Source organism: Flavobacterium sp. GQ95, from assembly GCF_059758655.1.
On sequence record NZ_JCAXEB010000010.1, the window covers coordinates 1 to 115,343 of the forward strand.

The 115,343-nt window shown below is 34.1% G+C and carries 93 protein-coding genes (1 of these 93 running past the window's edge); 45 read left to right on the forward strand and 48 right to left on the reverse strand.

The genetic code is table 11. From position 1 onward, the window contains the following. The 10 genes from AC6CH4_RS18280 to AC6CH4_RS18325 form a co-directional block, all read left to right on the forward strand. Positions 1-196: glycoside hydrolase family 97 C-terminal domain-containing protein (locus AC6CH4_RS18280; RefSeq protein WP_498105485.1), on the forward strand; the 196-nt coding region annotated here is incomplete at its 5' end. 63 nt (positions 197-259) lie between these two features. After that, positions 260-2,416: a glycoside hydrolase family 3 C-terminal domain-containing protein gene (locus AC6CH4_RS18285; protein ID WP_498105487.1), complete on the forward strand. Its 2,157-nt coding sequence runs from the start codon at positions 260-262 to the stop codon at positions 2,414-2,416. Between the two features lie 5 nt (positions 2,417-2,421). Continuing rightward, positions 2,422-4,005 (forward strand): GH39 family glycosyl hydrolase, encoded by a 1,584-nt coding sequence (locus AC6CH4_RS18290; RefSeq protein WP_498105489.1) that lies wholly within the window; start codon positions 2,422-2,424, stop codon positions 4,003-4,005. A 34-nt stretch (positions 4,006-4,039) separates the two neighbouring features. Beyond that, entirely contained in the window at positions 4,040-6,283 is a 2,244-nt protein-coding gene (locus tag AC6CH4_RS18295; RefSeq protein WP_498105491.1) for a glycoside hydrolase family 3 C-terminal domain-containing protein, read from the forward strand. A 45-nt stretch (positions 6,284-6,328) separates the two neighbouring features. Beyond that, the gene (locus AC6CH4_RS18300; protein ID WP_498105493.1) at positions 6,329-7,837 is read left to right on the forward strand and encodes a cellulase family glycosylhydrolase; all 1,509 of its coding nucleotides are present in this window, start codon (positions 6,329-6,331) and stop codon (positions 7,835-7,837) included. 135 nt (positions 7,838-7,972) lie between these two features. Continuing rightward, positions 7,973-9,922, forward strand: coding sequence for a sialate O-acetylesterase (locus tag AC6CH4_RS18305; protein ID WP_498105495.1), 1,950 nt, complete (start codon positions 7,973-7,975; stop codon positions 9,920-9,922). A gap of 16 nt (positions 9,923-9,938) precedes the next feature. Beyond that, the gene (locus AC6CH4_RS18310) at positions 9,939-11,441 is read left to right on the forward strand and encodes a family 43 glycosylhydrolase (RefSeq protein ID WP_498105497.1); all 1,503 of its coding nucleotides are present in this window, start codon (positions 9,939-9,941) and stop codon (positions 11,439-11,441) included. Between the two features lie 268 nt (positions 11,442-11,709). Next, positions 11,710-14,118 carry a glycoside hydrolase family 95 protein gene (locus AC6CH4_RS18315; RefSeq protein WP_498105499.1) on the forward strand — a complete coding sequence of 803 codons (2,409 nt, stop codon included), beginning with the start codon at positions 11,710-11,712 and terminating at the stop codon, positions 14,116-14,118. 176 nt (positions 14,119-14,294) lie between these two features. After that, positions 14,295-14,753: a Panacea domain-containing protein gene (locus AC6CH4_RS18320; RefSeq protein WP_498105501.1), complete on the forward strand. Its 459-nt coding sequence runs from the start codon at positions 14,295-14,297 to the stop codon at positions 14,751-14,753. Between the two features lie 7 nt (positions 14,754-14,760). Beyond that, positions 14,761-15,123, forward strand: a complete 363-nt coding sequence (locus AC6CH4_RS18325; RefSeq protein ID WP_056188082.1) for a hypothetical protein — start codon at positions 14,761-14,763, stop codon at positions 15,121-15,123. Between the two features lie 3 nt (positions 15,124-15,126). Here AC6CH4_RS18325 and AC6CH4_RS18330 read toward each other — a convergent pair whose 3' ends face one another. Then, positions 15,127-15,672 (reverse strand): CvpA family protein, encoded by a 546-nt coding sequence (locus AC6CH4_RS18330; protein WP_498105503.1) that lies wholly within the window; start codon positions 15,670-15,672, stop codon positions 15,127-15,129. A gap of 207 nt (positions 15,673-15,879) precedes the next feature. Here AC6CH4_RS18330 and AC6CH4_RS18335 point away from each other — a divergent pair, with 207 nt between their 5' ends. The 3 genes from AC6CH4_RS18335 to AC6CH4_RS18345 all read left to right on the forward strand — a co-directional run bounded on the left by AC6CH4_RS18335 (position 15,880) and on the right by AC6CH4_RS18345 (position 17,852). Further along, a complete protein-coding gene (locus tag AC6CH4_RS18335) occupies positions 15,880-16,236 on the forward strand; it encodes a hypothetical protein (RefSeq protein WP_035681402.1) in 357 nt (118 codons plus the stop codon). Positions 16,237-16,347: 111 nt separating this feature from the next. After that, positions 16,348-17,367 (forward strand): phenylalanine--tRNA ligase subunit alpha, encoded by a 1,020-nt coding sequence (pheS, locus tag AC6CH4_RS18340; protein WP_498105506.1) that lies wholly within the window; start codon positions 16,348-16,350, stop codon positions 17,365-17,367. Positions 17,368-17,444: 77 nt separating this feature from the next. Further along, the gene (locus AC6CH4_RS18345; protein WP_498105508.1) at positions 17,445-17,852 is read left to right on the forward strand and encodes a hypothetical protein; all 408 of its coding nucleotides are present in this window, start codon (positions 17,445-17,447) and stop codon (positions 17,850-17,852) included. A 139-nt stretch (positions 17,853-17,991) separates the two neighbouring features. Here the strand turns inward: AC6CH4_RS18345 and AC6CH4_RS18350 are convergent, their stop codons facing one another. From AC6CH4_RS18350 to AC6CH4_RS18360, 3 genes are all read right to left on the reverse strand, one after another. Then, on the reverse strand, positions 17,992-18,987 hold the full coding sequence (locus AC6CH4_RS18350) for an NAD(P)H-dependent glycerol-3-phosphate dehydrogenase (RefSeq protein WP_498105510.1): 996 nt from the start codon (positions 18,985-18,987) through the stop codon (positions 17,992-17,994). Between the two features lie 335 nt (positions 18,988-19,322). Then, a complete protein-coding gene (locus tag AC6CH4_RS18355; protein ID WP_498105512.1) occupies positions 19,323-20,480 on the reverse strand; it encodes an iron-containing alcohol dehydrogenase in 1,158 nt (385 codons plus the stop codon). Between the two features lie 94 nt (positions 20,481-20,574). After that, positions 20,575-21,336, reverse strand: a complete 762-nt coding sequence (locus tag AC6CH4_RS18360; RefSeq protein WP_498105514.1) for a type 1 glutamine amidotransferase domain-containing protein — start codon at positions 21,334-21,336, stop codon at positions 20,575-20,577. Between the two features lie 85 nt (positions 21,337-21,421). Here AC6CH4_RS18360 and AC6CH4_RS18365 point away from each other — a divergent pair, with 85 nt between their 5' ends. Further along, the gene (locus tag AC6CH4_RS18365) at positions 21,422-22,327 is read left to right on the forward strand and encodes a LysR family transcriptional regulator (RefSeq protein WP_498105516.1); all 906 of its coding nucleotides are present in this window, start codon (positions 21,422-21,424) and stop codon (positions 22,325-22,327) included. Positions 22,328-22,440: 113 nt separating this feature from the next. On the opposite strand, the gene nadD is transcribed toward AC6CH4_RS18365, so the two are convergent. The 5 genes from nadD to AC6CH4_RS18390 all read right to left on the reverse strand — a co-directional run bounded on the left by nadD (position 22,441) and on the right by AC6CH4_RS18390 (position 25,538). Then, positions 22,441-23,022: a nicotinate (nicotinamide) nucleotide adenylyltransferase gene (nadD, locus tag AC6CH4_RS18370; protein ID WP_498105518.1), complete on the reverse strand. Its 582-nt coding sequence runs from the start codon at positions 23,020-23,022 to the stop codon at positions 22,441-22,443. A 31-nt stretch (positions 23,023-23,053) separates the two neighbouring features. After that, positions 23,054-23,419 (reverse strand): four helix bundle protein, encoded by a 366-nt coding sequence (locus AC6CH4_RS18375; protein WP_035681477.1) that lies wholly within the window; start codon positions 23,417-23,419, stop codon positions 23,054-23,056. 32 nt (positions 23,420-23,451) lie between these two features. After that, complete coding sequence (gene gmk / locus AC6CH4_RS18380; protein WP_498105520.1) at positions 23,452-24,024, reverse strand: guanylate kinase; 573 nt, start codon at positions 24,022-24,024, stop codon at positions 23,452-23,454. 91 nt (positions 24,025-24,115) lie between these two features. Next, positions 24,116-24,976, reverse strand: a complete 861-nt coding sequence (locus AC6CH4_RS18385) for a YicC/YloC family endoribonuclease (protein WP_492968210.1) — start codon at positions 24,974-24,976, stop codon at positions 24,116-24,118. Between the two features lie 211 nt (positions 24,977-25,187). After that, positions 25,188-25,538 carry an arsenate reductase family protein gene (locus AC6CH4_RS18390; protein WP_498105522.1) on the reverse strand — a complete coding sequence of 117 codons (351 nt, stop codon included), beginning with the start codon at positions 25,536-25,538 and terminating at the stop codon, positions 25,188-25,190. Between the two features lie 77 nt (positions 25,539-25,615). On the opposite strand from AC6CH4_RS18390, the gene AC6CH4_RS18395 reads away from it, so the two are divergent. Continuing rightward, positions 25,616-26,071, forward strand: a complete 456-nt coding sequence (locus AC6CH4_RS18395; RefSeq protein WP_498105524.1) for a DinB family protein — start codon at positions 25,616-25,618, stop codon at positions 26,069-26,071. Positions 26,072-26,101: 30 nt separating this feature from the next. On the opposite strand, the gene AC6CH4_RS18400 is transcribed toward AC6CH4_RS18395, so the two are convergent. From AC6CH4_RS18400 to AC6CH4_RS18425, 6 genes are all read right to left on the reverse strand, one after another. After that, positions 26,102-26,593 carry a septal ring lytic transglycosylase RlpA family protein gene (locus AC6CH4_RS18400; RefSeq protein ID WP_498105526.1) on the reverse strand — a complete coding sequence of 164 codons (492 nt, stop codon included), beginning with the start codon at positions 26,591-26,593 and terminating at the stop codon, positions 26,102-26,104. 88 nt (positions 26,594-26,681) lie between these two features. Then, positions 26,682-27,104, reverse strand: coding sequence for a hypothetical protein (locus AC6CH4_RS18405; protein ID WP_498105528.1), 423 nt, complete (start codon positions 27,102-27,104; stop codon positions 26,682-26,684). Positions 27,105-27,210: 106 nt separating this feature from the next. Next, positions 27,211-29,961 carry a TonB-dependent receptor gene (locus AC6CH4_RS18410; RefSeq protein WP_498105530.1) on the reverse strand — a complete coding sequence of 917 codons (2,751 nt, stop codon included), beginning with the start codon at positions 29,959-29,961 and terminating at the stop codon, positions 27,211-27,213. A 322-nt stretch (positions 29,962-30,283) separates the two neighbouring features. Beyond that, the gene (gene pgi / locus AC6CH4_RS18415) at positions 30,284-31,927 is read right to left on the reverse strand and encodes a glucose-6-phosphate isomerase (RefSeq protein WP_498105532.1); all 1,644 of its coding nucleotides are present in this window, start codon (positions 31,925-31,927) and stop codon (positions 30,284-30,286) included. Between the two features lie 127 nt (positions 31,928-32,054). After that, positions 32,055-32,558 carry a lipocalin-like domain-containing protein gene (locus AC6CH4_RS18420; RefSeq protein ID WP_498105534.1) on the reverse strand — a complete coding sequence of 168 codons (504 nt, stop codon included), beginning with the start codon at positions 32,556-32,558 and terminating at the stop codon, positions 32,055-32,057. A gap of 10 nt (positions 32,559-32,568) precedes the next feature. Then, positions 32,569-33,129, reverse strand: a complete 561-nt coding sequence (locus tag AC6CH4_RS18425; RefSeq protein WP_498105536.1) for a short chain dehydrogenase — start codon at positions 33,127-33,129, stop codon at positions 32,569-32,571. A gap of 94 nt (positions 33,130-33,223) precedes the next feature. On the opposite strand from AC6CH4_RS18425, the gene AC6CH4_RS18430 reads away from it, so the two are divergent. After that, on the forward strand, positions 33,224-34,069 hold the full coding sequence (locus AC6CH4_RS18430; protein WP_498105538.1) for an AraC family transcriptional regulator: 846 nt from the start codon (positions 33,224-33,226) through the stop codon (positions 34,067-34,069). Between the two features lie 17 nt (positions 34,070-34,086). Here AC6CH4_RS18430 and AC6CH4_RS18435 read toward each other — a convergent pair whose 3' ends face one another. The 10 genes from AC6CH4_RS18435 to uvrC form a co-directional block, all read right to left on the reverse strand. Beyond that, positions 34,087-34,848 carry a hypothetical protein gene (locus AC6CH4_RS18435; RefSeq protein ID WP_498105540.1) on the reverse strand — a complete coding sequence of 254 codons (762 nt, stop codon included), beginning with the start codon at positions 34,846-34,848 and terminating at the stop codon, positions 34,087-34,089. Between the two features lie 23 nt (positions 34,849-34,871). Beyond that, complete coding sequence (locus AC6CH4_RS18440; RefSeq protein ID WP_498105542.1) at positions 34,872-35,492, reverse strand: hypothetical protein; 621 nt, start codon at positions 35,490-35,492, stop codon at positions 34,872-34,874. A gap of 21 nt (positions 35,493-35,513) precedes the next feature. Beyond that, complete coding sequence (locus AC6CH4_RS18445) at positions 35,514-36,734, reverse strand: M23 family metallopeptidase (protein WP_498105544.1); 1,221 nt, start codon at positions 36,732-36,734, stop codon at positions 35,514-35,516. Positions 36,735-36,757: 23 nt separating this feature from the next. Beyond that, on the reverse strand, positions 36,758-37,699 hold the full coding sequence (locus tag AC6CH4_RS18450; RefSeq protein WP_498105546.1) for a tryptophan 2,3-dioxygenase family protein: 942 nt from the start codon (positions 37,697-37,699) through the stop codon (positions 36,758-36,760). After that, positions 37,699-38,469, reverse strand: coding sequence for a DUF3108 domain-containing protein (locus AC6CH4_RS18455; protein ID WP_498105548.1), 771 nt, complete (start codon positions 38,467-38,469; stop codon positions 37,699-37,701). The genes AC6CH4_RS18450 and AC6CH4_RS18455 overlap by 1 nt, the downstream gene beginning before the upstream one ends. 298 nt (positions 38,470-38,767) lie before the next feature. Further along, on the reverse strand, positions 38,768-39,928 hold the full coding sequence (gene hppD / locus AC6CH4_RS18460) for a 4-hydroxyphenylpyruvate dioxygenase (protein WP_498105550.1): 1,161 nt from the start codon (positions 39,926-39,928) through the stop codon (positions 38,768-38,770). Between the two features lie 172 nt (positions 39,929-40,100). Next, positions 40,101-41,258, reverse strand: coding sequence for a homogentisate 1,2-dioxygenase (locus AC6CH4_RS18465; protein ID WP_498105552.1), 1,158 nt, complete (start codon positions 41,256-41,258; stop codon positions 40,101-40,103). Positions 41,259-41,575: 317 nt separating this feature from the next. Then, complete coding sequence (locus AC6CH4_RS18470; protein WP_498105554.1) at positions 41,576-43,876, reverse strand: patatin-like phospholipase family protein; 2,301 nt, start codon at positions 43,874-43,876, stop codon at positions 41,576-41,578. A 60-nt stretch (positions 43,877-43,936) separates the two neighbouring features. Beyond that, the gene (locus tag AC6CH4_RS18475; protein ID WP_498105556.1) at positions 43,937-44,449 is read right to left on the reverse strand and encodes an XAC2610-related protein; all 513 of its coding nucleotides are present in this window, start codon (positions 44,447-44,449) and stop codon (positions 43,937-43,939) included. 6 nt (positions 44,450-44,455) lie between these two features. Then, entirely contained in the window at positions 44,456-46,255 is a 1,800-nt protein-coding gene (gene uvrC / locus AC6CH4_RS18480) for an excinuclease ABC subunit UvrC (RefSeq protein WP_498105558.1), read from the reverse strand. 137 nt (positions 46,256-46,392) lie between these two features. Here uvrC and AC6CH4_RS18485 point away from each other — a divergent pair, with 137 nt between their 5' ends. Further along, entirely contained in the window at positions 46,393-47,370 is a 978-nt protein-coding gene (locus tag AC6CH4_RS18485; RefSeq protein WP_498105560.1) for a succinylglutamate desuccinylase/aspartoacylase family protein, read from the forward strand. Then, complete coding sequence (locus tag AC6CH4_RS18490) at positions 47,357-47,926, forward strand: 5-formyltetrahydrofolate cyclo-ligase (protein WP_498105562.1); 570 nt, start codon at positions 47,357-47,359, stop codon at positions 47,924-47,926. Before AC6CH4_RS18485 ends, AC6CH4_RS18490 begins: the two co-directional genes overlap by 14 nt. Positions 47,927-48,143: 217 nt before the next feature. Here AC6CH4_RS18490 and AC6CH4_RS18495 read toward each other — a convergent pair whose 3' ends face one another. The 8 genes from AC6CH4_RS18495 to AC6CH4_RS18530 all read right to left on the reverse strand — a co-directional run bounded on the left by AC6CH4_RS18495 (position 48,144) and on the right by AC6CH4_RS18530 (position 57,466). Then, a complete protein-coding gene (locus tag AC6CH4_RS18495) occupies positions 48,144-48,890 on the reverse strand; it encodes a tetratricopeptide repeat protein (RefSeq protein WP_498105564.1) in 747 nt (248 codons plus the stop codon). Positions 48,891-49,004: 114 nt separating this feature from the next. Further along, entirely contained in the window at positions 49,005-50,759 is a 1,755-nt protein-coding gene (locus AC6CH4_RS18500; RefSeq protein ID WP_498105566.1) for a BatD family protein, read from the reverse strand. Positions 50,760-50,875: 116 nt separating this feature from the next. Beyond that, positions 50,876-51,640 (reverse strand): tetratricopeptide repeat protein, encoded by a 765-nt coding sequence (locus AC6CH4_RS18505; RefSeq protein WP_498105568.1) that lies wholly within the window; start codon positions 51,638-51,640, stop codon positions 50,876-50,878. Positions 51,641-51,684: 44 nt separating this feature from the next. Beyond that, entirely contained in the window at positions 51,685-52,719 is a 1,035-nt protein-coding gene (locus tag AC6CH4_RS18510) for a VWA domain-containing protein (protein ID WP_498105570.1), read from the reverse strand. An 81-nt stretch (positions 52,720-52,800) separates the two neighbouring features. Then, complete coding sequence (locus tag AC6CH4_RS18515) at positions 52,801-53,802, reverse strand: vWA domain-containing protein (protein ID WP_498105572.1); 1,002 nt, start codon at positions 53,800-53,802, stop codon at positions 52,801-52,803. Further along, complete coding sequence (locus AC6CH4_RS18520) at positions 53,802-55,433, reverse strand: hypothetical protein (protein WP_498105574.1); 1,632 nt, start codon at positions 55,431-55,433, stop codon at positions 53,802-53,804. Before AC6CH4_RS18520 ends, AC6CH4_RS18515 begins: the two co-directional genes overlap by 1 nt. 86 nt (positions 55,434-55,519) lie before the next feature. Beyond that, the gene (locus AC6CH4_RS18525) at positions 55,520-56,383 is read right to left on the reverse strand and encodes a DUF58 domain-containing protein (protein WP_072969800.1); all 864 of its coding nucleotides are present in this window, start codon (positions 56,381-56,383) and stop codon (positions 55,520-55,522) included. Between the two features lie 78 nt (positions 56,384-56,461). After that, positions 56,462-57,466 (reverse strand): AAA family ATPase, encoded by a 1,005-nt coding sequence (locus AC6CH4_RS18530; RefSeq protein WP_007807095.1) that lies wholly within the window; start codon positions 57,464-57,466, stop codon positions 56,462-56,464. Positions 57,467-57,689: 223 nt separating this feature from the next. On the opposite strand from AC6CH4_RS18530, the gene AC6CH4_RS18535 reads away from it, so the two are divergent. From AC6CH4_RS18535 to AC6CH4_RS18550, 4 genes are all read left to right on the forward strand, one after another. Beyond that, complete coding sequence (locus AC6CH4_RS18535) at positions 57,690-58,565, forward strand: aldo/keto reductase (protein WP_498105576.1); 876 nt, start codon at positions 57,690-57,692, stop codon at positions 58,563-58,565. A gap of 15 nt (positions 58,566-58,580) precedes the next feature. After that, positions 58,581-59,087, forward strand: coding sequence for a GNAT family N-acetyltransferase (locus AC6CH4_RS18540; RefSeq protein ID WP_498105578.1), 507 nt, complete (start codon positions 58,581-58,583; stop codon positions 59,085-59,087). 89 nt (positions 59,088-59,176) lie between these two features. Next, entirely contained in the window at positions 59,177-59,932 is a 756-nt protein-coding gene (locus AC6CH4_RS18545) for an SDR family NAD(P)-dependent oxidoreductase (RefSeq protein ID WP_498105580.1), read from the forward strand. A 131-nt stretch (positions 59,933-60,063) separates the two neighbouring features. Then, the gene (locus AC6CH4_RS18550; RefSeq protein ID WP_498105891.1) at positions 60,064-61,215 is read left to right on the forward strand and encodes an ATP-binding protein; all 1,152 of its coding nucleotides are present in this window, start codon (positions 60,064-60,066) and stop codon (positions 61,213-61,215) included. Positions 61,216-61,277: 62 nt separating this feature from the next. Here the strand turns inward: AC6CH4_RS18550 and AC6CH4_RS18555 are convergent, their stop codons facing one another. After that, positions 61,278-62,021 (reverse strand): DUF3298 and DUF4163 domain-containing protein, encoded by a 744-nt coding sequence (locus tag AC6CH4_RS18555; RefSeq protein WP_498105582.1) that lies wholly within the window; start codon positions 62,019-62,021, stop codon positions 61,278-61,280. 199 nt (positions 62,022-62,220) lie between these two features. Here AC6CH4_RS18555 and AC6CH4_RS18560 point away from each other — a divergent pair, with 199 nt between their 5' ends. After that, the gene (locus AC6CH4_RS18560) at positions 62,221-63,363 is read left to right on the forward strand and encodes a cystathionine gamma-synthase (protein ID WP_498105584.1); all 1,143 of its coding nucleotides are present in this window, start codon (positions 62,221-62,223) and stop codon (positions 63,361-63,363) included. Between the two features lie 54 nt (positions 63,364-63,417). On the opposite strand, the gene AC6CH4_RS18565 is transcribed toward AC6CH4_RS18560, so the two are convergent. Then, a complete protein-coding gene (locus tag AC6CH4_RS18565) occupies positions 63,418-64,206 on the reverse strand; it encodes a THC0290_0291 family protein (RefSeq protein ID WP_498105586.1) in 789 nt (262 codons plus the stop codon). Between the two features lie 323 nt (positions 64,207-64,529). On the opposite strand from AC6CH4_RS18565, the gene gdhA reads away from it, so the two are divergent. The 12 genes from gdhA to AC6CH4_RS18625 all read left to right on the forward strand — a co-directional run bounded on the left by gdhA (position 64,530) and on the right by AC6CH4_RS18625 (position 85,258). Continuing rightward, positions 64,530-65,873 (forward strand): NADP-specific glutamate dehydrogenase, encoded by a 1,344-nt coding sequence (gdhA, locus tag AC6CH4_RS18570; RefSeq protein WP_498105588.1) that lies wholly within the window; start codon positions 64,530-64,532, stop codon positions 65,871-65,873. Positions 65,874-66,001: 128 nt separating this feature from the next. Beyond that, on the forward strand, positions 66,002-68,284 hold the full coding sequence (gene porZ / locus AC6CH4_RS18575) for a type IX secretion system anionic LPS delivery protein PorZ (protein WP_498105590.1): 2,283 nt from the start codon (positions 66,002-66,004) through the stop codon (positions 68,282-68,284). Between the two features lie 55 nt (positions 68,285-68,339). Continuing rightward, positions 68,340-69,785 (forward strand): MBOAT family O-acyltransferase, encoded by a 1,446-nt coding sequence (locus tag AC6CH4_RS18580; protein ID WP_498105592.1) that lies wholly within the window; start codon positions 68,340-68,342, stop codon positions 69,783-69,785. Between the two features lie 3 nt (positions 69,786-69,788). Further along, positions 69,789-70,820 carry an alginate O-acetyltransferase AlgX-related protein gene (locus AC6CH4_RS18585; protein WP_498105594.1) on the forward strand — a complete coding sequence of 344 codons (1,032 nt, stop codon included), beginning with the start codon at positions 69,789-69,791 and terminating at the stop codon, positions 70,818-70,820. 124 nt (positions 70,821-70,944) lie between these two features. Next, the gene (recO, locus tag AC6CH4_RS18590) at positions 70,945-71,658 is read left to right on the forward strand and encodes a DNA repair protein RecO (protein WP_498105595.1); all 714 of its coding nucleotides are present in this window, start codon (positions 70,945-70,947) and stop codon (positions 71,656-71,658) included. 130 nt (positions 71,659-71,788) lie between these two features. Next, positions 71,789-75,190 carry an isoleucine--tRNA ligase gene (gene ileS / locus AC6CH4_RS18595; protein WP_498105596.1) on the forward strand — a complete coding sequence of 1,134 codons (3,402 nt, stop codon included), beginning with the start codon at positions 71,789-71,791 and terminating at the stop codon, positions 75,188-75,190. Positions 75,191-75,200: 10 nt separating this feature from the next. Continuing rightward, positions 75,201-75,581 carry a TraR/DksA family transcriptional regulator gene (locus AC6CH4_RS18600; protein WP_007807070.1) on the forward strand — a complete coding sequence of 127 codons (381 nt, stop codon included), beginning with the start codon at positions 75,201-75,203 and terminating at the stop codon, positions 75,579-75,581. Between the two features lie 88 nt (positions 75,582-75,669). Then, positions 75,670-76,269, forward strand: coding sequence for a lipoprotein signal peptidase (locus tag AC6CH4_RS18605; protein WP_498105598.1), 600 nt, complete (start codon positions 75,670-75,672; stop codon positions 76,267-76,269). 142 nt (positions 76,270-76,411) lie between these two features. After that, on the forward strand, positions 76,412-79,570 hold the full coding sequence (locus AC6CH4_RS18610; protein WP_498105600.1) for a UvrD-helicase domain-containing protein: 3,159 nt from the start codon (positions 76,412-76,414) through the stop codon (positions 79,568-79,570). A gap of 70 nt (positions 79,571-79,640) precedes the next feature. After that, positions 79,641-80,834 carry a glycine C-acetyltransferase gene (gene kbl / locus AC6CH4_RS18615; RefSeq protein ID WP_498105602.1) on the forward strand — a complete coding sequence of 398 codons (1,194 nt, stop codon included), beginning with the start codon at positions 79,641-79,643 and terminating at the stop codon, positions 80,832-80,834. A 112-nt stretch (positions 80,835-80,946) separates the two neighbouring features. Further along, the gene (locus AC6CH4_RS18620) at positions 80,947-82,428 is read left to right on the forward strand and encodes an OmpA family protein (protein WP_498105604.1); all 1,482 of its coding nucleotides are present in this window, start codon (positions 80,947-80,949) and stop codon (positions 82,426-82,428) included. Positions 82,429-82,492: 64 nt separating this feature from the next. Beyond that, on the forward strand, positions 82,493-85,258 hold the full coding sequence (locus AC6CH4_RS18625; protein ID WP_498105606.1) for a PD-(D/E)XK nuclease family protein: 2,766 nt from the start codon (positions 82,493-82,495) through the stop codon (positions 85,256-85,258). 500 nt (positions 85,259-85,758) lie between these two features. On the opposite strand, the gene AC6CH4_RS18630 is transcribed toward AC6CH4_RS18625, so the two are convergent. Beyond that, a complete protein-coding gene (locus AC6CH4_RS18630; RefSeq protein WP_498105608.1) occupies positions 85,759-86,538 on the reverse strand; it encodes an alpha/beta fold hydrolase in 780 nt (259 codons plus the stop codon). Between the two features lie 205 nt (positions 86,539-86,743). Then, on the reverse strand, positions 86,744-88,036 hold the full coding sequence (locus AC6CH4_RS18635) for an aminopeptidase P family protein (RefSeq protein WP_498105610.1): 1,293 nt from the start codon (positions 88,034-88,036) through the stop codon (positions 86,744-86,746). 405 nt (positions 88,037-88,441) lie between these two features. On the opposite strand from AC6CH4_RS18635, the gene AC6CH4_RS18640 reads away from it, so the two are divergent. From AC6CH4_RS18640 to AC6CH4_RS18650, 3 genes are all read left to right on the forward strand, one after another. Continuing rightward, positions 88,442-89,482: a hypothetical protein gene (locus AC6CH4_RS18640; RefSeq protein WP_498105612.1), complete on the forward strand. Its 1,041-nt coding sequence runs from the start codon at positions 88,442-88,444 to the stop codon at positions 89,480-89,482. Between the two features lie 432 nt (positions 89,483-89,914). After that, positions 89,915-90,655: a LytTR family transcriptional regulator DNA-binding domain-containing protein gene (locus AC6CH4_RS18645; protein WP_498105614.1), complete on the forward strand. Its 741-nt coding sequence runs from the start codon at positions 89,915-89,917 to the stop codon at positions 90,653-90,655. Between the two features lie 100 nt (positions 90,656-90,755). Then, entirely contained in the window at positions 90,756-91,316 is a 561-nt protein-coding gene (locus tag AC6CH4_RS18650; RefSeq protein ID WP_498105616.1) for a hypothetical protein, read from the forward strand. A gap of 242 nt (positions 91,317-91,558) precedes the next feature. On the opposite strand, the gene AC6CH4_RS18655 is transcribed toward AC6CH4_RS18650, so the two are convergent. Then, positions 91,559-92,920 carry a hydroxymethylglutaryl-CoA synthase family protein gene (locus AC6CH4_RS18655; RefSeq protein ID WP_498105618.1) on the reverse strand — a complete coding sequence of 454 codons (1,362 nt, stop codon included), beginning with the start codon at positions 92,918-92,920 and terminating at the stop codon, positions 91,559-91,561. 362 nt (positions 92,921-93,282) lie between these two features. Here AC6CH4_RS18655 and AC6CH4_RS18660 point away from each other — a divergent pair, with 362 nt between their 5' ends. Genes AC6CH4_RS18660 through AC6CH4_RS18670 form a run of 3 tightly spaced genes read left to right on the forward strand, consistent with a single transcriptional unit; the run spans position 93,283 to position 96,754 of the window. Next, a complete protein-coding gene (locus AC6CH4_RS18660) occupies positions 93,283-93,948 on the forward strand; it encodes a succinate dehydrogenase cytochrome b subunit (protein WP_498105620.1) in 666 nt (221 codons plus the stop codon). An 11-nt stretch (positions 93,949-93,959) separates the two neighbouring features. Continuing rightward, the gene (locus AC6CH4_RS18665) at positions 93,960-95,960 is read left to right on the forward strand and encodes a fumarate reductase/succinate dehydrogenase flavoprotein subunit (protein ID WP_498105622.1); all 2,001 of its coding nucleotides are present in this window, start codon (positions 93,960-93,962) and stop codon (positions 95,958-95,960) included. A 47-nt stretch (positions 95,961-96,007) separates the two neighbouring features. Next, complete coding sequence (locus tag AC6CH4_RS18670; protein WP_498105624.1) at positions 96,008-96,754, forward strand: succinate dehydrogenase/fumarate reductase iron-sulfur subunit; 747 nt, start codon at positions 96,008-96,010, stop codon at positions 96,752-96,754. Between the two features lie 61 nt (positions 96,755-96,815). On the opposite strand, the gene AC6CH4_RS18675 is transcribed toward AC6CH4_RS18670, so the two are convergent. After that, positions 96,816-99,119, reverse strand: coding sequence for a family 20 glycosylhydrolase (locus AC6CH4_RS18675; RefSeq protein WP_498105626.1), 2,304 nt, complete (start codon positions 99,117-99,119; stop codon positions 96,816-96,818). Positions 99,120-99,308: 189 nt separating this feature from the next. Between AC6CH4_RS18675 and AC6CH4_RS18680 the strand changes: the two genes are divergently transcribed. Next, entirely contained in the window at positions 99,309-100,085 is a 777-nt protein-coding gene (locus AC6CH4_RS18680) for a DeoR/GlpR family DNA-binding transcription regulator (RefSeq protein WP_498105628.1), read from the forward strand. On the opposite strand, the gene AC6CH4_RS18685 is transcribed toward AC6CH4_RS18680, so the two are convergent. From AC6CH4_RS18685 to AC6CH4_RS18720, 8 genes are all read right to left on the reverse strand, one after another. Beyond that, positions 100,082-101,152, reverse strand: coding sequence for a dipeptidase (locus tag AC6CH4_RS18685; RefSeq protein ID WP_498105630.1), 1,071 nt, complete (start codon positions 101,150-101,152; stop codon positions 100,082-100,084). The genes AC6CH4_RS18680 and AC6CH4_RS18685 overlap by 4 nt on opposite strands. A 19-nt stretch (positions 101,153-101,171) precedes the next feature. Beyond that, complete coding sequence (locus AC6CH4_RS18690; protein ID WP_498105632.1) at positions 101,172-102,287, reverse strand: D-TA family PLP-dependent enzyme; 1,116 nt, start codon at positions 102,285-102,287, stop codon at positions 101,172-101,174. Between the two features lie 2 nt (positions 102,288-102,289). Beyond that, complete coding sequence (locus AC6CH4_RS18695) at positions 102,290-102,937, reverse strand: beta/alpha barrel domain-containing protein (protein ID WP_498105634.1); 648 nt, start codon at positions 102,935-102,937, stop codon at positions 102,290-102,292. A 15-nt stretch (positions 102,938-102,952) separates the two neighbouring features. Continuing rightward, entirely contained in the window at positions 102,953-103,984 is a 1,032-nt protein-coding gene (locus AC6CH4_RS18700; RefSeq protein ID WP_498105636.1) for a PfkB family carbohydrate kinase, read from the reverse strand. A gap of 199 nt (positions 103,985-104,183) precedes the next feature. Continuing rightward, entirely contained in the window at positions 104,184-104,651 is a 468-nt protein-coding gene (locus AC6CH4_RS18705) for a RidA family protein (protein WP_053473321.1), read from the reverse strand. 4 nt (positions 104,652-104,655) lie between these two features. After that, positions 104,656-105,975: a GntP family permease gene (locus tag AC6CH4_RS18710; RefSeq protein ID WP_498105638.1), complete on the reverse strand. Its 1,320-nt coding sequence runs from the start codon at positions 105,973-105,975 to the stop codon at positions 104,656-104,658. A 16-nt stretch (positions 105,976-105,991) separates the two neighbouring features. After that, positions 105,992-107,521, reverse strand: coding sequence for a SusD/RagB family nutrient-binding outer membrane lipoprotein (locus AC6CH4_RS18715; RefSeq protein ID WP_498105640.1), 1,530 nt, complete (start codon positions 107,519-107,521; stop codon positions 105,992-105,994). An 11-nt stretch (positions 107,522-107,532) separates the two neighbouring features. After that, positions 107,533-110,688, reverse strand: coding sequence for a SusC/RagA family TonB-linked outer membrane protein (locus AC6CH4_RS18720; RefSeq protein WP_498105642.1), 3,156 nt, complete (start codon positions 110,686-110,688; stop codon positions 107,533-107,535). 235 nt (positions 110,689-110,923) lie between these two features. Here AC6CH4_RS18720 and AC6CH4_RS18725 point away from each other — a divergent pair, with 235 nt between their 5' ends. Continuing rightward, positions 110,924-111,691 (forward strand): nitrilase family protein, encoded by a 768-nt coding sequence (locus AC6CH4_RS18725; RefSeq protein WP_498105644.1) that lies wholly within the window; start codon positions 110,924-110,926, stop codon positions 111,689-111,691. On the opposite strand, the gene AC6CH4_RS18730 is transcribed toward AC6CH4_RS18725, so the two are convergent. After that, positions 111,688-113,376, reverse strand: coding sequence for an Ig-like domain-containing domain (locus AC6CH4_RS18730; RefSeq protein WP_498105646.1), 1,689 nt, complete (start codon positions 113,374-113,376; stop codon positions 111,688-111,690). The two genes, AC6CH4_RS18725 and AC6CH4_RS18730, sit on opposite strands and share 4 nt — an antisense overlap. 174 nt (positions 113,377-113,550) lie before the next feature. Between AC6CH4_RS18730 and AC6CH4_RS18735 the strand changes: the two genes are divergently transcribed. Both AC6CH4_RS18735 and AC6CH4_RS18740 read left to right on the forward strand, forming a co-directional pair. After that, the gene (locus tag AC6CH4_RS18735; RefSeq protein ID WP_498105648.1) at positions 113,551-114,555 is read left to right on the forward strand and encodes a hypothetical protein; all 1,005 of its coding nucleotides are present in this window, start codon (positions 113,551-113,553) and stop codon (positions 114,553-114,555) included. Continuing rightward, positions 114,515-115,343 carry the 5' portion of a hypothetical protein gene (locus AC6CH4_RS18740; RefSeq protein ID WP_498105650.1) on the forward strand. Its footprint extends 1,526 nt past the window's final position, so only the first 829 of its 2,355 coding nucleotides appear in the window; it begins with the start codon at positions 114,515-114,517; the stop codon falls past the right edge of the window. Before AC6CH4_RS18735 ends, AC6CH4_RS18740 begins: the two co-directional genes overlap by 41 nt.

A 115,343-nucleotide genomic window follows, 5' to 3' on the forward strand; every position in this document is an offset into this window, starting at 1 on the left:
AGTAAACGTTGCCTTATCATTTTTAGATCCAACTGCAACGTACGAAGCGCAGATTTATGCTGATGCAGAAGGAACTGATGAAACACATAATCCGGCTGAAATTGCGATTTCTAAGAAAACAGTTAAAGCTTCGGATGTATTAAAATTACATTTAGGCGGCGCATGCGGAACAGCAATTAGATTCAAGAAATTATAAATAAAGATAGATTGTCAAACCCGACAGGTTTTAAAAACCTGTCGGGTTTAAATATCACATTCAATGAAAAACCTTTCGCTACATATTGTTTTTCTTTTGTCGGTCAATTTGATGTTGTCGCAGCAAAAGCAATATCCTTTTCAGGATTCAAAATTAGATACTGAAAAGTGTATTGATAATTTGCTGTCATTGATGACCCTCGATGAAAAAGTTCAGGCTTTGAGCACAAATCCGTCTATAAAAAGATTAGGCGTTACAGGAACTGGTCATGTAGAAGGATTGCACGGTTTGGCGTTGGGCGGACCGGCAGAATGGGGCGGAAAAAACAAACAGCCAATCACAACTACCACTTTTCCACAGGCGTATGGCTTGGGAGAAACCTGGGATGTCGATCTGCTGCAGAAAGTGGCGAATGTTGAAGGTTACGAAACACGACATGCTTTTCAGAAATACCATCGCGGCGGATTAGTCGTTCGTGCTCCAAATGCTGATATAGCAAGAGATCCGCGTTGGGGTCGTACCGAAGAAAGTTATGGAGAAGATGCTTTTTTTAACGGAACCATGACCGTTGCTTTTGTCAAAGGGTTACAGGGAAATAATCCTAAATATTGGCAAACGGCTTCCTTAATGAAACACTTTTTAGCCAACAGCAATGAAGACGGCAGAACCTATACGTCATCTGATTTTGATGAAAGATTATGGAGAGAATATTATGCCCTGCCTTTTCAAATGGGAGTTGTTGATGGAGGATCGCGTGCTTACATGGCGGCCTACAATAAAGTAAACGGAATTCCGGCAATGGTGCATCCAATGTTGAAAAACATTACCCAAAAAGAATGGGGACAAAACGGAATAATTTGTACCGATGGCGGCGCATTTAAATTATTGCTTTCAGATCATAAATATTATGCTGATAAATATCTGGGTGCTGCAGCTGCAGTAAAAGCCGGAATCAATCAGTTTTTGGATGATTATACAGAAGGTGTTTATGGTGCTCTTTCGCATGGTTATTTAAAAGAAAAAGATATCGATGCTGTAATTCGTGGGAATTACAGAGTGATGATTCAGCTTGGAATGTTGGATGCTACGGATGAAAATCCATATGCGAAAATCGGAACAGGAAAAGATACTATTGATCCGTGGAAAACCGAATCGCATAAAAAAATCGCTTTAGAAGCAACCCAAAAATCTATTGTTTTACTTAAAAACGATTCGCAATTACTGCCTTTACAAAAAGATAAATTAAAAACAATTGCCATAATCGGGAATCGTGCAGACGAAGTGCTTCTCGATTGGTACAGCGGAACACCTCCATATACCATTACACCTTTACAGGGAATAAAAAATAAGCTTGGCAACAATGTTGAAATTCTATATGCTAAAAACAATACAGATGGCAAAGCAGCTGAAATCGCTAAAAAAGCAGATGTAGTTATTGTCATTGTCGGAAATCATCCCGTTTGTAATGCAGGCTGGGCCAATTGTCCGGTTCCAAGTGAAGGAAAAGAAGCTGTCGATCGTCAATCGCTGACTTTAGAGCAGGAAGATTTGATTAAAATAGTTTATCAGGCCAATCCTAGAACAGTAGTGGCTTTGATTAGCAGTTTTCCTTACGCCATCAACTGGACACAAGAACATGTTCCGGCCATTATTCACATGGCACAAAACAGTCAGGAAACGGGAACTGCCCTGGCAGATGTTTTATTTGGAGACTATAATCCGGCCGGTCGTTTAACTCAGACCTGGGTAAAAAACATTACTGATTTACCGGATTTATTAGATTACAATATCCGAAATGGCAGAACCTATATGTATTTTAAAGGAAAACCTTTATATGCTTTTGGACACGGATTAAGTTATACCATTTTCAAATACGATTCAGTTGAAACCAATTCAGAAAGTATTGCTAAAAATGGCGAAATAAAAATTACGGTTTCAGTTACCAATACTGGAAATAAAGATGGAGATGAAGTAATTCAATTATATGTAAAACAATTGCAGTCAAGAGTGGAACGTCCTGAAAAGGAATTAAAGGGCTTTCAGAGGGTTTTCTTTAAAGCCGGAGAGACTAAAAATGTTGTATTGACTTTAAAAGCGAAAGATTTAGAATATTGGAATACAGCAAAACAACAATTTGAACTGGAAAATAATACTATTGAACTTCAGATCGGAAGTGCTTCAGATGCTATTCTGTTAAATAAAAAAATAACCGTGAAATAATTGAAATGAAAAGAAAAGGAATCATACTGCTTATTTTAATATCACTTTACAATGCTGAAATGTTTGGACAGCAGACCAATACTATCTCAGACAGAATTATAAAAGTGGATTATAATAAAGATGCCGGAAAACTAAACACCATGTTTAAAGAATGCATTGGTGCAGGTCGGGCAAATGAAGGACTTCGTGCCGATTGGCAACAACAACTTGCAATGACGAAAAAAGAATGCGATTTTAAATACATCAGAATGCATGGTTTATTGTCTGATGATATGGGAGTCTACAAAGAAGATGCAAAAAGAAATCCGGAGTATAATTACCAGTATATCGATGTTTTGTATGATTTTATATTAAGCATTAAAATGAAACCTTTTGTTGAGTTAGGTTTTATGCCAGCAGCTTTGGCCAGTGGACCAGAAACAATTTTTTGGTGGAAAGGAAATGTAACGCCTCCAAAAGATTATAAAAAATGGGAAGATTTAATCCGCAACTTAACACAGCATTTCACTGAACGATACGGCGCAGAAGAAGTAAAAACATGGTATTTTGAAGTTTGGAACGAACCTAATCTTTCCCCGGGTTTCTGGACTGGAACACAGGCAGAATATTTCAAACTGTATGAATATGCAGCTCGAGGCATAAAAACGGTGAATCCTGCTTATAAAGTTGGCGGACCTGCAACAGCTGGTGCAGGATGGGTACCGGAAACAATCGATTTTTGTGCTAAAAATAATGTTCCGCTAGATTTTATTTCAACTCATACGTATGGTGTAAAACAAGGCTATTTGGATGAATTTGGAACTTCGGGAACGGTTTTAAATAAAGAAGATTCAAGTATAAGCGGTGATGTAATCAATTCCCGCAACCAAATTTCAAATTCGGCCAAGCCAAAATTAGAATTGCATTATAGCGAGTGGAGTTCTTCATACACACCAGCAGATCCTGTTCATGACAGTTACCATTCGACAGCTTATATTCTTCAAAAACTAAAACAGGTTGGCAATGCGGCAAACTCCATGTCATATTGGGTTTTCACCGATATTTTCGAAGAACCAGGTCCGAGATTCACCCCTTTTCACGGTGGTTTCGGATTACTAAATACACAAGGAATTAAAAAACCTGCTTATTTTTCTTATTCTCTTCTGAATAAACTGGGAGAAACAGAACTTCAGAATAAAGACACCTCTTCATGGGCAGCTAAAAATGCAAAAGGAGATGTTCAGTTATTGTTTTGGGATTTTACCAATACACATCCCGGAGATAAGGTTTGGAATCAGACCTATTATATTCAGGATTTGCCTTCTCAGCCAAAAGGAACGGTGAAAATTGAAGTAAACGGACTTCAAAAAGGGAAATACAATTTGGAGATTTATAAAGTGGGTTATAAATCAAATGACGCCTACGCTGATTATCTAGCTATGAATAAACCCAATCAGCTTACTATTGATCAGGTTAAAAAGATTAAGGAACACAATAATGGTGCGCCAATTTTAACCGAAAAAGTAATAATTGATTCAAAAGGAGCCTACCGTAAAGATTTTAAAATTAACGAAAATGATGTTGTGTTATTCAACTTCGTCAAACAATAAACTATTAAAAAACCACAAAAAACAAATAATAAAAATGAAAAAGAAAATGATATATCTACCGGTTTTTATGGCTTTGGTATTGCTTACTTCTTGTAAAAAAGACGCACAAACCGAAAATTCAACAGCTGTTCAGACAGAAGAGCATCTGGGAAATGAAATCAGTTCCGAATTTGATGGAGAGATTGACAAATTGGTTTCTCAAATGACATTGGAAGAAAAAATCGGAATGTTACATGGTAACAGTATGTTCAGTACCGGAGCTGTTGAACGTTTAGGTATTCCTGAATTAAAAATGGCCGACGGACCTTTGGGAGTTCGTGAAGAGATTTCACGTGATAATTGGGCTCCGGCAGGTTTAACAAACGATTTCGCAACCTATTATCCTGCAGGCGGTGGTTTAGCCGCAACCTGGAATGCTGATATGGCGTATACCTTCGGGAACAGTCTTGGACAGGAAATGCGCGCGCGCGATAAAGACATGTTGCTTTCACCGGCAATCAATATTGTGAGAACGCCCCTTGGAGGAAGAACTTACGAATACATGAGTGAAGACCCGTTTTTGAATAAAAAAATCGCTGTGCCGGTAGTTGTTGGTTTACAAGACAACGATGTTATGGCCTGTGTAAAACATTTCGCAGCAAACAATCAGGAAACCAATCGTGATTTTGTCGATGTACAAATTGACGAGCGTACGCTTCGTGAAATTTATTTGCCAGCGTTTGAAGCGACTGTAAAAGAAGGTCATGCTTATAGTGTAATGGGGGCTTACAATAAATTCAGAGGAGAATATTTATGTGAAAACGATTATATGCTGAATAAAATTCTTCGTGATGAGTGGGGTTTTAAAGGAATTGTAGTTTCAGATTGGGCTGCAGTACATTCAACAGTTAAATCTTTAAAAAGCGGTTTAGATATTGAAATGGGAACTCCAAAACCTTTCAATGAATTTTTCCTTGCTGACAAATTAGTTGCGGCAGCCAAAACAGGTGAAGTGTCTGAAGCAGAAATTGACATCCATGTAAAAAGAATTTTACGCACCTTGTTTCAGGTGAAAGCGATGGGTAATGCCAGTAAAAACCGTGCTAAAGGAAGTATTTCAACTGAAGCACATTATCAGGACGCTTACAAAATTGCAGCAGAAGCAATTGTTTTATTGAAAAACAACAACAATGCTTTGCCTTTAAAACTAGACGGAGTAAAATCGATTGCTGTAATTGGAAACAATGCAACAAAGAAGAATGCTTTAGGCGGATTTGGTGCCGGAGTTAAAACAAAAAGAGAAATTACACCTCTTGAAGGTTTGAAAAACAGATTACCGTCATCGATCAAAATCAATTATGCTGAAGGATATTTAGAGCGTTATGATGAAAAAAATAAGGGAAAACTAGGTGATATTACTTTAAATGGCCCTGTGACGATTGACGCATTGGATCCTGCAAAAGTGAACGAAGCGGTTGAGGCTGCGAAAAAATCTGATGTTGCGATTATTTTTGCGGGTTCAAATCGTGATTATGAAACAGAAGCTTCAGACCGTAGAACTTTAAAATTACCTTTTGGACAAGAAGAATTAATCAAAAAAGTACAAGCCGTAAATCCGAGAACAATTGTGGTCATGATTGCCGGAGCTCCTTTTGATATTAATGAAGTAAGTAAAAATACTTCGGCTTTGGTTTGGAGTTGGTTTAATGGTTCTGAAGGAGGAAATGCATTAGCAGATGTAATCTTAGGAAAAGTAAATCCATCAGGAAAATTACCATGGACAATGCCTGTAAACATTATGGATTCTCCTGCACACGCAACAAAAAGTTTTCCGGGCGGAAAAACGGTTAATTATGCCGAAGGTATTTTAGTGGGTTATCGTTGGTTTGATACTAAAAATATTGCGCCATTATATCCTTTTGGATACGGATTATCATACACCACTTTTGCATTCGAAAATGCTAAAGCCGATAAAACTTCTTATGATGAAAATGAAACTATCTCTGTTTCTGTTGAAGTAAAAAATACAGGAAAAGTAGATGGAAAAGAAGTTGTTCAATTGTATGCTTCCAAATCAGATTCAAAAGTTAGCCGTGCTTCAAAAGAATTAAAAGGATTCAAAAAAGTATTAGTAAAATCCGGCAATTCTGAAACAGTTACTATAAAACTTCCTGTGAAAGAATTGGCTTACTATGATGTGGCTTCAAAAAAATGGGTTGTTGAAGCCGGAAAATACATTTTGAAAGTTGGAAATTCTTCAAGAGATATCAAAAAAGAAATTGCGATAACCATCAAATAAATTCACATTAAAACCACTTAACTAACTATAAAAACCACTTAAAAAATGAAAAGAACAATAAAAAGTTACCTGTTAAACGCAATTTTGTGTTTGTCCTGGGTAAGCATTTTAGCGTGTAGTGCTGATAAAGAAGTTACTCCGGATAATCCAGGTCCGATTGCAAAAATACTTACGGTTGATCTTAATAAAATTGATTTTCAGAGTCCGGCGAGTACATCAGAATTTATCGTTACCACAAATAGCACGAACTGGTCAGTTGCATCATCAGAGGCAAGCTGGTTGAAATTTACTCCGGTTACAGGCGTATCCGGCAGAACAACCATTACAATTACCGCTTCAGAAAATACTACTTCTGTAGCAAGAACGGGTGTAATTACCATTAGTTCAAGTGAAGTGGCATCGGTACAAGTAAACGTTTCTCAGGCAGGAAAAACAGGGATTTATCCGAGTTACAATACAAATCCAATTGCTGCCGACGCAACCGGAATGAGTAGTACTGCCGTTCAATTGGCTGCTAAAATAAAATTAGGATGGAATATCGGGAATACCATGGAAGCTACGGGCGGCGAAACTGCCTGGGGAAATCCAAAAATCACAAAGGCGCTGATTGATGCAGTAAAAGCAAAAGGTTTTAATGCCATTCGAATTCCGTGTTCATGGAATCAATATTTAGAAAATACGGCAACCGCAAAAATAAAAGCAGACTGGTTAAACCGTGTAAAAGAAGTCGTGCAATATTGCGTTGACAACGACATGTATGTATTAGTGAATATTCACTGGGACGGCGGCTGGCTGGAAAATAATATTACCGAAGCCAAAAAAGAAGAAACGAATGCGAAACAAAAAGCTTTTTGGGAACAAATTGCAACAAGTTTACGCGGATTTGATGAGCATTTATTATTCGCAAGCGCGAATGAACCGGCGGTTGAAGATGCTGCTCAAATGGCTGTTTTAACATCGTATCACCAAACTTTTATCGATGCTGTTCGTTCTACAGGAGGAAAAAATGCAAATCGTGTATTGGTAATACAAGGGCCTACAACAGATATTGAAAAAACGAATAAACTGATGCTAACTTTACCAACAGATAAAATAGCAAATAAAATGATGGTTGAGGTGCATTATTATACACCCTGGAACTTTGCTGGTTTGACAAAAGACGAAACCTGGGGTAAAATGTCCTATTATTGGGGAACTGGTTTTCACTCCACAACAGATACAGAACGAAATGCAACCTGGGGTGAAGAAGCTGATTTAGAGAAAAATTTCAAGCTAATGAAAACGCAATTTGTAGATAAAGGAATTCCGGTTTTACTGGGAGAATTTGGTGCAATCAGAAGAACAACATTAACAGGAGATGCTTTAACATTACATCTTGCGTCAAGAGCTTATTATCTAAAAACAGTAGTAAAACAAGCAAAAGCAAATGGTTTGCTGCCTTTTTACTGGGATGAAGGAAGCATGGGCAACAATGGTTTCGGAATTTTTAATAGAAGTGATAATACTGTTTTTGACACTCAGGCGCTGAATGCCCTGATTGAAGGATTGCAATAAATAGCCTATATTTGATTATAGATGGAACCACAAAGTTCGCAAAGCAAGCGCAATACCCGCAAGCTTTGCGAACTTTGCGTAATACATTGCGGCCTTTGCGGTTAAATTTCTAACTTAAATTTCAAGATAAAGAAAATGAAAAAGTATACAACCTTTATTTTAGTACTGGTAAGCATAATTACAAATGCCAATGTCAAAATGCCATTGCTGTTTACTGACGGAATGGTTTTACAACGCAACAAAGAAATCCCGGTTTGGGGTTGGGCAGATCCCAATGAAAAAGTTGAAGTAAGTTTCAACAAACAAACCAAAACCATAGTTGCCGACAAAAACGGAAAATGGATGGTGCGTTTATCTGCTGAAAAAGCGGGAGGACCTTTTGAATTAACTATTACAGGAAAAAACAAAATCATCATAAAAGATGTTTTGGTTGGAGAAGTATGGATTTGCAGCGGACAATCCAACATGGAATTTCAAGTTTCCAAAACCATGAACGCCGAAAAAGAAATAGCCGATTCTAATTATCCTATGATTCGTCATTTTGGAGTCGCACAAGATTTAAGCGGAACTCCAAAAGACGATTTCAAAGCAGGAAAATGGCAGGTTTCTAACAAAGAAAATGTTGGAAATTTTACAGCCGTTGGGTATTATTTTGCTAAAAAACTTTATTCGGAATTAAAAATCCCAATCGGAATTATCAATACTTCCTGGGGTGGAACCAACGTAGAAACCTGGACAAGCCGTGAAGCCTTCCAAAAAAGCGACGATTTCAAAGCCATGATTGCTAATGTTCCAACAATGAATATCGATTCTATTTCAAAATTGTACGCAAGACAAATGAAAGAAAGAGTCGAAAAAATTCAGGGAACTCCGGTAAGTACAGAAAACGAAAATACCTTCAAAGAACCAACGTTCAATGATGCAAACTGGGGCGAATTAAACACACCAAGTTTGTGGGAAAACCAGCCTTTGGGCGATTTAGACGGAATTGTCTGGATGCGAAAAACCATAACACTTTCTGCAGAAGATATTAAAAACAAGGCCGTTTTAAACCTTTCAAAAATTGACGATGAAGATATCACTTATGTAAACGGAATCGAAGTGGGTAAAAACACCCAATACGATTTAAAACGTGTTTACGAAGTTCCGGCAAATGTTTTAAAAGAAGGACAAAATGTTATTGCCGTAAGAATTGTAGATAACAGCGGCGGCGGCGGAATCTACGGAGAAGCATCAGATTTAAAATTGACTTTAGGAAGCAAAACAATTCCGCTTGACGGAAAATGGAAGTTTAAAGTTATACTAGTAAAAACGTCATTATCACCAAACAGTTATCCATCCTTATTGTACAATGCCATGGTAAATCCGCTCGTTCCTTATGCGATTGAAGGCGTTTTATGGTATCAGGGAGAGGCGAATGTTTGGAGAGCGAACCAATATAAAAAAGCATTTCCGTTAATGATCAGCGATTGGAGAACAAAATTCAAGCAGGGCGATTTTCCGTTTTACTTTGTACAATTATCAACCTTCAATGAATCAAATGGCAACAGTAAAGCAGGAAGCCGTTGGGCAGAACTTCGCGAAGCACAATCTGAAACGCTGAAATTGAAAAATACCGGAATGGCCGTTACGACAGATATTGGAAACGCTAAAGACATTCACCCAACCAACAAACAAGACGTCGGATTGCGTTTGGCAGCAATTGCCTTAAACAATGTTTACGGTAAAAAACAAGTTTACAGCGGACCAACCTATAAATCTCAGGAGATAAAAGGAAACCAAATCATCCTGACTTTCGATAATATCGGAAACGGTTTGTTTACTTGGGATAATTCCCAAAACGTAAAAGGCTTCGAAATCGCCGGTGCCGACAAAGTTTTTCATTCCGCGAAAGCGATAATTAAAGACAACAAAATAATCGTTTCAAGCGAAAATGTTCCGAATCCCGTTGCTGTTCATTACGGTTGGGCAGACGATGATACTGAAATCAATCTTTTCAACAAAGAAAAATTCCCGGCATCACCTTTCAGAACGGATAATTGGGAAATGATTACGGCCAACGAGAAATATAAGGTGAGCAAATAAATTTAGATTTTAAATAATGAAAAAAGTTATTCTGGTATTTTTGGTTTTCATTTCGTTTGCAGTAAATGCACAACAACAGCATCTTAAAACGAATAAGGAATCGTATCAAAATCCAATATTTGCAGGAGATTATCCAGATCCGTCGATAATCAGAGATGGTGAAGATTATTATATCGTTCATTCTTCATTTAATTATTATCCCGGATTACTGATTTGGACATCAAAAGATCTCGTGAATTGGAAACCCGTTACACATGCACTTAAAAAAAGTGTAGGTTCTGTATGGGCGCCAGATTTAGTAAAATACAATAATAAGTTTTACATCTATTTTCCGGCAAACGAAACCAATTATGTTGTTTGGGCAGATTCAATAAGTGGGCCCTGGAGCGACCCGATAGATTTGAAAATAGGCAATATCGATCCGGGACATTTTGCAGACGAAAAAGGCAACCGATATCTTTATTTTAGCAATGGAAATTATGTTCCACTTTCAAATGATGGACTCTCAGTTATTGGCGAAGAAAAACATGTTTATGACGGATGGAAAATCCCGTCAGAATGGTCAATTGAGTGTTTTTGTATGGAAGGACCAAAAGTTTTAAAACGTGGAGATTACTATTATTTAACTGTTGCCGAGGGCGGAACTGCCGGACCGGCAACAAGTCATATGGTAATTTCAGCGAGATCAAAATCGCCTTTGGGACCTTGGGAAAACTCACCTTACAATCCGATTTTAAGAACAAATGACGCATCTGAAAAATGGTGGTCAAAAGGGCACGCAACATTGATTGATGATGTTAAAGGAAATTGGTGGATGGTTTTTCATGGTTATGAAAACGGGTATTATAATATGGGGCGTCAAACGTTATTGCAACCAGCAGAATGGACAAAAGATAATTGGTACAAAATACCCGTAAACAGTAAAACCGAAGCAATAATTAAGAAACCAGCAGGACAAGCTGTAAAAAGTAATTTCATCCTTTCAGACGATTTTTCAGGGACAGAATTGAAACCGCAATGGCAGTTTTTTAATCAATTTGAGCCTGAAAGATTTAAATTAACTAAAAACGGAATCGAGATAAAAGGAAAAGGAAAGAGTATCGGCGAAAGCTCACCACTTTTATGCACGCCTTCTGATCATTCGTATACCGCAGAAGTTGAGGTCGAAATAGAAGGGAATGCAACTGCCGGACTTATTCTGTTCTACGACAGCAAACTTTATACAGGAATCGCTGCAGACAAGGAAAACGTTTTGGCAATCTTGCGATCGTGGCAATTTCCTACTCAAAAAGGAGTAAACAGAACGCATTTGTTTCTTCGTCTGCAAAAGAAAGAACAATTGGTAAATATGTTTTACAGCACAAACGGAAAAGAATGGATAAAAATTGAAAATTCTGCCGAAGTATCCTCGTTTAATCACAATGTTTTAAGCGGATTTATGAGTCTTCATCTCGGACTTTCAGCTGTTGGAGAGGGTTCGGTTACGTTTAAGAATTTTATATATCAACCAGTTTATTAATTTAAAAATGATAATTTGGGCGTGACCACATACCGATAAGAGGGCAAATTTGCTTTGCGCGTATACGCCCTCTTATCGGTATGCGGTCGGGCTGTATGCGCTACTGCGGTAGCTAGCGTCCATCCCTCACGCGAGTGACCGGTAAAGAAGAAAATATCATTTTTATAAGATTTAAAAATGGTTTAAGTATGGATGGATTAATCCGTTAGTAATATTTGAACGCAATTCAAGATAAGGTTCCGTAGGAACGAAATATAAACGCAACAAAATGAACTCAACCTTCTTAAAAAAACTAATCCTGATTTTCGTTTTTTCATTCCTTTACAAGAATGCAAACGCACAATCGAATCATGTTTTATGGTACAATCAACCCGCTGAATTTTTTGAAGAAAGCCTCGTTTTAGGAAATGGAAAAATGGGAGCAACCGTTTTTGGTGGCGCAAATTCAGATAAAATCTATTTGAACGATGCAACGCTTTGGTCGGGTGAACCTGTAAATACCAAAATGAATCCGGAAGCTTACAAAAATATTCCTGCAATTCGTGAAGCTTTAAAAAATGAAAATTACAAGCTTGCTGAAGAATTAAACAAAAAAGTACAGGGCAAAAACTCCGAATCTTTTGCTCCTTTAGGAACTTTAGAAATTAATAATACTGAAAAAGGAAAAGCAGTAAATTACCATCGGGAACTGGATATTTCGAAAGCAATATCAAAAGTAAGTTACGAAATGGCCGGCATAAAATATACGCGTGAATATTTTGTCTCCGCTCCGGATCAAATTATGGTCATCAAATTGACAAGTGATCACAAAGGGGCTTTAAATTTTGATATTAATTTAAAGAGTTTGTTAAAATCAAATGTTGAAGTAAGAAACAATATTCTGGTAATGATTGGCACCGCGCCAATTCATGAAAATGCAGGATATACTGTTTTGCCAAAATATCTGGATATTAAAGAAAGAGGAACAAGATTTACCACTTTAGTCCAAATCAAAAAAACGGACGGGAAAATTACAAATTCCAGAGAAGCTCTAACTTTAAAAGACGCAACGGAAGCTATTATTTATGTTTCGGTTGCTACAAGCTTTAATGGTTTTGACAAAAATCCTGCAACAGAAGGAGTAGACGATATAGCAATTGCATTGCAAAATTTGAACAAGGCATTTACAAAACCATTCGATAAATTAAAGGAATCTCATATTGCTGATTATCAAAAATTCTATAATCGCGTTACTTTAGATTTAGGAAAAACAGCTGCCCCAGATTTACCAACAGACGAAAGACTATTAAGATATTCAGAAGGAAAAGAAGATAAAAATCTGGAAATTCTGTATTTCAATTACGGGCGTTATTTGTTAATCAGTAGTTCAAGAACTTTAGGTGTTCCGGCAAATTTACAAGGTATTTGGAATCCACATTTAAACCCACCCTGGAGTAGTAATTATACAATGAACATTAATTTGGAAGAGAATTATTGGCTGGCAGAGAATACGAATCTTTCAGAAATGCATTTACCTCTTTTGTCTTTCATTAAAAACCTTTCGGTAACCGGAAAAACAAGTGCCAAAACATTTTACGGAGTAAACGAAGGCTGGTCTGCTTCGCATAACTCAGATATCTGGGCTATGACAAATCCGGTGGGTCAATTCGGAAAAGAGGACCCAATGTGGGCCTGTTGGAATACCGCCGGAGCCTGGTTGAGTACACATATTTGGGAGCATTATGTTTTTACCCAGGATAAAAATTATTTAAAAAATGAAGGTTATCCAGTTATGAAAGGTGCTTCTCAATTCTTTTTGGAATGGATGATTCTTGATAAAAACGGAAATTTAATTACATCACCATCAACTTCACCGGAAAATCAATATAAACTGGAAGACGACTTTGTTGGAGCAACCATGTACGGAGGAACGGCAGATTTAGCTATGATTCGTGAGTGTTTCGATAAAACAATTAAAGCTTCAAAGGTTTTAAATACTGATGCTGATTTTAGAAAAAAACTCGAAACAGCACTTTCTAAATTGCATCCGTATCAAATTGGAAAAAAAGGAAATCTGAAGGAATGGTATTTTGACTGGGAAGATAATGATCCAAAACACCGCCACCAATCGCAATTATTCGGACTTTTCCCGGGTCACCAAATTACACCCGAGAAAACTCCTGATTTGGCCGAAGCATCAAGAAAAACACTCGAAATAAAAGGAGATGAAACCACAGGCTGGTCAAAAGGATGGCGTATCAATCTTTGGGCAAGATTGTGGGACGGAAATCGTGCATATAAAATGTTCAGAGAATTGCTTCGTTATGTTGATCCGGACGGGAAGAAAACAGAAAAACCAAGAAGAGGAGGAGGAACTTATCCGAATTTATTCGACGCGCATCCGCCATTTCAAATTGACGGAAACTTTGGAGGAGCCGCAGCAGTAGCCGAAATGCTGGTACAATCTGATGAAAACGAAATCAGATTATTGCCTGCGTTACCCGACGCTTGGGAAACGGGATCTGTAAAAGGAATCTGTGCCCGTGGCGGATTTGAAATCGCTATGGAATGGAATAATAAAAAACTTGAAAAAGTAACGGTTTTCTCTCAAAATGGAGGAAATACAATTTTAATTAGCGGTGATAAAGAACAAAATATCACATTGAAAAAAGGAGAAAAATTGGAAATAAACTGGTAACATATTAAACGCATTTCAAACCCGACAGTCCTCCCGATCCCGAAGCTTCGGGATCGGGACTGTCGGGTTTGATTATGAATAGTGAGCAAGCATCTCATTTACATTACAATAAGTTTATACGGATTTTGTTTCAAATATATTTTAAGTAACTTTGGTAAAATAATAATTTTAAGATTATGACTTATAATCCAACAACAGTCGCAAATTATTTTATTGATAAGTATTCAAAAACCGGCGACCTAACGCCAATGAAGATAATCAAACTAACTTACATTGCGTATGGTTGGTATTTGGCCTTGACAGATAAGAAAGAAAGATTATTGGACGAGAACCCTATTGCGTGGGATTTTGGGCCTGTTTTTCCGTCTTTGTATTACAGTATAAAACAGTATAAAAAAGAAAAGATAACAGAGAAGATTCCGAATGCTGTAAAAGATGAAAAAATAACCAGCGAAGACGAAAAGTTTTTAGATAAAATATGGGAAGTTTATGGAAGGTTTGATGGTATTTATTTAAGTGCCTTAACACACAATGAAGGTACTCCCTGGAATAAAGTGTATCGGAAAGACTCTAATGCTGTTATTTCTGATGACGACATTTTTGAACATTATAAAACGAAGTTAAAACCAATTTAAACTTGATATGGCATCCCTAAATCTAAGTCAAATTTCAATTGCAAACAGTTCTTCCTTAACTCCTGAGGATCTTAGCAGCGCACGTTTACAAAATCAAATCCTGGAAGACAGGTTGGGAAGTGCCAAAGTGGGAAGGTTTTTAGAAGATACCCGATTAAGAAGGCATTTAACCTATATTTTTGCTTTTATTATCTTTCTTTGGTTAGCTGCTGTAGTATCTATTTTGTATTTCAATTTTAATTTCCTGAATCTGAATCTTTCAGAAAATGTACTCATTACATTATTGACAACTTCGTCAGTAAACGTGATAGGAATGATGTTGATTATTCTGAAAAATTTATTTCCGAAACCTCTTAACGACGAGGAATAGGAATTATTCTTTCTCAGTTTCAGAAGCTTCTTCCGGTTTTTCAGTATGCTTTTCTTTAAAAGATTCGTACCATTTTTCAATTGACGGATAAACAAAAGCAGCCACTTTTTTTACCGGATTATAGAAAATAGATTTGTCTAAAGTTTCTTTTTTGGCAAAGGTATTATTGAAGTTTATTTTCTCAAAAAGAGCAATAAATATACTCATGATCAAGATCGTTTTTAAGATTCTGAAAAAACCGCCACCCAGTTTATTCGCCCATCCCAGGAAAGCAAAATCAGCAATTCCGGTAAGGATTTTGGCTAAGAAATAAACACCAATCACCACTAAAATAAAAGTAAGGATAAAAGCCGTAATCTGAATTGTATTTGGATTCCATGAAACATGTGGTTTAATGATTCCTTTCATTAATGAAGAGAATTTAATCGCAAGATAAATTCCCAATAACAAAGAAACAAAAGAAGCGATTTCTACGAAAAGCCCGTTTTTAATGCCTTTGTATAAGCTAAAGGCCAAAAGTGCTCCAAAAATCATATCGAAAAAACTCATATTCGCAGGTGTTTTATTGAAGCGCAAATATAAAAGAATTATCTAGTTTTTAAGGTGCAGAGGTACAGAGAAGCAAAGGTGCAAAGGTTTTTATTTTCTGATGTTTTATTTTTTAAGGTCATTGGATTTGAAGTCCGTATCTTTGCAAACTAAATTTTATGGTTTTTGAATTCACAATTCACAATTCATAATTCACAATTATAAAAAATGTCCAGAGATACACAATTAAAAGAGCGTTGGGAAAAGCTCGTCGATATACTATCCAATCAGTTTTCACAGGGTGAAGACTTAGATTTAGATGCCATTATTTACTTAATCGGGGTTCAGGAACTTGGAAAAGTACACCGCGAATTCAAAAAAGATGAAAAATTAAACCTAATGCATATCGCCATTTGCCGATTATTAGAGCCTTACGGATTCTATGAATTCGACTTTTTTGATGCCGAAGGCTGGCCGCATTACAAGGTTAAAGAAGAATTACCACCACTAAAAGCAGGAGAACAATCGGTTTTGATGAAAGAAGCGATTGTAAATTATTTTTTAGAAAGAGAACTTATTGATTAGTTTTCAGTTTACAGTCGCAGTTTTCAGTGTCTACTGAACTGAAAACTGCGACTGCGACTGTTTACTTTCAACTAAAATCACTAAATTTGTTCTCTCAATTATTGAAGGAAAATGATAGACAAGATAAAACAACATATAGAGGAAGCTAAATCCTTTAATGATAAAAATAAAGAATCTTTAGAGCAGTTCCGAATTAAATATTTAGGTAGTAAAGGGTTATTAAAAGAACTTTTTACAGAGTTTAAAAATATTCCAAACGACCAGAAAAAAGATTTTGGACAAGTAATAAATACTTTAAAAGCCGTTGCTGAAGAAAAAGTAAGAGTTATTCAGGAAGAGCTGGAAAGCAAACAGGAAACAAAAGGTATGTTTGGTGATTTAACCAGAGCAGCAGAACCTGTAATTATTGGTTCCCGTCATCCTATTTCTATTGTAAAAAATCAAATTATTGATATTTTCGCTAACATTGGATTCAACGTTTCTGAAGGTCCGGAAATCGAAGACGACTGGCATAATTTTACCGCATTGAACTTACCGGAATACCATCCGGCGCGTGATATGCAGGACACCTTTTTCATTCAGACAAATCCTGATGTTTTGTTGCGTACGCATACATCATCTGTTCAGGTGCGTTACATGGAAAACAATAAACCGCCAATTCGTACTATTTCTCCGGGACGTGTATTTCGTAATGAAGCTATTTCGTCACGTTCACACTGTATTTTCCATCAGGTTGAAGGATTGTACATTGATAAAGATGTCTCTTTTGCCGATTTGAAACAAACATTACTTTATTTTACTAAAGAAATGTTCGGAAAATCAAAGATTCGTTTACGTCCTTCATACTTTCCATTTACAGAACCAAGTGCCGAAATTGATATTTATTGGGGTCTAAAAACAGAAACCGATTACCGTATCACAAAAGGAACTGGCTGGTTAGAAATAGGTGGTTGTGGAATGGTAGATCCAAACGTTCTTAAAAACTGTGACATCAACCCTGATGAATTCAATGGTTTTGCTTTCGGAATGGGAGTAGAGCGTATCGCGATGCTATTGTATCAAATTGGTGATATCCGAATGTTTTACGAAAATGACGTTCGTTTCTTAGAGCAATTTAAATCGAATATATAATTTAAGTCGAAAGTCAAAAGTCGAAAGTCTCAAATTTTGGGACTTTCGACTTTTCGACTTTATAACTTTTGACTAATATGAAAAAAGACATAACAATTCCCGAAGTAGAAAACGTATTCCTTGCCGCTGTTCAGGAATGGAGTGACGATTTTATGGAAAAAGTGTGGTACGCTTACCTGATAAACGACAGTGACTTTAATTTAGACAGCGTTATGGTTGTTTCAAAAGCATTTGGAACAATTGATGGCGAAATGAAAAAGACATCGACTTTACGTCATGCTTTTGTTGAAGTTCCAGCTGTTTCTGTTGTAAAAATTGAAATGATCGAGAAAAGTCTTTTAGTTTTAAACAATGAATTTATGGTGACTTTCTTCATTGGAAACACTTTGTACGATAAGAAATTTATTTTCAAATCAAATTTAATCAATGAAAACGATACGGAGGAAGTGCCGATTTTGTTTGTTGAGGGGGTTATGGTGAAGTAAGAAAATAGAACATAGAGAATAGAATATAGACTGTAGAATATACCTAAATAAAAAAGAGTCAAGACGAATTAAGTTTGTCTTGACTCTTTTTTTATTCTCAAAGAATATAGATCTATATTCTATTCTCTATATTCTTTTTTTAATCCAAAGACTCAGTCAATTTCTTAAATACAGATTTCGCATCTTTTCCTTCGTATAAAACAGCGTAAACGGCATCAATAATAGGTGTTTTAGCCCCATAACCCTGATTTAGTTTGTAAGCACTTTTTGTTGCGTAATAACCTTCGGCAACCATGCTCATTTCCATCATCGCACTTTTTACAGTATATCCTTTTCCAATCATGTTTCCGAACATTCTGTTTCTGGAGAAAACCGAATATCCCGTAACCAGTAAATCGCCCAAATAAGCAGAATCATTAATGTTACGTTTCATTTTGTGCACTTTTCTGATGAATTTCTTCATCTCACGAATTCCGTTACTCATCATAACCGATTGGAAATTATCTCCATAACCTAAACCATGGGCAATTCCGGCTGCGATTGCATAAATATTTTTAAGCATTGCCGCATATTCAGTTCCGATAATATCGTCTGAAATTTTAGCTTTTATATAGTTTCCTGAAAGTGATTTAGCCACAATAGAAGCTTTGTCAGGATCTCCACAAGCGATTGTAAGATAGGAAAGTCTCTCTAAAGCGACTTCCTCAGCATGACATGGACCAGTAATAACACCAATATTGTAATATGGAATGTCGTATTGAATGTGGAAATGTTCGCCAACAATTAAACTCGTTTCAGGAACAATTCCTTTAATAGCTGAGAAGATGATTTTATCGGCCAAAGAAACCGTCATGTTTTTCAATTCCGCATCTAAAAAAGCAGAAGGAATAGCAAAAATTACATAATCTGCATACTCAATTGCTTCGTTGATATTGTTGGTCAATTTAAGTTTGCTGGTATCAAATTCTACCGAACTTAAATAATTTGGATTGTGTTTGTATTTTTGAATGTGCTCTATTGCAGCGTCATTACGCATATACCATGCAATTTCGGAAAGATTCACGCAAAGCATTTTTGCAATTGCCGTTGCCCAACTACCTCCTCCAATTACTGCAAATTTTAAATTTTCGCTCATTATTTTAATAATTTAAAGCAAAAGTACTTAATAAAGTAGTAATAATACAAAGTCTCATTTAAGAAATTTAAAAATGTCCTTTAATTGCAGGGGTTTTCAGTATTATCGAAAAAATAATTAAAAATAATTTTATTCTTACACAATAAAGTCGAAATAGTTACGTTAGAACTATTTATAAATTTAGATTTAATGAGTTTAGCAAAAAATGAGTTAGTTAGTTTTGTTTTAGTATTTTAAAAAGGCGTTCCTAAATATTTTTAAGAACGCCTTTTTTAGTTTTCAGTTTACGGTCACAGTTTACAGTTTGAGCTGCGACTTAATACTGCAACTGAAAACTAATAGCTAAGTTCAACAATAGCTTTTACTTTATCTAAAGTCACTAATTGATTTTCGCCTAAACCTTTCCAGTTTCTTTCATCGAAACGTTTTACAATAAAATCAGCCGTTTCGTGATAATCGTTTGTGTATTGCGAAAGTTTAGTGTCCATTCCCATTGTATGGAAAAATTCAACAGTTTTAGTGATGGCGCCTTTAGCCACTTCGTCATCAGAACCTGTTAAGTTGAAAATTCTTCTTCCGTATTGCGCTAATTTACCTTTTTTAGTTTCGAACATTACTTTATATAAACTCGGACCAATAATGGCTAAAGTTCTTGCATGGTCAATTCCGTATAAAGCGGTTAATTCATGTCCAATCATATGTGTTGCCCAATCTGAAGGAACGCCTTTCTGAATTAATCCGTTTAAAGCCATGGTACAGCTCCACATAAAGTTGGAAGCCAAAGCATAATCACCCGGATTTTCAACAACTTTAGGACCAACTTCAATTAACGTTTGCAAAATTCCTTCTGCAATTCTGTCTTGTAAAAAACCTTCATGCGGATACGTTAAATATTGCTCCATCACATGTGTGTAAGCATCGACAACTCCATTTTGTAATTGTCTTTTTGGCAAAGAAACAATAACGGTTGGGTCACAAATAGAGAATTTTGGAAACAAGGCACTACCGCCAAAAGCTAGTTTTTCCTGAGTTGCTGCAATAGTAACAACCGAACCGGAATTCATTTCGCTTCCTGTAGCCGGTAAAGTTAAAACAGTTCCAAATGGGACTGCGTTTTCTTTAATCAATATTCGTTTTTGTAAAATATCAATCGGATTTCCTTCAAAATGAACAGCTGCCGAAATAAATTTTACACCATCAATTACAGATCCGCCACCAACAGCCAGGATAAAATCAATTTTTTCGGCTTTGATCACTTCTACGGCTTTCATCAAAGTTTCAAAATGAGGGTTTGGTTCTATGCCGCCAAATTCCACAATATCAAAACCTTTTAGGTTATTGATTACCTGTTCGTGAACGCCATTTTTAAAGATGCTTCCGCCGCCGTAAGCTAATAGTATTTTAGCCTCTTGTGGAACTAAAGTTGAAAGTTTTTCTATTTGTCCTTTTCCGAAGATTAAATTTGTCGGATTATATAATTCGAAGTTTAGCATTTTTTTATTTTTAAGGTTCTGAGGTGCTAAGGTTCTGAGGTTCTAAGTTTTTTTGCCTTAACAACTTAGTATCTTAGAACCTTAGAGCCTTTTTCTATTTTAATTTTTCGAATAATTTTCCGGCTACTAATTTTGATGATGCCGGATTTTGACCTGTAATTAAAAGACCGTCTTCAACAGCATAAGGTTGCCAGTTTGGTCCTTTTGAGAATTTACCTCCGTTTGACGAAAGTGCATCTTCTAATAAAAACGGAACAACTTTGGTCAGCCCAACAGCTTCCTCTTCTTCGTTTGTAAAACCGGTAACTTTTTTACCTTTTACTAAATAATCACCGTTTACTTTTATGTTTTTCAAAACGGCTGGAGCGTGACAAACAAAAGCAACTGGTTTTTTATGTGTATAAAATGATTCGATTAAGTCAATTGAGTTTTGATCTTCGACTAAATCCCAAAGCGGACCGTGACCTCCTGGATAAAATACAGCATCGTAATCTTTTTGATTTACAGTCGAAAGTTTTAAAGTATGTTTTAGTTTTTCCTGTAAAGCTTTATCAGCATCAAAACGTTTAGTGTCTTCTGTAGCCGAAGCTGGATCAGCACTTTTTGGATCGATTGGCGGTTGTCCTCCAAGCGGAGACGCAATGGTGATTTCAATTCCCTTATCTAATAATTCATAATAAGGTGCAGCCAATTCTTCTGACCAAAATCCGGTTTTTTCTCCAGTGTTGCCCAGTTTATCATTACTGGTGACAACAAATAATACTTTTTTCATACCTTTTTTATTTGATTTTTGTGCTGTAGCTGTTATGCTGCTGGCAGTGAATGCTATAATTGCGAGTAATGCTGTTTTTTTCATAGTTTTATATTTTCATCAAATTTACAGCTTAAGTGATATTTGTAAAAATAAAATAAACTATGTTTGTAATAAATATATTTATATCATGGTAAATCTGGAATGGTACAGAACATTTAAAGCAGTTTATAAAAACGGAAATTTTTCGGTCGCTGCAAAAGAATTGTTTATGAGTCAACCTGCTGTAAGTCAGCAAATATCAATGTTAGAGGCACATGTTGGTTATAAATTATTCAACCGAAAGTCAAAAGGGGTTGAAGCAACCGAATACGCTAAGTTACTCAATAATTTAATTATTGATGCACTGGATCGATTGGAAAATGTAGAAAGCGGTTTTAGGGCCAAAGCGGAGGATTCTAAACGATTAATATCGATTGGAGTGTCCAAGGATTTGTTTAATTGTTTTGCGAGTACACTAATCTCCAGGTTTGATTTAATCGATTTTACTTTTGCTGAGGATGATGTTCTTTTTTCACTTGTCGATGCTAAAAAACTCGATTTTGCTATCGTGACTAAAAGGTTTGATACGTTTGATACGATTTATGAAATCATCGGAAAAATTAAACTGGTAGTAGTGGGGTCATCAAATTTAGATGTAACCGATTTTCGTCAAAAATTAAAATCAGATAATGCCGTCGAAATAGAGCAATGGCTTAATGATCAAAAGTGGTATAGTCATGATGCCAGAATTCCCCATGTAAAACTATTTTGGCTTCATGCATTCAATAAAAAAAGACCAGCAATAGTGCCCAATTATATCATTCCATCAGAATCTGAGATGCTGGAAATGCTATCCAGAAATTCCGGAATTGCCATTACCTGGAATTGTAATTCACGAAAATATATTAAAGAGAATAAACTGCAATTGTTGTGGAATAGCTTTCACGTTCCGGAGGAGTATGTGTATTTGTTGAGTGCCAAAAACAATAACTTAAACTCGTTTTTTGATACTATTTCTAAAGAATTAAAGTTGTTTTTTGGGAATAGGATGTAGTGATGAGTTTTTTGTCACGGATATTTTTAGCCACGAATTCCATAAATTCCCACTAATTTCAAATTAAGGTTAAAATAATTCGTGTAGATTCGTGCAATTCGTGGCGAACCTTTTTATTTCTTATAAAAATTATTGTGATCAATATAGTCCCAAACCTTCGGAGGCAAAAGGGGCTGAATATTTTTCCCTTTTTTAATGTTGTTTCGAATAAAAGTTGAAGAAATCTCTACAACCGGCGCATCAATAATATGCACTTTTGGATGCGATTTTAATTCGATATTTTCTGCTTCTTCAGAAATGCGTGGATAAACATAGATTTCATAATGGTCTAAAATCACTTCGTAGTTTTTCCATTTGTGAAGCGTTTTCAAATTGTCTTCACCCATAATCAGGGAGAATTCATTATTTGGATATTTCTCCTGCAAATGAACTAGAGTATTTACTGTGTAGTTCGGTTGAGGTAATTTAAACTCAATATCAGAGGGTTTTATCTTTGGATAATCTTCTGTTGCCAGATAAACCATTTCAAGGCGCTTATGATCGTCTAATAAAGTCGCTTTCTTTTTTAGCGGATTATGAGGCGTAACCACCATCCAAACCTGATCTAAATCGGCGAACTCAGCCATGTGATTGGCAATAATCAAATGACCAACATGAATGGGATTATACGTTCCGAAATAAAGGCCTATTTTCATAGTGAAGTAACTAGTAATTAGTAAAAAGTGATTAGTCTTTTAGTGTTTTAGAAAAAGCATTAATCATTTTTGATTCTTCTTCAATTTGATTTAGAATTTCTTTGTAAAGAGTTTGACTAGTTATAAAGCCAAGATCATTTGCAATTAGTAATTGGGTTTCAATTTCGAATAATGAGCCTCTGGAAATATTTAAAAAATGACTAAAAGATTTATCTGTATTTCTGCCATAGCCTTCTGCTATATTTGATGGGATAGATACGGAAGCTCTTTTTAATTGACTTGTTAAAGCAAATAATTCTTCTTTAGGAAATGATTTTACTAATTGATAAATCAGAGAGACAATTTTAATTCCTTTCTGCCAAATCAATAAATCTTTATAAGATCTTATTTCACTCATTTTTATACTAATTACTAATTACTCTTCACTAATCACTTAGAGACAAAATCCTTCACCAGTTGATACGCTTCTTCTTTAGCAGTATCTAAATCGTAGTTTTTGATAATAGTATCAAATTGTGGAGCCGTTGCCAATTCTACAGAAGCTTTTGCAATTCGCATATTGATTTTATCATCAGTTTCGGTAGAACGTTGTTTTAAACGGCGTTTTAGTTCATCAACACTTGGTGGTTTTACGAAAACGGCTAAAGTTTGTTCCGGAAATTTATGCTTGATACGTAATCCGCCTGCAACATCAATATCAAAAATCACGTTTTTTCCTAAAGCCCAGATTCTTTCAATTTCAGCTTTTAAAGTGCCATAAAAGTTATCGCGATAAACCTCTTCCCATTCCAGGAAATCTTCGGCCTTAATGTGTTTTTTGAATTGCTCTAACGAAATGAAATAATAATCTTTTCCGTGTTCTTCTTCTCCGCGTGGGTCGCGTGAAGCCGCTGAGATCGAAAATTCTAAATTTAAATCCTCTTTCCCAAGTAAATGTCTTACTATAGTTGTTTTTCCTGATCCCGAAGGTGCTGAGAAAACAATTAATTTTCCTTTGTTCATTATGGTATGCTTTAGGCTTTAGGCAATATGCTTTAAGCTTTTATTCAATTTGTTTTTCTGTCTACAGCCTATAGCTTAAAGCTTATTGCGTTTACAATACATTCAAAACCTGTTCCTTAATCTTCTCCAATTCATCCTTCATCATCACAACCAGCTTCTGCATTTGAGCATGATTAGATTTTGAACCCATAGTGTTGATTTCACGACCCATTTCCTGAGTAATAAAACCTAATTTACGACCATTAGCTTCAGTCCCTTTAATGGTTTCTAAGAAATAGTCTAAGTGATTCGTCAAACGCACTTTTTCTTCTGTAATATCCAGTTTTTCTAAGTAATAAATCAATTCCTGTTCGAAACGATTTTCATCAACATTGACTTTTAATTCAGAAATGGCAGTTTGCAAACGATCTTTTATAGCCTGAACGCGTTCCGGATCAAGTGCCAAAGCATCGTTCATGTATTGACGAATATTTCCAATTCGAAGATTGAATTCTTTTTCAAGCGATTCGCCTTCGTCTTTTCTAAAACTTAAGATGTTTTGTAAAGCTTCCTCAATGATAACCTGAATCTGATCCCAATCATTTTCATCGATTTCCTCACGCTCCGTCTTTAATGTATCTGGCATACGAACGGCCATTTTCATTAATTCCGTTTCATCGGCATCAGGGTAAACTTCTCTAAGTTGCGCGATATAATTTTTTACAACAGGAACATTTACTTTTGTCGAAGTTTGTTCAGAAGTACTTTCAATGTAAATTCCGAAATCAATTTTCCCTCTTTCAAGTTTAGTTGAGATTTGAGTTCTTAAACCTAATTCCATCTCGCGGTAAAGAGAAGGCATTCTTACGTTTAAATCTAAACCTTTACTATTTAAGGATTTTACTTCGACTGTAATTTTTTTTGTAGGCAATTGCAAAGAAGCTTTGCCAAACCCTGTCATAGATTGTATCATATAATTGAGTATAAAGGCGCAAAGATAATTAAAAGTTTGCTGTGTTGAGTGGTAAAATGCTAATCTGTGAACTGTGGAAAGTGTTTGTATTTTTTTTGCCACGAATTTCACGAATTTCCACTAATTTGAAACGTTACACCCTATTTTTTTAAAAGAATTTATCTGCGGAAATTTTAATTCGTGGAAATTAGAGAAATTCGTGGCAAACATTTTAGCTTAAAGCTTTCATTACCTGTAAGATGTTTGGCTGGCTGTTGCCAATATAGATTTTACCGTCAATAATAAAAACCGGACGACTCAGAAAAGTATAATGTTCCAGAATGTATTTTTTAAAATCAGCTTCAGTCAATGATTTGTTTTTTAAATCCATTGATTTGTATAACTGTGCTTTCTTGCTGAATAGTGCTTCATAACTTCCTGCCAGCTTATGCATTTCTTCCAATTCCGTCTCTGTAATCGGATTTTGTCTGATGTCATGAAATTCAAGATTATGATTCGCCGGTAAACCTTTTATGATTTTTCGGCAGGTGTCGCACGAAGCTAAGTAATATATTTTGTTCATGATTTTTAAATTTAGTGACTACAAAGAAAATTCATTTGAAACTTAAAAATGCCTAATTTTAGAAAAAAATTATAACTATGAATTCAGTTTTTGAAGTACAAAAAACAATTAGAGAAGTTCTCTTAAAGATTTTAGACAATCATTCATTAGAACAGTTAAACAAAATCCCAACAGGATTTAGTAATAATTTGATTTGGAATATAGCGCATTGTGTGTCTACACAACAAGTTTTAGTTTATAAATTATCGGGTTTGCCAATGATGGTTTCTGAAGAATTTATAAACAAATACAGAAAAGGAACAAAGCCGGAAGGTAATGTTTCGCAAGCAGAGGTAGATGAAATCAGAACCTTGCTTTCAACAACTTTAGAGCAGGTTCAGAAAGATTTTGCCGATGGCATTTTTCAAAACTATAATGAATATACTACCAGTATGGGTTACACTTTGAAAAATATTAATGGAGCCCTGGATTTCAATAATTATCACGAAGGAATTCATACCGGAATTATAATGAGTATTAGAAAGTTTGTATAAATAAAAAATCCCGCTCTAAAGCGGGATTTTTTATTCTATTATAGTCTCAATAGTGACTTTTAATGCGCCATAGCCTCTGCTTCCGCTAATGTCCATAAAAGCTCTTTTTGAGAGGTCTAATTCACGTGTTTTTACAAATGGGCCTCTGTCAGTTATTTTCACAATAACAAACTTTCCATTTGCTTCGTTTGTGACTTTGATTTTAGTTCCAAAAGGAAGTTTTTTGTGTGCAGCGGTGTATTTGCTATTGTTAAATCTGCTTCCGTCAGCTGTTTTTTTACCATTAAATCGGTCTGCATAGTAGGAGGCATGTGCCGATTTTTTATAGGGTTTTAATTTTAAATTTTTATCAGTAAAAATAGAATCCTTTACCGTGAGGGCCTGATTTTTTGTTCCGGTTTTTAGCGTGTCCTGGATAATTTTAGGCTCTGTTGGCCTGACTTGTTGACTCGTGACGTAAGTTACGCAACTTAAAAAAGTTATAGTAAATGCGCTGAGTAAAATGTTTTTTTTAATTCTCATGGGTTATTCTTTTTCAGACTTGGGGAGTTTGTACAAATAATATGCCGAGATAAAAAAAGCCCTATTTGTTAGGGCTTTAATTGGTTTTTTAGAACCATAGGTTCCACGGGATTCTACTTAATATAAGTAATAATCCTAATCCGTAAAAAATAGCAAATGTTTTAAATTTAGCTTCGCTATTAATTAGTTTTTTATGTTTTGACCATCCAATAGTGATCAGAATAATTGCTATAAGATTAATTAAAGGGTGTTCTAATGAAGTCAATCGAAGTTCAGCATTAGACATTTCTCCAAAAGCAGCTTTTCCAAGCGGAGAAACAAAATAAAGAATCAATCCAATCAATAATTGAGTGTGTGCTCCAATTAAGGCAAATAAGGAAATCTTTCGATCTTTGGCAGTAAACTCTTTTTTAGAAGTTAATCCTAAAATGGCATTTACAACGGCAACCAATAAAAGTAACAATGCCAGATAAGCCCATCCAGAATGGAATTTTTGTAGAAAATAATACATAAAACAGGTTTTTTGTTCAAAACAAATATAACAAAAAAGGCTATAAAAAAACGGCATCAAACTTAAAAGTCAATGCCGTTTATGATATTTATTTAGATTCTAAATATTAGAAATCGTAACGTAGTCCAAAGTTCCATGTTCTACCAAATCCAAAATATACCTGATTTGTAGTAGCTAAACCTCTGTAAGTTGGAACAGTTGGCACGTCAGCTGCAAATATATTTGTTTTTGCTTCTGCAATGTAAACTGTATCAAAAACGTTGTTTACGTTTAATCTGAAACCAACTGAATTGCTTTTAGTTTTTCCAACTAACCATTTATAAGATAAACCAGCATCAACTAAACCAAAAGAAGGTAATTCTAAAGATCCTCTGTTATCTTCCTTTGTAAAGTTTCCTGGGGAAATTGCAGCATATAATTTATCCGTATAGTTGTAATTTGCATCTACACTAAAACGAGGTAATATTTCGTATGTTGCTCCTAAAGCAGCAGTTAATTGCGCGGCATCGCCAACTTTTACACCATCAAGGAAAAGAATAGTAGTTGTTCCTCCGCCAATTGGGTTGTTTGCAGAATCGTAACGGTTACTTGTACTTGTTCCCTCATATTTCCAGTCCCCAATAGAGAACATTGCAGTAATGTTAAGTTTATCTGTAACTCTTGCTCTACCATCAAACTCTAAACCTGAGTGGATTTCAGTAATTCCTGAGAAGTCATAATAACCTCCTGGATTTGTTGTGTCATTATCATTAGATCTTTGGTATCTGTCTTTCCAAGATGTACGATAAACGTTTACGTTAGCAGTGAAGATTCTAGAACGGAAACCGTAACCAGCTTCTAAACCAAAGATTTTCTCGTTAGTTAAGTTACCATTAACTAATGAAGCGTTGTTTGGATAAACTGCATTAAAGAATGGTTGTTTGGAGTAAAATCCTGAATTAACATATACATTATGGCTCTCATTAATGTTATAGTTAACACCACCTTTAACGTTACCACCAAGGATGTTTTCAAAATCTGTACTTGACAATGCATCTGAAGACGGATATTTAAAGTAATCAACTCTTTTGAATCCTTGTTGAGAAATTGCTCCCTGAACGAATGCTGTAAATTTATCTGTAGAATATTCTAATTGAGTAAATCCACCATACCATCTTACATCACCATCATTATAGAAGTTGATCTTTTGCTCATCATCTGTGCTTTTGAAAACGTTCCAGGCCGGGTAAGTAGAATAAGTCTCTGTTAAAACTCTATTAGGATTATTAACATCAAAATTGTCAAGATAAGAAGTTCCTCCTAAAAGATTATTTACGTTTTGATAGTGAATTCCTTTGTAACCTCTCACGTCAACACCAATATCCCAAGTTAAGTGATCAGTGAATTTTTTGTTAAAGTTAACAATTGCACCATACCAGTTGTGTGAGTTAACTGAAGAAATTTGAGAAATACCAGTTGTAGAGTTTGTAACTGAACCTGTAGCTGAACTGTTTTGAAATTGACCACTTGTACCGTTAGTTGTACGTGTATAGTTTGTTCCGTTAATGTTTACAGTTTGTCCTGAGTTATAGGCGACAATTTTATCATAATCAATTAAACCGTCAGCAGTTCTAAATGCATTGTTTACATAGTTAAAACCTCTAATCCCACCTGCTCCTCTTGAACCTCCTCCACGTCCGAAAGAAACGTAGCCTACGGCTGATATTTTTGAAGTTTCATTAATTTGGTAATCCCAGTTTAATGAAACTACTGGCTTGTGATAGTAATTTCTTACCATGTTAAATTCTTTTCCATCTTTATATCCCCAGTCAGAGTTATATTTGATGTTTGGATCAGTAGCTGTACCATATTGTTGATACTGTGCAATCGTAATGAATGTTGATCTTTGATCATGCCATTGTGGAGCACCAGTTACAGTAAGTTGGAAATCGTGTTTGTTATTTTTTGTAGCGTAACCAAGACCAATATAATAGTTGTCTCCGTTAAATTTTGTTGCGTCTACATAACCATCACCCTGAGTGTGGCTGTATAATACAGATGCAGAGAATCCGCTGTCTAATTTTCCTGTATTGTAAGCTACGTTTGTTTTGAAGAAATTATCATTTCCGAAAGAAGTACCTACTGTACCACCTTGCTTCAAATCTGATGCTTTAGTGATGTAGTTCATAGTTCCTCCAACAGAAGCAATTGCTAATTTTGAAGAACCTAAACCTCTTTGAACCTGAATTGCAGATGTAACATCTGATAAACCAGACCAGTTACTCCAGTAAACAGATCCGTTTTCCATATCATTAACCGGCATACCGTTAACCATTACGGCAATATTATTTTGGCTAAATCCACGAATAGTAACTCTTGAATCTCCGTAACCACCACCTGATTTACTAACGTAAACTGAAGGGGTGCTCTTTAAGATTTCAGGAAGCTCCAGGTTTCCTAATTTTTCCTGAATTTCACTAGCTTTAATTGTAGAAACTGCAACAGGAGTTTTTCTGTCTTTTGCAATATCTACAGTTGTGCTTTTTACTACAATTTCGCTTAGTTCGTTTGAGTTAGAAGCTAAAGCGATTGTTCCTAAATTAGTAGTAGCGCCATTAGCTACTGAAAATTTTACAGTTTGGTTTTGATAACCTAAAAAAGAAATAACGATTTCTCCTGTACTACTTGTTGCATTAAGAGTAAATTTACCGTCAAAATCTGTAGAAGTAGCAGTTGTAGAGCCTTTAATCACTACGTTTGCTCCCGGTAAAGAACCTGTACCGTCGGTAATTGTACCAGTAATTTTTCCTTGAGAAAATGCGGTTGAAACTATCATGAACAACAGTCCAGTAAGTAACCAATTTTTCATTGTCTTCATTTGTTATTTAGTTTATTGTTTTTGGCAAAATTATAACAAATAACTCAGATAGTGTTATCAAAATGTTAAGAAAAACAAGTTTTATCTATTGTGTTGCGTATTAAAATGATTTTTTCTTTTTTCATTAAATAAAATAATGATTTTTTGAATTTCAGTACTTGTTTTTTGTTAAAATCATATTAATCTGAACAGTGCTGTAGGTGTAAACTTGCAATAGTGCCAGTTTTACGAATAGATACCGATATTTTTATACGAAAAAACGCCTTAATTTTAGTTAAATCAAGGCGTTTCAGTTTATTATGAAAAAACGATTAAATCATTCTTATTTGTTCTTCAAAAAGTGATTTAGTAAAAATGATGTTGAGCTATCATGACTTTTTACGGTTTTTGAATTTATCTCGTCTAAAATAGAGTTAGCCAATTGTTTTCCTAATTCAACTCCCCATTGATCAAAGCTGAAAATGTTCCAAATAACACCCTGAACAAAAATCTTGTGTTCATATAAAGCAATTAACGAACCTAAAGATTTCGGCGTTAATTTTTGAATCAAAATGGTATTAGTTGGTTTATTTCCTGTGAAAACTTTAAATGGCAATAAGTAAGACGCTTTTTCTGCAGAAAGTCCTTGTTTGTCAAATTCAGCCTGAACTTGTGCAGGAGTTTTTCCGTTTAATAAAGCTTCAGTCTGAGCGAAAAAGTTTGACATTAATTTATCATGGTGATCTTCGTTTCCGTATAACGGTTTTACGAATCCGATGAAATCTGTCGGAATTAATTTTGTTCCCTGGTGAATTAATTGGAAGAAGGCATGTTGCGAATTGGTTCCTGGTTCTCCCCAGATAATTGTTCCGGTTTGGTAGTTTACAGGTTTTCCGTCACGGCCAACACTTTTTCCGTTACTTTCCATCGTTGCCTGTTGTAGGTATGGAGCCAATTTTTGTAAATATTGAGTGTAAGGAATCAAAGCTTCGCTCTCAGCTTCAAAGAAATTATTATACCAAACGCTCAATAAAGCTAAAATTACCGGAATGTTTTCATCCAATTCAGCCGATTTGAAATGGTCGTCCATTTCGTTAGCACCTTTCAATAATTCATTATAATTATCAAAACCAACTGCCAAAGCAATACTCAAACCAACAGCGCTCCATAATGAGAATCTTCCTCCAACCCAATCCCACATTGGGAAAACATTATTTGGGTTAATTCCGAATTCAGTTACTTTTTGAATATTGGTCGAAACAGCCACAAAGTGTTTTGCGATATCTTCCTGAGAAGCCGATTTCAAAAACCATTCTTTGATGGTTTCAGAATTTGACAGCGTTTCCTGAGTCGTAAAAGTTTTAGAAACAATTAAAAACAAAGTTGTCTCCGGATTTAATTTTTTGATAATTTCATTAACGTGATCACCATCAACATTTGAAACAAAATGTAGATTTAAGTGATTTTTGTAAAATTGTAAAGCTTCAACCGCCATAACCGGACCAAGATCTGACCCTCCAATTCCAATATTAACGATATCAGTAAAAGCTTTTCCCGTAAAACCTTTTCTTGCTCCCGAAATAACTTCGTTTGTAAAGTTTTTGATTTTATTTTTTACTTCATAAACTTCTGGAATTACATTTTCGCCATCAACTTTTATAACTGCTGATTCCGGTGCACGTAAAGCAGTATGTAAAACAGCTCTATTTTCTGTTTGGTTAATGATTTCTCCACCAAAATATTGAGAAATGGCATCTTTCAATCCAATTGAATTGACCAACTCTAATAAAAGAGAAATAGTTTCCTGACTAATATTGTTTTTAGAATAATCTACTAAAAAGTCATTCCATTGTAAATTGAATTTTTCAACACGAGCATTATCTTGTTGAAACAATTCTTGTATCGTTGTTTCGTGAATTGCATTATAGTGGTTTTGCAGATTTTTCCACGCTTCAGTCCCGGTTGGGTTTGTTGTGTTTAAAGCCATTTTGTATTTAATTGAGAAGTGGTTATAAGTGGTTTTTAAAAACACAAAAATACTGAAATAACTCGTAATAGGGTAAAGCTTCACAATTATATAACAAATAGTTACGAAAACGTTTTATGAATCTGCATCACAATTTTTTCCAGACAACTTCTGCTGTAACAGATTTTCCGCCTTGCGTGGTATTGGTTACAACATATTTAAGTTGATTGTTTAGAAAGGTATAAGATCTCTTTTGAACTGTCCCTTCCCAGTTTGGGAACGATGCCGTTTTTATTTTAAAAGTAATAATCTTGTTCGTTTCATCAATTTCATATTCACCAAAATGGGCATTGCTTCCCTGAACAATCGAAGCATTTTCTTCCGGAGTACATTTGTTTTTATCGCCCGAAATTATTTTTGGTCTTTCATTTTTATATATTTCAATGGCGTAATTCCCTTTTTCATCAAAAAACAATATGCCTTTCGGATTTACATCATAAGGAAGATTTTTGGTTCCATCTGAATTTATATTTTCAACAGAAACCAAAGTCCAGGAACCTAAAATTGCTGTTTTTATTACTTCTTTTGTTTTTTGAGCAATAGCTGTATTTAGAGCTAAAAGCAAGAATAATATAGTGGTTGACTTTTTCATATTTAAAATTTTAATAGTTTACTTTAATAATTTCTCCATTTATTGCCGCATCAATACTTTTTGAATAAGCGCTAATTAAATCTTCAATCGGAATGTCTGAAACTTTTGCAGGACTAACGGCATTTATTCTAATTCCTCTTTCTAATTCAAGGGAAGCTGAAAGCACAAAACTGTTAATCGCACCATTTACAATTGCTTTACCACTGTTGTTCCTTACAGGTTTATCGCCCATTTTGCCTGAAGTAAGTATAAATGATCCGTTATCGTTTAAGTACTTTTGTCCAATTAAAACCAGATTAATTTGTCCCAGCAACTTATTTTTAATACCGATATTTATTTTTTCTTCGTCAAGCGAAAGTAAATCTCCGGTGTAACAATCACCAGCGACACAAATACAGACATCAATGTTTTTAACTTTGCTGAATAATTTTTCTATAGAATTTGAATCTGATAAATCGATTCTAAAATCACCGCTGTTTCGTCCGGCCGAAATAATTTCATGATTTTTTTCTAAAGCGGGTTCCAGTATTTTACCAATTGTTCCGCTTGCTCCAATTAAAAGAATTTTCATTTTGTAATTTTTTTAGTTCTTATTGAAACAAAATTAGAGCATTAGCTTTCTCTGAAAATTGTACTAATTGGTACTAAAATTGTATTTTAGCATTATGACAGATAAGAATTTATATCTTCCTTTTGAAGTTGATTTTAAGGAATTAGAACAGTTTCCGAAAACCATTCGGAAAAACAATTTCTTTGAATTGATTTATGTCGTTGATGGAACCGGAATTCAAATTATAAACAATAATAAATTTCAATACCGAAAGGGAAATCTGTTTCTTGTAACACCGCAAGATGTTCATTCATTCGAAATTTCGACGTTGACGAAATTCTTTTTTCTTCGGTTTAATGAATATTATGTAAAAGCAAATTCTCAAAATCCGCAAAGTGAAACTGTACTCCGGATGGAATATATTCTCCAAAATGCAAGTCATCGGCCAGGATGTATTCTTAAAAATAAAATTGACAAACCGTTAATTGCCTCACTTATTGAAAGTATTATTAACGAGCAAAGTAATCAACAGATTTATCATCAAAAGATTATCGAGCAAATTGTTAATGCAATTATAACTGTTGTGGCAAGAAATATTGCTTTAAAATTACCAAAGAATATTAAGGAAACTACAGGAGAAATGGTTCTTGAAATTTTGCATTATATTCAGGAAAATATTTATGATCCAAAGCAGTTAAAAGCAAATATAATAAGTGAACAATTTAATATTTCACTTCATTACTTAGGGAAATATTTTAAGAAACAAACCGGCGAAACGCTTCAGGAATACATTTCAAATTATAAATTAAGATTGATTGAAGCCAGACTTTTGAACAGCGATATGCGCATTAATGAAATTGCAGATGAATTGCATTTTTCTGATGAAAGTCACCTGAATAAAGTTTTCAGAAAACATAAAGGAATTAATCCATCAGAGTTTAGGAAGAAGTTCTGTAAGTGATTTTTTAAACTTCGTATTTATTCTATTCTTACTTTCTCCCAGCTCGCAACTATTTTGCCATTCATGTCCACATCATTGATTTCATAATACTCAAGATTGTTTTTGGAAATTTTTCGGAATAACTTTTTAAAATCTCTATAAATGAAATATTCTTCATTTAAAACAAAGGAGATTGTTTTAATTTCTTTCCACTTATTATTTTTTAAACTATAAATAGTAATTGCTTTATATCGGCTGGCGCAGGAAGAATAATATTCTGCAATTTCGCATTTTCCATCTTCATCAATATCTCCGATATTTAAAATACTTGAAGGATGGCAACAATTAGAATCGGTTAAAACTCTTGGAATATTGTTGTCTGTAAAGTAATAAGAATCGCCTGCTTCACAATAACTTAATCCGTGTAAAACAAATACAGAATCATCTTTTTTGTTACCATTTAAATCACCTAAATTATTAAAGCCTTCATTGTAAAATTCATCAAATAGTTTTCTATGTAGCCTAATAGGATAACATTCTTTCTTTTTGTTTTCAGTTTCGTACTTTGAGATATCTAATTTAAATTTTCCTTTAAGAATAGAATCATTGATAAACTGAATATCATTGGATAAAACAGAATCTTTTGAAGTTCCAAATTGAATTGCAGCCAATTGCCACTCATAAGAAAGTTGATTTATAGGCTCCAGAAAAACTTTTTTTGATCCGGAAAAACTTTTTTTGCTCTCGTTTTTACAAGAAGCAATACAGAAAAGCAACATTAAAAGAATAAGTTTTCTCATTAAATCTTATTGTTGTTTTATAATCACCAAATCTTCCACCAAGGCTTTTTATTAACTTCAATAGTTTTTTTCTCAGTATTAATTTCAATTCTTTTTGGAGATTCAATTTTGATTTTCGAATCATCAAAAAACAATTCACCATTATCATTCATTCCAAGAGGAGATTTTGTCCTTTCTTTCCAGTCTTCAGTTTGTAATTCTGTAACTAATGCCGAATGGATTTTATCCTTAAATTTTTTTCGTGCTTTTTCTATAATTTCTTCCTCCAGATTTGAAGAGGAATTTTTAAAAAGCGAAATCGAATTGTCTGGAATGTTTAAAAGGAAAACCTGTGTTTTGTTTTCGATTTTCTGAATATCCAATACTTTAAAATAGGCAATAGTGTCTAAAAGGAAATGACCAATTTTTGCAGAGCCAGGATTGAATTTGGATAGATCTTTTGGATGAGCACTTGCAATTAAATATCTAATATTCCCGGAAAGACCGCCACCTATAGATGACATATCAGTAAAACCTTTTTCCTGAATTATTTGTCCAACCTTATAATTTGAAATTAAATTGTCTGGCAAATCAGTATCTCTGTAAAACAGTTTTAAACCTGAAAAAGTTTCATTGTAAATTGCTTTAAGACGTGCATTTTTCATTTGACTTTCGATTTCAGATATTTACAAGTTTCCGATACTATCCAATTCTCTTTTCAATGGTTCCATTTGTTTTAAGAAACGCGTTTTGTCATTTCCTGTCAACGATTCTCCGGTTGGCAAGTTCAATCGAAGTGCATCAACCTGAATTCCGTTTTTCCAGAATCGGTAACAAACGTGTGGTCCAGAAGCTAATCCTGTGCTTCCAACTAATCCGATAGTTTGTCCTTGTGTTACACGTTGCCCGCGACGCACGAGAATTCTTGACATATGTAAATATTGAGTAGAGTAGGTTCCGTTATGTTTTACTTTTACGAAGTTTCCATTTCCTGCAGTATAACCTGTGGCTTCTACAACACCAGAGGCAGTTGTTGAAATTGGTGTTCCGGTTGGAGCAGCATAATCAGTTCCTTTATGTGCTTTCCAGGTGTGTTGCACAGGATGAAATCTATTCATTGTAAATCTCGAAGTGATTCGGCTGAATTTGATTGGTGTTTTTAAGAAGAAGTTTTTTAGTGTTTTTCCCTGATCATCATAATATTCGACTTTTCCTGAAAGTGTATCTTTTTCAAAAGGGAAAGCATAAACGATTTTTCCTTTATATTCAAAAAAGGCAGCTTCCAGATCTTCAACACCATCATACGTTTTATTATTGATAAAACGCTCGGTAAAAATCAGACCGTAACGATCTCCTTTTTTAAGTTTGAAAAAGTCGATAGACCATGAAAACACTTTGGTAATTCTGCTGGCCAATGCTGTTTCTACACTTGCATTTCCTAAAGTCTCGGACAATGAACTTTTTAAAACGCCCCCTATTATTTTGCGTTTAAAGGTAACCGGTTTTATTTTTTTATAGGCTTTTGCAATAGTATCTCTGAAATCAACGACGTAATAGGTTAGTGCATCTGGCTGATAAATGAAAACTTGTAATTTGTTGGTTTTATTTTTAGAACGAAGAAGTGTATAAGGTTTGTTGTATCGAATAGTTCTAACATTAAAAGAATCTTTTACCTGTTCAACAATGTTATAAACCTGTTTGTCTCCAATATTTTGATTTTGAATAATGGATCCAAAAGAATCTCCTTTTGATATGGTATCATTAACAACATTAAAGTCGGCGTAATTAAAACCAAATTCTACTTTTTTAGTTTTTGGTTTAGTAATTTTAGTTTCAACTTTTTCATCGGATTTATTGCATGAAAATATTGATAATAAAACGATTATAATTACGAATGCTTTTTTCAAACTTTTTAATTTTTTTCGGGAAATTAAATGGTTTCTTCATTTCCCCAATTGGACAATTCATCTTCGGTCCACAATTTAGGAAAAAAGATGCGTCTTTGGTATTTTGGATGCATATATTTTTGCCAGTCACTTCCTCCAGTGGCTTCGCCGTTGCCTTTTCCGCTTTCCAAAATGTACTTTCTTGCAGTGTTTAGATGCTGCATAACCCAAGTAATATTCACGGTTTTGTCATAATGACGCATTGCCTGAATCAATTCATTATTCTGTTGATCTTTTTCTGGTAATTGCGTAAATTTTTTCCAGATGTTTTTAGTTTTAAAGGAAGACATTTGTCTTAAAAACTGATCTTTATATTTTTTTTCGAATTCCTGCAGTAAATATGATTTTTCGCCTGTTTGGTAATCTTTACCTGCTGCTTGCCAATATAAGTGCTCGAAACTAGTTTCTAAATCGGTATTTTCATCAAAGTTTGCTTTGTATCTACGGTCTGTTAAATTGATAACATCAGTCGAAGCAAATTCAATTAAGCGATATTGTGCACTTTGAAATCCACTTGCCGGAGTCAGCGTATTTCTGAATTTCATGTACTGATCGATATCCATTCCGTTTTCCATAATGCTGAACGAATTGGTCAACATATCAAAATAACGGGTGATTCTTGATAATCTTTCACTGAAAAAATCAACCTGAATATTTTCTGTATCGGCGATTTGATCAATTTCCCACAAAATCATTTTAAAAATTAATTCATTTACCTGATGATACATAATGAAAACCATTTCATCAGGAAGTGTAGTGCGTTGTATTTGTAAATTTAAAAGCGCGTCAGTTTGAATATAATCCCAATAGGTAATTGGTTTTGACCAAAGTAAGCCTTCAAGCTGTACGTCTGTTTTTTGATTTATAGCTTGAAATTTAAGGTCAATTTCTTTTAAGATTGATTCTGAATGATCAGTAGGGTTCATTATTTTTTTGCTTTAAATGGATATTTCAATCCTTTATATTCGTCGAGATCTGCTTTCAGGGATCCGACGGCAAGATCCGCTTTTATTCGTACCGGAACTTTATTATTGTCGTCTGTTATCCAGAGTGTTACACTCTCTTTTTCTTTAAAAACTCTTCCTGTTTGTACAAGGGGTTTAAATACCATTGTAGAAACGGTTCCAAATTTAGTTGTAATATCCTGACGACCTATATATTTTAACTTAAATTTTGTGATTTCTTCATCAAAGAACATATCAATTGTAATAGCATCGCCTGATTTCAGTTTGTCAATATTAGGATGATTTCGCAGATAATAAAAAGAAGAAATTATATCCTGCACATTATCATTAATAACAATGGTTTTTTCAGACTTTCGTTTATAATCTTTTACTAAAACCCGATTTTCTGCCTGATTAAAAATTCCTTCCTGATTTTTAGTATAACCACCTTCGTCAATTTTTCTAATATAACGATATGGACTTCCGGTTTCCTTGTCAAAATAACTTTCGTATAAATCTTCTACTTTAAAGAAAAACTTGGACATGCCGGTTGTATAACCTTTACCCACAGCGTGATGTACCTTTTTATTGTTTATTGTACCTTCTTTAATTTCGAGTGTAGCGTAACCTGCATTGACAATTCCGTAATGAATTCTGAATTTGAAGTATTCCCCCGTACCAAATGCATCTTCTTTTTGAGTATCAAATGCCAGGGTAGTGAGAATTAATATGATGAGAACTAGCTTTTTCATAGTACAATCTTTACATTTATTATAAAGGTAATTAAATGCAAATTCTATTCCAAATGTACCTAAACAAAAAAACTCAGTCAAGGAATGACTGAGTTTTTATGCTATTAACTAACCAAAAAACTATAAATTATGAAATTTATATCAATTCAGAAGGAAACCACCCCTTCTTGATTTGCGAGTGCAAAGATATACAGAAAGTTCAAAAAAGAAATAGCAAAAGGCAAGTTTAACATAACATTTGCATAAAAATCATCGTTTTACAGAGAATTTTTCTACATAATGTAAAAATATTGCGTTTTTACAAAGTTCCTCTCAATTCTTGTTCTCTCTCAATCGACTCAAAAAGTGCTTTAAAGTTCCCTGCCCCGAATCCTTTTGCCCCCATTCTTTGAATAATTTCAAAAAATAATGTCGGTCTGTCCTGAACTGGCTTTGTGAAAATTTGTAATAAGTAACCATCTTCATCGGCATCGACCATGATAGCAAGTTTCTCGATTTCATTTAAATCTTCCTTCATCATATCCATGTGGACACCCAATCTTTCCGGGATCGCCTGATAGTAAGTATGTGGTGGAGCAGATAAAAATTCAACACCACGTGCTTTTAAGTCAGAAACTGTTTTGATAATATCATCTGTCGCTATGGCAATATGCTGAATTCCAGGTCCGCCATAAAAATCTAAATATTCTTCAATTTGTGATTTTTTCTTTCCTTCAGCTGGTTCATTGATTGGGAATTTAATTCTTCCGTTTCCGTTAGACATTACTTTACTCATCAAAGCTGAATATTCGGTATTGATTTGTTTGTCATCAAATGATAAGAAATTTACGAATCCCATAACCTCTTCGTAGAATTTTACCCAGGTATTCATTTCGTTCCAACCCACATTTCCAACCATATGGTCGATATATTTCAATCCGGTTGGTGCTGGATTATAATCTGACTTCCATTCTTTGTAACCTGGCAAGAAAACGCCGTTATAGTTTTTTCTTTCTACAAAAATGTGAACGGTTTCTCCGTACGTATAAATTCCGGAACGAACTACTTCTCCAAATTCATCTGATTCTACAGTTGGTTCCATGAAAGAACGAGCGCCACGTTTCATAGTTTCTTCGTAAGCACTTCTGGCATCTTCAACCCAAAGAGCAGCGACTTTTACACCATCGCCATGTTTTTGAAGATGTGCGTGAATTGGAGAGTCTTGTGTTAAAGGCGTTGTCAAAACAATTCTGATCTTATCCTGTTTTAATACATAAGATGCTTTGTCTTTAACCCCAGTTTCCAATCCGGCGTATGCCAATGATTGATATCCGAAAGCTGTTTTATAATAATGTGCTGATTGTTTTGCATTTCCTACGTAGAATTCTACATAGTCTGTTCCTAATAATGGAAGGAAATCCTGTGCTCCTTCAAATATTTTTTCTAATCCGTATTCTACTGATTTAATTTCTTTACTCATGATGTTTATTTGTTTAATCGGTTAATCGTTTATTGATTTCCGAAATATTTTTTTAAGATTTGTTTTTTAACCGCAAGGAGTGCAAGGATTTTACGCAAGGTTCGCAAAGTATATTATGGTGATCTAACCGTAAAATCCTTGCGGACTTTACGGTTAGATTGACTCCAATAATTTACTCAGTCCAGGATTTATAGTATTTTCCATCATCAAGCCCCATCGCTTCTTCCGTAACCATTAATGGTCTGAAAGTATCCACCATAACGGCTAATTCCTGGGTTTCTTTATGACCAATACTGCGTTCCATCGCGCCAGGCGCGGGACCGTGTGGGATTCCTTTTGGGTGTAAAGTGATATGACCTTGCTCGATATTATTACGACTCATAAAATCGCCATCCACATAATATAGTACTTCGTCAGAATCTATATTGCTATGATTGTATGGCGCCGGAATTGCTTTCGGATGATAATCGTAAAGTCTCGGGCAGAAAGAACAAACGACAAAAGTGGCCGTTTCAAAAGTTTGATGCACCGGAGGCGGTTGGTGAACACGTCCCGTTATAGGTTCGAAATTGTGAATCGAGAATCCGTATGGAAAATTGTAACCGTCCCAACCCACAACATCAAAAGGATGCGTAGCATAAACCATTTCGTGAATCATTCCTTCTTTTTTGATTTTAATTAAAAAATCACCTTTTTCGTCGTGTGTTTCCAATTCGTTTGGCAAGATAAAATCACGCTCGCAAAATGGCGAATGCTCTAAATGTTGTCCGGACTGGTTTTTATAACGTTTTGGAGTATAAAAAGGAGAATAAGATTCAACGTAAAAAAGTCGGTTTTCTTCGGTCTCGAATTCTATTTGATAAATAATGCCTCTCGGAATAATTAAATAATCGCCATATTCAAAAGGAATATTTCCTAACATGGTTCTTAATTTTCCCTTTCCTTTATGGATGAAAAGCATTTCATCGGCATCGGCATTTTTGTAAAAATAATTTCGAAGCGATTCTTTTGGAGCGGCCAATCCAATAATACAGTCTTTGTTGACTAACATTGCTTTGCGGCTGTCTAAAAAATCGTTCTCCGGTTTTAGTTCAAAACCTTTAAAAAGTAATGATTTTATGTTTTTTCCGATTGCAATTTTTGGTTCAACCGAATATGAGTTTAAAATTTCTTTAACCTGTGTTGGTCTGTGAACATGATAAGATAATGATGAATGTCCGTGAAAACCTTCGGTACCAAACAATTGTTCGTAATAAAAACCTCCGTCTGGTTTTTCGAATTGGGTGTGTCTTTTTTGAGGAAAATCTCCAAGTTTATGATATAATGGCATGGCTTTTCAATTAGATAATTTGTAAATTAGATAATTCGAAAAAATTTGAATTGTGTGAACAGATAATTAGCTCAATTTTGCAATTGACCAATTATCTCAATTCGGTAGTTTTATTCAGGATTTCTCTTGATAAGGAATTGAAGATACTCTAATAAACCTGTCCATTTTGTTTTCATTATAACAAATGTCGTAAATTTTATCGAGTAAAATTATAAATTATATCAGTTATAAAAATAAAATTCTTTGATTTTTTTTGAAATAAATTTTATATAACAAAAAAATAGTACGATTTTTTTGAACTATTGTTGAGTAGAATATTAAAACATAAAGCCGATACTAAACCAAGTAAAGCTTTTAGACATTTCAGGCGACCAGGACTGTTTAATTTCGATTGGGCCAATAATAGTTTCCAATCCATAACCTACGGCATAACCTGAATATTTCGGCATTGATACCCAATCAACAGTAGAGAAAATATCATCACCTAAGTTGGCAAAATTTGCAGAAAAATTGACATGATTCTTTTTGAAAACCTCATAATCTAAAGTGATTCCCGCTTTTATAAAACTATTTCCGGAAATACTTAGAAAATCATATCCATAAAAATAATTGAAATTATTTATTTTGTTATATCCATATCCGCCCAATATATAATCGAAAAAAGGAACGCTGTCGTTTCCAACAGTCACTCCAGCATCTGCTTCAAATTTAAAAGTTGCTCTCCTAAATAAGGTATTGGCAACAGCAACTTCAGCTTTTGCCATAGAATACGGTTTGAAAGTATTGGTGTAATCTGAAGATCCTAAATAGGTTTGTACGTCCGTGGAAAAATATAATCCCGAATGTGGAAAGCTTTTATTATCGAATGAATCGTATTTTAAATAGCCAAATGCACTAAAATAACTGCTCTTATCTATTACATTATCTGTATTAGATAAAGTTGGTGAATTGATTTTTAAATATTTGTATTCTAAACCACCGCCCATCAAAAATTTTTGTACAAAAATGGTCTGAAAATAAGCCTGATTACTAAGATCCAGAAAATCAACATTAATTAAATTGATCCCAGGATTTGGAGTAGTTAAATTACCAAGACTGCTGGTTACATTTCGGTTAAATTGATTTAATCTTGAACGGAATCCAAAACTGATATTAAAACCATTCTCGACATAATAATTTAAATCATATCTGAAATTATCCCCTAAAATAATATCTAACGAAGTAATGTCATTTTTTAAAAATGTTTTTTTGTGCGTAAGATTTAGTAGAATTGCACTTTTGTAAAGTCCGTCATAATGCAAACCCAGTTTCAAATAAGTTTGAGTTGGGTTTTCTTTCAATACAAGATCCAAATCATCTTGTTTACCGTCAGGTTGCAGACAATAGGATATGGTGCTAAAGTTTTGAGTAGCATTCAGATTGTTAATTCCAGTTTTCAGATCATCATAGGTTATAGTACTTCCGGGTTTAAAACGAAGTTTACCATTAATGTATTCTTTAGTATAATTATCTAATTTTTCGCTGTTTATTTTTTTGATCTGAATAGTATCAGTTGCTACTTTTAATTTCGGTTTTTTATAAAAATTATTTTCGTTAACTAACGATTTAATTTTTTCATAAACGGCAAATGTAGCTTCTTCTCCTTTTCTGATAATTTCTTCACCCTTATCAAATGAAATTACACCAAAATCACGAATGTCCGGTTTTACATAAACATCAGTATCTTTTATTTTGCTTTTCATTTTATCAATCGACTGAAGATTGGTAATCTGAACCAAAATACGGGTTGCATTTTTAAGACTTTTTCTTTTCAATAAATCGTCCTGAACATCAACACCAATTATAATGTCAGCGCCAAGATTTCGGACTTCTTTAATGGGGTAGTTATTCACCACACCGCCATCTACCAATAAATTTCCATCAATTTCGACTGGGGTAAATAAGGAAGGAAATGCAGAACTCGCCATCATCGCCTGAACCAGATTTCCTTTGTTTAGTAATACTTCTTCACCCGTTTCGATATTGGTTGCAATACATAAAAACGGAGTTGGCAATTTATTGAAATCACGAATATGACGCACATTTCTGGTTAGGCTGCTTAATAAATTGTAATTGTACATTCCTTTTGAAAGTGCCTCCGGAATCCCAACCCTGAAATTGCTAAACGGTAAAACTATGGCATATAATTCATCGTTTTTTTTACCATAAAAGTTTTTCGATGACCGTGGAATATAATCGTTAATCAATTCATCAAAATTGGTTCGCTTGAAAATAGAGTCAATTTGAGAAGCATTGTAACCAGAAGCATAAAGTCCGCCAATAACAGCTCCCATACTTGTTCCGCCAATATAATCGATTTTTATTCCTGCCTCTTCTAAAACTTTTAAAACACCAATATGTGCAAAGCCTTTAGCGCCACCTCCACTTAAAACCAAACCAATTTTTGGGCGTTTTACACTATCTTTTTTTTGTTCCTGTGAAAAAGATTTTTCAGGACTCAATAGTAGTAAGGTAAAAAACAATGTAATGATCCAGAAAGTGCTGAAAGTTATCGGTGCGGAAAATAATCCTTTTGACCGGGAACGGGTATTGGAAAGGGATTGCTCGTTTGGACGCATAAAAAACAACTAGTTGGTTCTGTAAAAGTCGGCAATTTTTTTTTCTTTTGATGGATTATCTTAATATGATTCTGTTTTTGAAAGTATTAATTTTTTATTATGATCATATTTCCAGACATCAAGGTGTGTTCTTGCGCCGCCCCTGCAACTTGAGGTAAGTGTTTTTTTAGTTTTGTCTACTTTTACATCGCAAAACATATCACATTTTGACTTGAAATTGGTTGGCAACTCTAAGAGGTCAAATTGTTGCGTTTTTGAATTGAAAATGAAAATCTGATATATGGTATAAACTCCCATTCCGTCATCCGTATGAAAAGAAGCAAAATCGGTGAAACCATCAAAATTATAATCGTTGGTTTCTAAGTGTGAGTCTTTTCCGGTTATCGAAACTTCAATATTTTTTACTATTTGAGTTTTGCCGGTTTTGGAATTTTTGATTTCTAAACTTTCAAAATTATTGGTGTAGTGTATATTGATTTTATTTTTGTCTTTTTGCAAAAATGAAATGTCGTGTTGGCTATACGAAACGTTAAAAATATATAACAGAAAAACAGATAAAATATGCTTTTTCAAAATGAATCAATTTTCTTTAGGATGATAGAATTCGACAATTTTTTTTGCTTTTGATACTCCTATAACGTCAGATATTTCTTTTTCTGAAGCTAATTTTAATCTTTTAACACTTTTGAAATGTTGTATTAAAGTCAGCATGGTTTTTTCTCCAATTCCCGGAATACTTTCTACGGAGGAATTTAGGGCCGCTTTGCTTCGTTTGTCACGGTGAAAAGTGATTCCGAAACGGTGCGCTTCATTACGTAATTGCTGAATTACTTTTAATGTTTCCGATTTTTTATCCAGATACAATGGAATAGAATCTCCGGGATAAAATAATTCTTCGAGACGTTTTGCAATTCCGATAATGGCAATTTTTCCACGTAAACCTAAATCATCAATACTTTTTAAGGCTGCTGATAGTTGTCCTTTTCCACCATCAATAATAATTAATTGTGGCAAAGGCTCATTTTCATCGAGTAATCTTTTGTAACGGCGATACACAATTTCGGTCATCGATGCAAAATCGTCCGGGCCTTCAACTGTTTTTACATTAAAGTGACGGTAATCTTTTTTACTTGCTTTTCCATCTTTAAAAACAACACAGGCGGCAACCGGATTGGTTCCCTGAATATTTGAGTTATCAAAACATTCGATATGTCGAGGCTCAACAGGCAAACGTAAATCTTTTTGCATTTGCGCCATGATACGATTTACATGTCGGTCCGGATCTACAATTTGTAATTGTTTCAATTGTTCGATTCTATAGAATTTGGCATTTCTGATTGATAATTCTAAAATCTGTTTTTTATCTCCAAGTTGTGGAACCGTTGTTTTTATTTTTTCTCCTAAATCAACTTCAAACGGAACAATAACTTCTTTTGATAATAAATTAAAGCGTTCGCGAAGTTCGATTATAGCTAATTCTAATAATTCTTCGTCACTTTCATCTAGCTTTTTCTTGATTTCTAAAGTATGCGAACGGATGATCGATCCGTGTGAAATTTGCAGAAAATTGACATAAGCCGCACTTTCATCAGACACAATTGAGAAAACATCAATATTGGTAATTTTCGGATTTACAATCGTCGATCTTGACTGATAATTCTCGAGAATTTCTATTTTTTCTTTGATTTTTTGAGCCTCTTCAAAACGTAAATCCTGTGCATATTGATTCATTAGACGCTTAAAGTCTTTCATACTTTCTTTGAAATTTCCTTTCAGAATTTCACGAATCGCATCAACTTGTCGCTGATAATCTGCTAATGGTTCAATTCCCTCACAAGGTCCTTTGCAATTTCCAATATGATATTCAAGACAAACTTTAAATTTACCTGAATTAATATTAGATTCACTTAAGTCATAGTTGCAGGTTCGTAAAGGGTACAATTCTTTGATTAAGTCTAAAATCGTATAAACCATTTTAAAATTAGTATACGGACCAAAATATTCAGATCCGTCCTTGACCATTCTTCGGGTTAGAAATATTCTAGAAAAAGGTTCTTTTTTGATGCAAATCCAAGGGTAACTTTTATCATCGCGAAGCAACACATTATATCGCGGCTGCAAAGTTTTGATTAAGTTATTTTCTAATAAAAGTGCATCAGTTTCCGTAGGAACAACAATGTGTTTTATGGTTACGATTTTTCGAACCAATACATTTGTTTTTGCCGTATCATGAATTTTATTGAAGTAGGAGGACACCCTTTTTTTTAGATTTTTGGCTTTTCCTACGTACAATATTTTTTCGTCTTTATCGTAATATTGATACACACCGGGATTGTCCGGCAAAGTTTGTATTTGAAGTTCTAAAGACGGTTTTTGCATTCTGTTTTTGTTTCTGAAGATGGTCGAAAAGCACTCTGAAAAACCGTTTTGTTTTTCTCGGAAAGCTTAGCATGGATTTAGAGTCAAATTTACGAAATCAAAAGAATAATTTCTATATTTAGATTTTATAATTCTATATGAAAAATAACAAACCCATGATTATTTTTGGCGAACCGGTTTTGCCAGGAGAAAATAGAACGATAAACGTTGAAATTGCCCGATTGCACACTACCACAAAGCTTAATATTCCGGTCATTGTGCGTCGCTCTAAAATAGATGGTCCGGTAGTTTTATTCTCGGCCGGAATTCATGGCGACGAAATAAACGGAGTCGAAATTGTACGTCAGCTTATCAGCAAAAAAATAAACAGGCCGACCTGCGGAACGATTATTTGCATCCCAATTATCAACATGTATGGTTTTGTAAATAAATCAAGAGAGTTTCCTGACGGCCGCGACTTAAATCGTGTTTTTCCGGGAAGCAAAAAAGGTTCTCTGGCGAGTCGTTTTGCATTTCATATTGTGGCAGAGATTTTGCCGGTTATCGATTATGCAGTCGATTTTCATGCCGGAGGTGCGAGCAGGTTTAATGCCCCGCAAATCAGGATAACCGAAAACAATCCTGAGTTAAAACTTCTGGCAGATGTGTTTAATGCGCCTTTTACATTGTATTCAAAGAATATTGCCGGCTCCTTTAGAAATACTTCTGAAAAAGCGAATGTAAAAATGTTGCTTTTTGAAGGAGGAAAATCATTAGATATTAATAATGTAATTGCAAATGAAGGTGTAATGGGCGTGAAGCGTTTGCTGAATTACCTGAACATGCTCGATTCAAAACAAATTGTAGAAGATGCTGTTCATCCTTCGATTTATATCAAATATTCGGTTTGGCTGCGCGCAAAATGTTCAGGCTTGTTACACGATTATAATTTGATTGGGAAATTTGTAACCAAGGGAACTATTTTGGCGATTATAACTGATCCGTTTGGTAAATTTGAGCAAAAAGTAAAAGCGCCGCACGACGGATACATAATCAACGCTAATCATTCGCCAATTGTTTATGAAGGCGATGCTATTTACCATATTTCTAAAACCCTTCCTGATGGCGACGAATAAAAAAGAATTACGATTACACTATAAAAATCTTCGGGCAGCACTTTCCATTGATGAAATTGAAGAGAAGAGTTTGGCTATAGCCAATGAAGTATTGAAATTGTCCATTTGGGAGAAAATCTATTACCATGTTTTTCTTCCCATTGAAGAACAGAAAGAAGTCAATACCGAATATATTTTGCACTTGCTTTCCGGAAAAGATAAAGAAATTGTGATTTCAAAAAGTGATTTTGAAACGAGAAAAATGTCTCATTTTTTGTTGACAGATAATACCAAAATCAAAAAAAATGAATACAATATTCCGGAGCCGGTAAATGGTTTGCCAGTTCCGTCTGAAACTATCGAGGTGGTTTTTGTACCTCTTTTAGCTTTTGACGTTTTTGGGAATCGTATTGGTTACGGAAAAGGTTTCTATGATAAATTTTTAGCCGAATGTAAACCGGAAACCATCAAAATTGGCCTTTCCTTTTTTGAAGCCGTAAAACAAATTGATGATGTTTTTGAATCTGATGTAAAGTTGGATTATTGCGTGACGCCTGGGCTGGTGTATAAATTTTAACCGCAAAGTTCGCAAGGAAAATTGATTTGGATTGTGTTGATTTAAGTTCATAAAGTTAATCACTTTGGTAATTATTAGAATTGAATGATATAAATAAATTTATCTTTCGAGTCTTGAAAGTTAAAATATACTTATGTCAGTTGTGAAAATAAAAAATCCCAAATACCAATTTTTAAAGTTGGAATTTGGGACTTTTATATTGTAATTTCAAGTAATTTTATTTCACTTCTTTGATAGTCGAAGCATCAATCCAACCTTCTGTTCCGTCTGTTAATTCGATTTTTTTCCAATTTAAAAGTGTTTCAGTTACATAAACTTTAGCACCTTCATGTAATAAGAAAATTGCAGATCCTGCTTTTTGAGGCTCGCTTCGAACTTCGCTTACTTCTGAAAAAACAATTGCAGGGCGATCGTTGTCATAATGATCTTTCTCTGACATTGCCGCTGCAACGCTTAGAAGTACCCCAACCAGCAATACAAACATTCCAATGAAATATAATCTTTTTGAAAGCGTAAGCTGCGAAAAATAATATCCAATAAAGCTCAATAAGAAAAGAAAAGCAATTCCAATAGCAATTTTAGCCCAGGTATTATAATCGAAAATTCCTGTAAAGTTTTGAATTAGTTTTGCAAAACCAACTTTCGGAACTTCTTTAATTTCGTCAATTGTTAGTTTTTTGGCGAATTTTAAGTTGTTTAAAGTCTGTTCATCATGCGGTTTTAAAACCAATGCTTTTTCATAATTATAAATCGAAGGCGCGACTTTATTGAGTTTGTAATAACAATTCGCCAAATTAAAATACAATTCAGCCGAATGTTCTTTATTTTCTTTAAGAACATTTTCATACTCCTGTGCGGCCTGTTCAAACTTGTTATCCTGATATAGACGATTTCCTTTCTCAAAGCTGCTTTGAGCAAATAAAACGGGAGTAATTAATAAAAAGAGATATACTATATTTTTCATTTTACTTTATTTAAAGGAAAGTTTTTTAGAGAACTCTCAAACTTTGCGAACTTAAATTTAACGCAATCCAATTACTTTTTCTTAGCGACTTTGCCGTAAAATAGTCTTTGCGGTTTAGACAATCTGTTTTTCTAATTCTGAAATAATCAAAACAGCCTTATCAAAATCTTGCTGAATCGAAGCACTTGAAGCCGGAGCATAACGTGCAAACTCACAGTTTTCTGTCAGATTAATGAAACTCTGAACCGACTCCGGATTCGCATTTCTAGACAATAACAATTCACGAATATTGTCTTTGCTCATTTCTGAAGTTTCAATGTGCAATTTCGCTTTCAGGAAATTATGCATCGCTTTTTCCAAAGCAATATAAAATGGCTCTTTGTTATTAAGCTGTTTTTTGGCTTCAGATAAATATTTCTTCGCCAATTTATTGTTCATTTTAATTCGGTTTCCGGTAACATCACTGTCAATCGCTTCTTTTTTCTTCTTAACCAAAACAATAATTGGTAAAATTAAGAAAGGCGCTAACAACAATCCATAATATAAATTCGAACCATAAAAATCGTTTTTAGCCATTGAGACTAAAGTAGTTTTTAACTTGATATATTTGAATTGCTCTGTTTTTGTAATAACGTTTTTAGCAGCATTTGCCGTTGCATTTGCTTCCGCCTGCATTGGTCCGTCTAAAACATCAACCGTAATTTCCTGAGAAGTTATCGTTTTGTATGATCCGGAACTCAAATCAAAATACGAAAACTGCATTGGTTTGATGGTGTACTTCCCTTTGTATTGTGGAATTATAGTATACTTATCTGAAATTTTTCCAGACATTCCAGCCAATGAAGTAGTCACTTTTTCGTCATGAACAGGATCATACATCTCTAATGCATTTGGTACAACCGGTTTTGGAAGTGTAAATAACTTCATGTTTCCGCTTCCTGCAGCACTTACAACCAAATCAAGACTTTCGCCATTTTTTAAGGTTGTTTTTGAAGGTGTAACTGTGAAATTAAATTTACCAACAGCACCTGTGAAGCCTTCTGGCTTACTACCTTCCGGAAGTGGTCTCACATTGATGGTTTTTGCTCCTGCAGAAACAACTTTATTGTCATCAGAAAGAATCATTTGACCAAACATGTCACGACGATTTGTGGGTAATTGCACCCCAATATCGAGTGAAAGAGGTTCAATTGTGAGTTTTCCTGATTTTTGCGGATATAAAATGGTCTTTTTCAATACCACAAAATAGCATCTTTGCCCTCTGTAACTTCCTTCTTCAATAGCTAACTGTTTGATTTCTATATTCTGATTCCAGAAATCATTGTATTTTGGTTTTCCAAGTTCTTTAAAACCGGTAACATTAATGTTGTTGAAATATAATTTATAAACTACAGTAATTGGTTCATTCAAATATGGATTTGTTTTTGAAATTTCAGCAACCAAATTCAATGTTTCACTTCCTGCACCGCCTTGTTGTCTAGGGTCATTTGGATCTCTTTCTTCGGCAACAGCATTTGTTACAACAATTTTTTGGGGAGTTGTTTTGTATTTCTGACCATTAAACTCGATTGCAGCCTGTTTAATCGTCAAAGTTCCTTTTTGCGCTGGTTGCAATATATAAGAATATATTTTTTGAAAAGAGCTTCGTCCGTTAACCCAGGATTGACTTATTTGTTGACTTGGTCCTGCTACAATTCTAAATCCGTCAAATGAAGGCTGTTCGAAGTTATCTCCGTCAACATTCATGATAAAGTCAATACGAAGTCTCTCGTTTACACCAAGCGAGTTTTTGCTTACTCGGGCTTCAAATTGAACTTGAGCCAGAAGCCCTTGAAAAGTGAATAGTAATAGAATTAAATATCTTTTCATTAATTGTTTTTCAGTTTTTGTTTAACTGTTTAATAGTTATATGTTTAATCGGTTTTTTTTATGTTTTATTGTTTATTCGAATAAACAGTTAAACGAATAAACGATTAACCCAAAAATTACCAGTCTTTTTCTGTTTTCTTAGGACTTCCTTTTACTTTTTGAGCATTTACTTTGTCCTGAATTTTCTTTTCTTCGTTGTTAACGGCATCTAATAAATTCTGAACACGTTCTTTTGAAATTCCGCCAGGCTGTGGTTTTGGTTCTCCTTTGTTGTCTGATTTATCATCTTTTTTCGGATCATTTTTACCATCTTTTTTATCCTTGTCTTTATCTCCTTTGTCGTCTTTTTTATCTTTATCCTTGTCCTTATTTTTGTCTTTGTCCTTGTCCTTATCTTTGTTTTTATCCTTGTCCTTGTCTTTGTTCTTGTCCTTGTTTTTATCGTTTTTCGGAGGATTTTCTTTTAATTTTTGTTTGGCCAAAGCATAATTATAACGCGTTTCATCATCTGTAGGGTCGTTGCGCAAAGCTTGTTTATAAGCTTCAACGGCTTGCGTATAATCTTTCTCTTTCATCAAAACATTTCCTAAATTATGAAATGCCTTATGTTTTTCAGGTCTTGTTTTGGCATTTTTAATTGCCTTTCCATAAGCGAATTTTGCTTCAGAAACCTGGTTTTGTTTGTAAATAGTATTTCCTAAATTATAAGAAGCCGCTGCTTTTTTTGGAAATTTTGACTGCGAAATTCTATAATTTGCCTCAGCATCAACAAATTTATTCTGCTTATATTCTTCATTGGCATCAGGCAATGTCTTGTCTTTTTCCTGAGCTGAAACGGCTAAGGAAAACGTTAGTAAAATATAAAGAAGTAAATTTTTCATTCTAATTTTTTTAATTTTTTGTTCCGAAATAAATTCCAAAACAATTATTTCTTTTCGTTAAATAAATTCAATTCTTTTATCCAGTTTGTTTTTCTTTCCAAAAGGAAAATATCTACAAACAACAATAAGAATGCAAAGCCAAGAAACCATTGAAATTGCGATTGAAAATCGGCCATTTGCGTCGCTTCGAATTCTGTTTTCTGAATGTTATTTAATGCATTTTTTACGTAATCTAAAACCTCTTTTGTACTTCCTCCATACACATAACCACCTTTCGTTGCTTTTGCGATTGCTTTTAGTCCTTCCTGATTTAGTTTTGTAATAACAACTTCTCCATTTTGATCTCTTTGGAAACTTTTTACAACGCCATTTTCTTTTAACGGAATAGTTCCGCCTTTTTCTGTTCCGATACCAATTGTGATGATTTTCATTCCCAATTTGTTGGCTTCTTCCGCTGCTGCAGAAGCTCCTTCTGAATGGTCCTCCCCATCAGAAATCAAAATCAATAATTTGCTTGTTTTGCTTTTTTCATCAAAATAAGTCGAGGATAAACGGATTGCTTCATCCAATGAAGTTCCCTGAGAAGAAACCATATCCGGACTCATGCTTTGCAAAAACATTTTAGCTACGCTATAATCTGTAGTAATTGGCAAAACCGGGAAAGCACTTCCGGCATAGGCAACAATTCCAATTCGATCACTTCCTAAATTATTTATAATCTGCGAAACCAATTGTTTACTTTTCTCTAAACGACTTGGTGCAACATCTTCTGCCAACATACTTTTAGAAACGTCAACGGCAAAAACAATGTCGATTCCTTCACGTTTTACGGTTTCCATTTTAGTCCCAATCTTCGGATTTACCAATCCGATAATCAAACACGCAAGTGCTAAAAGTAGTATAGATAATTTTAATACAGGTTTAAAAACAGAACGTTCAGGGCTCAGTCTTTTGACCATTTCTAAATCACCAAACTCATGTTGTTTTTTTCTTTTCCAATACATATTGAAAAGGAAAATACACACCACAATTGGGAGTAAGAATAAAAGGTATAAATATTTTTTTTCGTCTAATTCCATTTTTTAATTCTAGTTTTCAGTCGCAGTTTTCAGTCGCGGTTTTCAGCTGTAAACTGTAAACTGTGACTGCGACTAAAATATTTAAATAAAGCTTCTGTAAACTGTATTTCTTAAACCAACTTCCAACAATAATAAAAAGGCTGCCAGTAAAACAAATCCTCTGTATTTTTCGTCGTAATCATAGAATTTTAATTCCTGAATTTCTGTTGTTTCTAACTTATTGATGGCGCTGTAAATTTGAGCTAATCTGTCGTTGCTTGTTGCTCTAAAATAGGTTCCTTCGGTTTTACGGGCGATACTTTTCATTAAAGTCTCGTCAATTTCAACCTTCTGCATTTTGAATAAGAAACCTCCGTTTGGAGCGTATGCATAAGGAGATGGCGCCATTCCGTTGGTTCCAATTCCAATGGTGTATACTTTTATTCCATATTGTTTCGCAATATCAGCAGCCGTTTCAGGTTCAATGAAACCGGCATTATTAACACCGTCTGTCATCAAAATGATTACACGGCTTTTTGCTTTACTGTCTTTAAGACGGTTTACAGCTGTTGCCAATCCCATTCCAATTCCAGTTCCGTCCTGTAAAGCAGTATCATATTTAATATCCTTTATCGCTTCTAACATAATAGCTTTATCGCTTGTAACAGGAGTTTTGGTATAAGCTTCAGATGCGTATAAAACCAATCCGATTCTGTCATTTGGTCTTTCCTCAACAAATTCTCCGGCAACTCTTTTTAAAGCTTCCATACGGTTTGGCTTTAAATCTTTTGCCAGCATACTTCCTGAAACGTCAATTGCCATTACAATATCAATTCCTTTTGTTGTTTTGGTCTGATTGCTGATGTCAACTGTTCTCGGTCTTGCCAATGCAATAATTAAAGAACTTAGCGCAATAATCCTGAATACGTATAAACAAGGTTTTAATTTTGTCAATAATGATTCGCTATTTTTAAAACCCTGAGTGGAACTCATTTTTAAAGTTGGCGATTGTTGATTGCGTTTCCAGAAAAACCAGGCGATAGCGATTGGAATTAAAAGAAACAGCCAAAAGAATTCCGGATTTAAAAAAGTTATTTTTCCCATTAGTTACTAGCTTTTCTAAGTTCAACAGAATTTAAAATTCGGGTTGTAATGTCATTTGCATACGTATCACCTTCTTCATGTAAAATCATGATTTGCTGTAATCCCTGATCTTGTTTGAAAAGCAGAATTTCATAATAAGCTTTTGTGCTGGTTTTGTTAGCCGGATTAATGATCGTCATTGTACCGTATCCTTTAAGTCCTTGTATCCCTGCATTAGTCTGGAAATCTTCTTGTTTAACAATTATATTTTGACCGCCCTGAGCTTCTATTACTTTCAATGAACCCTCTAAAGCTTTTGCTAAATCAATATCGGTTGGATTTTTAAATTTAGCCGTTGAAACTGTAACAAAGAAATTGTCAATCATACTTCCGTAAGCGAAAAGCTGCATTTCTTTAATTAAAGCCATGGTTTCTTTTGGAAGTACTTTTTGAGTGTCCATACGTTTCAAAACTTTTGGAGTTTCGATTAAAACGCCAGGATTTCCGTATTCACTTTTCACCCATTCTCCTTCTAATAATTCTTTTGAAGGATGACCAATAACATTATCTTTTACATAGGTGAAGCCTTTCGTTACAACGAAAAATGTTGTTGTTGCAAACAATAAAAACACGACGGTTCCAACTGTAATTGCAATACGTTTGTTACGTTTTTTTCTTAATTGAATCTTGATTTGCTTTTGTTTCTGAGCTTCATTCAGTAATTGATCTTCTTCTTCAGCCGGAACTTCAGTTGGAATTGCATTATCAAGCGTTAAAATTACTTTCTGGATTTTATTTCTATCATCCGTAATTTCAAAATCCAAAGGTTTAGATTTTGCAAATTTCACTAAATCGGCCTGACGTAAAACACGTTCTAAATTCTCAACGGTTTCAGGAGTTAATGTCATTTTCTTTTTCGTTGAAGCTAATCTTATGGCTTGAATCAATTCAGAAGTGGTACTTTCCATTGCCGGAATATGAATCGCTTCTTCAATATAATTACGGGCAATATCAGTTAATTCACTATAGTATTCTTTGATTTCACCTTTTTGAACTAATTCTTTTGATTCCAGGTTATTCAATAAACTCGTCGCTTTTTCGATTGGCGTTTTATAAACTTCTTCTTCGATTTTTTTCTTCTGATGTTTTTTAACATACCAATAAACAAAAGCACCAATTGCAAGAATTACAAGTACAATCAAAACATAAATCCACCAGTCGTTGTTGCTATCGGCACTTGAAATATCCTTGATATCGTACATTTTTTGTTGTAGCGTATCCACTTTTACATTGGCCACTTCAACACGGATAGAGTCTGATAAATAAGGTTTTTTATCAATTAAAATTTTGATACCCGGAATGGTATATTTTCCTGAATCAAATTGGGTTAAGCCGTATTTTTTGATCAATTCGTAAGTGTCATTTTTCTTAACCGTATCAATTGGGTACGATTGAATTACTTCTAAAGGGCCAATGTTTTTTAGTTTCGGAAAAACAACTTTCGATTTCGAGCTTACCACCGTTTTAAGCGTTAACTTAAACTCGGATCCAATTTTATTTTTTGTAGTATCAATACTTGTTTCAACTTGTTTTTGTTGCGCAAAAACAGTTGAAGTAAGCAAAAATAGAAATATGTAAAATTTTAATTTCATTTGATTTTTGATTCAGATTTTAGTCTAAAACGAATGCTTATTTTTGAAAATTTATTTTTGAAACTGATAATCATCGAAACCTCAAATTAACGAGACTTGAAATAACCAAGTAATTTTGTTACGTAATTTTCGTCGACTCTTGTGTTTACAACTCCAGCTCCTGATTTACTAAAAATATCTTTGAAATAATTGACTCTGTCGTGATAATGTTTTTCGTAATTCATTCGCACCGATTTTGAGCCTGTATCGACCAATTGAATTTTCCCGGTTTCAGCGTCAAGCATACTTACCATTCCTAAATTTGGGATTTTTTCTTCGCGGATATCGTATACACGCACACCTGTAATGTCGTGTTTTTTAGAAGCAATTTTTAAGGTCTGTTCGTAATTTTCAGACATGAAATCAGAAATCACAAAAACGATCGCTTTCTTTTTTTGTGTTCCTGATAAAAATTTCAAAGCTTGTGAAATATCCGTTTTATGGCTTTTTGGTTCGAATTCGATCAATTCACGAATGATTCTCAAAACGTGCGAACGGCCTTTTTTTGGTGGAATATACAATTCGACATTATCAGAAAATAATATTAATCCGATTTTGTCATTGTTTTGTGTAGCCGAAAAAGCCATCGTTGCCGCAATTTCGGTGACGATGTCTTTTTTAAACTGACTTTTTGAACCAAAACCTTCAGAACCTGAAATGTCAACCATTAAAACCATGGTCAATTCGCGTTCTTCTTCAAAAACTTTTACGTGGGCTTCGTTATAGCGTGCGGTTACATTCCAATCGATGTTACGAATATCATCGCCATATTGGTATTGACGCACTTCGCTAAAAGTCATCCCGCGTCCTTTAAATGAAGAATGGTACTCTCCCGAAAAGATATGATTACTCAGTCTTTTGGTTTTGATTTCTATTTTCCGTACTTTTTTTAAAAGCTCTTTTGTATCCATTTCTTTAGTTTTCAGTCGCAGTTTTCAGTCGCAGTTACTTGTAATGTGTTAACTGTGACTGAAAACTGAAAACTATTTTTAAGGTACTTCAATCTCGTTTACGATTTTGTTGATAATGTCTACAGAAGTAATGTTTTCGGCTTCAGCCTCATACGTTATTCCAACTCTGTGACGTAAAACATCATGTACAACTGCACGCACGTCTTCTGGAATTACATAACCACGACGTTTGATGAAAGCGTAACATTTTGCTGCGTTGGCTAAATTGATACTTCCACGTGGCGATGCTCCAAAACTAATAAGAGGTTTTAAGTCCGCAAGTTTGTACTTCTCTGGATAACGAGTAGCAAAGATGATATCTAAAATATATTTTTCGATTTTTTCGTCCATGTAAACTTCACGAACAGCTTCTTGCGCACGCAAAATTTGTTCTACAGAAACTACAGGATTTACTTTTTCGTAACTTCCTTTTAAGTTTTGACGAATTACAAAACGTTCTTCATCAATTTTTGGGTAATCAATTACGGTTTTCAGCATAAAACGATCGACCTGAGCTTCCGGAAGTTGGTATGTTCCTTCCTGCTCTACCGGGTTTTGAGTTGCCAGTACTAAAAATGGACGATCTAGTTTGAAAGTTGTATCGCCAATAGTAACTTGTTTTTCCTGCATCGCCTCCAAAAGTGCTGATTGTACTTTTGCGGGAGCACGGTTAATCTCATCGGCAAGTACGAAATTGGCAAAAATTGGCCCTTTTTTAATAGAGAATTCGTTTGCTTTGATGTTGTAAATCATCGTTCCGACAACATCGGCAGGTAATAAATCAGGAGTAAACTGGATACGGCTGAAAGAACCCTGAACCGCTTGCGACAATGTATTTATCGCTAAAGTTTTAGCCAATCCCGGAACACCTTCCAATAAAATGTGCCCTTGCCCTAAAAGCCCGATTAGTAAACGTTCGACCATATGTTTCTGGCCCACAATAACTTTGTTCATTTCCATTGTAAGAAGGTCTATAAAAGCACTTTCTCTCTCAATTTTTTCATTTATCGCTCTAATGTCTAAAGTCGTTGTATTTTCTTCCATATAAATATTTTTAAAACCTTTTTAAAACCTTGATTTTTATGCCTTACTTTTGAGAGTGCAAATTGAATATTTTTTGAGAAGTAAGATGTTAAAGAATGGTTAAAACTTCGACCAATGCACTAATTTTAAGGACGAATTGTGATTCTATTTTTATATTTTTAAGAACTTTGATGATTATGCTTTAGAAATGCATAATTATTACCAAAAATAACGCAATAAAACCATGAGCAAAACAACGTTATCGCCTATAATTTCGGGCACTATGAATTGGGGAGTTTGGGATAAAAACCTTACAACTAAAGAAATGGAAAATATGATACAAATCTGTATCGAAAACAAAATTACCACTTTTGATCACGCTGATATTTACGGATCCTATACTACAGAAGCCGATTTTGGAAAAGCTTTCCAGGCAAGTAAAATTTCAAGAGAAAAATTACAGTTAATTACCAAATGCGGAATTCAGATGATTGCTGAAAAGCGTCCCGAGAACAAAATCAAACATTACGAATATTCGAAAGAATATATTATCTGGTCTGTTGAAGAATCGCTTAAAAAATTAAAAACAGATTTTATTGATGTTTTTTTATTGCACAGACCAAGTCCGCTAATGCAAGCTGACGAAATTGCTGAAGCGGTGGAGAAATTAAAATCAGAAGGAAAAATTATTGACTTCGGACTTTCGAATTTTACTAGTTCTCAAACGGAATTAATTCGTTCGAAAACAGAAGTAAGCTTTAATCAGGTACAATTTTCAGCGACACATTATGAAGCCATGATTGATGGAAGCTTAGATTATATGCAAACACACGGAATTCGACCATTGTCATGGAATCCACTTGGGACTGTTTTTAGAGAAGATACTAAGAAGACACGCCGTTTGAAAAAACTGCTTGCCGATTTGGTTCAAAAATACAGTTTTGGTTCAGATACACTTTTGTTGGCATGGATTTTAAAACATCCTGCAGGCGTTATTCCGATTGCGGGAACAGTAAATGTTGCCAGAATTCAATCGTTGATGAAAGCCGTAGAATTAGAAATGGATAAAGAAGACTGGTTCGCGATCTGGACAGAAAGTATGGGCGACGATGTGCCTTAATAAAATATTCTGAAAATGATACGCCTCGAAAAATTTGATAAAAAGTTTTATTCTGAATTGATTAATTCCATCAAAAATGCAAAAGATTTAATGCAGTTTGGTGGACCCGAATTTTCTTTTCCCTTAACGGAAAAGAAAATCGATAAAACACTTTCTGATGAAAACAGAATTGCTTTTAGAGTTGCCAATTCTTCTGATGGAAATACGATCGGACATTGCGAAATTTATTTTAATAAGGATTCTGCAAAATTAGGCCGAATCCTGATTATCGATCAAAATCAAAGAGGAAAAGGAATTGGGGAGCAAATGGTAATTTTATTACTGCAATATATTCTTGAAAATAGAAAAGAACGAAATGTTGAATTGAATGTTTTCGATTTTAATATTAGTGCCATAAAGTGTTATGAAAAAGTTGGTTTCACTATTAATCCGGATAAAAAACTTATAAGGGAAGTGGATGGCGAAACCTGGACGGTGCTCAATATGGTGTTGAATTTAGAGGAGTGGAAAAATAAAAATTAAAAAATGTTTGCCACAGATTAAAGGATTCTCACAGATTGAAAAATCAATTTAATCCTTTAATCTGTGGCAAAAAAAATAAAAAATATAGAATGAAAAAAACAGTTTTAATTACTGGAGCCACAAGCGGAATTGGAAAAGCCACCGCACAAATAATGGCAAAAAACAATTATAAAGTTATCCTTTGCGGAAGACGTAAAGAACGTTTAGTCGAACTAGAAAAAGAACTTTCGGCTTTTACAGAAGTACATTCACTTTCATTTGATGTTCGTGATAAAGAGGCTGTTTTTTCAACTATCAATTCGTTGCCAACAGAATTTGCGCAAATTGACGTTTTAATTAATAATGCCGGAAATGCACACGGTTTAGACCCAATTCAAAATGGAAATATTGACGATTGGGACGCCATGATTGATATTAATGTAAAAGGACTTTTGTATGTTTCAAAAGCTATTATTCCGCAAATGATTGAAAGAAAAGCGGGACATATTATCAATATTGGTTCAATTGCCGGAAAAGAAGTGTATCCGAACGGAAATGTGTACTGCGCATCAAAACATGCGGTTGACGCCATTAACAATGGAATGCGAATGGATTTGAATCCATACGGAATTAGAGTAGGAGCAATTCATCCGGGAATGGTTGAAACTGAATTTAGTGAAGTTCGTTTTAAAGGCGATGCCGATAGAGCAACAAATGTTTATAAAGGTTTAGAACCTTTACAAGCTGAAGATATTGCTGATATTATTCATTTTGTAGTGTCAAGAAAATACCATGTAAACATTGCCGATTTAGTTGTATACCCAACAGCGCAAGCGTCAGGAACGATAGTCAACAAGAATATTTAGATTATTAGACATTGGACTTCTTAGATTTTTAGACTAGCTTAGACAGCTAGACATACAATTATTAAGGGTAAAATTTAAGAAGTCCAATGTCTAAGAAGTCTAAAAATCTAACATCTAAGAAGTCTAAAGAAATGATCAACAAACGCCTTTTAATAAAAAACCTGCTCGCTCATAATGACGAGAGCAGTTTTTATGACAAAAAAAGGCAGTTGAATTTGCATACGCGCGAAGGAAAAGGAAAATTCTTAAAACATATTTGTGCCTTATCGAATTCAAATCCAACTAATAATTCTTATATCGTGGTTGGTGTTGAAGATCAGGACAATGAAATTGTCGGCGATGATTTCTTTGATGATAGCAGAATTCAGAATCTCGTCAATGCGTTTTTAGAAAATCCACCTAAAATTCAATACGAGAATGTTCCGTTTCCGAATCTTCCAAAAGACAAAGTAATCGGATTGGTGACGATTAAACCGAAGAACAAAATCTCCTATTTCAAAAAAGGAATTCATACCATTTTGGCGAATAGTGTCTTTATTAGACGGGGCAGTAATTCGGTTCCTGTTGAAGGTGAAGTAGAGAAGAATTACCAGAATACAGAAACGGTTATCGGAATTGAAAACAGTTCCCGAAATAGCATTCAATATACACTTGACGGTGTTATCGACTTTATGAATTTCAGGCATAAAGACATGTCGCCGAAATATAATGTTTTTAAAGAATTATTTGTGATTTGCTGGGCGGGAGTTCCTAAAAAATCGCGTGATAAAACCTTTCTTTCCAGAGTCGATATTGAATTGATTAACGAACAAATTAAACTTTTTTATTCGGCGCAAGATGTAGTTACGATTGTTTTTGATGATGGTAGTTTTACAATTACCGAATATGTTCCGTTAGGCTTAAATGATAAAACAAGCTATTATCCGTTAGAAGAACAAACTATTCGTTTCTTTGATAATGGTTATTATAAAATTGATCGAAAAATGCTTTTTCAGCCACCGGAATTCAATCGAAAAATGCTGTATCATATTTACAATTCGAATATGGCATTACTTCAAAAACTGCAAAAAGGATTTACATTGTCACAACGTGAAATGGTTGATCTGGAAAATCTTCCATCCACTTTTATGATTTGTTATTTGAATGGTTTTGATGAAGCCAAACAAAAACTTATTGATTCAAAACTGCTTTTAAAACCGTTTTCTCAAGTGTACTTGTCTTTTAAAGAAGCTTTGAGGATTCTGCGGAAAATGAAATATGATTTTCAGGAAGGGGCTAAATAAAGATTCTAAGATTCTAAGGTTTTTTTGAATTGCCTCCAGCTTTAGCCAAATGTTTTTTTAAATTACTGATACAATAAATACTTATTAACTTCATCATACGGAAATAAAAGCTCTTTTGGACCATCTGCATAAGATGCAGCCTCATAGGAATTGTAATACAAAAGCAATCCATCTTCTGTGTAGAAAATATTCTGAGGTAATTGAAATTTGTCATTTTCGAACATTAAACCTGTTGCGTTAATGTTTGCTTTTGCCGGAATTTTGTATTTCTCGCGGAATGCCTTTTCGGCGAAAGCCTTAAATTCTTTTTCATTTTTAAAAAGCTGATCAGAAAAAATGGTTTTTCCTGTTTTCGGATTAAATAATAAAGAGCGATATCCCTGATATCCATGTGCGCCTCCGGTAAAAGTATAATGATCAATTTTTATGTTGATGATTTCACCTGATTCAAATTCAAGATTTCCTTTGATTTTTCCTTGCCAACCGAAGGTTTCGTTTGGAAATTTTTTATGCATTTCTTCATAAGAGCCAATAAAGGAAGATGTTAATGCATTATAATCATTTAATTTTACTTGTTTTTCCCCAAAATAGACAATTTCTTTTACGACCGAAAAGATTTTTTTATTTATACTATCGGAAACAACAGGAGTATTTTTTGCAATCGGAATTTCAATTGTTATTATTGGGCAATCCGTTTTGCAGGGAAGGATAGATTTTTTTTCAAACGTTTCATTTTCAAATGAAAGCCCTTTGTTGCAACTAGTAAATAATAAAAACAAAAAGACTAAAAAAGTATACTGTTTCATATATGTAAATGTTATTTGTTATTGGTCATATATAGTGTAGCATTTTATTTATAGGTTTTTGCTTTCGTAAAGCTCTGATTATTGGTGATTTCATATCTCAAAGTGTTAATTATATACAAAGGTAAGAAGTTGTTTCAGGATTAAAATAAATTAAAAGGTAAATTTGTAGTCTAAAATCGCGTTTTAAAAACATAACTATATGAAATTCAATACTAAAGTGATTCATGGTGGTCAGCATCATGACCCAAGTACGGGTGCAGTAATGCCTCCCGTATATCAAACTTCAACTTATATTCAGACAAGTCCGGGACAACCTTTAGGCGATTATGAATACAGCAGAGCTTCAAATCCAACTCGTACAGCATTAGAAAATGCTTTGGCAAGTATTGAAAACGGTACACGTGGATTGGCTTTTTCATCGGGATTAGCAGCGACTGATTGTATTTTGAGAGGACTTAAAGCTGGAGATGAAGTTATTGCTATGGATGATTTGTATGGCGGTACTTACAGAATGTTCTCCAGAATTTATAAAGATTCAGGAATTAAATTTCATTTTGTTGATATGACTGATATTGCAAAATTGAAATCATTAATCAATGAAAATACAAAATTGATTTGGGTTGAAACACCAACAAATCCGTTAATGAAATTGGCAGATATTGAAGAAGTTGCTAAAATTACCAAAGAGCATAAAATTTTATTTGCTGTTGATAATACTTTTGCAACACCATATTTGCAAAAGCCGCTTGATTTAGGTGCAGATATTGTCATGCATTCGGCAACTAAATATTTAGGAGGGCACTCTGATGTTATCGCCGGAGCCTTAATTGTGAAAGATGAAGCTTTAGGAGAACAATTGCACTTTCAACAATTTGCAACTGGCGCGACATTAGGACCAATGGATAGTTTTCTTGTTTTAAGAGGAATTAAAACACTATCACTGAGAGTGCAAAGACACTGTGAAAATGGAGAAAAAGTAGTGGAATACTTAACTAAGCATCCAAAAATAAAAACGGTTTATTATCCGGGATTACCAAGCCATCCGTTTCATGAAATTGCCAAAAAACAGATGAAAGCTTTTGGCGGAATGGTTTCGTTTACTTTCGTTTCTGGTAAAAAAGAAGATTCAATTACCTTTTTAGAAAAATTAAAAGTATTTACTTTGGCAGAATCATTAGGTGGAGTGGAGTCATTAGCGAATCATCCTGCCTTGATGACACATGCTTCAATTCCTGCAGATAAAAGAGCTGAAGTTGGTATTACTGATGATTTGGTTCGATTGAGTGTTGGTATCGAAGATGCAGAGGATTTAATCGCCGATTTAGAACAAGCACTAGCATAAAAAGAAAACCCCCAACTCGTGAGAATTGGGGGTTTTCTTTATATTGTAGTTTCTTTAGAATTCTAAATAATAAATATATCCCGCGTTGAACCAAACCTGAGAATCATTTCTCTTGTTTTCCTTGAAAAGATCTTTGTTAGGATTTAAACCATCAACCCAGTCAGAGCTAAAGCCTTGATAGCGAATATCAAACATTAAATCGCTCATCTCGGTTAATTTGTAATGAACCCCAACGCCTGCAGTTATTGATAATACCACTCCATTTTCATTTGAAAAACCATACTGACGACCGTCTGAAGGTATTAAATATTTTGCAAAAGTTGTTGACGGAAGTCCTAAAGGGCCTAAATCTGAAGTTACACTTGTTGTATAATAGCTCACCTGAAAACCTAAACTTGCATATGGACTAAAGCTACCTACTGAATTTTCGAAATCGTGAATTTTTATTGGAGAGAATTCTAATTGAGATCCAAGATTTAATAAAGTTGATTTTCCGCTCATTGCTCTAAGGTAGCGAACAAGTCCTTTTTTTTCTTCTGATTCTACCCATTTACCAAAATGTTCCAGTTTGGTCTGATTGAATGATAGTTCAGATCTCACTTTGAAATGTTCTGAAAAAAAACTTTCTCTGTTGTTGTTGGTAGAAAAGTTAATGAAATGAACGACCCCCACGCCAAAACCTGTGTTTCCAACGTTCGTGTCCATATTATTACGTTCACCATAATCTGACTGAAAAGATACTGGGCCGAATATTATTCCTACTTCTTGTGCGATACCTTGTGCTTTCGATACTGTTGTAATTCCGATGAAGGCGAATAAAGTGAGTATTATAGGTTTAAGCATATTTTTTGGGCTTTCAAATGATGGCAAATATATAAAAAACATGTGCGATTCAAAATAATATATTCGTCTATTAAAAAATAAGTAACAAAATACTTAATTTGTTAACTTTAAGTTGGTTGTTTCGATGTAAAATAAGTAGTGTAAAATGCTATTTTTAGTAAAGTTTGAAAAATATACAATTCACGCCCACAAAGTGAAAAAAATCACATTACATCCGTATTTTGTTATATCTTTGTACGTTGAAACGAAAACGTTTTCTTAAACGTATTTTCTTGTTTAATTGAGCAAAATTAAAATAATTTACCTGAATAATTTATTTAAAAATGGAACAAAAAATAAATGAATTTATGGCTCTTGTAGAGTCTAAAAATCCCAACGAGCCAGAGTTTCTTCAAGCTGTTAGAGAATTTGCAGAAACGGTAATTCCATTTATTGCAGAGCGTAAAAAATACGATGGAAAAAACTTACTTCTTAGAATTGCAGAACCAGAACGTTCTATAATATTTAGAGTTCCTTGGGTTGATGATAAAGGAGAAATTATTGTAAACAGAGGTTTTAGAATTCAAATGAATTCAGCAATCGGACCTTATAAAGGAGGAATTAGATTTCACCACTCTGTTAACCTATCAGTTTTAAAATTCCTTGCTTTTGAGCAAGTATTTAAAAATAGCTTGACTACACTACCAATGGGTGGTGGAAAAGGAGGATCTGATTTTGATCCGGAAGGAAAATCTGATGCTGAGGTAATGCGTTTTTGTCAATCTTTCATGACGGAGTTATGTCGTCATATTGGCCCTGATTTAGATGTACCCGCTGGAGATATTGGTGTTGGAGCAAGAGAAATTGGATATTTATTTGGTCAATATAAGAGAATTAGAAATGAATTTACAGGTGTTTTAACCGGTAAGGGAATTGCTTACGGAGGGTCGTTAATCAGACCTGAAGCTACAGGATACGGAGTTGTTTATTTTACAGATCAAATGCTTAAAACTATTGGGCATGACATTAAAGGTAAAAAAGTAGCGATTTCAGGATTCGGAAATGTGGCTTGGGGAGTTGCTTTGAAAATAAATGAATTAGGAGGAAAAGTATTGACTATTTCCGGACCTGATGGATATATTTATGATGAAGAAGGAATCTCTGGTGAGAAAATCGATCATATGCTTGAAATGAGAGCTACTGGAGATAACAGAGCCGAGCTTTATCTTAAGAAATATCCAAATGCTATTTTTCATAAAGGGAAAAGCCCATGGGAAGTAAAAGTTGACATTGCAATTCCATGTGCGACTCAAAATGAATTAAATGGTGAAGATGCTCAAAAACTAATTGATAATGGCGTTTTATGTGTTACTGAAGCTGCAAACATGCCTTCAACATTAGATGCGATTAAACTATTTTTAGATAATAAAGTATTATTTGCTCCTGGAAAAGCGGCTAACGCTGGTGGTGTTGCTGCATCTGGATTAGAAATGACACAAAATTCAATTCGTCTAAACTGGACAAGTGAAGAAGTTGATTTGAGATTAAAAGATATTATGGTTGGAATTCACAACCAATGTAAAAAATACGGTGTTGGTGAAGATGGCTATGTAAACTACGTAAAAGGAGCGAACATTGCCGGATTTGTAAAAGTTGCCGATGCTATGCTTGCGCAAGGTGTAGTGTAAAAAGTTGTTTTAGTTCTAAAGTGCCTTCATTTGTCGAAAGATAAATCGGAGGCATTTTTTATTTATATAAGAACAAAAATCAAATACTTTCGTTTGTATTATATTTGTCTATCTGAATATATCAAATAATGAAGAAAAGGTTTCTCTATATTTTGTTTCTGCTTTTTATGCAATTTAGTTTTGCTCAAAATAAATTGTCGTGGCAAGGCTATTTTTCATTTAATGAAATAAAAGATGTTTCAGAGTCTTCGACAACTGTTTACGCAGCTTCGGAGAATGCCTTGTTTTCTAAAAATGCCGCGACAAATACAGTTAAAACAACAACTACAATTGATGGGCTTTCGGGTCAGACTATTTCTGCTGTATATTATAGTGAAGCTTTCAGGAAAACAATTGTAGGTTATGAAAATGGTTTATTGATCATAGTCAACGAAACGGATGGCAGTATGCTTAAAAAAGTTGATATCATCAATAAACAATTGGCCCCAAATCTTAAAAAAATCAATCATTTTATGGAGCATAACGGTTTACTGTATGTTTCTTGTGATTTCGGAATTGTGCAATTTAATTTGACGACTTTGCAATTTGGTGATACTTATTTTATTGGAGATAATGGCGCGGAAATCAGTGTAAAACAAACTGCTTTTTTTAATGGATTTATTTATGCCGCCACTTCAAGTGGAATCAGAAGAGCAAATAGCACAAGTCCGAATTTAAATGATTTCAGTCAATGGACAGTTGTAAATTCAGGAGATTGGTCAAGTGTTGAAACTTTAGATACCGAACTTATTGCAATTAACACTGTCGGATATATTCATAGGTTTAACTCAGCAATTTTTGTTGGTTTTTTGCAGCTTCCGCAACCTTCTGTAGATATGCGGGCAAAGAATCATAATTTGTTTATAACGATCCCGAATACGGTTTATATCTATAATAATCAAATGGTTTTGAACAGACAAATTTCAAATACTCAGGTTTTAGATAATACACTTAATTTTACTTGTGCAGCCGCTGTTGGAGATGCAATTTACATTGGAACAGAAGAAAAAGGCTTGTTCTCGTCGGCCCTTTCTGGAAGTGCGGCTTTTGGAAATAATACGCCAACAGGTCCGGCACGAAATAATATTTTTTCATTAGATGTAACTCCGAATGTTCTTTGGACAGTCTATGGTGATTACGATTCGTTTTATAATCCGTATCCTTTAGATAATTATGGTGTAAGCAAATACAATACTTCTGGTTGGTTGAATATTCCACATTCTGATGTTTATGATGCCAAATCGATGACGAAAATCATTGTAAATCCTACTGATGAGAAACAGGTTTATGCGAGTTCATTTTTCTCTGGATTATTAAAAATAGAAGATGATGTTCCGCAGTTTTTATATAACGAAAAAAATAGTGGTTTAGAATCAATTACTACTGAAGGTCCAAATTACATAGATGTCCGTATCAATGGAACTGCTTTTGATAAAACAGGAAATCTTTGGGTAACCAATAGCCGTATTAAAAATGGATTAAAAGTTTTGAGGACCAATGGCCAATGGGGAAGTTACCCGATGACGTCAATTATCGATGATGCAGAAGCTTCAAGTTATGCCAACATTGTAATTGATAGAAATGGTGTAAAATGGATTGCAACCAACAGAGATGGGGTTATTGGTTTTAATGATGCAACCAATACATTCAAAAAAATGACATTTGGTGCCGATGCAGGAAATCTTCCAATTGCCGACGCAAGATCGATTGCAATTGATACTAAAAACCAGCTTTGGATTGGAACTACAAAAGGTTTGCGTGTTTTGTCAAACGTGAGTAGTTTTCAAAATGAAAGTCAGTTAAAAGCGAATCCGATTATCATTATGGAAGATAATCTGGCTCAGGAATTACTGTACGAGCAATTTATCACTTCAATTGCAGTTGACGGTGCTAATAATAAATGGATCGGAACAACTGATTCAGGTGTTTTTATGGTGTCCCCAAATGGACAGGAAACGAAATATCATTTTACAATAAACAATTCTCCTTTGCCAAGTAATGTCATAAATGATATTAAAATTAACAGTACCACCGGAGAAGTTTTCATAGCAACCAATAAAGGAATGATTTCTTTTAAAGGAATTGCTACAGATGCTAATGAAGATTTAAATAATGTTTATGTGTATCCAAATCCGGTTCGCCCAACCTATTCAGGAACTGTAAAAGTAGCTGGGTTAATTGATAAAGCCAATATTAAAATTACAGATATTGAAGGTAATTTGGTGTATGAAACTACGTCGGAAGGCGGAACAATAGAGTGGGACACAACGGCTTTTGGGAGATATAAAGTAGCTTCAGGAGTCTATATGATTTTTATTTCTGCCCAGGACGGTGGAGAAACAAAGGTTAAGAAAGTGATGATAATAAGATAGGAAGATTTAAATAAATTAAAATAATTAATCAAACATAAAATTATAAACCAACAGAATGCTTTTTAATTCGATAAACTTTGCAATATTTTTGCCAATTGTGTTTTTTCTCTATTGGTTTGCGACAAATAAATCACTCAAATTTCAGAATATCTTACTGCTTATATCAAGTTATTTTTTTTATGCTTGTTGGGATTGGAGGTTTTTATTTTTATTGATTTTCTCCACATTATTAGATTATTTTACAGGAATCAAGATGTCAGAATCTAAAAATAAAACTGCAAAAAATTTTTGGTTTTGGTTAAGTATATTTGTAAATCTCGGTTTTCTGGGGGTTTTTAAATACTATAACTTTTTTGTTCAATCATTTGCAAATACCATCTCTAATTTTGGTTTGCATGTAAATCCCTGGACATTAAAAGTAATCTTACCTATTGGGATTTCATTTTACACTTTTCATGGTTTGTCGTATGTAATTGACATTTATAAAGACAGAATAAAAGCCGAAAAGAATATTGTTGATTATTCTGTATTTGTTAGTTTCTTTCCTTTACTTGTTGCGGGACCTATAGAACGAGCGACACATCTTTTGCCACAAATTCAGAAAAAAAGGACTTTTGATTATGATAAAGCGGTTGATGGATTAAGGCAGATTTTATGGGGATTATTTAAAAAAATTGTAATTGCTGATCAGTGTGCCCAATACGTTAATACAATTTTTAATAATTCAGCTGAATATTCAGGAAGTACCCTTCTATTAGGGGCAGTCCTTTTTTCGTTTCAGATTTATGGAGACTTTTCGGGTTATTCAGATATTGCGATAGGAGTTGCACGCCTTTTTGGTATCGACTTACTTAAGAATTTTGCTTTCCCTTATTTTTCTAGAGATATTGCAGAGTTTTGGAGAAGATGGCATATTTCTCTTTCTAATTGGTTTAGAGATTATTTATACATTCCGTTAGGTGGAAGCAAAGGAGGGATGTGGATTAAAGTTAGAAATACTTTAATTATTTTCTTAGTAAGCGGATTTTGGCATGGAGCCAATTGGACTTTTGTCGTTTGGGGTTTTTTAAATGCTTTGTATATTATGCCCTCTATTATTTTTAATACAAATCGCAATAATTTAGATATTGTGGCTCAAGGTAAATATTTGCCAACTATTAAAGAAGTTTTTCAAATGGTTTTAACATTTAGTTTAACCGTTTTTGCATGGATATTTTTTAGAGCAAATAATATAGAACACGCTTTAAGCTATATTTCGGAAATATTTTCAGGTTCAATATTTACTTTTCCTATATATGAGGGAGATGATTATCAAAAACAATTACTTATCCTGTTGTTTGTTTTTGTACTTATTGAATGGTTGGGAAGAGAAGAACAATTTGCAATAGCAAATATGATAAAATGGAAATCACCACTTAGATATGCATTGTATTATATTATTATAGTCGCAATTTTTGTATTTAGTGGTGAGAAACAACAATTTATTTATTTTCAGTTTTAATTTATGAAAAAATTTATTTTTAAAACATGCTTTTTTGTAACTCCGTTCGTATTTCTTTATGTGATTACATCGTTGTTTTACAGCAACTCTGAATCTCCAGATTTAATACGGTTAGGTTGTTTTCCAAATGTTTTCAAGGAATGTAGAAATGTATTTCATAATGAGTTTAAACGTAAAATTTATTTTAATAAATTTTCAAACAGAAAAAATAAAAAAGAAAAAATTCTTACTATTGGAGATTCATTTTCTGAGCAGGGTAATTATGGGTATAAAAATTATCTTGCAGAAAAATATGGTGTTTTACATATAGACAGATTTATTTCCGGAAATCAGATACAAACATTATACGAATTGTTAAATGGAGATTTTTTTGAAAAACAAAATATTGAATATGTGATATTGGAAAATGTAGAGAGAAGTTTTGTTTCTAACGCAAAAGATATAGATTCTTCAAAAATAATGATGGTATCTCAATTAGATAATTTAGTGCGTAATCATAAATCTTCTAAAGGAGACAATGTAGATCCTTTTTTTTCAAAAAAAACTATCCAATTTCCTTTTTCAATGCTTCGGTATTACTTTAGTCAAAACTACTTATCCAATAGTTATGTTTACAATGTCGTTCTGAACAGAAATAATTTATTCAGCATTAATGAGAGTAATTTATTGTTTGTTTGTAAAGATTTGTCTTGTTTGGAAGAAAATAATGATTTGGTGGGAGTTCAAAAATTAAATAATATTTTAAATGATTTGTCGAATAAGTTGAGAGGTAAAAAAATAAAACTTATTGTTTTACCAGCGCCTGATAAATACGATCTTTACTATGATTATATCGCTGATAAAACCAAGTTTCCGGCACCATTGTTTTTTAATCATTTAAGTGCTCTTAAAAAAGATTATATATATATAGATTCAAAGAAAATTCTATCTGCTCAATTAGAAAGTAAAAAAGATATTTATTTTTATGATGACACACATTGGTCTCCAGTTGCTTCTAAAATTATAACAGATGAAATAAAAAAAGCAATAAATTGAACCAATAAAGTTGAAGCAATGTCTACCGATATTGCTTCAGCTTTAATATTGGATAATAAGTGTTTGATTTTAGGCAAATTCCAATTATTATGATCATTATTATGGAGAATTAGAATGTAAAGCGATGCAAGTCAAAACAAAAGCAATAGTAATCTCATCCTTAAAATTTCAGGAAAAAAGTCTGATTGTAAAGTGTTTTACGCTTTCAAATGGCCTGAAGTCTTATTTTGTGCGTGATGCTTTTTCAAGTCGAAAAGCGAGTCAGAAGATTGCTTATTTTCAACCCTTTTCGATTTTGGAAATTGAGGCTGTCCATAAAAATAAAGGGACTTTAGAAAATTTTAAAGAAATTAAAACCGCTGTTCCTTTTCAGACCATTCATACTGATGTAGTGAAAAGTACAATCGTAATGTTTCTTTCAGAAATGTTGCATTATTCGATTCAGGAAGAGGAAAAAAACGAATCCCTTTTTGAGTTTTTAGAAACAGCATTGACTTGGTTGGATCATCATGATGAAATTTCTAATTTTCATTTAATTTTACTTTTAGAAGTGACAAAATATCTTGGGTTTTATCCGGATATTTCTGAAATCGATTTGCCTTATTTCGAAATGAATGAAGGTGTTTTTACACTTTTACATGGCGTAAATGCTTTAACCGAACATGAAACAAATCTCTTAAAAAAACTAATTGATCTGAAATTTGACAACGATCAAAAAGTTTTTCATGTAATAGAAAGACAAATACTGCTAAAAATCCTGATTGATTATTATAGTTTTCATTTGGATGGATTCAAAAAACCGAAATCTTTAGAGGTTTTAAAGGAGGTTTTCTCTTAAATCTGGAAAAAGGGTAATTTTTTTTGAGGAATATACTTGAAATTTTCTGACATCGCTCTTTTTTCTGTCATCTTTTATCTATTTTCCTCAAAATTCCTTACTTTCGCACCTCGTTTAAGAAAAGGATAAAATGAGCACAAAATTTACTGAATACAAAGGACTTGACTTACCAACAGTAGCGTCAGAAGTTCTTGATTTTTGGAAGAAAGAAAATATATTTGAAAAGAGTGTAACTACTCGCGAAGGTGCAGAGCCTTACGTATTTTTTGAAGGTCCGCCTTCAGCAAACGGATTACCGGGAATTCACCACGTGATGGCACGTGCGATTAAAGATATTTTTTGCAGATATAAAACTCAAAAAGGTTTTCAGGTAAAAAGAAAAGCTGGATGGGATACTCACGGATTACCTGTAGAATTAGGTACTGAGAAAGAACTTGGAATTACAAAAGAAGATATTGGTAAAACCATTTCTATCGAAGAATATAACGAAGCGTGTAAAAAAACCGTAATGCGTTATACGGACGTATGGAATGATTTGACCGAAAAAATGGGATATTGGGTAGATATGGAAGATCCATATGTGACTTATAAACCAAAATATATGGAATCGGTTTGGTGGCTTTTGAAACAAATCTACGATAAAGGTTTGTTGTATAAAGGGTACACAATTCAGCCATATTCTCCAAAAGCAGGGACTGGATTATCTTCTCACGAAGTAAATCAGCCAGGAGCTTACAGAGACGTTACTGATACTACAATTGTAGCGCAGTTTAAAACTTTACCTGAAACTTTACCTTCGTTTTTACAAGGTTTTGGAGATATTCACATCTTGGCCTGGACGACTACTCCCTGGACCCTGCCATCGAATACAGCTTTGACAGTTGGGCCAAAAATCGATTATGTTTTAGTAAAAACATTCAATCAATATACTTTTGAGCCAATCAATGTTGTTTTGGCTAAAAATTTAGTTGGAAAACAATTCGGAAAAGGATTTTTTGCAAGTGAAGATGATGCTGATTTCGACAAAGTAAAAAATGGAGACAAACAACTTCCGTATAAAATCTTAACAGAAGCAAAAGGTGCTGATTTAGTTGAAATTCGTTACGAACAATTATTGCCATACGTATTGCCTTATCAAAATGCTGAAAATGCATTTAGAGTAATTGCAGGAGATTTCGTTACTACAGAAGATGGAACAGGAGTTGTGCATACCGCTCCGACTTTTGGTGCTGATGATGCTAAAGTGGCAAAAGAGGCAAAACCAGAGGTGCCGCCAATGTTGGTTTTAGACGAAAATGGTACTGCAGTTCCATTGGTAGATTTACAAGGAAAATTCACTTCTCATTTAGGTGATTTAGCCGGTAAATATGTGAAAAACGAATATTATGATGCAGGTCAGGCGCCAGAGCGTTCTGTTGATGTTGAAATTGCTATTCGATTAAAAGAAGAAAATAAAGCCTTTAAGGTTGAAAAATACGTACATAGTTATCCACACAGTTGGAGAACTGATGAGCCGTTATTATATTATCCACTAGACTCTTGGTTCATTAAAGTAACCGATGTAAAAGATAGAATGTTCGACCTGAACGAAACTATCAATTGGAAGCCTAAGTCTACTGGTGAAGGACGTTTTGGAAATTGGTTGAAAAATGCCAACGACTGGAACTTATCTCGTTCTAGATATTGGGGTATTCCGTTGCCAATTTGGAGAACTGAAGACAAAAAAGAAGAAGTTCTTATTGGTTCTGTTGAAGAATTGTACAATGCGATCGAAAAATCTATCGAAGCTGGTTTTCAAAAAGAAAATCCATTCAAAGGTTTTGAAATCGGAAATATGTCTGAATCTAACTATGATTTAATCGATTTACATAAAAATGTTGTCGATCAAATTACTTTAGTTTCGGCTTCAGGCCAGCCAATGAAGCGTGAGAGCGACTTAATTGATGTTTGGTTTGATTCAGGAGCAATGCCTTACGCCCAATGGCATTATCCTTTTGAGAATAAAGATAAAATTGACGAGAATAAAGATTTCCCTGCGAATTTCATCGCTGAAGGAGTAGATCAGACTCGTGGATGGTTTTATACTCTACATGCTATCGGAACTTTGGTTTTTGATAAAGTAGCATATAAAAACGTAGTTTCGAATGGGTTGGTTTTGGATAAAAACGGACAAAAAATGTCGAAACGTTTAGGGAACGCGACAGATCCTTTTGAAACAATAAAAGAATATGGTCCTGATGCCACACGTTGGTACATGATTTCGAACGCAAATCCATGGGACAACTTAAAATTTGATATTGAAGGAATTGCTGAGGTTCGTCGTAAATTCTTCGGAACTTTATACAACACTTATTCATTCTTTTCGTTATATGCGAATATCGATGGGTTTAAATACGCTGAAGCGGAAATTCCGTTAAACGAGAGACCGGAAATCGATCAATGGATTATTTCTGAATTGCATTCGTTAATCAAATTTGTTGATGAATGTTATGAAGATTATGAACCTACGAAAGCAGCAAGAGCCATTTCTGATTTTGTTCAGGAGAATTTAAGTAACTGGTATGTTCGTTTATGTCGTCGTCGTTTCTGGAAAGGCGAGTATGCTCACGATAAAATTGCGGCCTATCAAACGCTTTATACTTGTTTATTAACGATAAGCAAATTAAGCGCTCCAATCGCTCCTTTTTTCATGGATAAATTGTACCGAGATTTGACCAGTTCTACAGGATTGGAGCAATATAGCAGTGTTCACTTGGCTGAGTTTCCAAAATTTGTCGAAAACTTTGTTAATAAAACGTTAGAAAGCAAAATGCAGAAGGCTCAAACCATCTCATCTTTGGTTTTATCACTTCGTAAAAAGGAAATGATTAAGGTGCGTCAACCTTTGCAAAAGGTAATGATTCCGGTACTTGACGAAAATCAGAGAGCTGAAATTGAAGCTATTTCTGAGCTTGTAAAAGCGGAAGTAAACGTTAAAGAAATCATACTTTTAGATGATGACTCTGGTATTTTAGTGAAGCAAATCAAGCCTAATTTTAAGGCTTTAGGGCCGCGTTTTGGAAAGGATATGGGTCTGATTTCCAAAGAAATACAAGCTTTTTCAGCAGATCAGATCAACCAGCTGGATAAGCAGGGAACGTTAGATATTGTTATTGCTGGAAAAAATGTAACTTTATCACTAGAAGACGTCGAAATAACATCCCAGGATATTGAAGGATGGTTGGTTGCAAATTCAAACGGAATTACGGTTGCGCTTGATATTACAATCTCTGAAGAATTGAAAAACGAGGGAATCGCGAGAGAATTGGTAAACAGGATTCAAAATATCCGTAAAGATTCTGGATTTGAAGTTACCGATAAGATTAAGGTTCAGATAAAAAGAAGTGGTTTGTTAGAAGAGGCCATTCTTAAAAATGAAGACTATATTAAGTCTGAGACATTAACAGACGACTTGATTTTTGTTGACGCTTTGGAAAACGGCACAGAAATTGAGTTTGATGATATTAAAACAGTGATATTAATTTCAAAATAATATAAATACCATGATAGATGAAATTACAAGATACTCTGACGCTGACTTGGCAGAGTTTAAAGAAATAATTCAAAATAAAATACAAAAAGCACAAGCCGATCTGGATTTAATTAAAAGTGCTTATATGAATGATTTGAATAACGGAACAGATGATACTTCTCCAACTTTTAAAGCATTTGAAGAAGGAAGCGAAACAATGTCAAAAGAAGCGAACTCACAGTTAGCTATCAGACAGGAAAAGTTTATACGCGATCTAAAAAATGCATTATTCCGTGTTGAAAATAAAACATATGGTATTTGCAAAGTGACAGGTAAACTAATCGGCAAAGAAAGGCTGAAAATCGTTCCTCATGCTACAATGAGTATCGAAGCTAAAAATTTGCAACGATAATATTTTATAAATTACAAAAGAATTAACGCTCCTTTAGGAGCGTTTTTTTTGATTAAATTATTACTTTTGCCCATCAAAAATCCATAAAATGTCATTACGAAAAGCGTATCTCCTTATATTTTTAGTTTTACTTGTTGATCAGATTTCAAAAATCTATGTGAAAACCAATTTTATTTTAGGAGAAGAAGTTCATGTTTTTAATTGGTTTAAAATTCATTTTATTGAAAATGAAGGAATGGCGTGGGGAACAAAAATTCCAGGCGAATACGGAAAATTAATTTTGACTGTATTTAGAATTTTTGCTGTTTTCGGAATCGGATATTGGTTGGCTGATGCAATCAAAAAACATCATTCTACTTATTTGATTGTAGCAATTGCTTTGATTTTTGCCGGAGCTGCGGGAAACATTTTAGATTCTGTTTTCTACGGAGTTATTTTTGATGACAGTACACATAATTTGGCAACACTTTTTTCTCCTCAGCCCTATGGTACATGGTTTCATGGGTTAGTAGTTGATATGTTTTATTTTCCTATCTGGGAAGGTAATTTGCCAACCTGGATACCGATTTTTGGAGGTAAGCATTTTATGTTTTTTAATGCTATTTTTAATGTTGCCGACATGGCGATTTCTACAGGTGTTGGTATTTTGCTTATTTTTAATAAAAGAGCATTTCCTAAAACAACATAAGTATTTTAAAAATTACAAAAAAATTAAATTCCAAATTCCAATATTTGAAGCGTTTATTGCATGCAGATATTGGAATTTGGAATTTTGCATTATTGGGATTTAATATTTATTGTGCTATTTTTACAACATTAAAGCCTAACTTATGCAAAGTCCATCTTTTTCTATCTACGATGCATCTGCAGGTTCAGGAAAGACCTATACTTTAGTTAAAGAATATCTTAAAATAATTCTTTCATCGCCTAAAAATGATGCTTATCGAAATATTTTGGCCATCACTTTTACCAATAAAGCGGTTCACGAAATGAAAAGCCGTATTGTTGGAAGCTTGTCTGAATTTACTAAGGATGAGCCTTCAGTGAAAGCTACGGATTTAATGGAAGATTTATCTCGTGAAACGGGACTTTCCTTGATTAAAATTAAAACAAAATCTCAAAATATTATTAAGCATCTAATTCATAATTATGCTGCTTTTGATATTTCTACTATTGATAAATTTACACACAAAGTAATTCGTGCTTTTGCACACGATTTAAATTTGCCAATGACTTTTGAGGTAACTCTGGATACTGAGAATTTATTGATAGAAGCTGTAGATGCAATTATTGCACAAGCGGGTCAGGATGAAACGCTAACAAAATTGCTAATTGATTTTACAATGGAAAAAACCGACGATGATAAAAGTTGGGATGTTTCGCGTGAAATTCTTGAAACCGGAAGATTGGTTTTGAACGAAAATAATCGAAATGAAATCTCTCATTTTCAGGATACATCTATTGAAGAATTTGTTGCCATCAAAAAGAAAATGTCAGTTTTGTGTGCTGATTTGGAAAAAGAATGTGCCGAACATGCCTTTAATGCTCTTGCTTTGGTTGATAAAAACGGAATCGATTTAAAATCATTTTCAAGAGGAACTTTTCCAAATCACTTAGAAAGTATAAGAGATGGTAAATTCAATCCACGAAATAAAACTTTTCATGAATTTGATGATATAGCAATTAATAAAACGGCGACAGATCGGGCGTTGATCGAAAATATTATTCCTGAATTGCTTCAAATTTTAGAGAAAGTTTATAAAAACTTTGAGAAACGAGATTTTTATAAAGCATTTCTAAAAAATATAACACCTCTCTCATTATTGAACACGGTTAGTAATGAACTGGCCAAAATTCAGTCAGAGCAAAATGTTTTGTCTATTTCAGAATTCAATGCCATTATTCATCGTGAAATTCAAAACCAGCCTGCGCCTTTTATTTATGAGCGTATGGGAGAGCGCTATCGTCATTTTTTTATAGATGAATTTCAGGATACTTCAGAGATGCAATGGCAAAATTTAATTCCGTTAATTGATAATGCGCTTGCAGGTCAGGATGATTTAGGGAACAAAGGAACACTAATGATTGTAGGTGATCCAAAACAATCTATTTATCGCTGGCGTGGAGGAAAAGCTGAACAGTTTATTGAGTTGAGTAAAGATATAAATCCGTTTAGCAACCCGGATAAGGTAATTGAACATTTAGATACTAATTATAGAAGTTATAGTGAAGTAATTGATTTTAATAATGCTTTTTTTAAATTAATTTCTACTGAATTTTCAAATGAAGATTATAAAGATTTATATGAAAATCATAGTCATCAAATTTCAAATGCTAAAAAAGGCGGATATGTAAATATTTCTTTTTTGCCGATAATCGAAAAAAATGATTTTGCAGATGATGAAGAGATTGTCGAAAAATCAGATTTATATGTTTTGGCTACTTTAAATACAATTCAGAAGGTGCTACGTGAAGGTTTTGAATATAGGGATATTGTAGTTTTAACCCGAAAAAGAGATCAGGGAATTGCGATTGCGAATTATTTGACAGAACAAAATATACCACTTTTATCTTCAGAAACTTTGATGATTCAGAATGCAACAGAAGTCCGTCTGATTATTCATTTGTTAAAATACCTGAACAATAGTATTGATTTAGAGGCTAAGGCTAATTTTCTTCATTTTCTGGCGAATGTAAAAAATATTCAAATGCCAATTCATGATTTTATAGCTAAAGGAATGGGGTATAAATTTGAAAGTGATTTTGAAAAATGGCTTTTAGGTTTTGATGTTTCGCTTTCGTTTGAAGATGTTAGAAAAAAATCCTTGTACGAAGCGGTTGAAATTATCATATCAAAATTTGTCCTTTCTTCAGAAGGGAATGCTTATGTGCAATATTTTTTGGATATTGTTTTAGAACGGGATATTAGAAATCAGGCCGGGATTGCAGATTTTCTGAATTACTGGGGTAAAAATTCGGAAAAATTCAGTATTCCATCTCCCGAGGGAAATAATGCTGTTCGCATTATGACGATTCATAAGTCTAAAGGTTTGGAATTTCCTATTGTAATTATGCCATTTGCAGAAGAAGATTATAGTAGAAAACCAAAAGATAAATTATGGCTTGATACAGAAAATGCTGATTTAGGCGTTCCGAAAGCATTAATCGATAATAGTAGTGCTGTTGAAGGTTTTGGTGAAAATGCTTCTGCTGTTTTTAATTTGAAAAAGCAGGAAGAATTACTAGATAATATTAATGTTTTGTATGTGGCCTTAACTCGTGCAGAAGAACAACTATATATTATTTCTCAAACTATAAAAGAGAGAAAAGACGGAGAATTTCCAAGTAATATGGCTTCTTTTTTTATTAAATATTTAATGCATAAAGGAGTATATAATGATGAGAAATTTGAGTATGAATTTGGAAACAGAATAAAACTTTCTCCTTCTCATCAAACATTAGATTTAATAAAAACAATTCCGATTGTTTCGGAAGTTTTGAATCCAAAAAATATTAAAATCGCCCAGAAGGAGTCTTTGATGTGGGGTACACATCAGCAAGAAGCAATTTCGTATGGAAATGTGATTCATGAAATTTTAGCGTCTGTGAAAGATAAATCAGATATTGAATTGGCGGTTACAAAAGCAATCGAGAATGGTTTGATAACATATGATCAAACTGAGAAAGTTTTGAAAACGTTACAAGAAATCGTTTCTCATCCTGAGTTAAGTGTTTGTTTTGATGGAAAAAATACTGTTCTTGCTGAGCAAACTATAGTTCAAAAGGAAGGAAGAATTTTAAAACCAGACCGTATAGTTTTGACTCAAAACAAAGAAGCATATTTACTTGATTATAAAACGGGTGCAATAAACTCGAAATATGCACAGCAAATTCAGGAATATCAAGATGCAATTGAAGATTTAGGATATAAAGTGTTAAAAAGAGCTTTGGTATATATTGGAACCGAAATCGATGTAGTAAATTTGTGAAGAAATTAGTCAGTTGTTAACGGCTTAATTAGTTTAAGTTGTTAATTTTTAACATATTAAATATAGTAAAATGTACGGTAAAATTAAAGAGCATTTGCAAAATGAATTGCAAACAATTGAAGACAGCGGAATTTTTAAGAAAGAACGCATTATAACTTCAGAGCAAGGAGCAGAAATAACTATTTCTACAGGAGAAACAGTTCTGAATTTTTGCGCGAATAATTATTTGGGACTTTCTTCGCATCCTGAGGTCGTACAAGCGGCGAAAGATACAATGGATACGCATGGTTTTGGTATGTCTTCCGTTCGATTTATTTGCGGAACACAGGATATCCATAAAACATTAGAAAAAAAGATCGCTGATTTTTATGGTACTGAAGATACCATATTATATGCTGCAGCTTTTGATGCAAATGGTGGTGTTTTTGAACCTTTATTAGGAGAGAATGATGCAATTATTTCAGATAGTTTAAATCATGCTTCTATTATTGATGGGGTTCGTTTGTGTAAAGCAGCTCGTTATCGTTATGAAAATAGTAATATGGAAGATTTGGAGCAGCAGTTAATAAAGGCTAATGAAGCTGGGGCTCGTTTTAAATTAATTGTAACAGACGGAGTTTTTTCTATGGACGGCCTTGTGGCGCCATTAGATAAAATTTGCGATTTAGCTGATAAGTATGATGCTATGGTTATGGTAGACGAGTGTCATGCTGCCGGATTTATCGGAGCAACAGGTAGAGGTACTCTTGAAGCAAAAGGAGTTATGGGGCGAGTAGATATTATTACAGGTACTCTTGGTAAAGCTCTGGGTGGTGCAATGGGAGGATATACAACGGCAAAAAAAGAAATAATCGAGTTATTGCGTCAACGCTCACGACCTTATTTGTTTTCAAATTCTCTTGCGCCAGCTATTGTAGGAGCTTCAATCAAAGTTTTTGAATTATTAGAAAAAGATACTTCGTTAAGAGATAAATTAGAATGGAATACTAATTACTTTAAAGAAGGAATGAAAAAAGCCGGCTTTGATATTATCGATGGAGATTCTGCAATTGTTCCTGTAATGTTATATGATGCAAAATTGTCTCAAACAATGGCAAATGAACTTTTAAAAGAAGGCATTTATGTTATTGGATTTTTCTTTCCTGTAGTTCCGAAAGAGAAAGCAAGAATTAGAGTTCAGTTATCAGCTGCGCATTCTAAAGAGCACTTAGACAAGGCAATAAGTGCATTTAAAGTTGTCGGACAAAAGTTAAAAGTTATATAATTCCCATTTTAAATAATTTTTGTAGGTTTTTTTTAACATTTCATTTTGTATTTAAAAATTTTGGTGTTACTTTTGTCTGTAATTAACTAAATTGTAATTAAAAAAATTAAGTATGAAACATCTTAACAAACTTTTAGTTGCTGTGATGATGGTGATGGGTTTAAGTTCTCACGCACAAGACAGTAACAATCCATGGGCTATCTCTTTTGGAGTTAATGCCGTTGACACTAGAACTAGTTCTGGTTCAGGAAGTGGGTTTTTTGATCAACACTTTTCTCAGCCATTCGCTGTAGATGACAACTGGAATATCCTTCCTTCTTTATCTTACATTGGTGTGAATAGATATGTAGGTCACGGTTTCTCTGTTGGTTTACAAGGTTCTGTAAACAAAATTGATAAAGCGGTTTACTTCAGACCAACTGCTCCTGGACATGATTCAAGAGGTAATGTGGTTACTAATCCTGGTGATTTAATGTATTATGGAATTGATGCTACTATTAAATATAGCTTCCAGGAATTAATCAAATCTAAAGTAATTGATCCTTCGTTATCTATTGGTGGAGGTTACGTTTTCTTAGGAGATGATAGTTTTGGTGTTGTTAATCCAGGTGCAGGAATTACTTTCTGGTTTACTGATGCTATTGGTTTAGAACTTGCTACTAAATATAAATGGGCTGTAGCTGTTGGTAATGATGACGTTCCTGGAAGAAATGATTATAACGGAGAGATTGATTCTCCATCTCATTTCCAACACACTTTAGGTCTAGTATTCAAATTCGGAGGTAAAGATACTGACGGAGACGGAATCTACGATAAAGATGATGCTTGTCCAGACGTTGCTGGTTTAAAACAATTCAATGGTTGTCCTGATACTGACGGAGACGGAATCGTTGACGCTAGTGATGCTTGTCCAGATGTTTTTGGTTTAGCTGCATTAAACGGATGTCCTGATACTGACGGAGACGGAATTGCTGATAAAGATGATGCTTGTCCAGATGTTGCTGGTTTAGCTGCTTTAAAAGGTTGTCCAGATGCTGACGGTGACGGAATTGCTGACAAAGATGACAAATGTCCTACTGTTGCTGGTCCTAAAGAAAATGGTGGTTGTCCTTTCTTAGACGCTGACAAAGATGGTGTTGCTGATAAAGATGACGACTGTCCTACAGTTTATGGTCCTGCTTCTAACAGAGGTTGTCCAGAAGTTACTGCTGAAGCTTTAGAAGATCTTAAAGTTCAAGCAAGAGCGGTTTACTTTAACTCAGGTAAAGCTACTTTCAAAACTGGAGATAAAGAAACTCAAGCTAGATTAGATGCAATCAAACAAATCCTTATCAATTATCCAAATGCTAAATTTAGCATTGAAGGACACACTGATAGCGATGGTTCTGATAAATTGAATCAAAAACTATCTGAAGATAGAGCTGCTGCTGTTATGAACGCTTTAATCGAAAGAGGAGTAAGTGTTGATAACTTACAATCTAAAGGTTTTGGTGAGTCTCAACCAGTTGCAAGCAACAAAACTGCTGCAGGTAAAGCACAAAACAGAAGAACTGAAATTAGACACATTGGTTCTAAATACCAAGGTAAACTATAATTTACAGTTTAAAATAAATACTAAAAGCCATTCTTAATTGAATGGCTTTTTTTATTTTTATCAAATGATAAATACTTCTTTTTTAGAAAAAATAGCAACTGTGGTAATTCAGGATTTTTCTGCAAAACTTGCCGAAACCACTATCATTTTACCAAATAAAAGAGCTAAGGTTTTTTTGATAGAAGCTTTAAAAAAAGAAACGAATAAAACAATTCTTTCTCCTGAAATTACTAGTATTGAGGATTTTGTACAGGATGTCGCTTCTATTCGTTCTGTGGACTCCATTGAGTTATTATTTGAATTCTATGAAGTTTATCTTTCTGTTACAGAAAAACAAAATCAACAATCATTTGAATTATTTGCTAATTGGGCAAAAACACTTTTGCAGGATTTTAATGAAATAGATCGCTATCTTTTAGATCCCTCACATGTTTTGTCTTACTTGAAAGATATTGAGGATATTAAAAAGTGGGGAATTGAAGTTGAAAACAAAACAAAACTTCTTGAGAATTATATCGATTTTTGGAAACTTCTTCCGCTTTATTATAATTCTCTTTATGAACATTTACTGAATAAATCAATCGGATATCAAGGGCTGATTTATCGTGAAGCAGTCAATAATTTAAATCATTTTTCGAATACAATTTCGAATCGTACTTTTATTTTTGCTGGTTTTAATGCCTTGAATGCTGCTGAAGAAAAAATAGTGCAACATCTTCTGGCTCTTGATCAGGCTAAAATATATTGGGATGTAGATCAGACTTTTTTAAACGATCCTTATCATGATGCTGGTCTCTTTGTACGGCGTTTCAAAGAAAACTGGAAACATTATAAAGCAAATCCATTTGAATGGATTGTAGATGATTTTTCTCAATCTAAAAACATTCAGGTAATCGGAACTCCAAAAACTATCGGACAGGCAAGGTTAGCAGGGAGTATTATAGAAAATATAATTACAGAAAACGAAATTTCGTCACTTGACAAAGTTGCAATCGTTCTGGGCGAAGAAAATCTTTTAATGCCAATTTTATATGCTTTGCCTTCTTCGGTTGGAGCATTAAATATTACAATGGGATATTCAGGTAAAAATAACCCATCGCAAATATTGATTGCCAAATTGTTTAAAATGCACACCAATGCGCTTTCGAGAAAAGGGGAGAGTTATGTTTTTTATTATAAAGATGTATTAGATGTTTTAACACATCCATTAATTGAACCTTATGCTAAGACTAATAATTTGGTTAAAATCATCAAAGAGAATAACTATACTTTTATTACACATAACAAGCTATTCGAACTTAATACTGCTCCATCAGATTTATTTTTATTGTTATTTCGTAAATGGGAGAATGGTGCAGTAGCGGTTCTTGAGAATATTTCGACACTTTTAATTTTAATAAAAGAAAATTTCAGCAACGATAATGAAGATGAAAAAATAGCCAAAGCTTTTGTTTATGCTATTTTTAAAGTCATCAATAAATTGTCTAATTATTATTTGCAACATAAACATATTGATAATATAGATACTTTGTATGCCATTTACAAACAGGTTATTGATGTCGCTGAAGTTTCGTTTGAAGGAGAACCTCTTCATGGATTGCAAATTATGGGAGTTTTAGAAAGTCGTGTTCTGGATTTTGAAACCGTAATTGTAACTTCTATGAATGAAGGTAAATTTCCAGCTGGAAAATCTCAAAATTCTTTTATTCCATACGATGTAAAGAAGGAATTAGGTTTGCCAACTTTTAAAGAAAAGGATGCTATTTATACCTATCATTTTTATCATTTATTGCAAAGGGCTAAAAATATCTATTTGATTTATAATACGGAAAATGATGGCTTGGATGCTGGTGAACGAAGCCGTTTTATTACGCAGTTAGAAGTTGAAAAACAGCAGAAACATAATTTAACTTTTGATATTTATAATCCTGTTTTGCCAACAACCGCATATCAGCCCATGATTGTTCCGAAATCAGAAGCGGTTATGGAGCGTTTGAGAGAAATAGCAACAACTGGTTTTTCTCCTTCGGCATTGACAAGTTATATTCGAAATCCGATTGATTTTTATTTCCAAAAAATACTTCGCATCAGAGAAGTAGAGGAAGTAGAGGAAAATATTGCCTTAAATACACTGGGAACCATAATTCACGAAACCTTGAAAGCACTTTATGAGCCTTTTATTGGTAAATTTATTTCGGAGAATGATATTTCAAATTGCTTTAAATTGTTAGACGAGGAAGTTCTAAAACAATTTAAAGTGGTCTATAAAGAAGGTGAAATTAAAAAAGGAAGAAACCTTTTGGCCTTTGAAGTTGCAAAACGGAATGTTTCAAATTTCCTTAAAATGGAATTAGAATCCATTCAGAATGGAGATGCGATTCAAATCATTGCTTTGGAACAAACATTCGGACGTGAGCTCATTCATCCAAATTTGCCATTTCCTGTCTTAATTAAAGGAAATGTCGACAGAATTGAGCTACGCAACGGAAAAATAAGAATCATTGATTATAAGACTGGAAAAGTTGAAAAAACGAATGTTATCCTTAAGTCCTGGAACGGATTAACACAAGAGCTTAAAAATGACAAAATTATTCAGGTTCTGGCGTATGCTTTCATGTTTGAAAGCGAAGCTAAAGATTTTCCAATCGAAGTAGGGATCATTTCTTTTAAAAACCTAAAATCAGGATTTTTGCCTTTTGGATTTAAAGAAGAAAAAGAATTGAATATGACTATTACAAAAGATATTCTGAATAGTTATCTTGAGGAAATTGTATTACTATTGAACGAAATATTTGATATTAATATTCCTTTTGAGGAGAAAATAGTATAAGAGTAACAGGATTATGTTCAGGTTTTTTTTAATATGATTTTTCCTTTAAAATTTGTTTGACTTTTTTGTTTTCAAAAGGCATTCCAGACGTTTTTATTTGGCGAAATATTTAATAATAATGAAAAAATCTATTTTATACTTAAAAATAAGGTCTAATTATCAGGTTGTTAATTAGATTTTCCGAAACGTAATGTTATATTTTTAAATGATTCTTCTCTTTTTGTGCGTTTTTATTGTCTACTGTGTTTTAATAATGATCAAAAAGTGTGGTATGAATAAAAGTGATTTTAAGGTTTCAAATTCCTCATATTTTAACAAGTGTTTGTCGAACAATTACAATTATTAAAATATCTTTGGCGCATCTTATAAAGGGCTTATTCAATTTGATAAGAGCAGTCTTATTTAAATTTAAAAATATATTATTACCATAATTAAAAATTTTTGCCCCCAACAATAAGAAAAAGGCTGTCTCGAAATTTTTGAGACGGCCTTTTTTGATTTTATTTGCTAAAGAATTCTGCTAATAAGGGTTTTAATTCTTCCTTGTTCTCAATCTGACTCATATGCCCATCTTCAAATGAAACAAGTTCTACCGTTGTATCTTCAATTTGTGATAAACTTTCTTCATAGTTTAAAACCGGATCTTTTTTGCCTAAAACCAATAAAACCGGAAATCTATTTTCCTGCAAAAGTGCTTCCCGATCTTTTCTGATTTTCATTCCTTCAAGAGATGCTACAATTCCTTGTAAAGGTGTTTTTAAAGCTTGTTCTTTTACCTTTTCAATTTCATCAGCCAATCGTGTTCTGTTGTTTTCACTGAATAAATTGGCGATGGCTAAACTAACAAAACTCACGTAATTCTGTTTTACCGCTTTAATGGCACGCGTCCGGTTTAATTTCTTTTCGGCGCTGTCTTCTTTTGAAGTCGAATTCAGTAAAACTAATTTTTGAATATGCTGTGGGTATAATTCGGCGAAAGCCAAACCGACATAACCACCCATGGAATGTCCTAGAATAATTGCTTTTTCAATCTTTAATGAAGTTAAAACTTCATGAACGGCATTTGCATTTTCTTCCATCGAATGCACATATCCCAAACAATCTGATTCGCCATGACCCAATAAATCAATGGTGATAACCCGATATTGTTTGGAAAAAAAATCAACATATTCCTGCCACATTTTTTTGTTTTCCAGAAAGCCGTGAAGCAATACAATTGCAGTTCCTTTGCCCGAATCTGTAAAAGATATTTTAGTGTTTTTATATAGAATGTTTTTCAAAATAATGTTTTTCAAGTATAATCACAAAGATAACAAAAGGCAAAACTATATCAGAAGCATAAATCTTTTTTGAGTTACAATTATTAGTCAATCAGTTCAATTTTAAATGAACTTATATCACTTATATAGTAAAGTACAAACGGCCAGCATTTCTGCCAGCCGTCCATAATCTATTTTCTATAATCTTTACTCTATGTTCTCTTTTTTAAGAATTCATCAAACTTTCAATTTCATCCGCTTCAACCGGAATATTACGCATCAGGTTAAAAGGTGCCCCTTTTTCCTGAACCACAACGTTGTCTTCCAAACGAATTCCGAAACCTTCCGCCGGAATATAAATACCTGGTTCAACCGTAAAAACCATATTGGCTTTCATTGGCTCGTGAAGCAATCCGTAATCGTGAGTATCTAATCCCATGTGGTGCGAAGTTCCGTGCATGAAATATTTTTTATACGCTGGCCAATCCGGGTTTTCGTTCTGAACATCGGCTTTATCTATTAAGCCTAAGCCTAATAATTCAGATGTCATAATTTTACCCACTTCAATATGATATTGTTTCCAAAGTGTTCCTGGCGTCAACATTGTTGTCGCTTCATTTTTAACTCTCAAAACCGCGTTATAAACTGCTTTTTGTCTTTCAGAGAATTTTCCCGAAACCGGAATCGTTCTCGTCATATCGCTGGAATAGTTGGCATATTCCGCCGCAACGTCTAACAGAATTAAATCTCCCGCTTTACATTGTTGGTTATTCTCGATATAATGCAAAACATTCGCATTATTTCCAGAAGCAATAATTGGCGTGTAAGCAAAACCTTTAGAACGGTTACGGATGAATTCGTGTGCTAATTCAGCCTCAATTTCATATTCCGTAACGTTTGGTTTCACGAATGAAAGCAATCTGCGGAAACCTTTCTCTGTAATATCACAAGCTTGCTGAATCAAATCGATTTCTTCGCTTTCTTTTATAGAACGAATGCGCTGCAAAATTGGGTTGCTTTTCGCCACATTGTGCGCTGGGTAACGCTCTTTCCACCATTTTATAAAACGAGCTTCACGCGTTTCAGTCTCAACAGTTGCGCGGTAATGTTCGTTTGTATTGATGTACATTGTATCAGCATACGTCATCATTTCGTTCAAAATTTTATGAAAATCCTGCAGCCAATAAACCGTTCTGATTCCCGAAACCTGATAAGCACGTTCTTTACTTAGTTTTTCGCCTTCCCAAACGGCAATATGATCGTTGGTTTCTTTCAGGAAAAGCATTTCTTTTTGGTTCTCATAAGGCGCATCCGGAAACAAAAGCAAAATACTTTCTTCCTGGTCGACACCACTCAGATAAAAAATATCTCTGTGTTGCGCAAAAGGCAAAGTACTATCAGCACTAACCGGATAAATGTCATTAGAATTGAAAACGGCAACACTGTTAGGTTTCATTTCTGCCGTGAATTTTTTGCGATTTTTTACAAAAAGAGCGCTGTTTATTTGATGATATTTCATAATAAATTGATTTTTGAACTTCAGATTTCAAAATTAGTGATTTTTGAAGAAGTGGTGCAAGATTGATTTATTAAAGTTTTCTTATTTGTTTTGGAGTTTGCCACTTGCAGATTTGATAAATCTTCTCCTTTTGAAGACCTAATAACTTAGATTCTTAATATCTTTTTTGTGTGTCCATCTGGGTGAGTTTTCGGTTATGTTTTTTATTCCACTAAAGTTCTATAAGGAATAGCCCATAGTTATATCAATATGTTCAATAAGAATATTTTTGAATTTAATTGAGATATATTAATTGAAATACTACTTTAGCCCTAATATAAAAATAAAGCATAGAGTTGTCTAAATTGAAATATTTGTCATTTTATGTTGAAAAAAACTAATACCTAAAAAACTATTATCTTGAAAATGAAAATTCAAAATTTATTTATTTTTTGTACACTGACTTTATTTCAGTTCATGACTGCGCAAACATACGAATTGCATAATTCTATAAATTTTAGCGATATTAATGATGGGCGTAATGTTCCTGATGGAATTACATGGTTCAAACCAGCTCCTTTACTTTATGGAATATATAGGACAAGTGGAATATTTGAGGCTCCAGATTACCAACAATTAAAATTGGCTTTTGAAACAGGGATTATTATTGATGGAGGGTATGCGTATGGAAAAAGTGGAACATTTATACAACCAAATAATGGAAAGGTTGGTATTGGAACTAGTACTCCAAGCGGAAAACTTGAAGTAACAGGTAATTCTGCTGTTTATAGTGATTTTGTATCATATTCTGGAACAACAGTAAATAGTATTTTACCTAATGGTAAAGAGCCTACATTGGTTATTAGTGAAAAAGTTTCAGGAACATTTACTCCAGCCGTTGGAGGGCAAGTTACTTATCGTGGAGGATTAAGTTTCGGTAGAGGAGGTCCTGGAGTTTATTCCGTGAATCCTAACCCTGCCGGAAGTTCGGTTTATGGTGATCTTCGTTTTCATACAACAGCCTGGAATGGTTCAGACTATAGTAATTATGATCGAATGGTTATTAATCAGGAAGGATCAGTTGGAATTGGGACAGTTTCTCCTGTTTATAAGCTTGATGTTTGTGGAACAATTAGGGCAAAAGAAATAAGAGTAGACATGCTAGGAGGCTGTGATTTTGTTTTTAATGATGATTATAAATTAATGGATTTGAACAAATTGGAAGAATTTGTAACTCGAAATAAACACCTTCCGCAAATTGCTTCGGAAAAAGAAATGATTGCAAACGGACTTGAAATGAAAGAATTTCAGATGAAGTTATTACAAAAAATTGAAGAATTAACGTTATACACAATCGAACAGAACAAAAAACTGGAGAAGCAAAATAAGAAAAGTGAGAAACAGGAACAAGAATTAAAAATACTAAAGGCTAAAATAAAAAAAATGGAATTAGTTAAAAAATACTAACGATAGAGAGCATAAAAAAACCGAAGCGATCAAGCTTCGGTTTTTCAATAAATATATCTTTTATAAAAATTATTTTCTCTCACTCAATAATTTCTCCAAAAAAGCAACTTTCTCTTTTTCAGCCTGAATTAATTGTTGATAAAGCCTTGTATTCTCCTCAAAAGCTTCAAGAAGTTTTAAAAGTGCAGCTATTATTTTTTATAGAAGAAGAATCATTATTATAAGTATTTCCAATCGCAATTTATCGTAGTTTTGTTTTTATTGCAATTACAATACTTTGCAGGAAGGGACAAAAGGAATTAATTGATTAATAATAAAGATATTTTTAAAAACATCGAAGTAACCACAAATAAAAGAAGAGTAGAAAATGTATTGATTTATGAAAATTCTTGGTTTTACTTTATCGCACAATAAGTTTACTATTTATAAGTAATGAAAGAACTAAATCCATCAATAAAACATCATCTGGTCGTTGGGCTACTTATTGCTTTATGGATTTTTGCTTTCGCTTTTATTATAAAACCTTTTGATGACGGAACTTTAAATTTTCGATCCTGGTTCTTCATAAGTTTTGGTTTTAGTGTTTTGGCTTTTTTGTGTTACAGCGTTTTGGCTGTTCTTCAAAATAGAATTTATAAGAAAATTTCAAAGTGGAATCTCAGTTTAGAAATCGGAAGTATTCTTTTCTTTTTTCTAATTTATTTGTTTGGAATTTATGCCTTTTATAAAAGTCCAATTTTAAAAGGCGGTTATAGTTTTACTGAGTTTTTTTCTGTCATTTTTGTCAAAGTTGCTTTGATTTTAACTCCCGTAGTTATTCTGGCGAGAAGATATTTAATTAAATTAATTCCGATAAAAGAGGATGTTCTCACATTCACAGGAGAAAACAAACTAGATATTTTAAAAATCAAAAAAGCCGATTTAGTTTGTATTTCAAATGCTCAGAATTATGTCGAGATTTTCTATCTCGAAAACGAAAAACTCCATTCAAAACTGATTCGTTCTTCGCTTAAAAAGACTCTCGATGATTTTACTTTTTTAGTTCAAATTCATCGTTCTCATTTAATAAATCCTTCTCATTTTAAATCCTGGCGAAACTCAAATACCGTTATTTTGACTCAAATTGAACTTCCGGTTTCTAAGAATTACAAAGAAAGTATATTGACTTTGTAATTTCGTACCTAAAACAATAGTTTTTGTACCAAAGTCAATGATATTGGCGTTTACAGAAGTTTTTAATTCTAGTTTTGTTTCATCAATTTTAAAATAAATTATGAAAACAAAACATCTTTGCACGCTCGGATTGCTATTTTTCGTTACAAGTTATTTGCTATTTTCCAAATTATTGCCAGACTTCCAGGACCCAATTGATTTTGCACATTGGTTCAATTTAATTGGCGCCTGTTTATTGTTGTCGTTTAACGATGTATTTCCTAAGAACAGATTAAATTCAATTGCTTCAGTTGTTACAGCTTTAGGAGTTATTGCACACATCGGACTTTGTACAATCGATTTTATCATGACGGGTTTCGGTAATGACGATTTTGCCAGAGAGGAATTAAGTCAACATATTAGTAATGTACCTTCAATTTTGTATCCTTTTGCGATTGTTGGCCCGTCTTTGCTTTTTATTGGACTATCTCTTCATGCGTTGAATTTCATCAAAACAAATACGATAAGTTTCTTGATGGTTTTTATTTCTTCGTTAGCAATAGGTTTCTCTTTTTTTATATTGAAAAATGGAGTTTATATGTTGTTGAGTTGTGTGATTTTTGTTTTAGGATTGGGTTTGTTGTTATTTAGAAAAGAAGAAAATGGATTAGTTTCGAAATAAGCTTTTGATAGAACCAAGTTTGTGGTTTTAATTTGTATTTTATTAAGGGCAATCAAACTTATGCGGAACAGCATAATAAAGATTGATGTTTTATTAACCGCAAAGTGCGCAAAGCTTTGCGAACCTTGCGTAAGCCTTAGCGTACTTTGCGGTTAAATTTAATAGTAAAGCATAAAAAAAACCGAAACATTAAGCTTCGGTTTTGTTTTTATTGGAATTTGGATTTTTTCCATTGGAATTAATTAGTCAATCCATTTATAATAACGAGCCCCAATCAAATTAGGAATCTCTTTCTCAATTCGATCTAAAACCCATTCGTTTTTAGGAGTTCTGATGCTTTGTTTTTGTTGTTTTTTGTGAAGGCTTTCATAAGTTTCAAAACCAATTTCAACACTTTCTTCCAGATTTTCAAAAAGTTTGACTTTGGCTAAAGCCGATTGCCATTCCGGTTGAATTGTTCCTTCAAAAACTTTCGATTTCGATCCGCTCCCGTAAGCCAGGAACCCAAATTTAGTTCCGGCAACTTCTTGCTTTGTATCGTAATAATGAGCTAAAGTTGACAACAATCCCATGAAAATTGATCCTGTATAAAGGTTTCCAATTAAAGAAGAAGCCAATTCTGCAGGTTGTAATTTCTCGGTTACAAACTTTTTATAGTCGTCTGATTTTCCAACTTCCTTAATTTTATTCTGATAATCTGCTGGCTCGATATTTTCTGAAATGATTTTATCTGCACTATCTAAAGCGTAAATTTCAGAAAGCATTCTGCGTCCCTGAAAAGAATAAGGTAAGTGCATGATGATGCTGTTCCATGTATTGTATAAAGTTTCGGTTGTACTTTTTAATTTCTTGAAGGAGAAGTAAGCATTACGCGTACGATCCATATAACATTGATTTGAATACTGACCATCAAAAACCGGTTGGTCTTTATGGATTTCGATTTCAGCTTCTAAATTATCAAACCACGGATCATTGTTTTCGTTTTTCGTAATCGCTTCTTTCGAAAGTGTTCTGTAGGGTTTGAAAAAGTCAAAAACACCTTTTGTGCTTGTTGCCCAATTTTCGTCAAAAGCAATAATTCTTGGGTTTGAAGTTACCAACATTGCTAAAGCTCCGGCACCTTGCGTGTATTCTCCGGTTGAATTTAAATCGTATTTCGCAAAATCAGTAGTAACCACAATTGCTTTTTTCGTCGGATTCAATTTTACAAAATCAATACAGTTTTGCAGTGCATCAACACCGCCAATACAAGCAAAAGTAAAATCGACAACATCACATTCGGCAAGAGTATCTTCGCCAAATTTTTGTTCCATCAAATTAATTAAATACGAGCTGATTGGTTTTGAACTATCGATTCCGCTTTCCGTGCCCACATAAATCCGGCTGATTTCGTTTAAGTTTATTTCGTTCTCCAGAATAAGTCTGGTTAAAGCGTTTGCTCCAAAAACTATAGCATCCTGGTGAACGTCTGGTAAGGTCATTTTAATTAATCCGAGACCTTTTTCTAATTTTTCTGGTTCAATATTTCTGGCAAGTGCCAAAGTTCTGATGGGTAAGTGTATGTTGGCTACATCAAAAGATATAGCATCAATTCCTGTTTTCATTCTCATTTTTTTTGAAGCCGATAAAGGTAAAATTATGTAATGGAATGACCATTTTTTTCGTCTACAAAATTTCGAATAGAAGGCACTTTTGAAGAAAACAAATTAAAAGTTTGATTAAAATAGTAATTTGATAAAGTTTTAGGAGACTCCAATCGCCATTGCTGCTGTTAAATAATTTGGTTAAAGTGTGTGTTTTTAGTTTTTTATAATAAAATTATTTGATATTAAGTATTTTTTATACGTAAAAATACGTAATACGTAGGCTATTTTAAAATGATTATAAATAACAACGAAATGGTTGTAGTTCTTTGTTAATTGAGTTATTTTTGTCTAATTTTTTAAAACAAACTACTTAAACACTTATGGCACAATCTGCACTATTGAATGCTTCCATCTTAAAGAAAGTGGCTATGGCACTTTCGGGAATATTCTTAATCACGTTTTTAGCGCTGCATGTTACCTTAAATTTCATTTCTGTTCTTAGTGAAAATGTTTTTAACGAAGCTTCTCACTTTATGGGTTACAATCCGCTAATTCAATATGTAATGCAACCTGTTTTGGCCGTCGGAGTAATTTTCCATTTCATTATGGGATTTGTACTGACTGTTCAAAATAGCGCAGCAAGACCAATTGCGTATGCAAAATACAACGGAGCTGCAAATGCTTCATGGAGTTCTAGAAATATGATTATTTCTGGATTGGTAATCTTGGCTTTCTTAGGATTGCACTTTTATGATTTTTGGTTTCCGGAAGTTAGTTATAAATACATTGCAGGTACTGCTCCAGACGCTACAAGGTATTATGGAGAATTAGTGCACAAATTCCACGATCCAATTCGTACGGGATTATACTGTGTGTCTTTTGTGCTTTTAGGATTTCACCTTTGGCACGGATTCGCATCTTCTCTTCAATCAATGGGGATGCACAATAAATATTCCAGATTTTTAAGTAAAGTAGGTTACTGGTTTGCAGTTGTAGTACCAGCACTTTTCGTAATTATCGCATTATTTCATCATTTCAATAATTAATATCAATTATAATGGCATTAGATTCAAAAATTCCACATGGTCCAATATCGGACAAATGGACAAATTATAAAGATCATATTAATTTAGTAAACCCTGCTAACAAACGTAATTTAGATATTATCATCGTTGGTACAGGTTTAGCTGGAGGTTCTGCTGCAGCTACCTTGGCTGAGCTGGGATATAACGTAAAAGCATTTTGCTTTCAGGATTCACCTCGTCGTGCGCACTCTATTGCAGCACAAGGGGGTATCAATGCAGCAAAAAATTATAAAGGTGATGGTGACTCGGTTTACAGATTGTTCTACGATACTGTAAAAGGGGGGGACTACCGTGCGCGTGAAGCAAACGTTCACCGTTTAGCAGAAGTTTCTGCAAATATTATTGACCAATGTGTGGCTCAAGGGGTGCCGTTGGCTCGTGAATATGGCGGACTTTTAGATAACCGTTCTTTTGGAGGAACTTTGGTTTCTCGTACTTTTTACGCACAGGGACAAACTGGGCAACAATTATTGTTAGGAGCTTATTCTGCAATGAACCGTCAGATTGGTCGTGGTAAAGTAAAAATGTACAACCGTCACGAGATGCTTGACATCGTAATCGTTAACGGAAAAGCAAGAGGTATTATCGCTCGTAACTTGATTACCGGAGAAATAGAAAGACATTCAGCTCACGCGGTAGTAGTTGGTTCTGGAGGATACGGAAACGTATTTTTCTTGTCAACAAATGCTATGGGAAGTAACGCAACAGCAGCTTGGAAAATTCATAAAAAAGGAGCGTTTTTCGCAAATCCTTGTTACACACAAATTCACCCAACATGTATTCCGGTTTCTGGAGATCACCAGTCAAAATTGACTTTGATGTCTGAATCATTACGTAATGACGGTCGTATTTGGGTTCCTGCAAAATTAGAAGATGCTCAGGCAATTCGTGAAGGAAAGAAAAAAGCAACTGATTTATCTGAAGCCGAAAGAGATTATTTCTTAGAAAGAAGATATCCTGCTTTTGGTAACTTAGTACCTCGTGACGTTGCATCTCGTGCTGCAAAAGAAAGATGTGATGCCGGATTTGGAGTTAACAAAACGGGAGAAGCTGTTTACTTAGATTTCGCTGCGGCAATTCAGCGTTACGGAACTGAAGAAGCTTATGTAAAAGGTTTAGATGCTAATGATAAAGCATTGGTTATTAAATTAGGAACTGCAATCGTAAAAAGTAAATACGGAAATTTATTCCAAATGTACTTGAAGATTGTTGACGAAGATCCTTATGTAACACCAATGATGATTTATCCTGCAGTTCACTATACAATGGGTGGAACCTGGGTTGATTATAACTTAATGACTACAATTCCTGGATGTTTCTCAATTGGAGAATCTAACTTCTCTGATCACGGAGCAAACAGACTTGGGGCTTCTGCTTTGATGCAAGGTTTAGCTGATGGATATTTTGTTCTTCCTTATACTATTGGAGATTATTTAGCTCCGGATATTAAAATGGGAGAAATTTCTACAGATTTACCAGAATTCGTAGCAGCAGAAAAAGAAGTAAAAGATCAAATCGACAGATTTATCAATAATAAAGGAACTCATTCTGTAGATTATTTCCATAAGAAATTAGGAAAAATCATGTGGGATAAAGTGGGTATGGCTCGTAATGCTAAAGGTTTAACTGAAGCTATCGAAGAAATTGCTGCTTTACGTGAAGAGTTTTATAAAGATGTAAAAGTTCCTGGAAGCGCTAACGAATTTAATCAGGAATTAGAGAAAGCGACTCGTGTTGCCGATTTCTTAGAGTTAGGAGAATTGTTCGCAAAAGATGCATTGCACCGTAATGAATCTTGTGGAGGTCACTTCCGTGAAGAATACCAAACAGAAGAAGGAGAAGCACTTCGTGATGACGAAAACTTTGCATATGTTGCAGCTTGGGAATACAAAGGAAAACCAAGTGATGCTGTATTACACAAAGAACCTCTAGTTTACGAAAACATTAAATTAGTTCAAAGAAGCTATAAATAGTATTTAAGAAAGTTTAGATACTTCTTAATACTTAAAACTTATACAAAATGAAACTTACATTAAAAATATGGCGTCAGAAAAACGCCCAGGATAAAGGGGGAATTGTTGATTACCCAATCGACGGAATCGAACCAGATATGTCTTTCCTTGAAATGCTTGATGTTCTTAACGAACAATTAATCAACAAAGGAGAAGAGCCAGTAGCATTTGACCACGATTGTCGTGAAGGAATCTGTGGAATGTGTTCTTTATTTATCAATGGAGAAGCACACGGGCCAGACAGAGGAGTTACAACTTGTCAGCTGCACATGCGTATGTTTAAAGATGGTGATACGATTTTTATCGAGCCATTTAGAGCAAAAGCTTTCCCGGTAATTAAAGATTTAGTTGTTGACAGAAGTTCTTTCGACAGAATTCAACACGCTGGAGGATTTATCTCGGTAAATACATCTGGAAATACAATTGATGCTAATACAATTCCAATCAACAAAGACGATGCAGACAAATCATTTGATGCTGCTGCTTGTATTGGTTGTGGAGCTTGTGTTGCAACTTGTAAAAACTCATCAGCAATGTTGTTCGTTGGTGCAAAAGTGTCTCAGTTTGCATTATTACCACAAGGTAAAGTTGAAGCTACTGAGCGTGTATTAAACATGGTTCACCAAATGGATTTGGAAGGTTTTGGTAACTGTACCAACACTGGAGCTTGTGAAGTAGAATGTCCAAAAGGAATTTCTCTTGAAAATATCGCACGTATGAACCGTGAATATTTAGCTGCAAGTTTAAAAGGTTAATCCAAAGAAAAATAGTTTTAAATAAAAAAGCATCCGTTGTAGCGGATGCTTTTTTTATGTCCTATTCATAATACAACTGCGAACCGCTTATTTCTTGCTTTTCTTTTCCTTCCTGCTGAATGAAACAGCTTAGAGTAGTTCCGCCAATCTGATCAAAATAACTGATGTTTATTTTGTGAAAACCTTTTTCAAGTTTTGCAGCTCCATACGCTTCATTCAGCCAATGAATACCATCATTATTGACAACTAATTCATTGTCGATAAAAAGCTTCGATCCATCATCTGAAAGCATTGAAATCGTATAATTTGCTGTTTCTGGAATATAGATATACCCATTAAATTTTAAGCCGATATAACGTTCTGTTTTCGTTTTCCATTTTTCGCTGCTTATGGCGCCTTCAAAAATTCCCGAATTAACAGGTTTTGCTAATTCTAAATCCTGAACTTGTTGAAATAACGTTCCGGTAAAATAGTCATATTTCAAACCATTTTTAGTTGGTTTTATAGTTAAGGCCGATTTTAATTCCGGATTTCGAACCAATATTTTATTGATTGAACTTTTTCGTCCGCTTTCGCTGATTTGAACCGTTTTAATGATTCTGTATTCGCCTTTCGGAATATTGATTGTTACCGGTTTTTCGTAAAGTTCTGCAGTTTCATCTGGGTTATAACCGTCAATGGTATAGAAAATCTTTCCATTTTTGATGGTTGGTTTTAGGTCTAAAAGATATTTTGAGGCGATTAAGGCGGTTTCGGTCGAGCCGAAAGGTGTTGGAGCTTTATATAATCGTTTTTGTAATTCTAATTTTTCAATGTGATGCGGCATTCGGTTCAAAACAAAATTGTTGTAGTTTTTGTTTTGAGGTTCTGTCCAGGCAATTTCTGCCAAAGCAAATAGTCGGGGGTAAAGTTGATAATTTAGTTTGGCCGGACTCGTTAAATATTCTGACCAAAGATTCGATTGAACACCCCAAATATATTTTTGTTCTTCAATTGTCAGACTATCAACAGGAGTTGGATTGTAATTGTATATTTTCTCAACAGTAACTAGTCTTCCAACGGTTAAAGGTTCTTGTGGAGAATAGCCCTGATTATAATCTAAATAAAGATATTGTTCGGGATTCATTATAACAAGGTGCTTTTGTTTTGCTGCGCTAATACCACCAGATTCACCTCTCCAGGACATTACGGCTGCGTTTGGCGCCAATCCGCCTTCAAGCATTTCATCCCAGCCTAATATTTGTCTGCCGTGTGCGTTCAGAAATTTTTCTATTCTTTTGGTTAAATAACCTTGTAATTCGTGTTCATCTTTTAATCCCAAATCTTTGATTCTCTTTTGGCAATTCGGACATTCTTTCCATCTTGTTTTTGGGCATTCGTCTCCGCCAATATGAATGTATTTACTCGGAAATAACGCCATAACTTCTGTTAAAACATCTTCTAAAAAAGTAAAAGTCTCTTCTTTTCCTGCACAGAAAATATCTTCAAAAACACCCCAATATTCTACAACTTTATAAGAACGATCCGGAAAACAGGATAAATTTGGATAAGCGGTAACTGCTGCAGTTGCATGACCTGGCATTTCGATTTCGGGAATGACATTTACATAATGTTCTTCAGCAAATTTTACAACCTCCTTAATTTCTTCCTGCGTATAAAAACCTCCGTATGGATTTCTGTCAAAAAAATAAGGAAATCTTTCGAATTTATTTCCCACTAAAGTCTGTGCTCTTTTAGATCCGACTTCGGTTAATTTTGGATATTTTTTTATCTCAATTCTCCAGCCCTGATCGTCTGTTAAATGCCAATGAAAATTATTTAATTTATAGCTGGACATTTGTGATATAAAATCTTTTATAACATCAATGGTAAAAAAGTGCCGGCAAACATCTAAGTGTAAACCGCGGTAGGCGTATCGTGGCGCATCTTCAATGGTTACGAAGGGCAATTTTATTTCTCTTGCAAATGGTTTATTTGGCAACATTTGCAATAAACTCTGAACGGCATAAAATAATCCTTCTTCACTTCCGGTCACGGTTATTTTTTTGGCAGTAATATTTATTTTATAAGCTTCTTTTTTTAACGTAGCCGAAGGGTTTTGAGTGATAAACAATACTTCAATATTACTTTTTTTTGAAGCTGTATTTTTATTGATAGCAGATTCGAAAATTTGAGCTGTTTTAAGTTCTTTTGTGCTGAATTTATTTTTCTCAAAAGAAATTTTTATCTGCCCGGTTAAAGTAATACTATCGCCATTTGCCTTATATGAATTTGGAGCCGGAATTATCGAACTGTTTTCAGAAGATGTTTGCGCATTTCCTACAGAATAGCAAAATATCAAAAGAAGGAATATATTTTTTAGCATGGTTAGTTTCTGGTTTGTTAAACAAATTTATCATTTGTAAATTAAACTGCATTTTTTTTGCAAAGGCATTTTTTGTTTAAAGGTCTTTGGAATAGGTTAATTAACTTTTTTATTACTTTGTGCTGGAATTTGTTTCGCAATAATATTGCATTTATTGTTTACATTTGTTTCCAATAAAATTGAATTTGCATGAATAATGAGAATGAAGTGGTAAACTATAGCAAGGAAGAACGTAAAAGTCTTATTTTAAAAGAAATTAACCTGCATACCCGCGTAAGTTTTGAAACACTTTCGGCTAAATTATTTGTTTCAGAAGATACCGTTAGACGCGATATCAACGAACTTGAATCAGAATCATTATTGATTAAAGTAAAAGGAGGCGCGATGACTAAAGCGTACCACCATTCTTCATCAAATCAAACTTATGCAGGCGAATCAAAACAAATCATTGCGCAAAAAACTTTAGGCTTACTTCACGACGGAATGGTTTTGTTAATTGGCGGCGGAACTACAATAAGAGAGTTCATTCGCTTAATTCCTAATGATCTAAATCTGACTATTTTTACAGTTACTGTTTTGTCTGCAGTTGAACTTCTGGATAAACCGAATGTTAAAATTATTATGATTGGCGGTAGTATTTCTTCTTACAGCCAAATGTGCGTGAGTGGTGATGTCTATAATCAATTGGCCAATATTAAAGTTGACTTGTTAATATTAGGAACTAATGCTTTAGATATCGAAGGTGGATTCTCAGATTCTGATTGGGAAACCGTTCAGGTAAAAAAAGCAATGATTCAGGCTTCTGAAAAAACAGCTATTTTGACTATTTCTGAAAAACTGGACACGGTTCTAAAAATGAAAATTGCCAACTTATCTGAAGTTGATTACGTTGTCACGGAAGTTGATCCTAACGACGAAAAATTACAATCCTACAAGAAGGCAGTTCCAAGTTTAGTTTTTATTTAATCCCAGTTTTTTATCAGGAAATTAATCCAGTTTTGATGAAAGATTTTATTTAAATCATCATCAGAATACCCTTTGTCTTTAAAGATAAGAACGAGTTTTTGCAAATCGGCAATCGTATTTAAATCGTATGGAGATTGTTCTGTTCCGAACGCGCCGTCAAGATCAGAACCGATTCCGATATGATCTGCATTTCCAGCCAATTGGCAAATGTGATCCATGTGTTTGAAAACAGTTTCAAGATTACAGCTTGTGCCTTGTGGAGTCGAAAGACCTCTTTCCCAATCAGGAACTAACATCCAGGCATCTAAAGCTCCTCCAATAACAGCTCCTCTTGAAATTAAAGCTTTAATCATTTCGTCGCTGTATTGACGATTGTGATCTACAAGGCTTCTGCAGTTATTATGACTTGCCCAAACGGGACCATTATAATAATCTAAAGCCTGCCAAAAAGCATCATCGCATAAATGAGTTGCATCCAAAATAATATTCAAACGCTCCATTTCTTTCAATAAATCAAGACCATTTTGATTCATTTTTCCGGTTGCATCCGTTCCGTTTGCGTAACGACCCGGGCCATAATGCGCGGGACCAATGGCTCTTAATCCGTAATTGTATGCTTTTTCTAAGTAAGAAATATCAATGATAGAATCAGCACCTTCTAAACTCAAAATATAACCAATTGCTTTTTTATCGTTTGGCGTTCCATCGTTCCAATTGTCAATTTGTTTTTGAAGTGATTTTTTATCGGTAATGGCTGTTATTTCTCCTGCTTCTTCCATAGCTTTGTACCACGTCAGCTGGCCTTGTGTTTGCGCCCAGGCTTGTTCTGGAGAATTCCAACCGGGAATAATACTGTCCGGTTTTACAAAACGTGCAATTTGAGTTGCAACCACAATACCAATATTGCCTTTTCTTAAGTCAGGGAAAGAAACTGTCGCGCGTTCGCGGTCCGGTTTATCTGTCATTCCTTTTTCTAAATGACGTAAAGTGGGAACGTCATTTCTTAAATCTCGGTTCCATTCCATCGCATTCATGCTCAGGTCTAAATGGGCGTCTATTATAAACATATATTTCGACTTAATTTTTTTATATATTAATTTTTCTGCTTCGTGCAACGACTAGCCATTGATCACAAATTTGATGTTCGTTATTGACAACCTGAACCGAATCATAAAGTGCGCAAGTGGGGCAAACATGGTAAGGTTGAGCGTAAATCGTGTCACCAATCGCATATTGGTTTTTACCACGATTTTCCAGAATCAGATGTTCTTCTGAGTGTGAAATCGGAATTAGATTTTCATCGTTTAAAATCACTAATCTCTTATCGATTGGATTTTCCGAAGAAACCGATTTGTATCCAATATCAATACAAACCGTTGAATTTGTTGGTTTTGAAATAATAGTTCCGACAATAACTAAAGCGGGTTTGAATTCTTGTTCAGGTAAATTAATCTGGTAGTTTGAATCCCAAAAAACAAAAGTCCCGGGACTGCATTCAACATTTTCCTGAGTGGCGTAAAATGGAAATGTATTTGATCCTCCGGCAACAATTTTTAGCTTAAAATTAAACTTTGATTGTAGTTTTTCGATTTCCTTTTCAATAATTGAAAATGAATTTGAAGCTTCGAGGTTTCGTTCTGTAACGCTTCCTTTTAAATGACCGTCGTAAATATGAATTCCGGCGAAATGAATGTTCTTTAATTGAATAATATCTTCAATTAGTTCTGTCCATTTTTCAGAAATCGAAATTCCGGTTCTGTTCATTCCTGTGTTTAGATCTAAATAAATAGTTAGTTTAAGATTATTTTCGTCGGCAATTTCATTTAAAGCTTTCGCCGATTCTAAATTATCGACAATAGTTGAAAAATGGGTCTCAGGATATTTTTGTATCAACGAGATCCAGCGTTCCTTTTTTAAACCAACAGGCTGATAGGCGAGAAGCACATCCGGAATTTCATGAAGTGCAGCAAGTTCTGCCTCCGCAATGGTAGCACATTTAACTTTTTTGATATTGTAGATTTTGAACAACTCAAGAATTTCTCCAATTTTATGTGTTTTGATGTGAGGTCTTAATTTTTGAGTATCACCATTTACGGCGCCAATAAGCCGTTCCAGATTAAAGCGAATACGATCTTCGTAAACGGCTAAAAATGGAGTATCTGTGTTGATTTCGGAATTAATTTTCCACCAATTTTTTTGCATAATTAATTTTTTGTTTTTTCGACAACTTCAATTAAATCTTTAAAAGCTTTAAGCGATTGCGCATAATTTAAATTCAAAAGCATTTCTTTCGAAAATAAATTAGAACCAATTCCAACACAAACAACGCCGGATTTGAACCATGATTTTAGATTGCTTTCTTCTAAAGTTACACCTCCTGTTGGCATTATTTTTAAATTTGGAAACGGAGCTCTTATTGCTTTTACATAACCTGGACCGCCAATTTTATCAGCAGGAAAAAGTTTTACAATTTCAGCACCTAATTTATTGGCGTGAAGGATTTCATTTAAAGTAGCGGCGCCGGGAATCCAGTAAATATTGTTTTTTAGGCAATAATTGCCGATTTCTAAGTCGGTGTGAGGACAAACAATACAATCAGCTCCCAATTTATGAAAGGTCTTGGCATCATCAACGCTTAAAATAGATCCAACAGCGATTTTAACATCTAAATTATTTGCTTTTTTAAAAGCGATCATTTGAGTAAAAACTTCTTTTGCATTATCTGCCCGAGCAGCAAACTCAATAATTTTTATACCGGCATCAGCCGCCGATTGCAACACTATTTTAGCTGTTTCGATATTGATTTGTGTTACTAACGGAAGTACGCCTTGTGCTTTTAAAATGCTGTACATATTCTTAATTCTAATTTATCTATTGATTCTGTTACTTGCGCCATTTGCAATAAAATGACTTATTTCTGTTGGATTGCTCATGGCAAAATCTCCGTGTATACTTTGTTTGATAACACTGCAGGCTGTTGCCCAATCAATGCATTCCTGTCCTGATAATTTGTTGGACAGGCCGTATAATAATCCTGCGTTAAAGGCATCTCCGGATCCAATTTGGTCGGTGACAAAATGTATTTTGTATTCTTTAGTTTCATAAAAATGATCTTCGTGAAGTAGCATACCTTTGTATAAATGGGCTAATCCATCTGATTTTCTAAAACTCATTGCCAGCGTTTTTAGAAAAGGCATTTTCTCTTTTAATAATTCAAATGTTTTTTGAAAACGATTTGCATCGGATTCGTTTTTATCAGTTTTTATTCCGAAGTAAATTTCAATCGCATCTAAATCGGCAACTGTGATCGTACTGTATTGAAGTAAATCAGGCATAATTTCAGATGGATGTTTTCCATATTGCCATAATTTCGAACGATAATTAAAATCAGAAGAAATGAATAAGCCTTTTTTATGTGCCGAAAGAATTGCTTCCTTACAAACCAAGCCTGCTTCATTAGAAACGCCCGGACTAATTCCGGACCAATGAAAATGAGTCACATCGGCGAAAGCCAAATCCCAATTAATTTGATCTTTTTGAATAGTTGCGAAAGAAGAATTACTACGATCGTAAATAACCTGCGATTGTCTGATTTGATTTCCGGATTCGACAAAATATAAACCCAAACGTTCTCCGCCATAAATACATTTTGAAGTATTTACTTTGTATTTCTGCAATTCGTTTAAAGCCAATTGTGCCAAATCATTTTGCGGTAATCTTGTAATATAATCAGTCTGAATGCCGAGTTGAGAAAGCAGAACACAAACATTGGCTTCGGCACCGCCTACATGAACTTTTATTTCATTGGCCTGCGTAAACCGATTTCCATCTGCAACACTCATCCGAAGTAATAATTCTCCGAAAGTTGCAATTCTTGTTTGTGGAGTATTTATATTCATGTTTTTATTTTTTTGCCACAGATTTCACAGATTAAATTGATTTTTTTTTCGCCACGAATTTCCCGAATTTCCACAAATCATTACGTTCAATTTATTCTTGAAAATTTGTGTAATTATTTTGCCTATCCGCTATCGGTTGGGTGATAGCAAACAAATTTTAATCTTTTAAAATTATTTAATCTGTGGCATAACTTTTTTATTAAAATAATTCGAAAACGGCTTCTACTTCCACAGGAATGTTGTCGGGTAAAGATCCCATTCCTACGGCGCTTCTAACACCGATTCCGTTTTCTTGTCCCCACACTTCAGCGAACAATTCGCTGCAGCCGTTGATAACGTATGGATGTCTAAGGAAATCGCCATTGCAATTCACCATTCCTAGCACTTTTATAACTCTTTTCACTTTGTTCAGACTTCCAAAATTGGTCACAATTGTCGAAAGCATTGTTAAACCAACCTGTCTTGCGGCCAATTTTCCTTCTTCGATATCCATATCGTCTCCAATTCTTCCAATAATTAAAGATTTGTCATCACGAACTGGTCCGTGACCTGAGAGGTAGAGATATTTTCCGTCGACTAAATAAGGTTTATATATACCAAGAGGTTGAGGTGCTGGCGGTAATGATAAGCCAAGGGTTTCAAATTTTTCCTGAGGTAATAAATTCATGATATTAATGTATTATAGAGTTTAAAATAAAAACGAAAACAATTCCTAAAACAGATACTAAGGATTCCATGACAGTCCATGATTTAAAAGTATCTTTCAGGCTGACATTGAAATATTCTTTGAACATCCAAAAGCCAGGATCATTTACATGCGAGCACATTAAGCTTCCGGCGCCAACGGATAAAACTAATAGATTTGGGTCTAGGTTATTAGCTTGTAATAAAGGGAGTAAAACGCTGGCAGTCATTAGACCGGCTGCTGTTGCAGAACCCACACAGACACGAATAATAGCAGCCATAATCCACGCGAGTAAATAAGGATGAATATTTGTTTGGGTTAAAGTCGATACAATAGTTTCGTTTACACCACTTATCATCATCACTTCTTTCAAAGCTCCGGCACCCCCAATAATCAAAACAATTAAAGCAATATCTTTTATGGCAACGGCATAATCATCCATTACTGACGGGATGCTTCGGTTCATTCTGATGCCTAAAGTGTAGGTACAAATAAGCAGCGAAATCAACATAATCATACTTGGTTCGCCAATTGTTTTGCAAATGTCTAGTAGAGTTTCATTATCTGAAAGTAAAGGTAGAATTGAAGTTATTGTTAATCCGAAAACCGGAAATAAAGCAGAGAATAAACTAAGCGCGAAACTGGGTTGCTTGCCTTTATTTACAACTTCTTCGACATTCAGAATTTCATGATCAGATTCGGACCTAATGTTTTTAAGTAAATTAGAAAACAATAAACCAGCGATAAAAATGGTCGGAATGGCGATGATAATTCCATAAATTAAAACAAGTCCAATATCAGCATTCAAAATACTGCTTAACGCCATTGGAGACGGATGTGGGGGCAAAAAACCGTGTGCTACTGAAAGCGATGCGAGCATTGGAATTCCCAGATATACTTTTGAAAGTTTAAATTGATGGGCTACTGAAAAGATTAGAGGTACTAACAAAATAAATCCAACACTATAAAATAAAGGTATCCCGACAATAAATCCGGTAATCATTAATCCTAAGCGAACGTATTTTTTGCCTGTCCATCCCATAACAGTTTTGGCAATGACATTGGCGGCTCCTGATGAAACGGTAAGTTTACCAATACAGGTTCCGAAAACAATAATCAAAGTGACAGATCCTAACATTTCGCCTAAACCTTTTTGAACCGTTTGTGACAAAGTATTTATTGGCAGGCCTAAAAATAGACCTGCTAATAAAGCTGTTATGATAAAGGCAATAAACGGATTGATTTTAAGCCAACCTATCTGAATGATTAAAAACGCAATGCATGCCGTAAGAATTAAAATGCTCATTTATCTCTTTGTATTATTATTTATCCCACCAGATTTTAGTTGTAAAAGTGTCTTCTCCCTGACGCTTAACTGCTTCTGCTAAGTTAGTTGAATTTACAGAATATTCGCTCGTTGAATATTTGAGTCGTCTTGGGATTGTGCCATTTGTAACATTTCCTGGAAAGTTTATCGGAACCAAAACCGGATAACCCGTTCTTCTCCAATTGGCATAAATTTCTTGTTCATCTACAAATAAGGCTACATAAATTTGAGTATGAATCTGATTCATTTTTGCTTCAAATGATCCTGCAGTATTAAATGGATTTGCCGTTAAATAAGGTGTTGCATCTGTAATTGTATAAGCTGCACCGTAAATTCCCATATTTAAGAAAGATGCTTTTACTCCTTTTTCATATAGATCTTTATCTGTTTCTAAAGTATACCAGCCTCTTGCTGCAGCTTCTGCAAGATATAAATTGGTTTCTGCATTACTTATAAGTACTAATGGCGCATCATATTTGAAAACAGTACTTTGATTAGGTTCAGAATAAGTGGCTTGTTCAGTAGCTGTTGGTGCAGTTTTAGTTCCGTTCGGAAAACCTTTTTGCACGGCAAGCGTTGTGTTTTGAACTGTTCCCTGCCAAACTCCTGAATAAATACTAATTCTTGGATCTGCAGTTGCTTTTAATAAATCGATGAAAGTTTTAGCTAATTTTCCTCCTTCAACATTTTTCTGACCGAAAGACCCTGCTGTGAAATCTTGTCTTCTGGCATCAAAACCTACAGGATTTCTGTTGAAATCATTTGGGCCATCTGTGTATTTCATAATGGCATTATCTGTTCCATTTAAAATTACACCACCGGCAATAGCTTTGGTAACCCAGGTTTTTGCTAAAGCGGGATCAACTTTAGTCAATCGCAATCCTAAGCGAAGCATTAGTGAGTACGAGAATTTTTTCCATTTTACTACATCGCCATTGTAAATAAAATCGGCTCCTCCAAAACTTGGTTTTGAAGCATCTAATGCTGTAGCCGCTTCGTCAAGCTCTTTTAATAAATCTTTGTAAATAAATTCCTGAGAATCGTATTTTGGAAGAAAGATTTGTTCGCTGTTTGCTTTTGCAGCTTCAGAATACGGAATATCACCGTACAAATCTGTAATTCTGTGATATAAATACGCTTTCCAAATTCTGGCAATATTTAGTTTGTTACTATCGTTTGAATTGCCTTTTACAGTATTAATTACAATTTCTGTTTCATTTAATGCCAATGGATAAACCTGATTAAAATAAGCAGAATAGTAAACTTCATTACTTAAATATTTGTCTCCCACACCAGAGGCTTCTTTATAAGTAGCATAATGTTGTAACATTCCGCCACATTCAAGAATGTTGGTGAAAAAATAATTATTGTTTAAACCGTCTAATTGCGCTTTGCTAAAAATGTAATTCGGATTTGGTTTTTCAACTACATTCGGATTAGTGTTGATTTCTTCAAAATCCTTGGTACAGGAGGTCATACTTGCTAAAAGTAAGCCTGTTATATATAAAATGGTTATCTTTTTCATGTCTTTTAATTTTAGAATTTCACATTTAAACTTAAACCGAAACTTCTGGTTTTTGGTACTCCAAATTGTTCTACACCCTGAGCATTTCCGGCACTAAAAACAGATTCCGGATCTACGTTTGGTGTTTTCTTGTAAAGAATGAATAAGTTTCTTGCAACAAAAGAAACAGAAGCTCCCTGAAGTTTAGACAGACCTTTGATTTTTTCAAGAGGCAATTGATAACCAATAATTACTTGTCTTAGTTTTATGAAACTGGCATCATAAATAAATGTTGAAGATATGTTTCTTAAACCATCGTAATAAGTTCTTAAGTTCTCTGGTGCAATCACCATATCAACCGGATTTCCGTTAGTGTCAACACCTTTAATTGGTAATCCGCTTTCACGTCCTTCCAAAGTTAATTTTGTTAGTCCCATACGTGTTCCGTATAAATCAGTTCCGGAATATAAGCTACCTCCAAATTTTCCATCAATTAAAAAGCTAAATGAAACCGATTTGTATTTGAATTCATTGCTAAATCCGGCTGCCCATGGATGAACACCCTGACCTAATTCTTCAAGTGGACCTTGGGCAATAGTTGCAGAACCACCACTTACGTTATAAACGGTATTTCCGTTCGCATCTTTACGCGGTTTGTAACCTTTAATGATGCTGTACGGGCGGCCAACATCACTTGTTATCGTTACATATCCGTTTACAGAAGTCGCCATTGTAATTGATGTTAGCTGATCTGTAAGTGCTTCAACTGTGTTTTCGTTATAAGATCCATTGAAACTTGCGTCCCATGAAAAATCTTTCGAATTAATAATTTTACCGCTAAGTAAGAGTTCAACTCCCTTGTTTCTCATTTTTCCAAGATTCAATAATGCAGTACTCGCTCCTGAAGCATTTGAAATTGTAGTTTCAACAATATCATTTGTAGTAGCACGATTGTACCATGCAAAATCAAGGTTTAAACGGTTACGGAAAAACCCTAAATCGGCTCCAACTTCAAAGGTTGTTGATGTTAACGGACTTAAAGTAGAATTTGGAACTCTTGAACTGGTTGGCCCTTGTAATTGCTGACCATTATGTCCGCCCTGAATCATAGAATAAGATTGATTCAATGCATAAGGATCGGGCGTTGCTCCACCAACCTGAGCCCATGAAGATCTAAGTTTTGTAAATGAAATCCAATCTGGCATTGTTACGATATCCGAAAGGATTATACTTGTTCCAACTGAAGGATAGAATACAGTATTGTTGTCTTTTGAAAGTGTTGAGAACCAATCCTGACGTCCCGTTACGTTTAAAAATACTATGTTTTTATAATCAAAATCTGCTGCGCCGTAAACCGAATTTGTTTTCGTTTTTCCATAAGGATAACTATACGTTAGTGTCGAAAGATTACTCAGAGCATAAAAATCATCTAATACAAAGTTAGAACCTTCGACTCTGATTTCGTCTCTTAAATTGGTACGAGAGTTAACCCCAACTAAAGCATTTAAAGAGAAATCGCCGTAAATATTTTTCTTGGTATAGTTAAGAATTGCCTCAGAATTCAGGTTAGAAATTTTCATTCTTGAGCCTTGAGCGTATCCAACCGGATTGTTTAAAGTTGTTTTTGGAATGTATCCAAAGAATTCATAATTAGTAAAATCCTGTCCAATTCGTCCCTGAAGAAATAATTCAGGCGTGAAATTCAGTTTCACATTTAACATTCCTATAAAACGGTTTTTAGTATCGCTGTTTTTGATTTTATTGATCGTGTAATATGGATTTGTTGCCACAGCAACCGGATTCCAGGCTTCCTCTATACCATTTTCATCATAGCCGGGAGACAGGTTTCTAATGTCAACGCTGTTTGCAATCATATAAGTTGCCCAGTTTGGATTGGCTTCAGCATCTGAAACGGTTGTTCGGTTATTTGATTTTTCGATATTGTATTGGGCAACCACATCAAATTTTAACCAGTTTGTTAAGTTTACATCACTTGCAATATTGATGCTTTTGCGATTAAAATCAGAATTAGGGACAACACCCTCATTATCCATGTTTGAGAACGAAAGACGTCCTGTAGCTTTTTCACTTCCGCCAGCTAATGCTATCGAATTTATAAAAGTTGTTCCGGTATCGTAGAAGTTTTTGATATTGTTTTTTTGTGCAACGTATGGTCTGGCAACTCCGTCAAACTGAACAACATTTGTTCCGTCCATTTTTGCTCCCCATGACCATCGGCCATCGGCAATGGCTTCTGCCTGTGTCGTTGGTTTTTTTCCGAGTGCCCCTGAACCGTATTCATACTGCCAATCGGGTATGATTGATGGTGTTTCGAATGTAAATGAAGTATTGTATTCCACTCCAATTCCTTTTTGTGCTGAACCTCTTTTGGTTTGAATTAAAATGACCCCATTAGCAGCATTTGCACCGTATAATGCGGCTGCAGTTCCTCCTTTTAAGACCGTGATGGTCTTAATATCATCTGCATTTATTACCGATGTTCCGTCACCTCTGTCAACATTGATTCTGGTAGAACCTGCGCCATTTCCAATTCCCGGAAGGTTAAGCTGGGTATTGTCAATTGGTAGATCATTTACCACATACATGGGTTGGTTGTTTCCGTTTAGGGAACCGTTTCCACGAATCACAACTCTGGTTGATCCGTTAGGCCCCGTTGCGGTACTGCTCACATTTACACCGGCAATTTTACCAACTAAGGCGTTTGCAATATTGGTTTCTTTGGCTTTTGTAAATTCGGTTCCTTTAAGTTCAGTAACTGCATAGGCAATTGATTTACTGCTTTTTTTAACACCAAGAGCGGTTACTACAACCTGATCCAAAACATTCTCAGCAGGTTTTAATCTAATGACTAAATCTGTAGTTTTAATTAAGGCAAAAGAAAAAGTTTCGTAGCCCATGTAGGTTACAATAACGTGAGCTTCGTTTTCTGGAACAGTTAATTTGAATTTTCCGTTTTCATCAGATATTGTTGCTAGTTTACTATTGCTTTCGGCATAAATAGTAGCTCCTGCAATTGGCATTCCGTCATCCTGACCTAAAACCTGGCCAGTGATTTCAACTTGATTGCTTTTTTGTTCAAAAAGATGCTTTTTAATTGCAACCTCTTTTGCGTTTCCTGAGAAGATCATCCCCCCAATAAACACTAATGAAATTAGCTTTGTTTTCATAATACTTTGGTTTTCATGTTTTGTTTTGGTTTTTTATTGGCGATCAAATATAAATATTAATTTTTCACATCTGCATTTTTTTTGCACAAATTGCATTTTTTTTGCAATATTTTTTATTGAAGTATTTTTAAATTCCAAAAGACCTGAGGTTTCTAAAGGTGTTTTGAGAAATTTTTGCAGAAAGTGCTTTTTACGAAAAAAATATTTTTTATCTTAAAATTCGTATTTTTGAAAGATGAAAATCGCACTTATTCAATCAGATCTTTATTGGGAAGACGCTTTAAAAAACAGAAATAACTTTGAATCGAAGATCAATCAAATCGATTCTGAAGTTGATTTGATTGTTTTACCAGAGATGTTTTCTACCGGATTTACTATGAATGCTTTAGCAATGGCTGAGGCTATGAATGGGGAAACAATTCTGTGGATGAAATCTGCTGCAAAACAGAAAAATTGTGCTGTGACTGGAAGTTTGATCATTACCGAAAACGATCAGTTTTATAACCGAATGTTCTTTATTTTTCCTTCTGGAGAAATTCAATATTATAATAAAAGACATTTGTTTACGCTTGCGGGCGAAGACAAAACATATACGGCCGGAACCGAAAAAGTAATAGTTGATTATTTAGGCTGGAAAATTTGCCTGCAGGTTTGCTATGATTTGAGATTTCCGGTTTTTGCAAGAAATGTAGAGAATTACGATCTGCTTTTATATGTTGCCAATTGGCCAAAAGTGCGCACAAATGCCTGGGATATTTTATTGAAAGCACGTGCTGTTGAAAACCTGAGCTATGTTGTTGGTGTAAACAGAATTGGTTTGGATGCTAACAATTATGAACATATCGGACATTCGCAAGTGGTAAATTTTTTAGGGAATTATATCCTGCAACCGCAAGAAACAGAAGGCGTTTTTATTGTTGAATTGGATAAAAATGTAATGTTGGAAACGCGAAAAAAACTAGATTTTTTGAGTGATAAAGATGTTTTTGAAGTTAAAGTCTAAAAAGCTTTGCTCTTTTTTATTGCATCCTTTTTCTTTTTGTCATCTTCTTTTTTCTCCAGTTCTGGATTATAAGGAATACTCATATCAATAGTTTCATCGACATCCCAATTCGTTCGAACGTCAACTTCTTTTTGATAATAAAACACTTCTTCGGCATAGGTTTTCTTTAGGAAATTCCCCGAATCATAAATTTTATTTTTATTGTCGTCATAAGTTATTCGAAGTGTAAAAGCATTGGGTTCAACTAAATCAAATGTAAGTTTTGTTTGTCCTTCAGAATATTGGCTGGCAAGAACAACATCTCCTTTTTTATTGGTTATTTCAACAATAATTGGAAAGCGTTTTACATTTTTTAAATTCAAAACTAAATTCCCATAATCAGCATATTCTTTAGTACTCAATTTATAAGATAAAGTGTCGTTGCTTTTATCGTAAAAGTCTGTTAAAGCGCCTGGTAGAAAAGTAAATTTATATTTTTCTAAAGGTTCTTTCTTGAAATCAACATATAGTTTTTGATCGAATTCATCATATTCCGTGGTAAAATCAACTGCAACCGAATCTTTATTCGTCAGGTTGATTTTTGATTTGTCAAATTTCACCAAAGGTGTCGCTGATTCCAATGTAAATCGGTCTCTGAAATTAAGAACTCCACTTTGTGTTGCTGTGACATTTAAGCTATCCTTTTTCTGATCTTTAATCTTAAATGTGAATTTTTTATTGTAATTCTCATTACTAACTTCCATAGATAAGGAGTCGACTTTTATAGGTTTGTACCAAACTTGCAAAGAGTCTTTTTTAGGATATCTTGTTACGATAGATTCCAGAATTTCATCTTTGTTTTTAAGGACTATTTTAGGTTTAGAATTAGTGAAATCCTGTTTGCTGTCGTACGGAAGAAATAATCTGTTTCCGGATGCCTGTATTGGTTTTAGGGCTTTTAATGGTTGTGATTCCTTGAAAAGTTCTAATTCAAAAAGAGTGTCATTTGGTACTGTAATGTAATGTTTTATGAAACCAATTTTGTCATCTTTCGGATTAAATTTATTATTGTTTCCTTTGTCTTTTAAAGCAACTAAAAGATATTTTCCTGCCTTTAAATTTTCTAATTTAAAAGTTCGTAAACTATCTAATGTATTGGTGATGTATCTTGGGAATTCCTTGTAAACAACAGAATCTTTAAATTTGTCATTGACTTCATATAGCATAACCGAAACAAAATTATCTACATTTTTTTCATAAGCGTCTTTTACTATTCCTCCAATAGAAAGTGAATCGATATAAGATCCTGTAGAAAAAACATATTTAAATTGGTTAAGTGCATTTCCTTCATTATTATCTGCAATACTTTGCCCGAAATTCATGCTGTACGTAGTGTTGGGCTGTAAAGTATCTAAAATTTTTATGGTGATTTCTTTACTTGCAGTGGTTGGCAAAATGATTGGTTCATGCTTCATGGGCGGCGAAATAATCAATTGCTTATTGGTGTTTTTAAGCTTTACATATTCATCAAATGTCAAAATAATTTCATTTGCCTTAAAATCGGTACTGAAATTTTTTGGACTACTGTATTTTAAAACAGGAGCCAGAGTATCTTTTAGTCCTCCGGTGATGCTTCCTCTTTTGGCGCAGCTCATCATTAAAAATACCAGTAAAAATGGAATATATTTAAAGTTGTTTTTCAACATAACAGTTTTTGAATTTGATTGCACAAAATAACGATTATATTTGCTTTAAGCGAAATTTTTTATCTATTTATTAGGATTTGGAGCTTTTACGTTTTTATCTATTTCTTAAATTCTAAAGGAATAATTTGATATAATTTCTTACTTTTGAGTTCAAAATTATAATTTCTCTCCGTTTTGATCAAAAAGTCTTTTCTGATTTTCTCCGTTTTTTTAGTAATTGCCTGCAGTAAAAATGATAAGCCCATTATTGCTTTTTATTATTGGAAAACGGTTTTTAAATTATCTGAAACAGAAAAAGAGGTTTTGAAGGATAATAACGTTGAGAAACTTTATATTCGCTACTTTGATGTTGGTTTAAACCCAAAAATGACAGAACCAATTCCGGTTAGTCCGATACATTTTCAAGGGAATGTTAGTAAATTTGACATTGTTCCAGTGGTTTTTATTCAAAATAAAGTCATGTTAAAGTCCAATTTTGATATTGACAATCTGGCTGAAAAGACGCTTCATTTAGTAAACGTGATTAATGAAAAAAATAATATAGTTTGTAGTGAAATTCAGATTGATTGCGACTGGACACTGGCCAGTAAAGAAAATTATTTGAAGTTTATCGAGCGTTTTAAAAAGCTTTCTCATAAAAGACTCTCGGCAACAATTCGGTTACATCAGGTTAAATATTTTAAAAGGACTAAAATTCCAAATGTTGACTCAGGCGTTTTGATGTATTATAATATGGGATCTATTGCTCCGGATTCCATAAATTCTATATACAACCATCAAATAGCAGAAAAATATCTCAAAAGTTTGAAGAAATATCCTTTGCATCTTGATATTGCGTTGCCGATTTATTCGTGGGCAATTCATATCCGAAATCAAAAAGTGATCGGTTTACGTTCTAAGCTGAATGTCGCTCAGCTTAAAAAGGATAAGAATTTTGAACAGATAAATGCCCTGTTTTTTAAAGTAAAAAAGTCTAATTATAAAAATGGATTTTTTTATGAAGAAGGAGACACGCTGAAGATTGAAGCAATTTCTGCTGAAGATTTAAAAATGATGGGAGAGGAGCTAAATGAAAATGTGGCAAACACTCCAAAGGAAATTATATTTTACGATTTAGATGAATTCAATTTAAAAAATTATGAAAAGAATATTTTTGAACAAGTTGTTTCTTGTTTCTAGCGTAGCTTTGTTTGCTGTTTACGGAATAATTTATGCTTGCGGAGGTGGAGACGACTGGGACTTTTTTGGTTATAATTCAAATTTTACTCCTGAAACATTTACAGATAAATCATATTCTCCGCTTTTTTTGTCGGGAGATGTTTTTTACGGAATTGGATTTGACACACAACATAATTCAAGATTTAATGAAGACATAAAATCGGATTGGAAAAATTATTTAAAAACAAAAATGGACACGGCAAGTGTCAGTTATTTTTTAATTGGAGATCTTACACCAAGATATTCCAGTGAAAGTAAAATTTCAGGGAATAAAACCGAAATTACAGATCTTCATGTTTTCTTTAAAACCAAAAAACCAAATGCAACTTCCTTAAAATGGGATAAAAAGATTGATTTAAAAGAAGCTAAAATCAAGAGTTTTATTGAGTTTTTATATTTGGCGCAAAAGATTGAAACCGTTTCTATCAATGAAGATTACTGGAGTTATGATCCGGTCGTGGCTAAAACTTTTGATGATTTGAAAATGATTCAGTCCATCGAGAATGTGTATAATACAACATCAGATGCATTTCTGAAAAACAGGTATTGGTTTCTAACAACCAAAGCTTATTTCTATAGTAGCAATAAACCAAAAACAGTTGAGTTTTTCAATAAAACGGAAAAATCAGTTCCTAAAAACATATTGTATTATCGAGCCCTTTCTTATGTGGCGGGAATAAAATATCAACAGAAAAAATATTCGGAATCCAATTATTTATACGCTCAGGTTTTTGATAAATGCCCTGAAA

Excerpts from the sequence above, each read along its gene's own strand:
- AC6CH4_RS18285 (WP_498105487.1), top strand. The coding sequence starts at position 260 with ATGAAAAACCTTTCGCTACATATTGTTTTTCTTTTGTCGGTCAATTTG.
- AC6CH4_RS18290 (WP_498105489.1), top strand. The coding sequence starts at position 2,422 with ATGAAAAGAAAAGGAATCATACTGCTTATTTTAATATCACTTTACAAT.
- AC6CH4_RS18295 (WP_498105491.1), top strand. The coding sequence starts at position 4,040 with ATGAAAAAGAAAATGATATATCTACCGGTTTTTATGGCTTTGGTATTG.
- AC6CH4_RS18300 (WP_498105493.1), top strand. The coding sequence starts at position 6,329 with ATGAAAAGAACAATAAAAAGTTACCTGTTAAACGCAATTTTGTGTTTG.
- AC6CH4_RS18305 (WP_498105495.1), top strand. The coding sequence starts at position 7,973 with ATGAAAAAGTATACAACCTTTATTTTAGTACTGGTAAGCATAATTACA.
- AC6CH4_RS18310 (WP_498105497.1), top strand. The coding sequence starts at position 9,939 with ATGAAAAAAGTTATTCTGGTATTTTTGGTTTTCATTTCGTTTGCAGTA.
- AC6CH4_RS18315 (WP_498105499.1), top strand. The coding sequence starts at position 11,710 with ATGAACTCAACCTTCTTAAAAAAACTAATCCTGATTTTCGTTTTTTCA.
- AC6CH4_RS18320 (WP_498105501.1), top strand. The coding sequence starts at position 14,295 with ATGACTTATAATCCAACAACAGTCGCAAATTATTTTATTGATAAGTAT.
- AC6CH4_RS18325 (WP_056188082.1), top strand. The coding sequence starts at position 14,761 with ATGGCATCCCTAAATCTAAGTCAAATTTCAATTGCAAACAGTTCTTCC.
- AC6CH4_RS18330 (WP_498105503.1), bottom strand. The coding sequence starts at position 15,672 with ATGAGTTTTTTCGATATGATTTTTGGAGCACTTTTGGCCTTTAGCTTA.
- AC6CH4_RS18335 (WP_035681402.1), top strand. The coding sequence starts at position 15,880 with ATGTCCAGAGATACACAATTAAAAGAGCGTTGGGAAAAGCTCGTCGAT.
- pheS (WP_498105506.1), top strand. The coding sequence starts at position 16,348 with ATGATAGACAAGATAAAACAACATATAGAGGAAGCTAAATCCTTTAAT.
- AC6CH4_RS18345 (WP_498105508.1), top strand. The coding sequence starts at position 17,445 with ATGAAAAAAGACATAACAATTCCCGAAGTAGAAAACGTATTCCTTGCC.
- AC6CH4_RS18350 (WP_498105510.1), bottom strand. The coding sequence starts at position 18,987 with ATGAGCGAAAATTTAAAATTTGCAGTAATTGGAGGAGGTAGTTGGGCA.
- AC6CH4_RS18355 (WP_498105512.1), bottom strand. The coding sequence starts at position 20,480 with ATGCTAAACTTCGAATTATATAATCCGACAAATTTAATCTTCGGAAAA.
- AC6CH4_RS18360 (WP_498105514.1), bottom strand. The coding sequence starts at position 21,336 with ATGAAAAAAACAGCATTACTCGCAATTATAGCATTCACTGCCAGCAGC.
- AC6CH4_RS18365 (WP_498105516.1), top strand. The coding sequence starts at position 21,422 with ATGGTAAATCTGGAATGGTACAGAACATTTAAAGCAGTTTATAAAAAC.
- nadD (WP_498105518.1), bottom strand. The coding sequence starts at position 23,022 with ATGAAAATAGGCCTTTATTTCGGAACGTATAATCCCATTCATGTTGGT.
- AC6CH4_RS18375 (WP_035681477.1), bottom strand. The coding sequence starts at position 23,419 with ATGAGTGAAATAAGATCTTATAAAGATTTATTGATTTGGCAGAAAGGA.
- gmk (WP_498105520.1), bottom strand. The coding sequence starts at position 24,024 with ATGAACAAAGGAAAATTAATTGTTTTCTCAGCACCTTCGGGATCAGGA.
- AC6CH4_RS18385 (WP_492968210.1), bottom strand. The coding sequence starts at position 24,976 with ATGATACAATCTATGACAGGGTTTGGCAAAGCTTCTTTGCAATTGCCT.
- AC6CH4_RS18390 (WP_498105522.1), bottom strand. The coding sequence starts at position 25,538 with ATGAACAAAATATATTACTTAGCTTCGTGCGACACCTGCCGAAAAATC.
- AC6CH4_RS18395 (WP_498105524.1), top strand. The coding sequence starts at position 25,616 with ATGAATTCAGTTTTTGAAGTACAAAAAACAATTAGAGAAGTTCTCTTA.
- AC6CH4_RS18400 (WP_498105526.1), bottom strand. The coding sequence starts at position 26,593 with ATGAGAATTAAAAAAAACATTTTACTCAGCGCATTTACTATAACTTTT.
- AC6CH4_RS18405 (WP_498105528.1), bottom strand. The coding sequence starts at position 27,104 with ATGTATTATTTTCTACAAAAATTCCATTCTGGATGGGCTTATCTGGCA.
- AC6CH4_RS18410 (WP_498105530.1), bottom strand. The coding sequence starts at position 29,961 with ATGAAGACAATGAAAAATTGGTTACTTACTGGACTGTTGTTCATGATA.
- pgi (WP_498105532.1), bottom strand. The coding sequence starts at position 31,927 with ATGGCTTTAAACACAACAAACCCAACCGGGACTGAAGCGTGGAAAAAT.
- AC6CH4_RS18420 (WP_498105534.1), bottom strand. The coding sequence starts at position 32,558 with ATGAAAAAGTCAACCACTATATTATTCTTGCTTTTAGCTCTAAATACA.
- AC6CH4_RS18425 (WP_498105536.1), bottom strand. The coding sequence starts at position 33,129 with ATGAAAATTCTTTTAATTGGAGCAAGCGGAACAATTGGTAAAATACTG.
- AC6CH4_RS18430 (WP_498105538.1), top strand. The coding sequence starts at position 33,224 with ATGACAGATAAGAATTTATATCTTCCTTTTGAAGTTGATTTTAAGGAA.
- AC6CH4_RS18435 (WP_498105540.1), bottom strand. The coding sequence starts at position 34,848 with ATGAGAAAACTTATTCTTTTAATGTTGCTTTTCTGTATTGCTTCTTGT.
- AC6CH4_RS18440 (WP_498105542.1), bottom strand. The coding sequence starts at position 35,492 with ATGAAAAATGCACGTCTTAAAGCAATTTACAATGAAACTTTTTCAGGT.
- AC6CH4_RS18450 (WP_498105546.1), bottom strand. The coding sequence starts at position 37,699 with ATGAACCCTACTGATCATTCAGAATCAATCTTAAAAGAAATTGACCTT.
- AC6CH4_RS18455 (WP_498105548.1), bottom strand. The coding sequence starts at position 38,469 with ATGAAAAAGCTAGTTCTCATCATATTAATTCTCACTACCCTGGCATTT.
- hppD (WP_498105550.1), bottom strand. The coding sequence starts at position 39,928 with ATGAGTAAAGAAATTAAATCAGTAGAATACGGATTAGAAAAAATATTT.
- AC6CH4_RS18465 (WP_498105552.1), bottom strand. The coding sequence starts at position 41,258 with ATGCCATTATATCATAAACTTGGAGATTTTCCTCAAAAAAGACACACC.
- AC6CH4_RS18470 (WP_498105554.1), bottom strand. The coding sequence starts at position 43,876 with ATGCGTCCAAACGAGCAATCCCTTTCCAATACCCGTTCCCGGTCAAAA.
- uvrC (WP_498105558.1), bottom strand. The coding sequence starts at position 46,255 with ATGCAAAAACCGTCTTTAGAACTTCAAATACAAACTTTGCCGGACAAT.
- AC6CH4_RS18485 (WP_498105560.1), top strand. The coding sequence starts at position 46,393 with ATGAAAAATAACAAACCCATGATTATTTTTGGCGAACCGGTTTTGCCA.
- AC6CH4_RS18490 (WP_498105562.1), top strand. The coding sequence starts at position 47,357 with ATGGCGACGAATAAAAAAGAATTACGATTACACTATAAAAATCTTCGG.
- AC6CH4_RS18495 (WP_498105564.1), bottom strand. The coding sequence starts at position 48,890 with ATGAAAAATATAGTATATCTCTTTTTATTAATTACTCCCGTTTTATTT.
- AC6CH4_RS18500 (WP_498105566.1), bottom strand. The coding sequence starts at position 50,759 with ATGAAAAGATATTTAATTCTATTACTATTCACTTTTCAAGGGCTTCTG.
- AC6CH4_RS18505 (WP_498105568.1), bottom strand. The coding sequence starts at position 51,640 with ATGAAAAATTTACTTCTTTATATTTTACTAACGTTTTCCTTAGCCGTT.
- AC6CH4_RS18510 (WP_498105570.1), bottom strand. The coding sequence starts at position 52,719 with ATGGAATTAGACGAAAAAAAATATTTATACCTTTTATTCTTACTCCCA.
- AC6CH4_RS18515 (WP_498105572.1), bottom strand. The coding sequence starts at position 53,802 with ATGGGAAAAATAACTTTTTTAAATCCGGAATTCTTTTGGCTGTTTCTT.
- AC6CH4_RS18520 (WP_498105574.1), bottom strand. The coding sequence starts at position 55,433 with ATGAAATTAAAATTTTACATATTTCTATTTTTGCTTACTTCAACTGTT.
- AC6CH4_RS18525 (WP_072969800.1), bottom strand. The coding sequence starts at position 56,383 with ATGGATACAAAAGAGCTTTTAAAAAAAGTACGGAAAATAGAAATCAAA.
- AC6CH4_RS18530 (WP_007807095.1), bottom strand. The coding sequence starts at position 57,466 with ATGGAAGAAAATACAACGACTTTAGACATTAGAGCGATAAATGAAAAA.
- AC6CH4_RS18535 (WP_498105576.1), top strand. The coding sequence starts at position 57,690 with ATGAGCAAAACAACGTTATCGCCTATAATTTCGGGCACTATGAATTGG.
- AC6CH4_RS18540 (WP_498105578.1), top strand. The coding sequence starts at position 58,581 with ATGATACGCCTCGAAAAATTTGATAAAAAGTTTTATTCTGAATTGATT.
- AC6CH4_RS18545 (WP_498105580.1), top strand. The coding sequence starts at position 59,177 with ATGAAAAAAACAGTTTTAATTACTGGAGCCACAAGCGGAATTGGAAAA.
- AC6CH4_RS18550 (WP_498105891.1), top strand. The coding sequence starts at position 60,064 with ATGATCAACAAACGCCTTTTAATAAAAAACCTGCTCGCTCATAATGAC.
- AC6CH4_RS18555 (WP_498105582.1), bottom strand. The coding sequence starts at position 62,021 with ATGAAACAGTATACTTTTTTAGTCTTTTTGTTTTTATTATTTACTAGT.
- AC6CH4_RS18560 (WP_498105584.1), top strand. The coding sequence starts at position 62,221 with ATGAAATTCAATACTAAAGTGATTCATGGTGGTCAGCATCATGACCCA.
- AC6CH4_RS18565 (WP_498105586.1), bottom strand. The coding sequence starts at position 64,206 with ATGCTTAAACCTATAATACTCACTTTATTCGCCTTCATCGGAATTACA.
- gdhA (WP_498105588.1), top strand. The coding sequence starts at position 64,530 with ATGGAACAAAAAATAAATGAATTTATGGCTCTTGTAGAGTCTAAAAAT.
- porZ (WP_498105590.1), top strand. The coding sequence starts at position 66,002 with ATGAAGAAAAGGTTTCTCTATATTTTGTTTCTGCTTTTTATGCAATTT.
- AC6CH4_RS18580 (WP_498105592.1), top strand. The coding sequence starts at position 68,340 with ATGCTTTTTAATTCGATAAACTTTGCAATATTTTTGCCAATTGTGTTT.
- AC6CH4_RS18585 (WP_498105594.1), top strand. The coding sequence starts at position 69,789 with ATGAAAAAATTTATTTTTAAAACATGCTTTTTTGTAACTCCGTTCGTA.
- recO (WP_498105595.1), top strand. The coding sequence starts at position 70,945 with ATGCAAGTCAAAACAAAAGCAATAGTAATCTCATCCTTAAAATTTCAG.
- ileS (WP_498105596.1), top strand. The coding sequence starts at position 71,789 with ATGAGCACAAAATTTACTGAATACAAAGGACTTGACTTACCAACAGTA.
- AC6CH4_RS18600 (WP_007807070.1), top strand. The coding sequence starts at position 75,201 with ATGATAGATGAAATTACAAGATACTCTGACGCTGACTTGGCAGAGTTT.
- AC6CH4_RS18605 (WP_498105598.1), top strand. The coding sequence starts at position 75,670 with ATGTCATTACGAAAAGCGTATCTCCTTATATTTTTAGTTTTACTTGTT.
- AC6CH4_RS18610 (WP_498105600.1), top strand. The coding sequence starts at position 76,412 with ATGCAAAGTCCATCTTTTTCTATCTACGATGCATCTGCAGGTTCAGGA.
- kbl (WP_498105602.1), top strand. The coding sequence starts at position 79,641 with ATGTACGGTAAAATTAAAGAGCATTTGCAAAATGAATTGCAAACAATT.
- AC6CH4_RS18620 (WP_498105604.1), top strand. The coding sequence starts at position 80,947 with ATGAAACATCTTAACAAACTTTTAGTTGCTGTGATGATGGTGATGGGT.
- AC6CH4_RS18625 (WP_498105606.1), top strand. The coding sequence starts at position 82,493 with ATGATAAATACTTCTTTTTTAGAAAAAATAGCAACTGTGGTAATTCAG.
- AC6CH4_RS18635 (WP_498105610.1), bottom strand. The coding sequence starts at position 88,036 with ATGAAATATCATCAAATAAACAGCGCTCTTTTTGTAAAAAATCGCAAA.
- AC6CH4_RS18640 (WP_498105612.1), top strand. The coding sequence starts at position 88,442 with ATGAAAATTCAAAATTTATTTATTTTTTGTACACTGACTTTATTTCAG.
- AC6CH4_RS18645 (WP_498105614.1), top strand. The coding sequence starts at position 89,915 with ATGAAAGAACTAAATCCATCAATAAAACATCATCTGGTCGTTGGGCTA.
- AC6CH4_RS18650 (WP_498105616.1), top strand. The coding sequence starts at position 90,756 with ATGAAAACAAAACATCTTTGCACGCTCGGATTGCTATTTTTCGTTACA.
- AC6CH4_RS18655 (WP_498105618.1), bottom strand. The coding sequence starts at position 92,920 with ATGAAAACAGGAATTGATGCTATATCTTTTGATGTAGCCAACATACAC.
- AC6CH4_RS18660 (WP_498105620.1), top strand. The coding sequence starts at position 93,283 with ATGGCACAATCTGCACTATTGAATGCTTCCATCTTAAAGAAAGTGGCT.
- AC6CH4_RS18665 (WP_498105622.1), top strand. The coding sequence starts at position 93,960 with ATGGCATTAGATTCAAAAATTCCACATGGTCCAATATCGGACAAATGG.
- AC6CH4_RS18670 (WP_498105624.1), top strand. The coding sequence starts at position 96,008 with ATGAAACTTACATTAAAAATATGGCGTCAGAAAAACGCCCAGGATAAA.
- AC6CH4_RS18675 (WP_498105626.1), bottom strand. The coding sequence starts at position 99,119 with ATGCTAAAAAATATATTCCTTCTTTTGATATTTTGCTATTCTGTAGGA.
- AC6CH4_RS18680 (WP_498105628.1), top strand. The coding sequence starts at position 99,309 with ATGAATAATGAGAATGAAGTGGTAAACTATAGCAAGGAAGAACGTAAA.
- AC6CH4_RS18685 (WP_498105630.1), bottom strand. The coding sequence starts at position 101,152 with ATGTTTATAATAGACGCCCATTTAGACCTGAGCATGAATGCGATGGAA.
- AC6CH4_RS18690 (WP_498105632.1), bottom strand. The coding sequence starts at position 102,287 with ATGCAAAAAAATTGGTGGAAAATTAATTCCGAAATCAACACAGATACT.
- AC6CH4_RS18695 (WP_498105634.1), bottom strand. The coding sequence starts at position 102,937 with ATGTACAGCATTTTAAAAGCACAAGGCGTACTTCCGTTAGTAACACAA.
- AC6CH4_RS18700 (WP_498105636.1), bottom strand. The coding sequence starts at position 103,984 with ATGAATATAAATACTCCACAAACAAGAATTGCAACTTTCGGAGAATTA.
- AC6CH4_RS18705 (WP_053473321.1), bottom strand. The coding sequence starts at position 104,651 with ATGAATTTATTACCTCAGGAAAAATTTGAAACCCTTGGCTTATCATTA.
- AC6CH4_RS18710 (WP_498105638.1), bottom strand. The coding sequence starts at position 105,975 with ATGAGCATTTTAATTCTTACGGCATGCATTGCGTTTTTAATCATTCAG.
- AC6CH4_RS18715 (WP_498105640.1), bottom strand. The coding sequence starts at position 107,521 with ATGAAAAAGATAACCATTTTATATATAACAGGCTTACTTTTAGCAAGT.
- AC6CH4_RS18720 (WP_498105642.1), bottom strand. The coding sequence starts at position 110,688 with ATGAAAACAAAGCTAATTTCATTAGTGTTTATTGGGGGGATGATCTTC.
- AC6CH4_RS18725 (WP_498105644.1), top strand. The coding sequence starts at position 110,924 with ATGAAAATCGCACTTATTCAATCAGATCTTTATTGGGAAGACGCTTTA.
- AC6CH4_RS18730 (WP_498105646.1), bottom strand. The coding sequence starts at position 113,376 with ATGTTGAAAAACAACTTTAAATATATTCCATTTTTACTGGTATTTTTA.